The following is a 112149-nucleotide window of genomic DNA, read 5'->3' on the forward strand; positions in this document are numbered from 1 at the left end:
TCGAGGGCCGCCCCATCGAGGACTGGCCCGATGGCGAACAGCACCGCACCTACTTCGAGGATGACTCGCTGCTGGACAAGATCGAGGCCCTGAGCCGTCAGGTGGAGGCCCTGACCACCAGCCAGCCCGATGCCCAGGCCGGCATGCTGGTGGGCACCTCGCCGGCCTTCCAGCGGGCCCATGACCTGCTGCGGCGCGCCGCGGCCACCCAGGTCTCGGTGCTGCTGACCGGCGAAACCGGCGTGGGCAAGGAACGCTTCGCCCGCGCCCTGCACACGCTGTCGGACCGCGCCAGCGGCCCTTTCGTGGCAGTCAACTGCGCGGCCCTGCCGGCCGAGTTGATCGAGGCCGAACTCTTCGGCGTCGAGAAAGGTGCCTACACCGGCGCCCACGCCACCCGGGCCGGCCGCTTCGAGCGGGCGGACGGCGGCACCCTGTTCCTGGACGAGGTGGGCGACATGCCGCTGCCGGCCCAGGCCAAGCTGCTGCGGGTGCTGCAGGAAGGCGAGGTGGAACGCCTGGGTGCCGAGCAGCCGCGCAAGGTCAACGTGCGCCTGGTGGCCGCCACCAATGTCGACCTGGAAGCCGCGGTGGCCGCCGGCCGCTTCCGGCGCGACCTGCTCTACCGGCTCAACGTCTACCCCATCGCCATTCCGGCCTTGCGCGAACGCACCGCCGACATCGCCCCGCTGGCCCAGCACCTGCTGCAGCGCTACGCAGCCCAGCACCACAAGCGCCTGCTGGGCTTCAGCGACCGCGCCATGGCGGCCCTGCTGTCCCACGGCTGGCCCGGCAATGTGCGCGAGCTGGAGAACCTGGTGGAGCGCGGCGTGATCCTGGCCCTGCCCGGTGGCTCCATCGACGTGGAACACCTGTTCCCCAACTTCCGCGACACCGACAGCGCCGCGCTGGACCCGCACGGCCACTTGGCCGCCGCCCTGACGGACAACGAGCGTGCCCTGTACGAGCGCATCCTGGACAGCGGCGTCTCGCTGGACACGCTGGAGGACCAGTTGCTGAACCTGGCGGTCGAGCGCAGCCAAGGCAACCTCTCCGGCGCGGCACGGCTGCTGCAGCTGACCCGCCCCCAACTGGCCTACCGGCTCAAGCGCCGCCAGTCCGGCGAGGGCGCCACCCCGAACGAGGAGCTCTGAGATGCTGCCCGCCGACCGCTTTCCCGCCCACCGACTGAGCAGCGACAGCCAGCCCCCGCGCACCCTGGTGGAGCGGGCCTACCTGGCGCTGCGCCAGGACATCGTCAGCGGCACCCTGGCGCCCGGCGCCCGGCTGCGGGTGGAACACCTGAAAGACCATTACGACGTGGGCGCCGGCACCCTGCGCGAGGCCCTGGCCCTGCTGCTGTCCGACGCCCTAGTGGTGGCCGAGGGACAGCGCGGCTTCCGCGTCACGCCCATCTCCCTGGCCGACCTGGAGGACATCACCGCCACGCGGGTGATGCTGGAGACCGACGCGCTGCGCCAATCCATCCGCCATGGCGATGGCGACTGGGACGCCCAGCTGCGGGCGGCCTTCGAGCAGCTCAGCCAGGCCGAGCAGCGCCGTGGCGGCCTGGACCCGCTGGAATGGGAGCAGGCCAACAAGGCCTTCCACGAGGCCCTGATCGCCGCCCACCGCTCGCCCTGGACCAAATACCTGCTGAGCATCCTGTACCGCCAGGCCGAGCGCTACCGCCACGTCGCCATCCGGCTGGGCGCCCAGGCGCCGCAACACCGCGACGTGCACCGCGAACACACCGACATCTTCCAGGCCGCCATCGGCCGCCAGGAGGCGCGCGCGGCCCTGGCCCTGGAAGCCCACATCCAGCTCACCTGCGACCTGCTGCGCCAGGCGGTGCGCGACGACCCCTTGACGGCGCTCACCCTGCCGCAGGGGCTGATCGCGTAAGCTGGCGCACCGCCCCGGGACGGCGCAGGGGCACTGGAACGCTGCCATGCAGGCGTCTCGAAATTGGCGTCCAATCACGCCCATTCGAAAACAAGAAGCGCCCACCCGCATGCCCATCCGACTGAACGAGCTCACCCCTGAACGCCTGTCCGGCCTGCGTCGCGGCATCGAGAAGGAGAGCCTGCGCAGCCTGCCCGACGGCTCGCTGGCGCTCACGCCGCATCCGCCGCTGCTGGGCTCGGCCCTGACCCACCCCTTCATCACCACCGACTTCAGCGAATCGCAGGTCGAGCTGGTGACCGGCGCCCACCCCACCGCACTGGCCTGCCTGGCCGAGCTCGACAGCCTGCACCAGCTCACCTACCAGGCCATCGGCGAAGAGCGGCTGTGGGTCTCGAGCATGCCCTGCCACCTGCCGCCGGACGACCAGATCCCGGTGGCCCACTACGGCACCTCCAACATCGCGCAGGCCAAGACGGTCTACCGCATGGGCCTGAGCCACCGTTATGGCCGGCGCATGCAGACCATCTCGGGCATCCATTACAACTGGTCTCTGCCGGAGCTGAGCAGCGCCGAGTACTTCGCGCTGATCCGCAACTTCCGCCGCCATTCCTTCCTGCTGCTCTACCTCTTCGGCGCCTCGCCGGCGGTGGACGAGGGCTTCGTCGCCGGCCGCCCGCACGGCCTGCAGAAGCTCGGCCGCCACAGCCTGTACCTGCCGCACGCCACCTCGCTGCGCATGGGCCGGCTGGGCTACCAGAGCGACGCCCAGGCCAGCCTGCGGGTGAGCTACAACTGCCTGGACAGCTACGCAGCCTCGCTGCAGGAGGCGCTCACCCGCCCCTACCCGGCCTACGAGGCCATGGGCATCCGCGACGACCACGGCGACTACCTGCAACTGGGCACCACGCTGCTGCAGATCGAGAACGAGTTCTACGGCACCATCCGCCCCAAGCGCGTCATCCGCTCGGGCGAGCGGCCGCTGCATGCGCTGCGCGAGCGCGGCGTCGAGTACGTCGAGGTGCGCTGCATGGATCTCGACCCCTTCGAACCCCTGGGCATCAACACCCTGACCTCGCGTTTCCTGGACATCTTCCTGCTGCACTGCGCCCTGAGCGACAGCCCGGACGACACGCCCGAAGAGATCAACGCGATGGTGCTGAACCTGCACCGCACCGCGGCCCGCGGCCGCGAGCCCGGCCTGTTACTGGAGCGTGGCGACCAGACCTTGCTGCTCACCGAATGGGCCGCCGAGCTGCTGGCCGAGCTGGAGCCCATCGCCCGCTACCTGGACAGCTCGCCGCTGGGCAGCGGCCACCAGACGGCCCTGACCGAGGCGCGCCAGCGCCTGGCCGATCCGGCGCTCACGCCCTCGGCCCGGGTGGTGACCACGCTGCAGCAGAACGGCATCGAGCACGTGGACTTCGTGCGCCAGCGCTCGGACGCCGTCTGGCAGGCCTTCCAGGGCCGCAAGCTGGACCCGGCCGCCCAGGATCGCTGGACCCGCATGGCGCAGGAATCCCTGGCCGAACAGGGCCGGCTGGAGGCCGGCGAGACGCAGGACTTCGAGTCCTTCCGCCAGAACTATGTCAGCGCCCAGCGCCTGGGCTGAATCCCCGACAGGCGCAGGCGCATGCTGATCCCCGATGAGGCCCTGCTGGCCTGGAACCCGGCCGACCGCGCCGAGGCCCAGGCCCTGATCGCCGCCGTGCAGGCCAGCGCCCAGCGCCACGCCGCCGAGCTGCCCGAGCCGCCCCCGGAGCCCACCACTTGCTGCGGCCGCGGCTGCATCGGCTGCGTCTGGGAGGGTTACTACAGCGCCCTGGCCTACTGGCGCGACGAATCCGTGTTGCGCTGGGCCAACTGAGCCTGACGACGCTCCGTCCCCAGCCTGACCGCTGGCTGTCCCGCGGGCCCGGGGTCTTGGGCGCGACACACGACCATGCGAGGATGCCGGGTTAACCTCTCCGTGCCTCCTGCACACGACGAGCGAGCGTCCCATGCAGAACGAACAGCGTTTCTTCGCCCGTGCGGCGGTCGAGTCCCCGGTCAACCGCTGGGACTGGGCCCTGCTGCCCGTGGTGCTGGCCGCGCTGGTGCTGCTCGCCTACGCGGCCATGGGCATGTCGCGGCCCTTCCATGTGGGCGACCCGATCGCCCTCTCCCTGGACCCCTGGCAGCTGCCCTACTACTTCCTGCGCACCACGCTGCGCATGGCCGTGGCCATGGTGGCCTCGCTGCTGTTCGCCGGCATCTTCGCGGTGCTGGCGGCCAAGAACGCCACCGCCGAGCGGGTGCTGGTGCCGCTGCTGGACATCCTGCAGTCCATCCCCATCCTGGGTTTCCTGTCGATCACCGTCACCGGCTTCATCGCCCTGTTCCCGGGCAATCTGTTCGGTGTCGAATGCGCGGCCATCTTCGCCATCTTCACCTCGCAGGCCTGGAACATGGCCTTCAGCCTCTACCAGTCGCTGCGCACCGTGCCGGCCGAGCTGCAGGAGGCCGCCCGCGTGTTCCAGCTCTCGGGCTGGCAGCGCTTCTGGCGCCTGGAACTGCCCTTCGCCATGCCCGGCCTGCTGTGGAACATGATGATGTCCATGTCCGGCGGCTGGTTCTTCGTCGTGGCCTCGGAGGCCATCAGCGTCTCCAACCAGAGCATCAAGCTGCCGGGCGTGGGCTCCTACATCGCGCTGGCCATCGAGGCCCGCGACCTGGGGGCCATCGGCTGGGCCATCGCCTGCATGCTGGGCGCCATCCTGCTGTACGACCAGCTGCTGTTCCGCCCCCTGGTGGCCTGGGCCGACAAGTTCCGCTTCGAGGAGGGCGGCAGCGGCGCGGCGCCACAGTCCTGGTTGCTGACCTGGCTGCGCCGCACCCGCGGCACCCAGGCCCTGGGCGCCTGGCTCGTGGGCCAGCTCGAGCGCACGCTGGTGCTGTTCCACCGCCGGCACGACGGCACCTCGATCCGCGCCCGCCCGCGCGCCGCCACCTGGCCGGTGCAGCGGGCCTGGGACGCCCTGATCGCCGCGGTGGTGCTCTACGCGCTGTGGAGCCTGCTGCGCTTCGTCCACACCGAGGTGGGCTGGGCCGAGGTGGGCCATGTGCTGTGGCTGGGCTGCCTGACTCTGCTGCGGGTGAGCGTGCTGATCGCGCTGGCGGCGGTGGTCTGGGTGCCGGTGGGCGTGTGGATCGGCATGAACCCGCGCTGGTCCGATCGCCTGCAGGCCGTGGCCCAGTTCCTGGCGGCCTTCCCAGCCAACCTGCTGTTCCCGGTGGCGGTGATCGCCCTGGTGCACTGGCACCTGAACCCCAACATCTGGCTGTCGCCGCTGATGGTCTTCGGCACCCAGTGGTACATCCTGTTCAACGTCATCGCCGGGGCCTCCAGCATCCCGACCGAGCTGCGCTTCGCGGCCCAGAACCTGGGCCTGAGCGGCTGGCTGAAGTGGCGCCGCTTCCTGCTGCCGGCCGTGTTCCCCAGCTTCGTCACCGGCGCGCTGACGGCCAGTGGCGGCTCCTGGAACGCCAGCATCGTCTCCGAATACGTCACCTGGGGCGACACCACGCTGCAGGCCGAAGGCCTGGGCAGCTACATCGCCCACATGACCGCGGTGGGGGACTTCCCCCGCATCGCGCTGGGCATCGGCGTGATGTGCCTGTTCGTGATGGGCCTGAACCACCTGGTGTGGCGACGCCTGTACCGCATGGCCGAAGACCGCATGCATTTCTGAATCCGTCGGACCGCACACATGAGCAACGACATCCTCCAACTGCGTGGCGTGGGCAAGTCCTTCCGTGGCGCGGACGGCCGCAGCCGCGCCGTGCTCGACGGCGTGGACTTCACCCTGCGCGAGGGCGAGATCGTCGCCTTGCTGGGCCAGTCCGGCTCGGGCAAGAGCACCCTGCTGCGCATCATGGCCGGCCTGGTGGAGGCCGACCAGGGCGATGTGCGCTACCGCGGCCAGCCGCTCTACGGCCCGGCCCGGGGCATCAGCATGGTGTTCCAGTCCTTCGCGCTGTTTCCCTGGCTGACGGTGCAGCAGAACGTCGAGTTGGGGCTGGAGGCCCGCGGCGTGGCGGCCGAGGTGCGCGCACAAAAGGCCCAGTCGGCCATCGAGCTGATCGGCCTGGCCGGCTTCGAGGGCGCGCTGCCGCGCGAGCTTTCGGGCGGCATGCGCCAGCGCGTGGGCATCGCCCGGGCCCTGGTGACCGAGCCGCATGTGCTGCTGATGGATGAGGCCTTCTCCGCGCTGGACGTGCTGACCGGCGAGCGCCTGCGCGAGGACATCCTGGAGCTTTGGACTTCCGGCCAGATGCCGACCCGGGCCATGCTGGTGGTGTCGCACAACATCGAGGAAGCCGTGATGATGGCCGACCGGGTGCTGGTGTTCGCCAGCGACCCGGGCCGCGTGCGCTCCGAGCTGGCCATCGCCCTGCCCCATCCCCGCGACGCCGAGAGCGCCGAGGTGCGCGCCCTGATCGACCAGGTCTACGGCCTGATGACCGGCGCCCGCACCGGCACCATTCCTGCCGTGGCACCGGCCCTGGCCACCCGCCTGCCCGAGGCCGATGTGGCCCGCATGGACGACCTGCTGGAGCTGCTGGCCGACGAGCCTTTCAACGGCCGCGCCGACCTGCCACAGCTGTCCGAGGAATCAGAGCTGACCGACGCCGAGCTGCTGCCGGCCGCGCATGCAGTGTCGCTGCTGGGCCTGGCCCACCTGGCCGATGGCGACTTGCAGCTCAGCCCGCTGGGCCGGCGCTATGTGGACGGCTCGCACACCCTGCGCCACCAGGTCTTCGGCCAGCAGCTGCTGACCCATGTGCCGCTGGCCGCGCACATCCGCCACAGCCTGGAGCAGGAGGCCACCGGCGAACTGCCCGAGGCCCCCTTCCTGCGCCTGCTGAGCGAGGCGCTGGAGCCCGCCGAGGCTCGGCAGGTGCTGCAGACCATCGTCTCCTGGGCCCGCCACGGCGAGGTCTTCGAGTACGACTTCAACGCCCGGACGCTGCATCTGCCCGACGACAGCGGCGACGACACCCCCTGAAGCAGGCGACCGCCGCACTGCGGGCGATACACTCGATCGCCTATGGTGGAAGCACATGTCCTGATCGGCAACCCGAACACCCGCAAGTCCACCCTGCTGCGCTGCCTGAGCGGCTGCTTCAACCGCAGCGTGCGCGACATGGAGACGGTGCGGGGTGACAAGTTCAAGCTCTATGCCCGGGCCTCGGCCCTGCAGGAAAGCCGCACCACGGTGGCGGCCTTCCAGGAGGAAGTGGCGCGCAGCCGCTGCCAGCAGGTGCTGTTCTCGCTCTGGCCCGGCGCCCATCCGCACGACGCCCAGGCCTGGCCTGACGCCATCGCCTACCTGGAGGCCCTGCAGCGCGCCGGCTGGGTGATCCGCCATGCGGCGGTGCTGGGCGCGCAGCCGCTGCGCCCGCCGGCCCAGTCGGTCGTCACCCTGCCCAGCGTGCTGGACCAGCCCATCAACACCAGCGCCGCGCAACTGCGCCAGCACTTCGGCTGGAAGTGAGCTGGCGGTTCAGGCCGTCTGGGCCCGCCGCTGCACGGTGACCGGCACTTCGGCGCCGGTGGCCGCCTGCCGCGCCCGCAGCTGGCCACAGCCACCGTCCACATCCTGCCCCGCCGAATGGCGCAGCTTGGTCAGCACGCCCTGGCGGTGCAGGCGGCGTGCCAGTTCGGCCGCCTTCTCCCAGGCAGGGCGCTGGTAGGGCAGATCGGGCACCGCGTTGTAGGGAATCATGTTGAGCATGGCGTAGCGGCCTTTGAACATGGCCACCAGCGCGTCCATTTCGGCATCGCTGTCGTTCACGCCCTCGATCAGCGTCCACTGCACCTGCAGCGGGTAGCCGGTGGCGCGGGCATAGGCCTCGGCCCGGTCCATCAGTTCGGCCGGCGCGATGCGCGGCGCGCGCGGCAGCAACTCGGCCCGCAGATCCGCCCGCGTGGTGTGCAGCGACAGCGCCAGCGCCGGCTTGACCCGCCCCAGCGGCAGGCGCTCGAAGGCGCGTTCATCCCCCACGGTGGAGAACACCAGGTTCTTGTGGCCGATGTTGCCCAAGGTGCCCAGCAGCTCGATGGCCTCCAGCACGTTGTCCAGGTTGTGGGCCGGCTCGCCCATGCCCATGAACACCACCTTCTTGACCGGCCGCAGCCGGCGCGCCAGCGCGACCTGGGCCACGATCTCGGCGCTGCCCACCTGGCGCAGCAGGCCGTCGCGCCCGGTCATGCAGAAGCGGCAGCCCACTGCGCAGCCCACCTGGGTGGACACGCACAGGCCGTCGCGCGGCAGCAGCACGCTCTCCACCGTCTGGCCATCGTTCAGGGCCACCAGCAGACGGGCTGCGCCATCCTCGGCCGGGTGCTCGGACTGCAGGCGCACCAGGCCGTCCAGCGTGGCCGTCAGGGCCGGCAGATCCTCCCGCACCGCCTGGGGCAGGAAGTGCTCGATCTTGCGGCGACTGGCCTCCATGGGCTTGGCCTGCACCCAGTGGCGCAGCACCCGGTCCTGGTGGACCGGCAAGGCCCCCAGGGCCTGCAGACGTTGGCGGAGATCGGCAATGCGCATGGCCGGATTGTCGCCGTTCGGGTCCGAAGCGCCCTGGAGGGGGCTGAAGGGCGTATGCTTGCATCTGGTTACTTCGGATTGCCATGCCCCCTCAGCTGCACTATCTCGACTTCGACTTCAGCGAGGACACCGATGGCCACGGCGTGTTCGACGCCATGGCCTCGGTCGGCCCGCCGCTGTGGACGAACCTGCAGGACGAAACGGCCCGGTTGCTGGACTGGGCCCTAGACCGCTTCCCCAACGGCCCCGGGCCGCTGGAAGACGGCAACGACTGGCAGTTCGAACTGGCGGCCAGCCGGGAGTGGTCGGCCGACGAAGGCCTGAGCTACAACACCTCGAGCCGGCGTTTCAGCAGCCAGCCCAGCGATGCCCGCGCCGTGCGCCACACGCTGGCCCTGACCCTGAGCGGCAGCGTGGCCTTCTGCGAGGCGCTGCGCGCCGCCTTCCCGCCCAACGACGACTGAGGCTGTCGGAATCCCGGTTCAGAGGAACATGCCGCCCGAGACCTCGATGCGCTGGGCATTGACCCAGCGCTGATCGGGCGACAGCAGGCTGGCCACCATCGGGCCGATGTCCTCCGGCACGCCGGCACGGCCCAGGGCGGTCTGGGAAGCAATGAAGCTGTTGACCTCCGGCCGGTCGCGCACCGCGGCACCGCCGAAGTCGGTCTCGATGGCACCGGGCGCCACCGTGTTGACCGCGATGCCGCGCGCGCCCAGCTCCTTGGCCAGGTAGCGGCTGAAGACCTCGATCGCGCCCTTCATCGAAGCATAGGCGCCGTAGCCGGGCAGGCTAAAGCGCGTCAGCCCCGACGAGATGTTGACGATGCGCCCGCCGTCGGTCAGCAGCGGCAGCAGGGCCTGCGTTAGGAAGAACGGCCCCTTCAGGTGGATGGCCACCAGGGCGTCGAACTGGGCCTCGGTCAGCTCCGCCAGCGGCGCGTAGATGCCCACGCCCGCGTTGTTGACCAGGGCCTGCAGGCGGCGGCCACCCCAGGTGGATTGCAGCGCCGCATCGACCTGGGCGGCAAAGGCGGGGAAGTGGCTGGCCTGGCCCACGTCCAGGGCCAGGGCCACCAGGCGCCCGCCCAGGGTCTCGACCTCCTGCCGCAGGGCCTCGGCCTGGTCGGCGCGCTCGCGGTAGGTGATGACGAGATCCCAGCCACGCTGGGCCAGGGACAGGGCCATGCTGCGGCCCAGGCCGCGGCTGGCGCCGGTGATGAGAGCGATGGGACGTTCGGACATGTTCAGCTCCACAGGAGATTGACGATGCCCTCAGCTTATTGATCGCCAGGGATCTGATAAACACCCTCTTCCTGGCATCACTGTTCTTGAGTGATAAACAATGAAGCCATGGATGCCCTTGATCAGATGCGCGCCTTCGTGCGCGTGGCCGAACAGGCCAGCTTCACCCGCGCCGCGCAGGGTCTGGGCTGGCCCCGGGCCACCGTCACCCTGGCCGTGCAGGGCCTGGAGGCCCGGCTGGGCACCCAGCTGCTGCACCGGACCACCCGGCGCGTCCACCTGACCGAAGACGGCCAGTCGGCTTACGAGCGCTGCCTGGAACTGCTGGATGGCCTGGACGATCTGGGCACGCTGTTCCGGCCGACCACGGCCCCGCTGACCGGGCGGCTGCGGGTGGACATGCCCTCGGCGCTGGTCGTGCGGCTGCTCTCGCGCCTGCCGGAATTCCTGCGCCTGCACCCGGCCCTGCAGGTGGAGTTCAGTGCCAACGACCAGCGGGTGGATCTGGTGCGCGAGGGTTTCGACTGCCTCATCCGTGTGGGCAGCCTGCAGGATTCCACGCTGGTCGCGCGCCCCATCGGCCAGATGCGCCAACTCAATGCCGCCAGCCCGGCCTACCTGGCCGCCCACGGCACCCCCCGGGATCTGGACGATCTGCGCCAGGGGCATTGCCTGGTCCGTTACGCCGTGGGCGGCCACCAGCGCCCGGCCACCTTTGAGTATCTGGACAGCCAGGGCCAAACCCGGGAACTGGCCTTGCCGTACCCATTGACCGTGAATTCCGCTGACGCCTACCAGGCCGGCTGCCTGGCGGGCCTGGGCATCATCCAGGCGCCTGAGTCCGGTTTGCGCGCCCTGTTCGAATCGGGTCGCCTTGTGGAGATCCTGCCCGACTGGCAAGCGCCCCCGATGCCGGTCAACTTCCTCTACGCCAGCCGACGCCATCTGCCACGCCGCGTCCAGCTCTTCATGGATTGGGCGGAGGGAATACTATCTTCATGGACACATCGTACTGATAATGATTCTTATTAATATAAGAATCCCTCATCGAAAACCCCGACCAAATCCCTCAGAGGTCATCCAAATCAAATTCAGAGGCGTTCACACGAGGTAGGATCAGATTCAAACGTCATGTGCTCATGACGAACAGGTCTGAGGCCACCCTCCTGGGTGGCGAAAGCCGCATCGTGTTGGCGAACCCTCTCGACAGGCGGGTTTGCCGATGTCCTGAACGCCTGTCCTCTTCACGGAGTTTTCATGTCCACCAATCGCCGCGTCTTCATGATGACCGTCGCCGCCGTCGGCACTGGCCTGTCTGCCGCCCGCGCCATGGCCCAAGCCAAGCTCGACGAGAAGGACCCGCAAGCCGTCAGCCTGGGCTACGTGGCCGACACCGCCAAGGCCGACAAGAAGAAGTACCCCAACCACGCTGCCACCCAGCAGTGCAATGGCTGCGCCCTGTTCCAGGGCAAGGCTGGCGACGCCGCCGGCGCCTGCAGCCTGTTCGGCGGCAAGACCGTGTCCGGCAAGGGCTGGTGCAGCGCCTGGGCCAAGAAGGCCTGATCCCGCCCCTGTCCCAGGCTGTGGCCAGCCGTCGCCTGGGCTTGGTACCTTCGAAGGGAACGCATTTCGCGTTCCCTTTTTCATTGGCGATCCTTCGCATACAAACAGGCTCACGCCACGAGCCACCGTAAAGCCCTGCTGCCTTGCACGGCCTGCGCTTGGTGTCCTTGGATGGACGGTCTACCATCGCCCACGAGACGCCGCTGACACAAGAGGCGCTCGCCGCGAGGAGACAGCCGGCATGGACGCCATCCGCAACGTGTTGGTCACCGACGCCCAGGGTGCACCGACCACGCGACACCGCCTGATGGTGTCGAACGACTGGGACCAGGTGCAGCATTGGTGCCGCCAGGTCTACATGCCCTACGAGGCAGCGCCCGTGGGGGCCGCGCGCCGCCCGGACTCCGTGCTGGATGCGATCCGCATCGGTCACTTCACGCTCAGCCGATTCAGCTACGGCATCCCGGTCCACCTGACCGGCTTCTCCGAGGCAGCGGGATCCGGCATGGTGCTGACCACCTTGCGGGGCGCCATCCGGCACTGGTCCGGGGGTCGCGCCTACAGCGACACCGGTATCGGCGAGGCCTTTCTCGTCGACAACTCGCGTGCGCCCTACTGGCTAGACGCCAATCCTGATCACCTGCAGGTGAACCTGACCTTCCAGCACGATGCGATGGCGGCTCTCCACGAGCACTGGTTTGGCCAGCCGGCCGACGAGCAGATGTGGGCGCGGCAGTTTCGCTTCGGCGGCCTGCAGTCCAGCTGGATCTGCCTGCTGTCCTACGTGTGCCGCTGCATCACGGAGACGCCCGATGCCGTCGTGCAAGGCTCTCTGGGTCGCCACCTGGAAGAGGCCATCGGCATGCATCTGCTGACGCTGTGGCGGCAGCAGCTGTCGAACCCACAGCCTCCTCGACTGCACCGCCTCGCGCCGCGGCATGTGCTGGCCGCGGAGCAGTACATCCAGGACCATCGCAAGAACGCCCCGACCCTGAGCGAGCTGGCGCGCAGCGCCAACGTGAGCGTGCGAACCCTGAGCGCGGCATTCCGCGAATACCGGGGCTGCACGCCCATGGAGGTCTTGCGCGAAGCCCGTCTGGCCGGTGTGCGCGATGAGCTGATGGTCGCGCCCCCGGGTGCCAGGGTGCGCGACGTGGTCGCCGCATGGGGCTACGCGAACCTGGGCTTGTTCGCGGCGAGCTACCGGCGGCGTTTCGGAGAATCCCCTTCGGCCACGCTGGGCCGGCGCTGAGCGCTCAGAAAATCTGCAGCAAACGCAGATTCAGGCGTTGGGATTCCCTGAACCCATCGCGCACGCCCAGGTCGCGGTTGAACATGGCCAGGAGCTGCGTGGTGGGGCGCACGAACCAGCCCACACCCAGGTTGAACTTGGACGTCGACTGCCGGTTGTCCTGGTCCACGCCCCCGAGCCGCGTCTCGCCCCCGGCCGTGTAGAAGAGGCCCAGGCGCAGGTCGACCGTGGGGCTGGCCCGGTAGCGCAGGTGAGACTGCAGCGCGAACAGCGGCTTCTGCGTGAGCCGCGTGCGGCCTCCACTGCCGTCGTCGGCATCGTTGTTGGCCCCGAAAAGGGTGACGTCCCCGACCAGATCGAGCAGCACGCCATCGGCGATGGGCTGGATGTGGCCGTACTGCACGGCCAGCTTCCAGCGGTTCTCGCCGAGGTTCAGTGCGCGCGTGCGCTGGTAGTCGCCCGTGGGCAGCCACACATAGCCGGCCAGCCCGTCCTGCACGGCCTCGCCAGGCTGAGAGAACCAGCCCGATGCTGCGAGGATGATGTCCGCGGCACCGCTCTCGTGGCCCAGCGCGGCCAGGTCGCCCTTGGCAGAGAGCCGTCCGTAGGGCAGGAAGATCTGCGGGTTGACGATGTGGCCACCGACCTCGGTGTAGTGCACCAGGCGCAGCACGCCGACGTCCGAGTCCAGGCGTGCATCGATGGGGACGCGGTCGCCCTGGCTGTAGAGCGATCGACGCTGGGCGTACTGGCCGTACAGCACCGCCAGATCGGTGCCTGCAGGCAGGGCCGTGTAGTCGCCGCCTTCCACGTCGATGGCGTGGGCTGTGGTGCCGAGTTGCATCGTCAGCACGGTCAGCGCGACGAGCTTCAGCGCGCGCATCCAATGTTGCGTGTTCATTCTGGAATCCTTTCAGGGTGAGTTCGCCCCCCACGGGCGCATGCCGCGGTCCGCGCAAGGCAAGGTCATCAGCTTGTCCGCCTCGCAGGCAGACGACAGCGTTCAGGCGGGAGTGGCCAGCAACTCGGCCAGATGCTTGTCCACCTGACCGGCATAGTCCGCGTGCGTGCCGAAGAGACCGAGGTGACCGTCGATGCAGTCGATCGGACGGAACTCGCTGCCGGGGATCAGGCGCTGCTCGGCCAGGCAATCGGCCGGCGGAAAGAACATGTCGTGGCTGATGGGCATCACGAAGGTCTTGGCCCGGATGCGCCCCAGGGCCTGTTTCAGATCGCCCTGGGTGTGGCGGCTCACATCGGCGTGCTGCCACTTCCAGGCCATGCACAGCAGGTTGTTCGGGTCCATCGGACCGAAATAGGCCTGCATGAAATTCGTGATGAAGTCGTCGAGCGACGAGAAGCCCAGCGCCTGGGGCCGGCGCTGCTGGAAGAACTCGGTGCTCCAACCCATGACGGCCCACAGCTTGGCATGGCGCAGCAGACCGCGGTGCACTTCGCCCGGGGCCGCGTAGAAGCCATCGGCAAAGGCCGGATCGGATGTGATGGCTTCGACCAGTGTCTGGGCGAACAGGAAGTCATGCACCGTGTTCTTCGCCGTCCCGGCGATCGGCGCCGCGCGTCGGACCATGTCCGGATAGCGCACGGCCCACTCGTAGGTCTGCTGCGCCCCCATCGACCCGCCCACGACGAGGGCCAGGCGCTCCAACCCGAAATTCTGGGTGAGCAGCCGGTGCTGGGCGCGCACATCGTCGCCGATCCGCACCCGCGGGAACCGGGCACCACCGGCGGGGAAGGGGGTGTTGTGCGGCGAGGTCGACAGGCCGTTGCCGATCTGGTTGACGACGATGATGAAGTACCGGGACGGGTCCAGCGCGCGACCCGGGCCGATGTAGGCCTGCTCCATGATCTTGCTGGTGCCCGAATACCAGGTCGGCACCAGGATGGCGTTGTCCTTGGCAGCGTTGAGCGTGCCGTGGGTGGCCACCGCCAGCTGGCAGTTGCGGATCGTGCCGCCCTCCTCCAGTTCGAGCGATCCGATGTCATGCAGCGCGAACGGTCCGTGCGCCTCTTGCGTGTAGTACGTGTCAACCATGTTTGTGTCTCCTGTCCGGGCGGAATCGTTGGATTCATCCTGCCGGCGCCCGACGGCCTGGCAGGTGCCCGGATGCTAGGAACGAGCAGGCGGCCGCGGACGCCGCCACAGGGGCGTTCCGCGGAATGATTGCCAGACCGAGACAGGCCCCTGCCGATCCGAGACAGTGCCGCCGCACCCCGGGGCGGGAAACTCCCCGTACGCCCGCGGCACGCTGGCGATAACCTGTGCACGGATGCCGGTCCACAAGACCGGCATTCGCACTCATGCCTGCCTTGCGCCACCACTCCACCCTTGGCGAACACCTCGCCCGCAGCGTGCGGGGCCGCCCCGGTGCGCCGCCGTGGGGGCCGTTCAGACGTTTCATCACCCCCGATTCCTGAACACACGCACAAGGAGTGGTCATGACCTCTCATGACAGCAACCCGATGGGCCTGATGGGCTTCGAGTTCGTCGAATTCGCCTCGCCCAACCCCGGTCAGCTTGAAGAGCTGTTTCCCCGCATGGGCTTCACGCTGGTGGCCCGCCACCGTTCCAAGCAGGTGCTGCTGTACCGCCAGGGCGGCATCAATTTCGTCGTCAACAACGAGCCCCACAGCCAGGCCGCCTACTTCGCGGCCGAGCATGGCCCCTCGGCCTGCGGAATGGCCTTCCGCGTGCGCGACGCCCACCAGGCCTATGCCCTGGCGCTGTCGCGCGGCGCCCAGCCCGTCGAGATCCCGACCGGGCCGATGGAGTTGCGCCTGCCGGCCATCAAGGGCATCGGCGGTGCACCGCTCTACCTGATCGACCGCTTCGAGGAGGGCAAGAGCATCTACGACATCGACTTCGAGTTCCTCGAGGGCGTGGACCGTCACCCCCCCGGCTTCGGCCTGAAGGTGATCGACCACCTGACCCACAACGTCTACCGCGGCCGCATGGCCTTCTGGGCGCGCTTCTACGAGAGCCTGTTCAACTTCCGCGAGATCCGCTACTTCGACATCCAGGGCGAGTACACCGGCCTGACCAGCAAGGCGATGACGGCGCCGGACGGGCTGATCCGCATCCCGCTGAACGAGGAATCCAAGAAGGGCTCGGGCCAGATCGAGGAGTTCCTGATGCAGTTCAACGGTGAGGGCATCCAGCACGTGGCCTTGCTGACCGACGACCTGCTGGGCACCATCGACCAGCTGGCGCTGGCCGGCATCCCGCTGATGACCGCGCCCAACGAGGCCTACTACCAGATGCTCGAGGAGCGCCTGCCCGGCCATGGCCAGCCGGTGAGCGAGCTCCAGACCCGCGGCATCCTGCTGGACGGCAGCACGGCCGGCGGCACGCCGCGCCTGCTGCTGCAGATCTTTTCGCAGACCTTGCTGGGCCCGGTGTTCTTCGAGTTCATCCAGCGCCGGGGCGACGAGGGCTTTGGCGAGGGCAACTTCAAGGCCTTGTTCGAATCGATCGAGCGGGACCAGCTGCGCCGCGGCGTGCTGGAGACGGCATGAACGGCCCCGCTCCCGTGAACGCCCCGCCCCTGCCCGCGCTGCCCTTCCGGCTGGGCGGCGTGCACCATGTGGCCTACCGCTGCAAGGACGCCAAGGAGACCGTGCTCTGGTACCGGCGCATGCTGGGCATGGACTTCGTGCTGGCCATCGCCGAGGACCGGGTGCCCTCCACCAAGGCGCCCGACCCCTACATGCACGTCTTCCTCGACGCTGGCGGCGGCAACGTGCTGGCCTTCTTCGAGCTGCCCACCCAGGCGCCGATGGGCCGGGACCCGGCCACGCCGGCCTGGGTGCAGCACATCGCCTTCAAGCTGCCGGACCGGGCCGCATTGCTGGCCGCCAAGGACCACCTGGAAGCCCAGGGCGTGGAGGTGCTGGGCGTGACCGACCACAGCCTGTTCCACTCCATCTACTTCTTCGACCCCAACGGCCACCGGCTGGAGCTGTCCTGCCCGGACCCGGACGAGGCCGCGCTGCAGGCCCGGCTGGACGAGGTGAAATGGGCCATGCTGGAAGAGTGGTCGCAGACGCGCCGCGCACCGCGCCATGCCGCCTTCCTGCACGAACGTGAGCTGGGCTTGCCTGCGGAGGCCAGCCGATGAGCGCCCCTCTGACCGACGCCACCCACGACCCGGCGGTGCGCAGCTGGGTGACCAGCGCCAATGCCCCGGACAGCGACTTTCCGCTGCAGAACCTGCCCTACGGCCGCTGGCGCAAGCCCGGCGAGACGGCCTGGCACCTGGGCGTGGCCATTGGCGACCAGGTGCTGGACCTGGCCGACGCCGGCCTGCTGCCCCATGCCGACATGAACCGGCTGATGGCCGCACCACTGGCGGAGCGGCGCGCCCTGCGCCAGGCCCTGTTCGAGGGCCTGCGCGAAGGCAGCCCGCGGCAGGCGGCCTGGGCCGGCGCGCTGCACCCCGTGGCGGGGCTGGAGCTGGGCGTGCCCTGCGAGATCGGCGACTACACCGACTTCTACGCCAGCATCCACCACGCCACCACGGTGGGCCGGCAGTTCCGGCCCGAGCAGCCGCTGCTGCCCAACTACAGCTGGGTGCCCATCGGCTACCACGGCCGGGCCTCGTCCATCGTGGCCAGCGGCCAGCCGGTGCGCCGACCGGTGGGGCAGACGCGTCCGCCCGAAGGCCAGAGCCAGCCCCGCTTCGGCCCCAGCGCCCGGCTGGACTACGAGCTGGAGCTGGGCCTGTTCGTCGGCACGCCCAATGCGCTGGGCGAGGCGGTGGACCTGGCCGAGGCCGAGTCCCACCTGTTCGGCGTGACCCTGTTCAACGACTGGAGCGCACGGGACCTGCAGGCCTGGGAATACCAGCCGTTGGGGCCCTTCCTGGCCAAGAACTTTGCCAGCACCGTCTCACCTTGGGTGGTGACGCTGGAGGCACTGGCGCCATTCCGCGCCCCGCTGCAGCGGCCGGACAACCAGCCCGCGCCCCTGCCCTACCTGAGCAGCGCGGACAACCAGCAGCACGGCGCGCTGGACATCACGCTGGAGGTCTGGCTGCAGACGCCGGCCATGCGGGCCGCCGGCCACGCCGGGGACCGCCTGTCCACCAGCAACGCGGCCGATGCCTTCTGGACCCCGGCCCAGCTGCTGACCCACCACACGGTGAACGGCTGCAACCTGCGCAGCGGGGACCTGCTGGGCACCGGCACGCTCTCGGGCCCCACGCCCGAACAGGGCGGCTCGCTGCTGGAGCTGAGCGCGGGCGGCAAGCAGCCACTGCCGCTGAGCAACGGCGAGCAGCGCAGCTTCCTGGAGGACGGCGACACGGTGATCCTGCGCGGCTTCTGCCAGCGGCCGGGCTGGCGCCGCATCGGCATGGGCGAATGCCGGGGCACGGTGCTGCCAGCGCGCACGCCGCGCTGACCCCACAGCGACAAGGGCCTCAGCCCACGTCACTGCCGCAGCGGCTGCCGCGGCGCCGGGCCTTGTCCTCGTACATGTCGCCATCGGCGTCGCGCACCAGCTGCTCCAGGTCCTCGTGGCCGCCGCAGAACAGGCGGATGCCGACGCTGGCGCCGTGCGCATGGCACACCTCGCCCCACTCGAAGGGCTGGCCCAGGGCCCGCTGCACCTTGTCGCGCACGGCCAGGGCGGCATGCTGGGCATCGGCCTCGGCCTGCCCCAGGCCTTCGCAGATGATGACGAACTCGTCGCCCCCCAGGCGGCCCACGGTGTCGCTCTCGCGCACCACGGCCTGCAGGCGGGCCGCCACCTCGGTCAGCAGACGATCGCCCACCGCATGGCCATGGCGGTCGTTCAGGTCCTTGAAGTGGTCCAGGTCGACAAACACCACGGCCGCGTGGTCCCCGGTGCAGCGCGTGTTCTCCTGAGCACGGTGCAGGCGCTCCATCAGCATCCGCCGGTTGGGCAGACGGGTCAGCGGATCCAGGAAGGCCAGGTCGCGCACCTCTTTCTCGATGGCCTTCTGGCGCGTGATGTCGCGGGCGATGCGTGAGGCGCCCAGCACACGCCCCAGGCTGTCGCGCACGGGTGACAAGGCCACCGACACCGGGATGCGGTGTCCTGCCTGGTTCAGGCGCTCCGTCTCGAACGGCTCGATGGTTTCGCCCTGGCGCAGGCGTTCCAGCAGGGCCAGTTCCTCCGACAGCTTGTCGGCGGGGAAGATCCGCACCATGGGCTGGCCGAGCATCTCGTCGGCCCGGTAGCCGAACAGCGCTTCGGCCGCCGGGTTCCAGCTCGTCACCAGACCTTCGGGCGTGGTGGAAATGATCGCGTCACGCGAGGAGTTGACGATGGCCTCGCAGCGCCCCTCCATCAGGTCGATGGCCCGGCGTGAACGCTGCAGCAGCGACAAAACGGTCAGGAAGGCCACGACGATGGCCGCCAGCGCCAGCCCCAGCACGCTGGCATCGACCCGGTTCCAGCCCTTGGGAAAGTCCGTTTCGGGCAGCCCCACCAGCAGGTAGAGCGGATGGCCCTGCACGCGCCGGTAGGCGTTGATGCGCGGGATGCCATCCACGGCCGTCACGGCCACGTATTCGCCCTGCCCGGGTGCCGCCTGCACGGCCTGGCGCAGTTGCGTGGAGACCTCACTGCGGCCGACGCCGGCCTGCGAGCCCTCCGGCCAGGGGTGTCGGTAGACGAGGGCCAGGGTGTCGCTGGTGCGCAGCGTGGCGGCGCCGGTGCGCCCCAGGTCGATGCCCTTGAAAACCGCGCCGAATTCATCGACGGCGAGTTCGACATGGACCATGCCGGCCAGACGCCCGGCCGCGGTATGCCAAGGCAGTGAATAGACCAGCACCCAGGGCCCACCGGCCGCACTGCGGAATGGCCCGCTCTGCAGGACCTCGTCGCTGCGTCGCCAGTCCAGGCGGTCCACATCGGGCAGATCAGGGGTCGCTCCAGCCGAGGCCGGCCAGACGCTCTGCAGCCGGCCCTGGCCGTCGGTCAGACAGAGCCGGTGCACGATCGGCACGGCCTTCATCATGGCCAGGATCTCCCGCCCCAGGTCTGGCGACACCGGCAGCGGCTGGTCCTGGACACGCACGGCCACCAGGCGCAGCAGCATGTCCACCCGGCCGAGCAGATCGCCCACCCGCCCATCCATCAGGCGCGCCAAGTTCTGGGTGGCGGCGGCCGCCCGTTCACGTTGCCTCACCCGCTCTTGCCAGAGGGACACCGCCGCCAGCGACACCACCAGGGCGGCCACCACCGACGTGACAATGGCCGCAACCAGCACCAGCGAACGGCGCGATGCATCGCGGACACCAGGAGCGAACCGAATGGGCATGCGACGTCTTCCGGGAGGCGACCAACGCCCTGGCAGCATGGGCGCCGGCAAAGTGTTGCACAAGCCCGGGAACCCGCAAGCCGACTTCTCTGTGCGGTATCACCCAAGCCGCGCCGGCCCGCTGGCGGGTCCCGTGCGATCATGCCAAGGCAACAGGAGTGCGCCCGCAGGCATGGAAGACACAGCAGTCGTGGTTTGGGGTCAGTGCGAATTGCGGCCGCTGCAGCGTGAGTTGCTCATTGCCGGCCAGCCTCGTCACCTGCCCCCGCGGGCTTTCAGCCTGCTTCTGCATCTGGCCCGGCAGCGCCACCGCGTGGTGCCCAAGCAGGAACTGCTGGATGCGGTCTGGGGCAGCACCGACGTCTCGGACAACGTGTTGGCCCGCACCGTGATGGTGGTGCGCCAGGCGCTGGGCGACAGTGCCGAGGCACCGCGCCTGCTGCGCACCGTGCACCGTGTCGGCTACCGCCTGCAGGTCGACGATGCACCGGCGGCCAGCGCGTCCCGGTCCTCCGGTGCCCGCCCCCGCCTGGCCTGGCTGCCGGTGCACAACGACACCGGCGACCCCGGTCTGGACTGGGTCATCTGGGGCCTGCCGCTGCTGTGCGCACGCGAGCTGATGGAAGACGAGCGCTTCAGCGTCCTGGCCAACGAGACCGTGCAGCACGCGCTGGCCACGCTGGGCGGCTCGGCAGCGGCCCCGCAGGACGAAGCCCGCCTGCGGGCCCTGCTGGGCGTGGAGGTGCTGGTGCATGCCCGGCTGGAGCGGCAAGGGCCGGCGCTGTCCCTCGACTACAGCCTGCAGGGGTTGGCCAACGTGCAGGGCCAGCTGCAGGAAGCCGATGTCAGCCTGTTGTCTCTGCGCCTGGTGCAGGCCCTGGAGCGGGCGCTGGTCCCGGCGCCGCCCTGGCGGCACGCCGCCACCCCGCCGGCCGATCCGCTGGTGCGCCAGGCCCTGGGCCGTGCCACCGCGGTGAGCGCGCAGGAACACTGGGACCAGGCCGCCCGCCTGCTGCGCGTGGTGCTGGACGTGTGCCCCGACGACCTGTGGGTGCGCATCCAGTACCTGCGCGCGCTGGCCAATCTGGCGGACCCGCAGGCCCTGGTGGTGGGGGACGAGGTGCTGCGGCTGGCCCAGACACGGCAGGATCCGCGGCTGATCGCCGCGGCCCACGAGGCGTGCGGGCGGGCCATCCTCAACCTCGGCGGGCCCGAGGCGCTGGTCCGGTCGCAGCACCACCTCGACGCCGCCCTGGCACTGACCCCGGCCTTCGAGGAAGAGGACTGGGTCTGCCGCGTCTACCTGGGCCAGGCCATCGGGGCGGAGATGCAGCGCGACTACCCGCGCGCGGAGCGCTTCTACCGCCTGGCCGCGCGCGCCAATGCCCCGACCGGCAACCGCCTGCGGGAGACGGTGATCCTGTCCAACCAGGCGGTGCTGGCCTGCCACGGCGGCGAACTGCTGCTGGCGCGGGAGCGCGGCCTGGCGGCCCTGGCGCTGTGCACCGAGCACGGCCTGACCGCCAACCTGGTGGACGTGCTGGGCTGCCTGGCGCTGACCGAAGCCGGCCTGGGCCTGTGGGACAGCGCCCGGGCCCGCTGCGAAGCCGCCCAGGCCAAAGTGCAGGCCCTGCCCCGCAACGAGCACGACAGCGCGGCCTGGGTGGGGCTGATCGCCGGCTGGCTGACCCTGGAAGGCCAGGGGCCGCGAGACTGGCATGAGGCCGCCATGCAATGCATCGGCGCGCTGGACCTGACGCAGCCCCGCGTGGCACTGACCTGGTCGCTGGCCGAGGGTCTGCAGGCCGCGCTGGCAGACCAGCCGGCCCAGGCCGATGCCCGCTGGGACGCGGCCCTGGTCGCCTTGACCGAAGCCGGTCATCTGGAGTTGGTGCACCTGCTGCTGCGCTGGCGCGTGGGCCTGTGGCGCCACCGCGGCCAGCCCACAGACCTGGCGGCCTGGCAGGCCACGGCCCAGGCCCTGCCCGCCTGGGCCGAAGACCGTGCGCTGCAGGCGACCTGGCACCACGCCCTGGCCGCCCAGGCGATGCAGGACAGCGGCCCCGACGAGGCCCTGGCGCTGCTGCAGGCCGGGCTGGCCCTGGCGCCCTCGGGCCACACCCGCCACCTGCTGGCCACCGATGCGGCCGGACTGCTGCTGGCCCAGGGCCGCCTGGCAGACGCACGCCTGTGCCTGCAAGGGCTGGGCTGCTGGCTTGAACGGCACCCCCTGGGCCGGTGGCTGGTCCAGCGCCTGGACGCGGCCCAGGCAGAGCCGGCCCCCGCCGTGGCAGAGCCGGCCTGGCCGCCCCACCGGCTGCCCTCGTGGGATCCCATGATCATGGTTTCGTCATCAATTGGGCAGGACTTCCCACCGCAGGCTTCTTAAGGTGACACACCCCCTGAGGAGTCCCCCATGCCCCTGAACCACCGAATTCCCCATCGCCTGACCTGGCTGCCCCTGCTGCTGGCCTGCGGCGCCGCTGGCGCCCAGACCACCGGCGTCATCGGCAAGGACGCCAGCGCCACGGTGTCCACCTCTCCCACCCAGCTGGTCTTCAAGATCAAGCGAGCCAACGGCGACGACACCTCGACGCCGGTCACGGTGCAGTACAGCACCCAGGCGGTGTCGGCGGTGCCCGGCAGCATGTACCGGCCCGCGTCGGGCCTGGCCACCATCCGCCCGGGCAAGAACCAGGTGCTGGTGCCGGTGGACGTGCTGCCCCAGCCCGCGGGCAGCGCCGTCGGCGGTCAGCTGAGCCTGAACCTGAGCCGGGCGCTGGCGCCCAGCGGCACAGTCAACCAGCTCAGCCTGACCAGCACGGCCACCAGCCCGCAGATGGACAGCTTCATCTGGGGCATGGCCATGGCCGATTTCAATGGCGACGGCAAGCCCGACGTGGTGACCGCCAGCAGCAGCCTGAGTGCGCTGCAGGTGGCGCTCAACACCACGTCCGGTCCGGGCAGCACGCCGGCCTTTGGCACTCCGACGACGCTGAGCACAGTCTCCACCCCCGCCAAGCCGGTGGTCTGCGACCTCAACAATGACGGCCGCCCCGATGTCGCCGCCGCCACGCAGAACACCAACAGGCTGACGGTGCAGATCAACACCACCGCCACCGGCGCCGCCACGGCCAGCTTCCAGCGCACCGATCTGCAGTCACTGCCCTGGGGTTACATGAGCCAGATGGCCTGTGCCGACCTGGACGGCGATGGTCGCCTGGACCTGATCGGCGCGGGCTTCGGCTCGGGCTCGTCGCCTGGCTCCAACCGGGCGATCGTTTTCCGCAACACCACGGTCACCGGCGCCAGCACGGCCACCTTCGACGGCCCGGTGGGCTTCTCGGCCCATCCCACCAGCACCAACTCCCGTCCGGAAACCATCGTGGCGGCAGACTTCAACGGCGATGGCCGCCCCGACATCGCCCTGGGCAACAGCAACACCCACGATGTGACCATCCTGCTCAACACCACCGAGCCCGGTGGCCCCATCCAGTTCGCGCCGCCGGTGGCCTTCGACGTCATCGAAAGCCCCACCGACATGGCCGTGGGCGATTTCAATGGCGACGGCCGCATGGACATCGTCACGGCCAATGGCGTGGGTGACCTGGGCGGCGTGACCTGGTCCCTGGTGATGAACCTGACCAAGCCGGGCAGCAACAAGCCCAAGTTCAGCGCAACCACGCGGCAGGTGGGCGGCAACCCCTTCGGCGTGGCCGTGGCCGACATGGACCTGGATGGCCGCCCCGATGTGCTGGTGAGCTACCTGACCACCGGCCTGAGCGTGGACGGCGCGGTGGGTGTGCTGCTCAACCGCAGCCCGAGCGAGAAGATCGACGCCATGTCCTTCATCCAGGCCAACCTGGCCATCAAGGCCGCCGTCGACGAGCCTCACGCCCTGGCGGCCGCCGACCTGGATGGTGACGGCATCCCGGACATCCTGGCCGCGGACTTCATCGCCACCGGCAACGGCCGCAACCCCATGCAGGCTATCCGTCAGACCCGGGCCACCACGCCGCTGGCGGTGCTGCGCAGCGGCACCGGCGACATCGCCCCCTGAGCGGCGCGCAGGCCCTCACGGCATCACTGGACGCGCATCCAGTATGCTGTGAGGCCTGATGAGTCCCACCGCCCTTGCCGACCCGCTGGAAACGCTGAACCCCGAGCAGCGCGCCGCCGCCTGCCACCAGGGCGGCCCGCTGCTGGTGGTGGCAGGCGCCGGCTCGGGCAAGACGATGACCCTGGCCGCGCGGGTGGCCCACCTGGTGCTGCAGGGCGCCGACCCGCAGCGCATCCTGCTGCTCACCTTCTCGCGCCGCGCCGCGCTGGAGATGCAGCGCCGCACCGGCCACCTGCTGCACCGCGCCCTGGGCCTCAGGGGCACGCAGGCCGCGCCTGCCCTGCCCTGGGCCGGCACCTTCCACAGCGTGGGCGCACGGCTGCTGCGCGAATCGGCCGAGGCCCTGGGCCTGTCGCCGCAGTTCAGCATCCTGGACCGCGGCGACGCCGAGGACCTGATGGCCCTGGTGCGCCAGGAGCAGGGCCTGTCGGCCACCGAGCGGCGCTTTCCGATGAAGGGCACCTGCCTGTCCATCTACTCGCGCTGCGTCAACAGCCAGGCCCCGCTGGCGGCCGTGCTGGCCCAGGCCTTCCCCTGGTGCGCCGAGTGGGAAGACGAGCTCAAGCGCCTGTTCAAGGCCTATGCCGCGGCCAAGCAGGACCAGCAGGCGCTCGACTACGACGACCTGCTGCTGTCCTGGCACCTGATGCTGCAGGAACCCACCTTGGCCGCGGCGCAGTCGGCCCGCTTCGACCATGTGCTGGTCGACGAGTACCAGGACACCAACCGGCTGCAGGCCGGCATCCTGCACGCCCTCAAGCCCACGGGCGAGGGCGTGACCGTGGTGGGCGATGACGCGCAGTCCATCTACGGCTTTCGCGCCGCCGAGGTGCGCAACATGCTGGACTTCCCGGCGCACTTCACGCCGCCGGCCCGGGTGCTGACGCTGGAGCGCAACTACCGCTCCACCCAGCCCATCCTGGACGCCTCCAACGCGGTGATGGCGCTGGCGCCCGAGCGCTTTGCCAAGACGCTGTGGACCGACAAGGCGTCTTCCGCCCAGCCCCGCCTGGTGACGGTGGAAGACGATGCCGCCCAGGCCCGCTGGGTGGCCCAGCAGATCCTGGCCCGGCGCGAGGAAGGCATGACGCTCAAGCGCCAGGCCGTGCTGTTCCGCACCTCGCACCACAGCGCCACGCTGGAGCTGGAGCTCACCCGCCGGCGCATCCCCTTCGTCAAGTTCGGTGGCCTCAAATTCCTCGAAGCCTCGCATGTGAAGGACGTGCTGGCCCTGCTGCGCTGGGCCGACAACCCGCGCTGCCGGCTGGCCGGCCTGCGCACCGCGCTGCTGGTGCCCGGCATCGGCCCGGCCCACGCCCGCCGCCTGCTGGATGCGATGGACGCCGCCGCCGACCCGGCCGCCGCGCTGAAGGCCTACCAGCCGCCCGCAGCCGCGGCCACCGACTGGCAGGCCCTGGCCACGCTGTGGCTGGCCCTGCGCCAGGACGCGGGCACCGGCTGGCCCGGCGAGCTGCAGCGCATCGTCGACTGGTACGCCCCGCACCTGGAGCGGCTGAACGACCACCCGGTGCCGCGCCTGGCCGATCTGGCCCAGCTGGTGGCCATTGCCGGCAGCCACCGCAGCCGCGAGCGCTTCCTGACCGAGCTGGCGCTGGACCCGCCCGAGGCCGGCAGCGACACCGCCAGCGACCCGCTGCTGGACGAGGACTACCTCATCCTGTCCACCATCCACTCCGCCAAGGGGCAGGAGTGGCAGGCGGTGTACCTGCTCAACGTGGTGGACGGCTGCATCCCCGGCGATCTGGGCGTGGGCACGCCCGAGGAGATCGAGGAGGAACGCCGCCTGCTCTACGTGGCCATGACCCGCGCCCGCCAGCACCTGGACCTGATGGTCCCCCAGCGCTTCTACGTCACCCAGCAGGGCCGCCACGGCGACCGCCACCTCTACGGCCCGCGCAGCCGCTTCATCCCCGACGCGATGGCCGCCGAGCACTTCGAACGCATCAGCCCCCGCGCCGATGGCGCCCTGCCCACCGCCCCGCCGGCCGGCCTGCTGGACCTGCGGGCCCGGCTGCGCGGCCAGTGGGACTGAGGGGCTGATCCACCGATCTCCCCGCCCGCAACCCTCTCAGGAGAACCGCGCATGACGAAGCCCCTTCCCCGACAGTTCCTGGTCCTGGTCCTGGGCCTTTTGTGGGCCGCCAGCGCCAGCCCCTGGGCCCAGGTCCCCGCCCGCACCGTGCAGCACGAGGCCCAGGGCAGCTTCGAGGTCCAGATGACGCCGCAAGGCAGCGGTGACGAGGTCGACGGCGTGCGGCTGGGTCGCATGGGTCTGAGCAAGACCTTCCGGGGTGCGCTGGTCGGGTCCGGCCAGGGCGAGATGCTCACCGCCCTCACCCCGATCAAGGGCTCGGCCGGTTATGTGGCCCTGGAGCGGGTGACCGGCGTGCTGGAGGGCCGCAAGGGCAGCTTCGTGCTGCAACACAGCGGCAGCATGCAGGCCGGGGCGCAAAGCCTGAGCATCGGCATCGTGCCCGGCTCCGGCACCGGCGAGCTGCAGGGCATCGAAGGGGCCCTGCAGATCCGCATCGTCGACGGCGAACACCTCTACACGCTGGCCTACACCCTGCCGCTCTGAGCCGGAACACCCGCGCGCGGCCGGGGTTTGTGTATCGTCAGTCCATGCACATCACCGTCCGTGAAGCCCGACCCGCCGATCTGCCGGCAGTGGCCGAGTTGTTCGACCTGTACCGGCAGTTCTACGAGCAGGCCCCCGATGCCGAGGGCGCGCGCGCCTTCATCGCCGCGCGGCAGGCCCGGCAGGAATCCGTCATCCTGGTGGCCGAGGGCGGCGCCGGGCCGTTGGCGGGCTTCTGCCAGCTCTACCCCAGCTTCTGCTCGGTGGAGGCCGCACCCATCTACGTGCTCTATGACCTGTTCGTGCGGCCCGGTGCCCGCCAGGGCGGCGTGGGCCGCGCGCTGCTGCTGGCGGCCGAAGCTCGGGCCGCCGCCGACGGCAAGGTGCGCATGGACCTGACCACGGCCCGCAGCAACCACGCCGCCCAGGCGCTGTACGAATCCCTGGGCTGGGTGCACGACGAGGTCTTCCTGGCTTACGCGCGCCGCATCGGCTGAACGGGTGCCGCAGGGCTTGCTATGCTCGCGGCCCCATGCCTTCCATGACCCCATTGCAGCGCCGCGTGCTCCAGGCCGTGCTCTACGAAACCGGCGCCATCGCCCTGACCGGCCCGATCGTGGGCCTGTCCTTCGATGTCGGTGCGGGGTCGTCCCTGCTGCTGGCGGTGATCATGTCCAGCATCGCCCTGGCCTGGAACTACGTCTTCAACGCCGGCTTCGAGCACTGGGAGCGGCGCCAGGTGCGGCACCAGCGCACGGTGTGGCGGCGGCTGATGCACGGCATCGGCTTCGAGGGCGGCCTGGGCCTGATGCTGGTGCCGCTGATGGCGGTCTGGCTGGACATCCCGCTGTGGCAGGCCCTGGTGGCGGAGATCGGCCTGCTGGCCCTGTTCTTCCTCTACGCCGTGGGTTTCACCTGGGCCTTCGACCGGGTCTTCGGCCTGCCCGAGTCGGCCCGCGGCTGAGGCCGGCGCCGCCCTCAGTCCGCCAGGCGCTCCACCTTCACCTTGACGGGTCGGTCCGGGTTCACGATGGCGCCCAGGGCCTGGCCGATCAGGTCCACCGCGTTGTCGAAGCAGCCATGGCTGGCGGGGATCTGCCGCAGGCCATCGGACACGCTGCGGGCGCTGAGCACCTCCAGCCGCGCCCCCGCCGCCGTCTGGGTGGCCCAGAAGGCCTGCCACTGGCGCAGCTCGGCCAGCCGGTCGGCCGCCCACAGGTCGTCGGCGGCCCGAGGCTGGGCGCTGGCCGGGTCGAAGGCGCGGGCCATGCCCAGCAGCGGCATCTTGTGCACGTCCTCGAAGGCCCGGCTCACCAGGTAGAGCAGGGACTTGCGGTAGGGGCCCACGCTGTCGTCCTGCTCGTTGGCATCGGACAGCACATGCAGGCTCAGGCGCTCGGGCGCCAGCACCTTCTTCTGCAGCGCGGGACGCAGGTGGTCCAGCGCGAAGCGCACCGTGCAGGCCGGCGCGAACAGGCGCAGGCTGGCCGCCGTCAGGCGGGCAGCCTGCAGCAGCGGCAGCATGGCCCCCAGCAGGATGGCGCCGGCCGAATGGCCCATCAGGTGGATCTCCAGTTCCGGCCGCTCCTTCTGCAGCCGGCGCAGCTGCGCCACCATCTGGCGCACGCCGCCCTGGGCGTGCTCGCTGGCCCGCTGGGCGTTGAGCTTCATCTGGCTCCACATCGCCCCGCCGGGGCCGCGCAGGGCGGGCTCCAGCATGCGGTCGCTGACCTGGGTCAGGCGGTCCAGCCAGCCCCGGGCCGGGGCGTTCTCGATCTGCCCCAGGCCGTGGCGGGCGGCCTGCTCCTCCACCAGGTCTCCCAGCGTTTCCAGCGGGCCGGAGCGCCAGGTGATGAACAGCGGGTAGATGCCCTGCGCCAGCATGTAGGGCGCCATGACCCGGATGCGGCGGATGGCGTCGGCCTCGCTGTTGAGGCCCCCGTGGGCGTAGATCAGCAGCTTGGCCGGGCCTTGCGCGGGCAGCGCCGCCAGGGGCCGGTGCAGCACCGCGGCCTCCAGGGCGGCGGCAGCGTCCTCGGCCGTGATGTCGTTGCGCACGGCGAAGCCCCGGTCCAGCACCACGGTGTGGCGGTAGGCGGGGTCGGGGTCCAGCGGCCGGCAGGCCGCATCGCGCAGGTCGCGGTAGCGGCGGGCCAGCGCGTCCTCAGCGCCCACCAGACCGGCGGGCCGCTCGGTGCCCGCCCGGTCGCCGGCCGAGGGGGATGGCAGCAGGAAGCGCGGTGAACGCGCGACCGCGGCCTGGGCTTTGCCCCGGCCCCGAGGGGCCGTGGCGGGGGCCAGCTGCGCCGGCACGCCCAGCGTGAAGACCCAGGCATCGCTGCCATGGTTCACCCAGTCGGCATAGGGCAGCAGGGCAAAGCCCTTGGAGCCCCAGTCCGGCCCCCAGGAGTTCTGCACCACGAAGCCGCGCTCGTTGTAGCCCACCAGGGCGAAGGCATGGCCGCCCGGCTCCTTGGGCTGGGCCACGGCCTGGATGGCCACCAGATCGGCATGCCCGCGCAGGCGCTTGCCGGTGGGCACGGCCCAGCCCTCGTGCACCGTGCCCGACACATACAGCGCGCCGACCTGGCGGATGGCGGCCTGCATGTCGACCACCGAGCGCACATCCACCCGGTAGTACACGCCCAGCGTGGTGCGCAGGGCGTCCACGTCCCAGTTGCGATCGGGGTCGTCGGGACGGGCCGGGTCCTCGGTGGGCGTCACCGGCTGGCGCTGGCCCTTCTTGTTCACGGCATAGGGCCACAGCGTGCTGGCGCACACGCCATGGCGCTGCCAGCCCTTGAGCGCCCCGCGGCAGCTCGAGCCCTCGTAGTCCTCGCCCGGCCATTCGTCGTACAGGCGGGCCAGCTGGTAGAGCATGGCGGGGCTGACCTGCCGGTGCGCGGCGGCATCCGCGCCCACGTTGCGCAGGAACAGCAGGTAGTTGATGACGGCCGCCAGGCCGAAGCCGGTGCAGGCCCCGTCCTGTCCCTGGTCCAGCACCAGGCCCTGGGCGGCATAGGCCGGCAGCAGCCGGGCCACGTCCGCATCGCTGGGCCAGGCCGCGGGCAGGCTGCCCAACTGCGGCTGGAACGCGCGGTCGCGCAGGTCCAGGCGGTCGGGCCGCGCGTCCAGGGTCAGGCTGCGCTGGCCGATCACCACATTCTTGGTGGGCATGGTGGCTCTCCTCCGGAACACCCTGTGCGGGTGCCGGGATGCTAACGCCGCGGGCCGGGCGCGGGAGTGCGCTCGGATAGCATGGCCGCATGCCTGCCCTTGTCCAGTCTCTGCTGGAGACCGACCTCTACAAGCTCACGATGCAGCAGGCCATGCTGCACCAGATGCCCGCCAACACGGCCCGCTACGTGTTCGCCTGCCGCAACACGCCGGCCTTCCCGCTGGCGCAGCTGGCCGATGAGCTGAACACCGAGCTCGACGCCCTGTGCACCCTGCGCTTCACCCAGCAGGAGCTGGCCTTCGTGCGCGCCCTGCTCTTCATGAAGCCGGACTACATTGAGTTCCTGCGCCTGTTCCAGCTCAACCGCGATTTCATCCAGGTGCGCACCGAGGGCGAGCGGCTCGTCATCGAGGCCGAGGGCCCGCAGCTGCACGTGATGCCCTTCGAGCTCTATGTGCTGCCCACCGTGCAGGCGCTCTACCAGCGCCGGCTGAGCACGCCCGACACCGTGCCCGAGATGCGCCGGCGCCTGCACGCCATGATCGACCGCGCCCAGGAACGGCTGGCGGCCATGGCCCGCTCGCCGCAGCCGCCCCGCCACCCGTTCTCACTGTTCGACTTCGGCCTGCGGCGGCGCTACAGCGCGGCCTGGCAGCAGGAGGTGCTGCAGACCCTGCGCGAGCGCCTGCCCGAGCAATTCAAGGGCACGTCCAACCTGCATCTCGCCCGCCAGCTGGGTCTGACGCCCATCGGCACCATGGCCCATGAATGGCTGCAGACCTTCCAGGCCATGCCGGGGGTGCAGCTGCGCCAGTCCCTGGTGGCCGCGCTGGAGGCCTGGGTGCGCGAGTACCGCGGCGACCTGGGCATCGCCCTGACGGACGTGGTCACCACGCCGGCCTTTCTGCGCGACTTCGACCTGTACTTCGCCAAGCTCTTCGACGGCCTGCGCCACGATAGCGGCGACCCGCTGGCCTGGGCCGCCGAGGTGGACGCGCACTACCGCCGCCTGGGCATCGACCCGCGCACCAAGCGCAAGGTCTTCTCCGACGGCCTGCGGCTGGACACGACTGCGATGGACATCTACGAGGCCTTGTGCTGGCGCGACGACCAGGTGGTGGGCTTCGGCATCGGCACCGCGCTGACCAACGACAGCCCGCACGGCGCGCTCAACATCGTGATGAAGCTGCTGAGCTGCAACGGCCTGCCCACGGCCAAGCTGTCCGACGCCGAGGGCAAGACGGTGTGCGAGGACGCCCGCTTCCTGCGCTACCTGCGTCACACCTTCGGGGTGGACAGCGAGCCCACGCCCGCCTGACTCCGTCCGTCACCGAGCCGGGCCGTCAGCCGCGGTTCGGCCCAGTCCACAAAGGCCCGCACCCGCACCGACAGCAGGCGCGAATGCGGGAACACCAGTTGCACCGGCACGGCCTCAGGCTCCCATTCGGGCCACAGCCGCAGCAGGCGACCGGCGGCCAGGTCGTCGCGCACCTGGTAGCTCAGAAAGCGCCCGCAGCCCAGGCCCTTGCGGCAGGCTTCCAGCGCCGCATCGACGTGGTTGGTCGAAAAGACTTCCGCCAGCGGGATGCGCACCGGCGGCCCACCGCGCGCAAACACCCATTCGTGCCCGCTGTCCAGCCCGGCAAAGTGCACCGCCTTGAGCGGCTGCCCGCCATCGGGCTGGCGCAGCTGCTCGCGGTGGGCCGCCACGAAGTCCGGGCTGGCGCACAGCACGCGGCGGCAGCTGCCCACCGGCTTGGCCACCAGCGAAGAATCCGGCAGGGCACCGATGCGCACCGCCAGGTCCAGCCCCTCCTCCAGCAGGTCCATCACCCGGTCGACCAGCAGCAGATCGGCCCGCATCTCCGGGTGGGCCACCAGGAACTCGGTCAGCACCGGGGCCACATGCAGGCGCCCGAACATCACCGGCGCCGTGATGGCCAGCCGGCCGCTGGGCCGCAGGCGCCGGTCGCTGAGCGCGGCATCCGCCTCCTCCACCTCGGCCAGGATGCGGCGGCAGCGTTCCAGGTACTCGCGCCCCTCCTCGGTCAGCGCAATGCGGCGCGTGGTGCGGTTGAGCAGGCGCACGCCCAGGCTGCGCTCCAGGGCCGCCAGGCTGCGCACCACCGCCGCCAGCGAGGTGCCCAGGCGCGCCGCCGCCCCGGACAGACTGCCGGCCTCGACGATGCGCACAAAGGTCTCCATGGCCTTGAACTTGTCCATGCCCGGATTAAACCGGCAATCGCATCAATCCAGTGCGCTGTGGGTTCTTCATTTCTCGGCGGCGAGAAGTCAGCATGCCCCCCATGTCACGCCATTTCGCCAACCTGGCCTACACCACCACCGTGCGCGCCGAGCAGCGCCGCCGCCTCGGCGAGGAACTCTCGCCTGGCGCCGGCGACCCCATCCCCCGGCTGGGCCTGCGCGAGGCCAGCTTCATCGCCGCGCGCGACACCGCCTTTCTCGCCACCGTCAATGCACAGGGCTGGCCCCATGTGCAGCACCGCGGCGGCCCGCCGGGCTTTCTGCAGGTGCTGGACGAGTCCACGCTCGCCTTCGCGGACCTGGGCGGCAACCGCCAGTTCGTCAGCGTGGGCAATCTGCAGGACAACGACCGCGCCGCGCTGCTGCTGCTGGACACGGCCGAGCGCCGACGGCTCAAGATCCTGGGCCACATGCGGGTGCTTGAGGCGCCCGCGCTGAGCGCAGGACAGCTGCCCGTCGACCTGCCGAGCACCCTGCTGCCCGCATTGCAACCGCTGGCGCGCGCCCCCGGCGCCGAGCGGGTGATGGTGATGCAGGTCGCCGCCTTCGACTGGAACTGCAGCCAGCACATCACCCGCCGCTGGAGCGAGGCGGAACTGCGGGCCCACGGCCTGACCCTGCCCGCGGAGCTGTGAGCTCCTTCCCGCCTCTTCCTCCGCCCTCTTCTTCCCACCCCCTGCATCAGGAGACATGCATGAAGCTCTATGACCTCGTCCTGTCCGGCAACTGCTACAAGGTTCGCCTGTTCGCCGCCCTGGCCCAGGTGCCGCTGGACATCGAACCAGTGGACTTCCTGGCCGGTGCGCACAAGCGCGCGCCGCTGATCGACCTCAACCCCTGGGGAGAGATTCCCATCCTGGTGGACGGCGAGGTGGTGCTGCGAGACTCCCAGGCCATCCTGGTCTATCTGGCACAGAAGTACGCCGCGCCGCAGTGGCTGCCGCGGGATCCGGCCGGCATGGCGGCCGTGGTGCAGTGGCTGTCGACGGCCGCCAACGAGGTGCAGAACGGCCCGGCCTCCGCTCGCCTGGTCGACAAGTTCGGCTACGCAATCGACAAGGCCGACACCCTGCGCCGCAGCGCCCGCATCCTGCCGCTGCTGGAAGCCCATCTGAGCCAGCACACCTGGCTGGCCGCCGAGCAGCCCACCATCGCCGATTGCGCGGTCTTCCCCTATGTGGCGCTGGCCCCCGAGGGCGGGGTCGACCTGGAACCCTATCCGCAGATCCGGGCCTGGATCCAGCGGGTCAAGGCCTTGCCGGATTTCCTGCCCATGCCCGGGGTCTGAGCTGCTGCGAAGCATCGGAACGACCGGGGCGATTCAGCCTGCAGCCCCGGTGATGGTCGCTCGCCGTCAGCGCATCAGCGCTCGGCGGGCTCCTCCAAGGCGGGCGCCCCGCAGCGCCTGCAATGCGGAGGAAAAGGTGCATGCTCGCCCCAGCCAGGGCGTACCCTGAGATGGTGACGCCGGGGCCTGCCAGGAAGAGCAGGCAGGCCAGGGATTCCTTTCACACCCCGTCATGCCGATGGGCAGCGTTTTCCCCGAGCCAGGTGGCCACGAGCCCACCCCTGATCCGCTGGTACAACCCACCCAGGGCTGGCCATCCAGGCTGGCACACCAGGAGACAGGATGTGATCAAGGTCAGTGTGATGTACCCCCACCAGGCCGGCGCGCGGTTCGACCACGCGTACTACCGTGACAGGCACATGCCGCTGGTGCAGCAGAAGCTGGGCCCGGCCTGTCTGTTCTACACGATCGACAAGGGCCTGGCGGGCGGGGCACCGAACGAGCCGCCCACCTACGTCGGCATGTGCCACATCTACAGCACGTCAGTCGAGGCCTTCCAGGCCGGCTTCGCGCCCCATGCCAGCGAGATCCTGGCGGACATTCCAAACTACACGGACCTGACCCCGGTGCTGCAGATCAGCGAAGTGGTGGTGGGCCAGCCGTGACCGCCGGCGGCTGAGTCCCCGCGCGACCGTCGATGGCCCAGGCCAGATTGGCGCGTGCCTGGGCCTCGCAACAGGCGCTGAAGTGGCCCGTGCCGTAGATGCGGGGACGGGCCAGGAATGCGCCGAGCACGGCCCGTCGCTTCATTTTGTAGACGAAGCCCGGCACCCACTGGTATTCGGCCCGCACCTGGCGGTCGTACTCCGCAAAGCGCCCCGGTGCGGCCCCCAGGATCGAGAGATCGATGTCGACGAGCAACTGCTCATCGCCGGGCCCGGGCGCCGCGTCATGCCGGGTGGCCATGATCAACGCGTCCACCCGCTGCTGCACTGCCTCGTCCGCGCCGCTGGCGCCGAGCACCCTGCGCGCCCAATCCGCACTTTGACGCTCGTTCGACGTGCCACGTACGTCGTAGACGGCGTCGTGAAACCACAGGGCGATTGCGACCTCGCCCGGGTGCTGCGCCAAAGGCCGCACCGCATCGAAGTGAGCCAGGCACTCGGCCAGATGCTGCTGCGAGTGGTAGTGGCGCTGGGGCTCGTCATAAGCCGCCAGCAGCGCATCCAACACGCCGTCCTGCGGCTGCAACCCCAGGTCCGCCCAGGCATGGGCCCAGGAACGCTGGAAGAGGTTCATGTCAGTGACTCGGCGTTCGGATTCAGGTGCGCGACACGCGGCGGTTCAACCTTCTGAACCTGGCGAGCGGCGGTGGAAGATCAATGGAATTGACTGGGTGCGGGGTGACGAGCGGCATCGCTGTTGCCCCACCTCATACCCGGGCCCCATGGCAACCTGTGCCATGAGACGGGACCGAGGCAGCGCGCGCCGTCAAGGCGCCCGCGCACCAGCGTCAGAACTGTGCGCTTGAGGTTGCGCCTTCAGCTCCTTTCGCCGGCTCGCCCAGCACCTCGAGGGCGGTCACGGTCAGCGCGCCGTTGACGTTGTCTGCGGCAAACCTGACCTTGTCGCCAGGCTGGACGGTGTCGAGCATCTTGGCGTCGCTGACCCGGAACACCATGGTCATGCCCGGCATGTCGAGGTTGGCGATGGGGCCGTGCCGCAGCGTGATCTTGCCCTGCGCCTTGTCGACCTTGCGGACCTCACCGTCGGTGGCCGGTGCGCCAGAGCTCATGGCTTGCGGCGAGACCGTGGCGGCATGGGCCGGCTGTGCGTGAAGGGCGCCGGACACCACGAGGGCGGCGACGACCATCCAGGATGGGAGATTCATGGGGGAGTCCTGATTCGAAAGTGAAGAAGATCGTCGGAGGGGCCCTGCCGTCATTCGACGACGAGCTTGCCCACCATGCCGGCCTCGAAGTGGCCCGGAATCAGACAGGCGAACTGGTACTCGCCCGGCTTGTCGAACTGCCAGACGATCTCGCCCGTCGCACCGGGCTTCACATGGGCCATGTTCGGGTCGGAATGCTCCATGCCGGGAAAGCGCTGCATCAGCGCGGCGTGTTCCTTGAGCTCCTGGGGGGTGCCCAGCACCATCTCGTGAAGCTGGTGGCCGTGGTTGCGGATGACGAACTTGACGGTCTGTCCGCGCTGGATGACAAGGTCCGAAGGCGTGAAGCGGAAGGCGTCGCTCATGTCCACCTGGATGGTGCGGGCCACCTTGGCCGGATCACCCTCGCGTCCGAACGCGCGTTCCTCGACCTGCGACGGGTCGAAGGTGTGCATCTTCATCGGATGGTTCTCGTCGCCGTGGGCCTGGGCCAGGGTGGCGATGGTGCCCAGCGCCAGGGCCAGGCAGGTGCGTGCAAATGTCATGGAAATGTCCAAGGAAGTCTGACGGGCGGACCACGGTCCGCGAGGCGCGCAGCGGCGCGCCACGGATCTCTCCGAAGAGAGGCTGTACGACGTCAGGACATCCGAGGGGGGCGTTCCAGCGCCCCGGACACGAAGGTCACGGCGGGGGCGGTGGGTTGCGCAAACCGCAGCTTGCCGGTCAGCGGAGGGTCGCTCAGCGCCGGCATCGCAGCAGGCAGCGGCGTCACCGGGCAACAGGACAGATCCTGGCAGCCCTGCTGGGCCCCCGTGTGATCATGGTGCGCTGCCGCCTCGGAATGTCCGTGGTCCCGATGGGCATCCTGGTGGGGCGGCGACGAAACGACGGCCTCTGCGGCAGAGCCCGGCATCGGCCCGCACGGCAGCGCCATGGCCGACACCCCGCGCAAGGGCAGCAGCAGTGCCAGCAGCACCAGGAGGACGAGTCTGAGCGAGGTCATGGCCAGGAAACGGGAGGGCCCACGGGCCGCCGTGCATCATGCCGACGGACCTGGAGCCACTGCGTGGAGTGTTCACCTTCCCACGGTGGCAATGTCAAGCCGGTGCTTGCCTTCGCCCGGCGCGACCGACCCGTCGCGTCTCAGGCGCCACCTTGCCCACGCGGCCAGCGACCGAAGGCGAACAGCCACAGCGCCACCACGTTGACCACCGGCACCAGCACCAGCAAGGCCAAGGGCCCGGGATAGCCAGCCCTCTCGACGATCTTCCACGCCGGGACGACGATGAGGGCGATTCCGATGATGAGGCCGAAGAGGCCATGGCCGCCGAACATGCCCATGGGGGCCTCCCTTTATCCACGAACGACACGGACAGCTTAGCCCAGCCGGCCTGTCAGACGCCCTCTCAGGCCAACTCGAAGAACTCGATCAGGTTGAACTCCGGGCCGGGGCCGGTGTCATGTCCGCCATCAGCCGGCGGGCGTTGCTGGCGCAATCCATGTCCTCGGGCTTGGCCTCGATCTGCGCCACCAGCGCCAGCAGCTGCGCCCGGCTCTGTACCAGCTGGCCCTGCAGGGCCTCGATGTCCTGCACCTTGCGGCGCAGGGTGTCCAGCAGGGCCGCCTGATCCCAGTGCATTTCATCGTCTGGCAGCATGACGCGCAACTCGTCCAGGCTGAACCCGGCGCGCTGCGCGGCGCTGATCAGCTGCAGCACCAGCACGGCATCCGCCGGGTAGCTTCTGTAGCCGTTGGGCTGGCGTTCGACCTGCTTGAGCAGGCCGACCCGTTCGTAGAAGCGGATGCGCGAGGTCGCCAGGCCAGTGCGCCGATGTTCATGGGTGCTTCCAGCAGTGGGTGGGGCCGAGGCCGTAGCTTGACATTGAACTTGACTTCAAGGTTATGGTGGACGCCCGGGCCATGACGGGCGCGGGCGGCGTGGTGCTGGAAGATGACCGCCACCTGGACCGCTTCGAGGCCTGGCTCGCGGCCGGCCCACCCGGCCTGAGGTGTCGCCGCTGTGGGCCCTGCTCGGGTCCGCAATGGGAGGCCTGGCGCCAGGCCCGCTGCTACCGCCGTTGGGTGGCCGCCCGCGACACTGGCCCCGGCCCGCACGCGGTCTGAGCTGAAATCGTAGGATTGGGCCGACAGACGTGTCGGCATCCCGCCCCGACAATGCCGTCGAGGAGAAGACCATGATCCGAGTTGCCATCGTCGATGACCACGCCATTGTCCGCACCGGCCTGCGCCAGTTCCTGTCCGAGGAAGTGGACCTGCGGGTGACGGGCGAGGCCGCCAACGGCCGCGAGGCCCTGGACCTGGTGCGCCAGGGCGAGGTGGACGTGATGCTGATGGACCTGTCCATGCCCGACCAGAGCGGGGTGGACGCGCTGGCCGCCATCAAGGCCCGGGCGCCGGAGCTGCCGGTCCTGATCCTCAGCGGTTTTCCCGAAACCCACTACGCCACCACCCTGCTGCGCCAGGGGGCGGCGGGTTACCTCAACAAGGAATGCGACCCGGAGGAGATCGCCAAGGCGATCCGCACCGTGCATCTGGGCCGCCGCTACATCACCCCGGCAGTGGCCGAACTGCTGGCCGACAACCTCAATGGCGGGGGCGATCGGCCGCCGCACGAGCAGCTCTCCGAACGGGAGTTCCAGGTCTTTCTGCGCCTGGCCAAGGGCGAGACGATCAGTGCGATGGCCGACAGCATGGCCCTGAGCGTGAAGACGGTCAGCACCTACCGCACCCGGGTGATGGAGAAGCTCAAGCTCTCCTCCAACAGCGATCTCACCTACTACGCGATGAAGAATGGCCTGATCCAGTGACATGCGGAGCCGGGATGCCGGCTCGACTCACTGGACCGCTGGCGTGGCCGTGTCCGGCAGCATCTGCTCCCAGGGTTGCTCGGCCGCCTGCGCGATCTGCACGGCATGTTCTTCGATGGCCCCCGCCGAGCGCGGCTGCAGACCGGCCAGCGCGATCGCCAGAAAGCAGATGGCCAGATAGAGTGCCACCACGCCCAGCCAAGTCGCGGGTCGCGAGCCTTGCGGAATCTGTGCCATGGGACCTCCGGGGTTGTTCGGGAGTGGCTCGGCCTGGGCCGAGGTCTCAGGTCATCAGCGGCGGCACGTCGCAATCGTTCTCGTCATCGGGCAGGCCCTGGGCCTCGCAGCCACGCGCCGGGAAACTCTCTTCCACATCCGGATGCAGCACCAGGGTGCGCAATTCCAGCGGCCCCTCCACCGAAGGTGACTGTCCGGACCACTGCGGTGCGGGGGTCTGCACGGGTCGCAGGGCAGGAGCCGCGGGCGGCCGTGGCCGAGGTGCCCCCAGCACCAGAACGCCCAGCGCCAGCGCCACGACCGCTACTTCGCAGGCAGTCCCAACAAGCCGGGAGGTGGTGGACATGGGAGGCTCCTTTCTGGGTCCGGGCCGCATGTGCGGCATGGCACCAATTTAGGAGACCCCTCGAAACGCGGCCATCGGCCCGCAGCGCGTCGCCTTGTCGGACTGGGCTGACAGACCGGGTGACCGGTGGGTGGCAGCCTCAGGCCGCGCGAACCGTCTGCTCGGTCCGTTCAGGCACGGCCGGGGGAACCACAGGCGCAGGGGCATCGCCGTGCGCGGGCACTGGACGCATGTGCGCCGGCAGCTGGTTGCCGAACACCCACTGTTTCACCTCGTCCAGCCAGGCATCCTTGTCTTCGTCCATCGTGCTTCCCCTGCGATTGCTGTTTTCACGCTCCCTGGGACCACCTCGGCCTTGCCAAGCCGGTCGCCCATGTCTCGGATGGGACTCCCTTCAGCGGAATTGGTTCACGGGCCGCACACCGAAGGGTCCGCGGCCTCGCCCATCCCTGAGCAAGAGCCGGGCCAACGGACGAGTTCGGTCCTGACCCTATCCCTCAGTCGAGGGATTGGGGTGGGCGTCGACCGCGGGAACCGGGGCATCGCCTTGCCCTGCCGCCCCTGGTGCAGGGCCACGCATCGGCAGACGGGCACGCAGCGTGGTGCCCTGCCCGGGATGGGACAGCACCTCCAGGCGCCCCTGCTCGGACTCCACCCGGTAGTGCATGCCCAGCAGGCCATGGTGGCCCGCACGGGGACTGTCGGCCTGGAAGCCCCGGCCATCGTCGCGCACTTCCACGCAAGCCTCCTCGCCCACCAGCTCCAGTCGCACCCACACGTTGCGGGCCTGGGCGTATTTGGCGGTGTTGGTCAGGGCCTCCTGCACCATGCGGAAGACGGTCAACTCGGCGCTGGGCACCAGCTTCACCGGCGCCAGCGTGCAGTGCACCGGCAGCGCGGCCCGTTTGGAGAATTCGTCACACAGCACCTCCAGGGCCGGCAACAGCCCCAGGTTGCTCAGCGTGGAGGGACGCAGGTCCTCGATGATGCGGCGCTTGAGCGCAATGCCGCTGTTGAGCGTGGCCGTCAGGTGCCCCAGACGCTCCAGGGCATCGGGCGCGCCCCCCAGCTTGGGCTTGAGACGGGCCACGTCCAGCTTGGCCGCCGTCAGCAGGGCGCCCAGTTCGTCGTGCAGCTCGCGCGCCAGGTGGGCCCGCTCGTCCTCGCGGGCGGTCTGCAGGTGACGTGCCAGCTCGGTCAGCTCGGCGGTGCGCCGGTTCACCTCGCGTTCCAGCTCATTGCGTTCGTCCAGCAGGCGCTGGGCCTTGCGATGACGTTCGCCTTCCAGGGCACGCTCCTGCCGCAGGAACTTCACCAGCACCAGCACGCTCAGCACCGTGAGGGCGGCCACGCCGATACGGTTGATCATCAGCGTGTTGAACACCCCCTCACGGCTGCGGGCGATGCGGGCCGCCTGCTCACCGGCCATGGCCGAGACCATGCTGCGGATGGCGGTCATCTTGTCCAGGCCGACGCCGAGGTCGACCAGGCCCGTGACGGCCTCGGTCTTGCCCGACTGCACCTTGGAGACCACCAGCGCCATCTCGCTGAGCTTGCCCTCCACGTTCTCACGCAGGCCGCTCAGGCGCTGGCGGCCCGCTTCGTCGGTGTCCTCCAGATAGAGCCCCTGCAGAGCCTGCAGGGAGGCGCGCACATCCACGCTCGCGTTGCGGTAGGGGGCCAGGTACTCAGGACGCCCGGTCAGCACGAAGCCCCGCTGGCCGGACTCGGCATCGGTGAGGCGCTGCAGCAGCGACAGCAGCTCCTGGCGGATCCGCCCGGACAGCACCAGATCGTCCATCTGGGTCCGCGCCTGGCGGTAGGACAGCTCGTTGAACCCCAGCATGGCCAGGGCCACCAGCAACACGACCGGCAAGACGAAAGCGCTGCGCCGCATGCGCCAGCCCCACTGCTGCAAGGTGTCTTTCAAGGCGGGCTCCGGCGATGGTGGGGGCGGGGTCAGGAACGAGGTGTGTCGGACAGTGTCTCGCAATAGGCAATCAGCTCGTCAAGTTCGGCTGACTTGTCGAACACCCGGTCGGCGCCCAGGGCCAGGCAGCGACGCCGCATCTCGGGCGTGGCGTAGTTGCTCAGCACCACCAAGCGGGTGCCGGGTGCCGCCTCGCGGGCCCGGCGCAACACCTCCAGGCCCGTGCCATGGGCCAGGAAGATATCGATGATCATCAGGTCGCAGCCCTCATGCGGCCGGCTCAGCCAGGCCACCGCATCGGTCTCGCTGGCGGCCCACCCCACGACCTGCATGCCCAGCATCTCCTCCAGGGTCCCCGTCAGGTTCTGGCGGATCACCTCGCTGTCTTCCACCAGGAAGAAGCGCAGGGCCCGCTGGGACTGACGGAGATCGGAGAGGGAGGGCATCGCAGTCATGGTGTGGCGTTGGGAACCCGATCGGCCAGAGCCGACGTTGAAGAAATTATCGGCCGGCGTGCCAGGCGGCGGCACTCCCGAAGTTCGGCGGCGCATGTCGGACCTGTCCTACAGACAAGGCCGCCGGACCTCGGCTAGCGCCGTTGCAGGCCGGCGCTCGCCGGTCAGGGGCGCACGGCCAGTTCGTTGCGCACGGCCTTCACACCCTTGACGGTCCACGCCAGGCGCTCGGCCTCGGCCTTCTCGTTCAGGCTCTTGGCAAAGCCCGAGAGCATCACGGTGCCGTTGAGCGTCTCCACATTGATGGCCACGGCGTCCACGGCCTTGGACTCGACGAACTTCGCCTTCACGGCCGTGGTGACAGAGGCATCGTCGATGTATTCGCCCACCGTCGACTGGCCGCGGGTGACGGCGCAGCCGGGCAGCACGGTCATGGCAGCCCCGACGGCCACCAAGGCAGCCGCCACAGACAAGCGAAGGGAGGTGTTCGTGTTCATGCGGGTCTCCTTGTGTTAATGAGCCTTCAGTGTCGGCAGCGCGAGTGCGGCCGGCCATCGCCGAACCGGCCGTTGCCGTGTAGGAGCGAACCGCATGCCTGCGTCGGCGGCCTGCCCAGCTCCCCCAGGGCCGTGAACCGGGAGATGCCCCGGTGTCCCACAACGGCGCCCCCTGGCAACATGCCTCCCGATGTCCGACACCTGGCTCCTCCTTCTGTCCGCCGCCCTCGGGGCCGGTGCCCTCAACGCCCTGGCAGGAGGGGGCAGCTTCCTGACCCTGCCGGCCCTGTTCCAGGTCGGGCTGCCGCCCATTGCCGCCAATGCCACCAGCACGGTGGCGGTCAGCCCGGGCTACCTGGGCAGCACCTTGGGCTTCCGGGCCGAGCTGGCCCGCCTGCCCTCGGCCTTGCTGTGGAAGGACAGCGGCATCTGCGCGCTGGGCGGCCTGGCCGGCGCGGGACTGCTGCTGGTCACCCCCGGGCGGCTGTTCGTCGCGGTGGTGCCGTGGCTGCTGCTGTTCGCCACCGCGGTGTTCGCCGCGGGGCCCTGGCTGATCCGGCGGCTGAAGCAGCGCGCCGGGCCGGTCCCCAGCGCCGGCGCCGGCTGGCGACGGGCACTCGGCCTGGCAGCGGTCTCCATCTATGGGGGCTACTTCAACGGCGGCCTGGGCATCCTGCTGCTGGCGCTGTACCAGGCCACCGGCGTGAGCGACCTGCGCGAGGCCAATGCGCTGAAGAACCTGAACTCGCTGGTGCTGTCCAGCGTGTCGGTGCTCACCTTCGCCTGGGCCGGCCAAGTGCACTGGCCCGAGGCCCTGGGCATGGCGGTGGCGGCCATCGTCGGTGGCTATCTGGGCGCCGCCCTGACCCGCCGGCTGCCCGCCCACTGGGTGCGTGCCTTCGTCATCGCCACCGGCCTGTTCATGGCGGCCAAGTTCCTCTGGCGCTGAGGCCTGCCCGGGCCTGCGGTGCGGCCAGGCCACCCTTGCAAATTACGTAGGACCCACAAGCGACCGGGGGGAAGGCGGGTTCGATAATTTCGGCCTCCGCTTCCGCTCTTTCGCCATGTCCACCACCTCCCACGCTCCTGCCGGGCGCACCGGCAAGCCCCCGTTCTACCGCTCTCTTTACGTGCAGGTGCTGTTCGCCATCGCGGTGGGCGTGCTGCTGGGGCACTTCTCGCCGGACCTGGCCGCGCAGATGAAGCCGCTGGGTGACGGCTTCATCAGGCTCATCAAGATGATCATCGCCCCGATCATCTTCTGCACCGTGGTGCTGGGCATTGCCGGCATGGAGGACATGAAGAAGGTCGGCAAGACCGGTGGCCTGGCCCTGCTGTACTTCGAGGTTTTCTCCACCATCGCCCTGCTCATCGGCCTGGTGCTGGTGAACCTACTGCAGCCGGGCGCCGGCATGCACGTCGATGCCGCCACGTTGGACACCAAGGGCATCGCCGGCTACGTGGCGCCGGGCAAGGTGACCAGCACCACCGACTTCCTGCTCAACATCATCCCGAACAGCGTGGTGGACGCCTTCGCCAAGGGCGAGATCCTGCAGGTGCTGCTGTTCTCGGTGCTGTTCGGCTTTGCACTGCAGAAGTTCGGTGGCAAGCACAACATCGTCTTCCACTTCATCGAGAAGCTCTCGCAGGTGCTGTTCGCGGTGGTCAACGCCATCATGAAGGTGGCCCCCATCGGCGCCTTCGGCGCGATGGCCTTCACCATTGGCAAGTACGGCGTGGGCTCGCTGCTGCAATTGGCGCAGCTGATGGGCGCCTTCTACGGCACCTGCGTGCTGTTCATCGTCGTGGTGCTGGGCGCGGTGGCCCGCTTCCATGGCTTCTCGATCTTCAAGTACCTGCGCTTCGTCCGCGAGGAGCTGCTGATCGTGCTGGGCACCTCGTCCAGTGAATCGGCCCTGCCCGGCATGATGCGCAAGATGGAGCATGCTGGCGCCGAAAAGTCGGTCGTCGGTCTGGTGATCCCGACCGGCTACTCCTTCAACCTGGATGGCACCTCCATCTACCTGACCATGGCCGCGGTCTTCATCGCCCAGGCCACCGACACGCCGTTGAGCCTGATGCAGCAGCTCACGCTGCTGGCCGTGCTGCTGCTGACCAGCAAGGGCGCCGCGGGTGTCACCGGCTCGGGCTTCATCGTGCTGGCGGCCTCGCTGGGCGCGGTGGGCCATGTGCCGGTGGCCGGCCTGGCGCTGATCCTGGGCATCGACCGCTTCATGAGCGAAGCCCGCGCCCTGACCAACCTGATCGGCAACGGCGTGGCCACGCTGGTGGTGGCCAAGTGGGTGGGTGAGCTTGACGAAGAGAAGCTGCACGCTGCCCTGGTGGACCAGGTCCCCCTGCCGGAGCCGGACCTGTCGCTGCCCTCGCTGAACACAGCGCCCCTGACGCCGACCGCCACGGCGCGCTGATCAGTGTTCCTGGCTGCTCAACCAGCGAAGAAGAAGGTCGCCCGAGGGCGGCCTTCTTCGTTCATGGACGGGCGGCCCCTGTGGCCTCAGACACCTGCACTGCTGAGCGCGCCCAACACCAGTTCGCGCTGCTCGCAGCGGTGCAGTTCCATGGACGCGGTCGCACCCGCGGCGTTGGCCACACGGGACACGCAGCGCACGCGGATACCTCGCGCCCGGCAGGCCAGGGTCAGCTCATCGCGGATGCCCGACCACGCCCCCTGGTTGAGATGCTCTTCCTGCGCCCACACCAGTTCCTTCACCTGGGGATGGGCGGCCAGCAGCGCCGTCAAGGCCAAGCGCGGGAAGGGATAGAACTGCTCCAGCCGCCACAGGGCAACCTCGTGGGCCTGGAGTTCCTCGCGTCCGCAGGCCAGGTCGTAGTGCAGCTTGCCACTGCTCAGCACGACGCGACGCACCTGTTCGGCGGGCCACGCCCGGTCATCGCCCAGCAGAGGGGCAAAGCCGCCGCGGCACAAGGCCTGCAGGTCGCCGTGGGATGCCGCCTCCGCGTACAGGCTGCCCTTGGGGGTCAGCGCGATGAGCGGCTTGCGCACGGGGTCCAGGGCCTGCTGCCGCAGCAGATGAAACCATTGCACGGCCGTGGAAGGACAGACCACGCGCAGGTTGTCGTCCCCGCACAGCAGCAGAAAGCGGCTGAGATAGCCGGTGGAGTGCTCTGGCCCATTGCCCTCGTAGCCGTGCGGCAGCAAGACCCCCAGCGCCGCGGTCTGTCCCCATTTCGCCTCGCCCGAGCTCAGGTACTGGTCCAGATAGACCTGGGCCTCGTTGACGAAATCGCCGAACTGGGCCTCCCACAGCGCCAGGGTGCACGTGTCCTGCACGCTGCGTCCATATTCGAAGCCCAGCACCGCCTCCTCCGCGAGCGGCGAGTTCACCACGGTCAGGCTGGCTGCGCCTGAGCCGAGCTGTTGCAGCGGTACATGCGTGCGCGAGTTGGTCTGGTCGTGCCAGACGGCATGCCGGTGGAAGAAGGTTCCGCGCTGCACATCCATGCCCGAAATCCGCACCGGCACTCCCACAGCCAGCAGGGAGGCATAGGCCAGGTTTTCCGCCAGGCACCAGTCCACCGGAGCGGCCTCGTCCCCGGCGGCACGCAGCCAGCGCTGGCGCAGATCCTCCACCTTGGCATGTGGTCGAAAGTCTGCCGGCAGGGCAGCCATGGACCGCAACCAACCCTGGAGTTGGTCCAGCGCGGGCAAACCCGCGCGGGTGGGCAGCTGTGGTGCGGCCGCCTGGCAGGCGCCGACCAGGCTCTGGTGGTCGGACGCGCTGCGACCCCAGCTTGCCAACGCCGCCGCCCTGGCACGGTCTACGCACTGCACCAGCGCCTCCCGGGACGCGACGCCGGCGCGCACCGCCCGCTCCACATAGGCCTGCACCACGCCGGGCCGCTCCAGTGTCCGCTGCGCCATCTGCGGGCGGGTGAGCTCCTGGACATCGTGCTCGGAATGGCCATGCCGTCGGTAGCCCACCAGGTCGATGAGTACATCGGCCTTGAACCGGGCCCGATAGGCCAGGGCAAAGCCGACGGCACGGTCCAGTTGATCGGGGGCATCGGCGTTCACCCGCAGCACCGGTGCGTCCACCATGCGGGCGATGTCGGTGCAGTAGCGATGCTGCGCACCGTCCATGGGGTGCGGCGCGGTGAAACCCACCTGGTTGTTGATCACGATGTGCACCGTGCCGCCGATGTCGTAGCCAGGGTGACGGGTCAGGTGCAGGGTTTCCATCACCACCCCCTGGCCGGCAAAGGCTGCGTCGCCGTGCAAGGCGATCAGCAGGGCGCCTGGCCCGTCTTCCCCCGCTGACGAACGGGCAGCATGCGCCATGCCGCTGACCACCGGAAAGACGCTCTGCAAATGGGATGGATTGAAAGCCAGGGTCACGTCGACCTTGCCCTCAGCGGTCTCCACGACATGTCGGCGCCCCAGGTGATAGACCAGGTCCTGCGGCCAGCCTGCCTGATCGACCCCCGCGAAGTAGCCCAAGACCTCCTGGGCGGGCAGGCCCATCACATTGACCAGCAGGTTCACCCGCCCCCGGTGGGGCATGCCCAGCACCACCTGATCCACGCCCTGCTGCGCGGCACCAGCCAACAACAGGTCCACCAGGGGAATCAGAGACTCACAGCCTTCCAGGGAGAAGCGCTTGCCATGAGGATGCTGCTCGGCCACCCGTTCCTCCCAGGCCTGTGCCGCAACCAGGCGGTCAAGCAACGCCCTGCTGATCACGGAGGGCTGCATCGGCTCGGCCATACCCGCTTCGAACGCTTCGAAGCACCACGCGGCACGCGCCGCATCCCGCACGGCACTGCAATCCAGGGCCAGATCACCGCAATAGATGGCCTTGAGCCGCGCATCCAGCCCCTCCACATCCGGCACGCCGTAGCGCTCGGCATCGTCGGCCGAGAGGGCCTGATGGGGGTAGAGGCCGAACAACTGGGGGCGCAGCGTCCGGTGATCCGCGCGGGCCGACAGACCCAGCGGATCGACCCGGGCGCTGGAATGCCCACGCTGTCGGTGCCCTTCGGCGAAGTCACGCACGGCCTTGGCCGGCGCCTGCATGGGCAAGGCATGAGGGGTCTGCGTGCCCTGAGGCGGGGGGACATAAGCGGTCCATCCCTGCGGCAGAAGGGACTCAGAAAATGAGGATGAGGAGGTCGACATAAATACTTCCTGAACAGATGGAAGGAATTTCCTACGGTCTGCGTTTTTTCTTGTCTCCTCACCCCCGAACCCATTCCCGGTGAATTCAGTGCGTCGGTGTTGATTCTGTAAATATTCACCCGGCAGGTCTGTCAAGGATTCACCAAGATCGGCGACGAACACCCTGTCAACTCTGACAGAGTAAGGCGGCCCGTTCCTTGCTCAAGGTGGCCGCTCATCAGCGCCGATTTCGAATTTCCGGGGGCGCAAACCGTCCACTTTTTGGCTTAAGCCACTGGGCAAACAGTCGATACTGCCGACAACACAAAGACAACCGCGACAGTCGCAGGCCCGGGGTTTGTGTGGCGCATCTCCTCAGACTTACCCCTGTCCAGCGGCGGCCGGAAGTTCAGTTTCCAGATTCGGCAGATACCAAACCTTGATTGGGAGAAAGAATGCGCTTTGCCAACATGAAAATCGGAACTCGCCTGGGGCTTGCATTTGCCCTCATCATCGGTCTGATGCTGATCGTGATGTTCAGTGCCACCTCGGTGCTCAGCCGCACCTCGGATGCCATGAACGACCTGCTCAGCCAACGGTACGCACAGATCTCACTGAGCAACGACATCAAGGCTGTCGGCGATCGCGGCGCCCTCACCCTCGGCAAAATTCTTCTCAGCAGCAATCCAGACAAGATCAAGAAACTTCTTGACGAATATGCCAGCTTGAAAAAACTGAACGGGGAGAACCTGAGCAAGCTGGAAAACGCACTCCACTCGGATGAGGAGAAGGCCCTCTATGCCGAGCAGGGCGAAGCCCGAAAGGCCTATGGAGTCGTGGTGCGCAAGGTGTTTGATCTGCAAAAGCAGGGCGCCCACGAAGAGGCGATGGCGACCTATGCGGAGGAACTCCCCGCACCGCAGGCCAAGTACTACGCATTGATCGACAAGATGGTCGCGCTGCAAGCCCAGAAGATGCAGGAAAGTGCCAACAATGCCCAGCAGCAGGTGAGCACCTTCCGAAGCCTGATGCTGGTGACAGCCGTGGTGCTGATGGGTTTGGCCGTGACGGTGGCCATCTATATCACCCGGTCCATCACCCGTCCCATTCAGCAGGCCATCACGCTGGCCGAACAGGTGGCCTCCGGCAACCTGACCGCACGACTGAATGCGGTGGGACAGGACGAAGTCGGCCGACTCACCCAAGCCCTGCAAAGCATGGTCGCAGGCCTGCATCGGATCGTCACCCAGGTGCGCCAGAGCGCGGAATCCATCACCGTGGCCGCACGCGAGGTGGCCCAAGGCAACCAGGACCTCTCGACCCGCACCGAACAGCAGGCCAGCGCGTTGGAGGAGACGGCCTCCGCAATGGAGCAACTGACCTCGGCCATCCGTCTGAGCGCCGACAGTGCCGGTCAGGCCAAGCAGTCCGCGGTCTCCGCATCGACCGTGGCCAGCCGTGGCGGTGAAGTCATGGGCGAGGTGGTCAGCACCATGAGCAACATCGCCGAATCCTCCAAGCGCGTGGTGGAAATCATCAGCGTGATCGACGGTATCGCCTTCCAGACCAACATCCTGGCGCTCAACGCGGCTGTGGAGGCGGCCCGGGCCGGTGAACAGGGCCGCGGTTTTGCCGTCGTGGCGGGCGAGGTGCGCAGCCTGGCCCAGCGCAGTGCCCAGGCGGCCAAGGAGATCAAATCCCTGATCGACGCCTCAGCCACCCAGGTGGACGAAGGCACCCGCATGGTGGCCGGCGCCGGCCAGACCATGCAGCAGGTGGTCTCCGGCATCCAGCAGGTCACCACGCTGGTGACCGAGATCAGTGGCTCGGCCCGCGAACAGAGCACCGGCGTGGAGCAGGTCAATGTCGCCATCACCGAGATGGACGACTCGACCCAGAAGAACGCCGCGATGGTGGAACAGAGCACCGCGGCGGCACGGTCCCTGGAAGATCAGGCCCACCAGCTCAACCAGCTCGTGCAATCCTTCGTACTCTGAGAGGCCGTCCCGTGGCGAGTGCCGTCACGGGCGCGCCATCCGCCCCGCGTCCACCACCGCACACAGGCGCGCGCAGCGCACCCACACCACCAGCAGCAGGCCCGCCTGGCCCAGCAGCCAGGCCAGGGCCAGGCCGCCGGTGGGCAGACCGGCCAGGCGCCAGCGCAGGCCGGTGCACAGGGCCAGCCCCACGGCGGCCAGCAGGCCCAGCCCGAGAAAGAGTCCCAGCACCCGGCCCCGGTCGCGGCCCAGCATGCGCAAGCCCCGCCACCAGGCCAGCACTGCCGACCGGCGGCGCGGCTCCAGCACCAGCAGCGCCCGACCCGCTTCCGCGCTGGCCAGGGCCAGCAGTGCCAGGAACCAGGTCAGGCCCTGCGCCAGCCGCTCCCAGAACAGGGCGTCGGACTCCAGCACCATGTGCTCGCCACGCCGCTCAGCCAGGTGGGTCAGCCCATTGCCCAGGGCCATGGCCAGCGCCAGCAGCAGCAGGCTCCAAACCAGCGCACGGCCCATGCGGCCATAGTCGGCCAGACCGGCGCGCAGCAGCTCATTCCAGCGCAAGCGGGTGGGCTGACGGACCGCCACGCCGGCCATGGCGGTCAGCCAGGGCGTGAACAGCAGGGTCCAGACCAGGCCAAAAGCGCCCAGCACCGGCACAGGCACCAGGCTGGGCGCCAGGAAGACCTGGCCCAGAGCCTCCGCCAGCAGCGACAGGTCAATGCCCCTGGCCAGGGCCGGCGCCAGCAGCGAATGGTCCAGTTGGCGGGACAGGGCCTGCCAGACTGGCAGCCCCACCACGATCGCGGGCACGGTCAGCACCGCCCACCAGGCCAGCAGCAGCCGCCACTGGGCCATCCGGCGCAGCGCGCGGCCCATCTGGCCGAACCAGCCCATGCGGGGCACGGCGGGCAGATCACCCGCGATATGGAGCGTCAAGGACACGGTCACAGCGTGCTCACCAAGGCAAAGAGGGTTTGGGCCAGACCCGTGATCTCATGGGCCCAGCGGCGGGCGGCGCGGCCATCGGCCTCCAGGCGCCAGCTGTTGTCGATCAGCTTGGTGTCCAGGCGGTTGCGGCCTTCCGGGTCGATCTCCACCGAGACGGCCTGGCTGGGCCGGATCCAACTGATCCGCTGCCAGGGTTGCTCGCCATCCCAGGTGATCTTCTCGGTGCTGCCGTCGGCAAAGCGCACCTTCACCGTCTGCGGCACGGCCACGCCGTCCCGGCGCAGCATCACCGTCGTCTTCCAGGGGAAGGGCCCCTCGCCGGCCTGGGCCTTGGGATGGGCCTTGGTCCAGGCGGCGCGCTGCGCCTGCACTTCGCGATCCACATCCTCGCTACGGCGCAGGGTCCAACGGCCGTTCACCTGGCGCCAGCCGGCGTCGGGCAGCATCTCCTCGCTGGTGAGCGAATCGACCTTGTCGTCGAGCTTGCGCACCGCATAGACCTGCTGCTCGAAGAGGCGGTTGACCACCTCGGGCCGCCCCGAGACCTCGGACAGCACGGCCTGCAGATCGCCAATGGCCGGGTGGCGGTACTTCCAGCGCGCGTAATAGACCTTGAAGGCCTTCTCGATCACGGGCTTGCCCAGCGTGGCTTCCAGGTCGCGCATCACCGTGGCGGTGCGGCCATAGACGCTGCCATAGCCTTCGCTGCTGTAGCGGTCCCAGGCATTGGCGCCGATGGCGTCGGTGGCGCGCCCCATCACGCTGAACATGCGCTCCATGTCGAAGACGGCGATCTCTGGCGCCCAGCCCAGGGCCCGCAGGCGCTGGCGGGTGACCGGGATCTTCTGGCCCCGGTCGCGGATCATGCGCAGGTCCCAGTACTCGTTGAGGCCCTCGTCCAGCATGGGCTCCTCGAACTCGTTGGAGCCCAGGAGGCCGTAGAAGTAACCGTGGCCGAACTCGTGGATGGTCACGAAGTCCAGGTCGTAGGCGTTCCAGGTGCCCGGCTCGGCATGGGCGTAGCTGCTGGCAGTGAAGAAGGTGGGGTACTCCATGCCCCCGGCCTCCTCCGCGTTGAAGGGCGGAATCACCGCCGTCACGGTCCGGTAGGGGTAGGGCCCCAGCGTCTGCGAGAAGTAGGTCAGCGAATCCAGCGTGGCCTGCAGCACCGGCTGGGCGTTGGCCTGGTATTCGGGCGGGTAGAGCACGGTCACCGTCACCGGCGGGCTGCCCGGGCCGGTCCATTGCGCGGTCAACGGCTTGGCGGTGCGGCGGTCGGCCGTCCAGGCGAAGTCATGCACATCGCCCTGCACGAAATGGTAGGTCTTGCGCCCGCCCTGCACCACCGGCTCGCCCTGAAGCTCGCCGACGGCGCCCACCGTCACGTCCTGCGGCACGTCGATCTTGACATCGAAGAGGCCGTAGTCGGCGTAGAACTCGCTGTGCAGATGGAATTCGTGGGCGTTCCAGCGCACTTCCTTGGCGCCACGCTCGCCGGGCAGCTCCAGCACCGCGATCTTGGGGAACCACTGGCCCACCAGGTGGAAGCTGCCGAAGTAGCCGGTGCGGGCCAGCACGCGCGGCAGCTTGTCGAAGAAGTCAATGTCCAGCGTGGTGCTGGCGCCCGGGCCCACCGCCTGCGGCAGGTCCAGCCGCACGACGGTGTGGTCGGTGGCGGGGCCGCCGTCGGGCTGCACGAAGCGCCAGGGCACAGCCTGACCGCCCTGCTGCACCTTGCGCAGCTCGGTGTAGCCCCAGTCGTCGTCCTCCACGTCCACCGCGCTGCGGAAGGAAAAGCCCTGCCGGCGCTCGGTCATGAAGGTGCTGCCCTCGCCCTCAAAGGCGTTGAGGTACAGGTGCAGATAGACCGACTGCACGGGGCGGTCCGAGCGGTTGCGCCAGGTCAGCTTCTGGCGGCCGTCGACCGTGTGCTTGTCGGGGTCGAGCTTGGCCTCGATCTGGTAGTTCACCACCCGGTCGGACAGCGTGGGCTCGGTGCCCTGACGCGGGCCGCCCCAGGCGCCCGGCGCACTGGGCTCACGCACGGCCGCCGCGTGGGGCAGGGCCAGCGCGATGCCGTCGGGCGACGGCGGCAGAGCCCCGTTCGGGTGGATCGTCGGCGCGGCGGAGGCGAGGCTGGTGGCCTGCCTGTCGTCGCCGTGGGAAGAGGACCACCAGAGTCCCCCGCCCAGGGCCAGCGCCAGCACGGCGCCCAGCCCCAGAAGTGCTTTGGTCTTGCCCAGCATCTGCGGTCACGGTTTACAACAATCGGCGGATGATAGGTGGGGCCGGCCTCCAGCAAGCCGGGCACAAGCCCCACCCCCCAGTTCGAGGGGGTGAGTCATCCTCAAAATGTCGCTGAGGGTCGAGCTTCGGCGTTTCAGCCGGCCTCCTCGTCTCGCCAGATCCGGGGCGGCTGCAGGCCCCGGCGGGCAATGGGCGTGGAAAAGACGATGGAGGTGCGGGTTTCGCCAAAGCCATTGATCCGGGCCAGCAGCCGCTCCAGATCCTGCAGGCTGCGCGCCACCACCGTCATCAGGTAGGAATCCGCGCCGCTGACGTGGTGGCATTCCAGCACCTCGGGCAGCGCCCGCAGGGTGTCCAGCAGGGCTCGCTTGCCCGGCTGCGGCACATGGATGCCCACGATGGCCTGCACCCCATAGCCCAGGGTCGCCGGTTCCAGCACCGCCTGCACGCCGCGGATCACCCCGGCCTCCTGCAGGCGCTTGAGCCGTTCGGCCGTGGCCGGCAGCGACAAGCCCGCCGCCTCGGCCAGCACCTTCAGCGGCGCCCGCCCATCGGCTTGCAGGACCTGCAGCAGGGCCCAGGCCTTGTCATCGAGCTGAATGCCCGGAGCAGTTTCGGTATTGGCCATGCTTCCCCTGAAAAATCGCAAGTCAATTCAGCTTCTCACCTTATCTTGCCACTGGAGCGCTCGGGGACTGGCCCCTACCATCCCAGCATGGACACCGCTTCGCTGCTGCTCTTTGGCCAGGCCATGCTCGTGGGCCTGTCGATCGCCGCCCCCGTGGGGCCGATCGGGCTGCTGACCATCCAGCGCACCCTGGCCCAGGGACCCCGCGCCGGCTTGGCCACCGGCCTGGGCGCCGCCGCGGCCGATGCCTGCTATGGCGCCCTGGGGGCCTTCGGCGTGCAACTGGTCATCGGCACCCTGGTGAGCCTGCGCGGACCGCTGTCCCTGCTGGGTGGCGGGGTGCTGGGCTGGATGGCCTGGCGCACCTGGCGCCAGCCGGTGGCCGAGCGTGCCGCCGAACTGGCCACCGGGGGTGACCTGCTGCGCAACTTCGGGGGCACCTTCCTGCTGACCCTGTCCAACCCGGCCACCATCTTCTCCTTCCTGGCCGTGTTCAGCGCCCTGGCTGGCGGCACGGTGCGACCGCTGTCACCGCTGTGGATGGTGACCGGCGTGGGCCTGGGCTCGGCCCTGTGGTGGTGGCTGCTGACCTGGACCGTGGGCCGGCTGCGCCACCGGCTGGACACCGTCTGGCGGCAGCGGATCAACCGCGTCTCCGGCGCGCTACTGGGCGCCATCGCCTTGTGGGCCCTGGCGCAGGCCGCGGTCAACGGGCTCGGCCTCGGCTGAAGGCCTGGGGGGCCGGCCCATTCATCGGCGCCGGTCACCGTTCATCCACGCCCTGGCGCGCTTCGTCGCAAGCGCATGGCGGCGCTGGAAGGGGCTCCCTACAGTCCACTCCAACGCAACACGACGGCACCGCCGCCAACCCCAGGAGCCATACCATGAACACCGCCTTCACCGCCTCGACCGCCTCCACCCGCGCTGGCCTGCTGGGCCTGGCGTTCGTGACCTGCCTGACCCTGCTGGGGGGCGTCTCCCGCATCGCCGACCACCAGGTCCGCGACGTGCAACTGGCCCAGGCCGCCGCCACGCCGATGGCCCTGGCCAACACCGCCGAGGTGCCGGTGCAGGTCATCCACATCGTCGGCAAGCGCATCGCCAACACCTGACCCCATGCCGCGGGCGGGCCGACCGGCGACCCCGGGGAGCCCGTCAACGCATCGCGTGTTCCCTGCGTTAAGGGAATGGCTTTCGAGCCACTGACTCCTCCAATATTCGGCCCCGCCTCGGCGGGGCCTTTTTTCATCTGCCCCCGTCCCCGGCCATCGCTATGATGCGGTGCAATATCGCGATCCCGCCCCGATGACCCTCTGGCTCTTGATCACCCGTCTGGGCGAAGCCCAGATCCTGCTGCCCGCCGCCGGCCTGGCCCTGCTGCTGCTGGCGCAGCGGCAGGACAGCCGCGCCGCCGCCCTGCGCTGGGCGCTGGCCTTGGGCCTGGGCACGCTGGTGACCACCATCAGCAAGGTCGCCTTCCTGGGCTTCGGGCTGGGCATCGCTTCACTGGACTTCACCGGTTTCTCTGGCCACTCCATGTATGCGGCCGGCGTGGACATTCCACTGCTGGCCATCTGCGCACTGGCCTTGATCGGCCGTGGGCGCTGGGCCGGCGCCGTGCTGGGCACCGGGCTGGCTGTGCTGATTGCCGTCTCGCGGGTGGAGGTGGGCGCCCATTCCGTGTCGGAAGCCATCGCCGGCTTTGTGCTGGGTGGCGCCCTGGCTGCCTGGGTGGTGGCCGCGCTGCCAGCACGCTGGCCCGCCCAGCCGGCGCTGCGCACCGCGGTGGGCCTGGCCCCGCTGGGCCTGACCCTGTGGCTGGCTGCCGGCGTGGCCTGGGCGCCGCCGCCGGTCACCCATTCACTGGTGGTCCGCCTGTCCCTGGCCCTGTCGGGCCGGGAGCACCCCTACACCCGCGCCCACCTGCACGCGGCACCCAAGGCGCATCTGCCCCCGCGATCCTGGCCCCCGGCGGGCGAGACCGATCTGGCCTGAGGGCGCCTGAGGCACGCCCAGGAGCTGATGATCCAAAGCGCGCCGCGCCCGCTTCCATAATCGGGCATGTCTGAGCCGCCCCTTGCCGAATCCCCGCCTGCCACCGCAGCCCCCATCGGCATCGTCGGCATCGGCGCGTCCGCAGGGGGGCTGGCGGCGATGGAGCAGTTCCTGGCCCAGGTGCCGCCCGCCAGCGGTCTGGCCTATGTGGTGGTGCAGCACCTGGACCCCACCCACAAGGGCATGCTCAGCGAACTGCTGCAGCGCTGCACGGCCATGCCCGTGCGGGAAGTGCAGTCCGCGCAGGACATCCAGCCGAACGTGGTCTATGTGATTGCGCCCAACGCCGAGCTGAGGGTCAGTGGCAACCACCTGTGCCCAGCCCTGCCGACTCAGCCGCGTGGCCGGCGGCTGCCTGTCGATGTGCTGTTCAGCTCCATGGCCCGCGAACGCGGCGCACGGGCCGTGGGTGTCGTGCTGTCCGGCATGGGTGAGGACGGCACCCTGGGCCTGCAGGCCATCAAGAGCCAGGGCGGCCTGACACTGGCACAGCAGCCTGATTCAGCCCAGTTCGACGCCATGCCCCGCAACGCCATCGCCGCCGGTTGCGTCGACATCGTGGCCGTCCCCGGCGACATGCCCGCCCGCATCGTGGCGCTGACCCGCGCGCCGCCCCTTGCCGGGCCCGCCGAGGCAGGGGTCAGCGAAGAGGCCGTGGCGGCTGCCGACGCGGCCCCGCTGGCGACCATCCTGGCCCTGGTGCAGGAGCACACCCGCCACGACCTCACGCTCTACAAGTCGAACACGCTGCTGCGGCGCATCGCGCGCCGCATGGCGGTCCATGGTCTGGCCAGCATGGTGGCCTACGAGGGCTTTCTGCGGCAGAACCCGCAGGAGATCGACCTGCTGTTCAACGAGGTCCTGATTGGTGTCACCGCCTTCTTTCGCGACCCGCAGGTGTGGCAGGAGCTGACGGACGCCGTGCTGCCGCCACTGCTGGCGCAAAGGGGCGCCGATGACCGGCAGCTGCGTGTCTGGGTGGCGGGCTGCTCCACCGGGGAGGAGGCCTACTCGCTGGCGATGGTCTTCGCCGAGGTGATCGAGTCACGGCCCGAGTTCAGCGACTTCACGCTGCAGATCTTCGCCACCGACCTCAGCGCCGACGCAATCGCCTTTGCCCGGGCCGGGCAGTACCCGGCCGCTATCGCGCACGATGTCCCGCCACAGCGGCTGGCCCGCTTCTTCACCCAGCACGCCGGTGGCTACCTGATCAGCCCGCGCATCCGCGAGACCGTGTTGTTCGCCCAGCATGACGTGATCCTGGATCCGCCGTTCACCCGCCTGGATCTGCTGTCCTGCCGCAACCTGATGATCTACTTCAGCGCCCCGCTCCAGCATCGGCTGGTGGCGCTGTTCCACTACAGCCTGCGCCCCGGCGGTGTGCTGCTGCTGGGCGAGTCTGAGACCGTGGGCCGATCCCAGGCCCTGTTCACGCCACTGCACCCGAAGTCGCGGATCTACTCGCGCAACCTGCGCGGGGGCGTGATCGGCGCGGCCCTGTTCCCCACCCACCGCCGACCGGTGGCCAAGATGGCCGCCCAGGAGACGAGTCTGATCCACCCCTACACCCTTCCCGTCAACCTGCAGTCCCTGGCGGACCAGGTGGTGCTGCAGCTCTTCTCGCCCGCGGCCGTGCTGGTCAACGAGTCCGGCGACATCGTCTACATCAACGGCCGCACCGGCCGCTACCTGGAGCCGGCGGCCGGCAAGGCGAACTGGAACATCCATGTGATGGCACGTCCCGGCATCCGGGCCCAGCTGTCGGTGGCCCTGCGCAGCGCCTTGCAGGCGCGCAGTCCGGTCGAGCTGCAGGGGCTCAAGATCGACGATGAAGACACCGTCTTGGTCGACATCACCGTGCGCCCCCTGGCCCACCCCAGGGCGCTCGAAGGCATGGTGATGATCGCCTTCCGCGACGCCCTGCCGGCGCAGACGGCACGCAGCCGCCGCGCCCGGGCCGCGCAGGGGGTGGATGCCGCGGTCAGCGAAGAGCTGATCCGCTCGCGCGAGGAGATCCGCGCCCTGCGCCAGGAGATGCTTGCCTCGCAGGAGGAGCTGCAGGCCGCCAACGAGGAACTGCAGTCGACCAACGAGGAGCTGCAGTCGGCCAACGAGGAGCTGACCACCGCCAAGGAGGAAGCGCAGTCCATGAACGAGGAACTGCAGACCATCAACGGCGAGCTGCAGGCCAAGCTCGACGACCTGGCGCTGGCGCAGAGCGACATGCAGAACCTGCTCAACAGCACGGACATCGCCACGCTGTTCCTGGACAACGAGTTGAACGTGCGGCGCTTCACCGAGCAGATCACGCGCGTCATCCACCTGCGTGAAGGCGATGTCGGGCGGCCGCTCAGTGAACTGGCCAGCACCCTGATCTACCCCGAGCTGTACGCCGATGTGAAGGAGACGCTGCGCACCCTGGCCTTCACGGAAAAGCAGATCGCAACCACGGACGGCCAATGGTTTTCGGTGCGCATCATGCCGTACCGCACCCTGTCCAACGTGATCCAGGGCGCGGTGATCACTTTCGTCGACATCACCACTGCCAAAGCGCTGGAGTCCCGCCTGCGCAAGGAGTAGAGTGGGATTGAGCCGTCATGCGGCGGGAGCCGTTCCATGGCACACATCGAATCCACAGAGACGCCTCCTGCAGACCTGCGATTGCGCGCAGCGTTGCGCCTGGACGGCAGGGCCAGCCCCAAGGCGTCGGTCAGCATCGGGTTCGATGCGCTGTCGGTGCTCCATGCGCTGGCCTCCACGCCGGAGAGGGCGGCCGACGCGCTGGCCCTGCTGCATGAGTTGCAGGTGCATCAGGTCGAACTGGAGCTCCAGGCCGAGGAACTGCGAGAGTCCCGGCAGGCGCTGGAGCTGGCGCTGGCGCAGCAGGCACAGCGCTACGACCACCAGCCGGTGGCCTGCTTCACCCTTGACCAGAACCTGCTCGTGCACGAGCTCAACCGGATGGCCGCCCGCGCGCTGGGCCTCGATCAGGACGATGCCTGTGGCCAGGCGATGGACAGCTTTCTGTCCCCGCAGGGTGGGCAGACGATGCGCGCGCTGATCGCCGCCTGCCGTGATCGCGATCCGCCCGTGGCGGCGGCCACGCTGACATTGCAACCCCGCAGCGGCACGGCACAGACCTTCAGGGTGTCCCTCGGCCCGCTGCCCGACGAAGCGTTGTTCCTGGCGACCTTCTGCGAAGAGTCCGCCACCGATCCCGCGCACCAGGCCGGAAGGTGATCCAGCGGGCGCTGGGCGGCTCAGCCGCCCGGTCCGTCGAAGAAGGCGTGGCGGCACTGGTCACGCTTGGCCCGGTACATGGCAGTGTCGGCATGCCGCAGCAACTCGTCCACACTGCGGCCATCCTGCGGGCACAGGGCGATGCCGATGCTCGGGCGCACCGACAGATTCAGCGTGCCGATCTGCATCGGGGCCGCCACGGCGTCGAACAGCTTGTCGGCCAGGTGACCGATCTGCTCGCGGCTGGACATGCCATCGCACAGGCAGGCGAATTCATCCCCGCCCAGGCGGCTGACCATGTCGCCGGAGCGGAGCAGACGGCCCAGCCGGGCGCCCACGATCTGCAGCAACTCGTCACCCACATGGTGGCCATGGGCGTCGTTGATGGGCTTGAAGGCGTCGAGGTCCAGGAACAGCACGGCCAGCGCACCCGGATGCGCGTCACGCTGGGCCAGCGCCTGTTCGAGTCGCTCGACGAAAAAGCGCCGGTTGGGCAGCTGAGTCAGGCTGTCATGCAAGGCCAGATGCCGGGCGTGCCGCTCCCCGTCGCGGGTGCCGGTCAGTTCCGCATGGATCCGGTCCAGCGTCGCCTGGGTCTCCAGGACATGCCGCTCCAACTCCCGCGAGCGAGCCAGTTCCTGCATCAGCATCTGATACAGCTGGCCCATGGTCTGCACGCACTCCACCAACTCGGTGCGATGGCGCGAGGTGTTGTGGGCGATCGCCGTGCCGGTCTTGCGGGGGAGCACCAGCCCCTCCAGCTGCGCGGTGACGCTGCCGAACAGAGTGTCCAGATGCGCTGTCGTTGATGGCGCCTTCATGCGGTCCGAGGCGCCCATGCGGGCCCCTCTCAGGCCTTTGCGCCCCTGGACCGGATGGCTTTGCCACATGGTGTGCCCCATCGGCCGTCTCCCCGTCAAAGTCAGCCCGCGCAACCCTGCCCGCAAGGGCTTCAAGACTTCTGTCGGGGGGGCGCTGCAGCACCTCCTGCCGGGGGTGCGGGCGGGGGTGCCTTCTTGGGCTTCTTGGCTTCCTTGTTGCCGCGCTGTGGCTTGCTCATGGTGTCTCTCTGGCTGAACGGCAGGGCGGCTCCGAGCATCTCTGAGATCCGCCTTGCCGACCGCTGCAGTATGGTCAGCCATGGCGGGTGCTTTCTGTGCGCTAGCGAACGCTGGGATTCAGCAGACGGTCGTACTCGCGCTTGACCACCGCATAACACTCGCAGGTCCGCGCCTCCAGGCCGGGCCGGTCCAGCACGGTGATGTGTCCCCGCGCATAGCGGATCAGGCCAGCCGACTGGAGCTTCAAGGCAGCCTCGGTCACACCTTCGCGCCGCACCCCCAGCATGTTGGCGATCAGCTCCTGCGTCATCACCAGTTCGGGGCCCGGCAGGCGATCCAGGCTCAGCAGCAGCCAGCGGCACAGCTGCTGGTCCAGCGAGTGGTGGCGGTTGCAGACGGCCGTCTGCGACATCTGCGTGATCAGGGCCTGGGTGTAGCGCAGCATCAGGTGCATCACGGAGCCCGCCCGCTCGAACTCTTCCTTGAGCAGCTGCGCGCGCAGGCGAAGGCCCTGGCCGGCGCTCTGAACCACACCGCGGCTGGGTGTGGAGTCGCCCCCCATGAACAGCGAGATGCCCACCAGGCCCTCGTTGCCCACCATGGCGATCTCGGCCGAGGCCCCGGTCTCCGTCACATAAAGAATGGAGACGATGGCCGTGGTCGGGAAGTACACATGGCTCAGGGTGCGCCCGGGTTCGTAAAGTGCCATCCCCAGGGGCAGGTCGACCGACTCCAGGTGCGGCAACCAGCGGGCCTTTTCTGCCGGGGCCAGGCGCGAGAGCAGGTGGTTTTGCTCGCAGGCGAAGACCAGAGCCATGGGGGTTCTCCAGGATACCTACGGTTGCGGCGCACCGACAGAACACCCGCGTAGAAGCGAGGACCATGCGCTCTCTTCTGGCTCACTATACGCGCCATCTGCGTGCGGCAGCGCACAGATCGCGCGGGGGGCAGCGCCTATCGTGAGCCACAGCGGGTGTTGGTCGGTCAAGGCCCTGGCACTCCCTCTTTGCTCCCTGTGTCCCATTTCCGTGTGGCGGCCACGCCAGGCGGGCGGAGTTGATCATGAACCACCAGGCCACCTCCGGAATGCACTGGCTCACTTCGTCCTTCGGCGACAGCGCCGAGGCCTCGCCGCGCGAGCTCAGCGAGCTCGGCGAGCACCTGGCCCGCTGCCGGCACAGAAACCACCGCCTGTTCACGCTGCGCCACGGCGCCGGGGTGCTGGGCGGCTTCATGCTGGCGCGCATCGTCACCAGCGCGCTGGTGCTGGTGCTGCTGGTGGCGGCCTTGCTGTCCGTCCTCTGACGCATGCCTGCTGCCGATCTGGCCCGCCTGTTCCCCGATGTCCCGCCGACGCTGGCCCTGCTGCTCGACGCCAGCGCCGGGCCCCTGCAGCCCCCCATCCGTTCCGAAGTGTTCGGACCGGAGCGCTTTGCACAGCATGGCCGCAGCCTGGGGTTGACGCACCGAGCGGGCCGCGCCAGCTGGCGCCAGACCGGCTTCTACCCGCGTCTGCGCAGCAACATCGAGACGCTGCGCGCGGCCCAGCGCTACATCGGCGCGCGGGCCGCCAGCGGACACGATGTCAGCCCGGCCGCCGAGTGGCTGCTGGACAACGTCCACCTGATCGAGACTCAACTCAGGGAGGTCCGTGATGGCCTGACCCGGCGCTACTTCCACAGCCTGCCAGTGCTGCTCGACGAGCCGCTGGCCGGTCTGCCCCGCATCTACGGTGTGGCCTGGGCCTTCGTGGCCCACACCGACAGCGCCTTCGACGAGACGCTGCTGGCACGCTTCCTGGTGGCCTACCAGGAGACCCGCGAGCTCGGGCTCAGCGAGATCTGGGCCCTGCCGACCACCTTGCGCGTGGTGCTGGTGGAAAACCTGCGCCGGCTGGCCGAGCGCGTGGCCACCCAGAAGGCCGCCTGCGAGCTGGCCGACCTGTGCTGCGACCGCCCCGAGCCCTGCTCGGTCGACACCCTGGCCGCGCTGCTGGCCCGGCTGACGCCGCGCGGTGTCGGACACGTCTTCCTGGCCCAGCTGGGGCTGCGCCTGCGCGAGCGCGGCGACCGCCACCTGGCCACGCTGGCCTGGCTGGAGGCGGTGGTGCCCGACCTCCCCGCGGCGCTGGCCCAGCACAGCGCGGACCAGACGGCGGACAACCTCAGTGTCAGCAACGCAGTCACCTCGCTGCGCCTCATCGGCGAGGCCGACTGGCCCGATATCGTGGCGGCCAGCAGCGCCCTGATGCGCCTGATGCTGGCCTCGCCGCTGTTCCAGGTCGAGCACCCCAGCACCCGTGACCAGACCCTGCTCGCCATCGAACGCCTGGCCCGCCGCAGCAGCCTGAGCGAGCTCACCGTCGGCCACCGGCTGCAAGGGCTGATGCAGCATGCAGCCGATCCCGGCAGCACCGAGGCGGTGGCCAGCCACTGGCTGCAGGGCCCGGGCCACCCGGTCCTGCTGCGCAGCCTGGGCCTGGATGCGCGGCCCTTCCTGGTATGGCGCGCCGCCCGCCGCCACCTCACCTTGCCGCTGTACCTGGGTGCCCTGCTGCTGGGCAGCCTGGGACTGACGACCGGGCTGCTCTGGCATGCCGGCCTGGGCCTGGCCCACGCACCGGCCTGGCTGGCCCTGGGCGGCGCGGCCCTGCTGCTGCTGCCGGCTTCCGAGGCGGTGGTGGCCCTGGTCAACCGCATCATCAGCGAGTCGGTGCGGCCGCAGCATCTGCCGCGGCTGGCCTTGGCCGAAGGCATTCCCGCCGAACACCGGGTGATGGTGGTGATCCCGGCGATGCTCAGCGATCCCCCGGCCATTGCCGCCCTGGCCCGACGCCTGCTGCTGCACCACCTGGCCAATCCGGAGCCACAGGCCCAGTTCGCCCTGGCCACCGACTGGACCGATGCCGACAGCCCGCAAACCCCCGGCGACGAGGTCCTGCTGGCCCAGGCCCGCGAGGCCGTGCGCGCCCTGAACACCGAGCATGGTGGCACCCCCGATGGGGTGGCCCCCCGCTTCATCCTGCTGCAGCGCGAACGGCGCTACTGCCACACGGAGCGACGCTGGATTGGCTGGGAGCGCAAGCGCGGCAAGCTCGAGCAGCTGATCGCCGCGCTGGCCACCGGCCACAGCAACGCCTTTCTGGACCTCGGGCCGGACTCGCGCATGGCCACCGGCATCCGCCACCTGCTCACGCTGGATGCCGACACGGCGCTGCCCCCTGGCCGGCTGCGGGAACTGGTGGGGGTGGCGGCCCATCCACACAACCAGCCCCAGCTGGACGCGCAGGGCCGCGGCGTGCGGCGCGGCTACGCCATCCTGCAGCCCCGGGTCGTCACGCCGCTGCCGACCGCGCAGGAGCTGACGGGCTTTCACCGGATCTTCTCGGGGCAGTGCGGCATCGACCCCTACAGCGCCGCCAGCTCCGAGGTCTACCAGGACCTGTTCGGCGAAGGCAGCTTCAGCGGCAAGGGCCTGCTGCATGTGCAAGCCCTGCACCAGATCCTGGGCAGCCGCCTGCCCGAGGACCTGGTGCTCAGCCACGACCTGCTGGAGGGGGCGCTGACACGCTGCGCGGCGGTGACGGACCTGATGCTGGTCGAGGCTGCCCCTTTTCACGCCGACGTGGCCGCGGCCCGGATACACCGCTGGACACGCGGCGACTGGCAGCTGCTGCCCCTGCTGCTGCAACCCCGGCGCTTCCCGCTGCGCGCCATCAACCGCTGGAAGCTCTTCGACAACCTGCGGCGCTCCCTGGTGGCACCGGCTTCGCTGCTGCTGCTGGGGTTGACGCTGGGCGGCTGGCTGCTCTCGCCCTGGGTGGCCCTGGCCCTGGTGTTCGTGGCCTTCACGGCCGGCCCGCTGGTGGGGGCGCTGGCGGGCTTCCTGCCCGGGCGTGGTGGGCTGGCGCTGCGCCGCTTCTACCGCCTGGCCGGGACCGACCTGGCGCGTGCCGGGCTGGGTGGCCTGTGGCACCTGGCTCAGCTGGCCGAGCAGGCCGCGATGGGCTGCGACGCCATCGGGCGCGCGCTCTACCGGATGACCATCAGCCACCGCCACCTGCTGCAATGGACCACCGCGGCCAGCGCCCAGGCGGGTGCCCGCACCGGCCTGGGCGCGCTATGGCGCCAGCACTGGCGCACGCCCCTGCTGGCGCTGGCGCTGGGCGGGTTGGCCTGGGCTGGCGAAGCGCCCCACCTGGACCTGGCCCTGGGCCTGTGCCTGTTCTGGGCGGCTTCACCGCTGTGGACATGGTGGGGCAGCCTGCCCACGGGCGCACGGCGGGCCGCGGCATTGCCGGCGCCCGCGCAGGCCTACCTGCACGGGGTGGCACGCGACACCTGGCGCTACTTCGAGCGCTGCGTCGGCCCCGGGGACCGGCACCTGCCGCCCGACAACCTGCAAGTGATGCCGGCAGACCAACTGGCACACCGCAGCTCGCCGACCAACATCGGCCTGTACCTGCTGAGCACCGCCTGTGCCCGCCAGTTCGGCTGGATCGGTACCGGCGAGCTGATCGACCGGCTGCAGGCCACGCTGGCCACGCTGCAGACCCTGGAGCGCCACCGTGGGCACTTCCTGAACTGGTATGACACCCAGAGCGGCCAGCCGCTGATGCCGCGCTACGTGTCCAGCGTCGACAGCGGCAACCTGTGCGGCCACCTGCTGGCCGTGGCCGAGGCCTGTCGCGCCCTGGCCGAGCGGCCGCTGGACCCCCAGGCCCAGCAGGACGCGCTGGCGCGTGGCCGCCAGCGGCTGCGCCAGCAGCTGGCCGGCCGCCGCGGGCTGGACGCGGCGCAACGCAGCGCCCTGCGGCTGGGGCTGGCCGACCTGCACGCCACGCGGCGCTCGATCGCACAGGATGCGCAGATGGACGCCAGCGCCGTCAGCCATGACCTGCGGGGCTTGGCCCGGGACCTGGAGCAGCTGGCGCTGCAGGCCGACTTCGGCTTTCTCTTCCACCGCAAGCGCCACCTGCTGCACCTGGGCTTCCGAGTGGCCGAGCAGCAGCTCGATGCGGGTCTCTACGACCTGCTGGCCTCGGAGTCGCGTCTGAGCAGCCTGCTGGCCGTGGCCGGCGGCGGTGCACCCGTACGCCACTGGGCGGCGCTGGGGCGGCCGTTCTTCGCCCAGGGCACGCGGGCAGGGCTGCGCTCCTGGTCGGGATCGATGTTCGAATACCTGATGCCCAGCCTGGTGCTGATCGAGCCGCCGGGCAGTGCGCTGCACGAGGCCTGCGAGGTCGCGCTGACCGAACAGCGACGCTTCACTCGGGCGCGCGGACTGCCCTGGGGCATCTCCGAGTCGGCCCACGCGGGCCGCGATCTCAGCCTGACCTACCAGTACGCCCCGCAGGGTGTGCCTCAGCTGGCGCTGCGCCGCACGCCGCCCGGCGAACTGGTGGTCGCCCCCTATGCCACGGCCCTGGCCGCCCAGATCGCGCCGGTGGCGGCCTGGCGGAACTTCATGGCCCTGGAAGGCCTGGGCGCCCGCGGTGCCTGCGGCTTCTTCGAGGCCCTGGACTTCACGCCGGCGCGCCAGACCTTGGACCAGCACGTGACGCCGGTGGCCACCTTCATGGCCCACCACCAGGGCATGAGCATCGTCGCCCTGGCCAATGTGCTGCTGGGGAACGTGGCCCAGCGCTGGGGCATGGCCAATGTGCACATCGAGGCGGTCAGCTCGCTGCTGCATGAGCGCGCGCCGCGCGAGATCTCGAACCTGCTGGTCTCGCCCGCACCGGCGTCGGCGCTGCCGTCCAGCCATCTGCCCAGCATGATGCACGAGGTCGTGCCCGGCCTGGCCGCGGTGGAGCCCAGCCATCTGCTGTCCAACGGCCGCTACCGGGTGGCCCTGCGTGCCAACGGCGCCGGCTGGAGCCGCTGGGGCGACCTGGACCTGACACGCTGGCGCGACGACGCGCTGCGCGATGCCTACGGCAGCTTCTTCCACCTGCGCCGCGGACCTGACCGGGCGCTGGTCTCGCTGACCCAGCACCCGGCGCCGGATGCGGCGGCCGAGTACCACAGCGTCTGGCACGCCGACCGCGTCTGCCTGAGCGCGCGCTGGCTCGACCTGCACAGCGAGATCACGGTCTGGGTCAGCCCCGAGGACGACATCGAGTTTCGCCAGGTCGAGTTGCGCAACCTGAGCGCGCAGGCCCTGGAGCTGACGCTGGTCTCGGCCTTCGAGCCCACCCTGACCTCCGCACGCGCCGACGAGGCTCATCCGGCCTTCAGCCAGCTGTTCCTGCGGGCCCAGGGGCAGCCCGCGCAACAGGCCCTCGTGTTCGAACGGCGGCCTCGCCTGGACACCGAGACCGGACTGCTCGCCGCGCACTTCCTGGCCCACAGCGAGCCGCCTGTGCGCGAGCTGTTGGTGCAGACCGATCGCCAGCGCTGGCTGGGCCGCAACCGGGCGCCGCACCAGCCGCAGGGCGAGCTGGACACCCTGCGGCCCGGCGAGCTCGACACCGGGCGGGATCCCGTCTGCGTGCTGGCGGCGCGCCTGCGCATCGAGCCGCATGGCAAGGCCTTGCTGACCTTTGCGACAGCCGCGGCCGACCAGGCCTCCACGCTGGGCGCAGTGATCGACAAGTACCGCGAGCCCAGCCACACCGAACGTGCGGCACTGATGTCGGCCACGCTGGCCAGCATCCGGCTGACCGCCCTGGGCATCAGCCCGGATCACTTTGCCGCCACGCAAAGGCTGAGCACCGCACTGCTGCTGAGCCTGGCCCGGCCGCGCCCCGGCGAGGGCGAGCGTCGCGACGGGAGCACCCCCAGCCAGCAGGCGGTCTCGCCGGACTGGGACCGGCGCGTGCTGTGGCGGCTGGGCTTGTCGGGCGAGCGGGCCATCGTGCTGGTGAACATCGGCATCCCCTCGGGCATGAACCTGCTGCGTGCACTGGCCCAGTCCCTGCGCCTGTGGGCCTGGGCCGGGGTAGGCTGCGATCTGGTGATCGTCAACGACCAGCCGACCTCCTACCTGACGGAGCTGCACCATGCCCTGGCCGCACTGCAGGAACGCCACCAGGCCGACATGGGCGTGTCGACAGGGCCGGAGGGCACCGGCATTCACCTGCTGCGCGCCGACACCCTGCTGCAGGCCGAGCTGACGACGCTGCAGCACCTGGCGCGCCTGCACTTCCATGCCGACGGCCGGCCCCTGCTGCAGCATGTCCAGGCCTGGATGGCGGGGCATGAGCAGGCCCGTGAGCGGCGCCAGGCCACGGCCTGCACCGTGCTGGCCACGCGGGTCATGGCGGCCCGCCGCGCACCCGATGGGCGGTTTGCCGCCGAGGGGACCGAGTTCCACTTCGACGTGGGCCCGGGCTGCCGGCCGCAGCGGCCCTGGATCAACGTGCTGGCCAATCCGGGCTTCGGGGCCATGGTCTCGGAAGCGGGCGGCGGCGGCAGCTGGGCCCTCAACAGCCAGCTGAACCAGCTCACCGCCTGGTCCAACGACCCGGTGGCCGACCCGCCCAGCGAGTGGTGGCTGCTGCAAGACCTGCACAGCCGCGAGGTCTGGAGCGTCGCGCCCTCGGCCTGGGGCGCGCCCGAGGCCATCTACCAGATCCGCCACGGACAGGGTTACACCCACATCGCGCATCGCCACGGCGACCTGAGCATCACGGCCCGCTGGTGCGTGGATGCCACGGTGGCCGTCAAGCAGGTGGTCATCCGCGTGCACAACCTCGGCTCGCGCACGCGGCGGCTGCGCCTGGTGGGCATGGTCGAGTGGCTGATCGGCGCCCGCCGCCAGGACCGGGCCAGCGTGGAGAGCGCGCTGCACAGCCAGCGCCTGCCGCAGAACGCCCGCCTCACGGCCCTGCTGGCCACCCAGCGGGAACTGGGGACAGGCCTGGGCCCGGGCACCGCCTTTCTGGCCCTGGCCGGGGGCACGCCGGACGATCTGCCCGAGTGGAGCGCCGACCGGCGGGAGTTCTTCGATGCGCGGGGGCGCCTGGTGCTGCCCGACCATTTCGGCCGGCGACAAGGCCCGGGCCTGGACCCGTGCGCGGCGCTGGCGGACACGCTGAGCCTGGCGCCCGGCGCATCCACGCGCCGCGTCTTTCTGCTCGGCCATGCCGCCAGCCCGGACGCGGCCCGGCAGCTGGCGCTGCGCGCCGCGGTGGTGGACGCCGACACCCGCCTGGCGCAGGTGCGTGCCCGCTGGGTCGCGCTGCTGAGCGCCACCACGGTGAGCACGCCCGACCCGCTGTTCGATGCCCTGGTCAACCGCTGGCTGCTCTACCAGAGCATCTCCAGCAGGCTGTGGGCCAAGGCGGGCTTCTACCAGGCCGGCGGCGCCACCGGCTTTCGAGACCAGCTGCAGGACACCCTGGCCCTGGCCTGGACCGCGCCGACCTTGTTGCGTGAGCAGATCCTGCGTTGCGCCTCGCGCCAGTTCCCGGAGGGCGATGTACAGCACTGGTGGCACGAGCCTGGCGGCGCTGGCGTGCGCACGCACTTCTCCGACGATCTGCTGTGGCTGCCCCATGCCTGCAGTCACTACCTGGACCGCTGCGGCGATGCCGGCCTGCTGGATGAGTCGGTGCCTTTCATCGAGGGCCCGGCCATTGCCGAGGGGGCCGACGATGTCTATGGTGTGCCGGAAACCAGCACACTGTCGGCCAGCGTCTACGAGCATGCGGCCAGAGCCATCGACCACAGCCTGCGCGTGGGCGCCCACGGCCTGCCGCTGATGGGCGGCGGCGACTGGAACGACGGCATGAACCGGGTCGGCCACCGGGGCCGGGGGGAATCGGTCTGGTTGGGCTGGTTCCTCTGCCGCGTGGTGGCCGACTTTGTGCCGCTGGCACGTGCACGTGGCGACCTGGAACGGGTGGCACGCTGGGAGCAGGCGGCGCAGGGCTGGACCGCAGCTCTGCAGGGGCCGGCCTGGGACGGCCAGTGGTTTCGGCGGGCCTTCTTTGACGACGGACAGGTGCTGGGCTCGGCCTGCAATGCCGAGGCCCGCATCGACCTGATCGCACAAGCCTGGGCCGTGTTGTCCGGCGCGGCACCGCTGGCGCGACAGCAGCAGGCCATGGCCGCGGTGGAGGCCGCGCTGGTGGATCCGCAGGCGGGTCTGATCCGGCTGCTGACCCCGCCCCTGGCGCAGGCCGAACCCAGCGCCGGCTACATCCAGGCTTACCCCCCTGGGGTGCGGGAGAACGGCGGCCAGTACACGCATGCCGGGGTCTGGGCCCTGATGGCACAGGCCCGTCTGGCGCGGCAGACACCGGGTTCGACCGAGACCACAGCGCGGGTCTACCGCGACTTCTGCCTGCTGAGTCCGGCCCACCGCAGCCAGCACCCGCAGCAGGGTCCGGTCTATGGGCTGGAGCCCTATGCGGTGGCCGGCGACGTGTGCAGTGCGCCGCCCTGGGTGGGACGGGGCGGCTGGAGCTGGTACACCGGAGCCGCGGCCTGGTTGCACCGTGCCGCCGTCGAGTCGATCTTCGGCCTGCACCTGCAGGCGCAGGTGCTGCACTTTTCACCCTGCCTGCCGGCGCACTGGTCCCGCGCCGAGCTGATCTTGCGGCGCGGGGACCGCCGCATGCGCTTCATCTGCCTGCGCGGCAGGCCGCAGCAATTGCAGGCGGTGCTGGATGAGGAAGGGGCGCAGTGGCTGCGCCCCGACCAAGTCCTGGAATGGACCCTCCTGGGTCCGGAGAGTTGCTTCGTGATTCCCCTGCCGGATCAGCGGGGCGCGATGGCCGACGCATCCCTCGAGACCACGATCTCGACGCGGCGGTTGAGCTGACGGCCCTGCGCACTGTCGTCGCTGGCCACCGGATGGCCCTCGCCGTAGCCCCGGGCCATCACGTGGTCGCCACCGACACCCTGGGCCAGCAGGGCGTCGCGCACCGCTTCGGCCCGCAGGCGCGAGAGCCGCAGGTTGGCGGCCTCGCTGCCGACGTTGTCGGTGAAGCCCTCGACCAGCACCTGGCGCTCGGGATGGCGCTTCATGAAGTCGGCCAGCTTCTCGACCCCCCGCAGGCCCTCGGGCTTGATGGCCGCGCGGTTGGTGTCAAACAGCAGGTCGCCGATGGTGATCACCAGCCCGCGCTCGGTCTGCTTGGCGTTCATGTCGCGAAGCTGCGCCTCCAGCTCGGCATTGCGGGCCTGGCTGTCGCTGACCTCCAGGCGGGCCGTCTGCGCATCGGCCCGGGATGCATCGGCCTCCCGGGTGCGGGCGCTGAGCCGCTGCTGGTCCCGCTGCGCGTTGGCCGTGGCGACCACCTGTTCGGCGGCCCGCTGCCGGGCCACCGCCTGGGCCAGCGCCGTCTGCTGCTTGGCCAGATAGGCCAGGTGGGTGACCTGGGCCGGTTCGTCCCGGCGGGTGGCGGCCTCGTTGGCCAAGGTCAGGGCCGTGCCGGCCTGGCTGAGCTCGGTGGCGGCGTACTGGCGTGTCTGTGGCGAGCCCTGCGCGACGCGGTAGTCACTGCGCGCCTGTTCGAGCACGGCGTTGCCGGGCGACACGCTGCTGCAGGCGGACAGGGCGGCAATGGCGGCCGAGGCGATCAGCCCCGGGACGGAGAGACGGAAGCAAGGGAAGTGGGTCATGGCCATCCTTGGGAGTTACGGGGTCTTGCGGTTCATTTCGTCGCGCAGTGCGCGGCTGTCTTCGCCCAGCACGGCGGCGGCCTTCTCGGCCTTGTCGGCCTCGGTCTTGGCCTCGGCCAGGCGTGCGTCGGCCCGTGCTTCCTGCGCCAGCAGGAGCGCCGATTCGTGATGGCCGCTGCGCAGGGCCGCGCGGGCCTGGACCATCTTGTCGCTGGCCAGGGCCATCTCGGCCGGCGCGCCCGCCATGGCGCCAGCGCCCAGGGCGTGGTTGAGCGCAGCCTCCGAGACCGCCATGTCCGCCGTGGGCGCCGGGATCTGGGCGCAGGCTGCCAGCAGCAACGCGCTGATGGCCATCAGGACCGCTGCGCGCGGCCGTGGAAGTGAAGTGCGTGTCTTCATCGTGGATCTCCTGGTTGGTTCCAGCGCGCAGCCTGTGCTGATCACCCAGGCGGGTCGGTGCGTTGGCGCACCGACGCTGTGCGGCCCCAGGGTCAGCATCCATTCATCCACAACAGGCCACACAGGGATTGACATGAACATGACGTGGATGCGGGGCCGCGAGAGCCAGGTTGGCGATGACACGCGGACACAAACTCAGCGGACCAATCACGAGTGCTGCTTGGTGCCAGACAGCGGATCGCAGCGTCGTGTCCAGAACGACCCGTCGCCCTGGTCAGGATCAGGCGATGATCCTGGCCCTACCGCCGCGGAGATCGCCGCCGAGGACTGGGATCTTCTGTTTCGCGCTGCGCTGGCCCTGCTGGTGCGCGTGGCCATGGAGAAACCAGATCCCACCCGCTCCCACACGTGCCTGCAACTGCAGGCGCCAGGCACCGTGTTGCGAGAGTGCATGTCGGCACTGGACCAGTTGCGCCGCGAGCGCCCGTGCGGCCCACTGCGCCGGAGGCCTTGGCCCCCCGGCGCCGCAGGGGAGATCAGCGCCGGGGCGCCGACGGTGGATCGGAATGCCCGCACCGGGGCCTGAGCAGGCATGCCGTCCTCGCACGCAGTCGCCCGTGTCGCCACCTTGTTGATGGCCTTGGGAGCTTGCCTGCTCATCGGAGGCTGCGCCACGTTGCTGCCCAGCACGCGGATCGAGGTCGTCTCGGATTGGAACAGCTATGACGACGCCGTGGCATCCCTGGCTGCGATAGAGCCCTACACATCCACCCGACAGAGCGTGCATGCCCACGGCTTGGATCCAGGCCGAAGCTCGGCCATCACCATCTTGCACTTTGCCGACCTGCTCCAGCGATTCGCCGCCGCCACGCTCGTCAAGCCCAAGGACGTCGACCCGGGCATCCGCGACTGCCTGCAAGCCGGCCAGCGGTGCAGTGGTTACGCCATCGCCGTGGAGAAACTGCATCGGCATCGCGTAGGCAGCTTCTGGCTCGACTCGCTGAACTTTCGACGCGAAACCGTCACCACCGGCTGGCGGGTGGATGTTCTGCTGGTGTTCGTGGACGATGCCCTGGTCTACAAGCTGGTGGGTGGACGGCCGACCATCGACGAAGTGGAGCTGCGGCGCAACCCTCTGGGTCCGCTGCAGGCCTGGGGCGAACAGCCGCTGCGTTCGATCAGGTAAAGGGTGCGCTGGCGCACCGACACCCCAGCGCAACGGAGCACAGCATGTCGATCCGTCACACAGGAGTCGACATGAACTGGCATCGGATTCAGGGGCAGTGCAGGCGTGCCATCGGCGAGGTCAAGGGACGGTGGCTGCGCAGCCATCCGGGCGAGACAGCAGACCGGCATGCACAGTCCCCCCGCATGCCCCAAACGCAACAAGGCCTCTTTCCGGAGGAGTCCGAAATCATCTGGCTGAGGACCGAGGACGCTCAGCCGGAGAGCCCCAGTTCAGACTCCGGAGGATCGGATGCATCCGCCGAACTCCCGCCCGGCCCGCCAGCGCCGGTCGCCACTGAGGTCCTGACTTCCTCGACATCTCACACGGAAGCCTCCCCTACCATGGACGGAGCGCCCTCGATGAAACCGGAGACCTTCTTTCATCTGCCTTCGGGCACCGTGCGTTTCTGGGTTCCGGTCGGCCAGCGGTTCGTAGGCGCCAGCATCCACAGCGTGGACCTGCACTATCGCTACTGCGCCCACGAAACGACCGACCAGCCGCTGGCCACCTTTCTGGCCCATGCAGGCGAAATCGAGGTGGCCGTGCGGCGCCGGCTGGATGCCGGTGCGCTTGAGCCAGTGATTCTGAGAGGGCCAGACTTGCAGCCCGTGCCCTCGCCCTGAGCGGCACGGGGCGCGCTCAGACGCCCCAGACGATGGCCTCGCCGGCGGCGTGGGCCCGCCGCATCATCTCCACCAGAGGCCAGGCGTGCTGCCGCAGCGACACGGCGTCGCCCCCGTCTTCGGCCTGCCGCGCATCGGCGACCGCACGGCCCACCGGCTGCTGCGACTCTTCCTGCGCCAGCGCGGCCTCGATCGCCCGGATCGCCGAGGGCATGGCGTCCGGGGCGATGATGCCCTGGGCGGCTGGTTCTCGGCCCATCGCGTTGAACACCTTGTCGCCGTCGGGGCCGAGCATCAGCACGTCGCCGGCAGCCTTGGATTGAAACCGGTAAGTCATGGATATCAACTCCGTGCAGGTTGAATGGCCAGGATGGCGCGGTGCCCATGACCCGCAGGCGTGGGCACCCTGTCAGGGGAACTTAAGCCCGTTGCGAACTTGACGTCAAGCCGCGGCCTGCGGCCAGGCTCAGGAGGGGCGTTGGGCGAGGTAGCGTCGCATCAATGGCCGCGCCGTCAGGCCATGCACCACGATGGATGTCGCGACCGTCCACAGCGTCAAGGACACGAGCGTGTCGGCCACTCGACCGTCAAGACCATGGTGCAGCGCAAAGGCCAGGTAGTAGACGGAACCGATCCCGCGGATGCCGAACCACGAGATCATCGAACGCTGCGAGCGCGTCAGCCGCTCGCCCAAGGTGGCGGGCAGCGCGGACATCGGCCTGAGCACGATCAGCACCAGGGGGACGAACCACCAGGCAGCCGTCAGTGGCTGCGCATAGGGCAGCATGGCACCCACCAGCAGCACCAACGTCAATTCGACCAGCTTCTCCAGTTGCCCGTTGAACAGCTGCACCGAGTCGCGCATGGTCTCGCTGGCGTGGTGCGAGTGCGTCGCGCGGATTTCGTAGGAATGACCGGCCGCCGCAGGCGAGCGCCCCAGCGGCTTGCTGCCCACCATGGGATGCTCGCGCACGCGTTGAAGAGCCAGGCCGCTGGCGAAGACCGCGAGAAACCCGGAGGCTTGAAGAAACTGGGCCAGTCCGTAGGACAGCGCAATCAGCCCGAGCCCGAGGAAGACATCCAGCCCCAGGGCCTCGCCATGGCGGGCGCGCAGATAGACGACCAGTTGCCCTGTCACCGCGCCGACAGCCAGGCCGATGGCGACGCCGCCGGCCGTCGCCCACCCCAGGGTCAGAAGCCACCAATGCGACGGGCTGAACCCCGTGCCGTGAAGGCCGAGCAGACCCAGGCCCAGCATTGCGAATGGAAACGCCGCGCCATCGTTGAGCCCGCCTTCGCCCCCCAGGCTGAACCCCACCCGATCCGGATGACTCCCGGCTTCGGCTTGTACGCCGGAGGCCAGGACGGGGTCTGTCGGGGCGAGGATGGCGCCAAGAAGCACGGCTCCGCCGAGCGGCAGCCCGAGGCCCCAGACCCCGACCAGGGTGATCAGCCCGACCATGACCGCCATCGAGACGAAGGCCAGTCGCAGCGGCAGACGCCAGCGCCGGTCCCGAAGGGGCACCCCCAGTTGCAGTCCCACGGCGAACAAGGACACGAGCAGAGCGACTTCGCTGACGACTTCCAGCAAGGCCGCGTACCGCGTCGGATCGGGCGTCAGCACGTTCAGCGCCGCGGGCCCTAAGAGCCACCCAAGCGCCAGATACACCATGGCGCTGCTGAGCGGAAGCCGCCCCAGCCAGGTGCCCAGCAGCACCAGCGCGAGCAGAAGCACCCCGGCGAACAAAGACCAGCCCGCGAACGACATGTGTTCCTTCCCATCAGGGTGGCGCCGGGTCCTGCGACCGGGTAGGAGACAAACCGACAGGGTGGAGCGCGCTACGCTTGGATGGGGTTGAGCATACGCCGAGGAGGCATCCTGGCGCCGCACGCGGCGTCAGGCTTGACTCTCAAGACGGTTGCTCAGTCCCCGGCCTCAGGCCGCTCGCCCCGCCACTCGCTGCGGCGCTTTTTCTGCATCGCCTCCTTGCGCGCCTGATGGGCGGCCTCCACCCCCTCGGCGGCCTGCTGCCAGGCGGCAAAGCCATCCGGTGTTTCCAGGGTCAGGCGGCCAATGATGCCGGTGCGGAAGTCGTTGATGACCAGCTCGGCCGCTTTCTGCAGGTTCGCCCGGCCACCGGCCTGCACCGCGCCGCGCTGGCGGGCGATGGCCTCCAGCAGCGCCTCGGCCTTGAGCGCGGCGGTGCCGGCAGGCAGCTTGTAGCGGGCCTCGATCAGGCCGGGGTAGTCGGGCTGCAGGGTCTCCAGCAGTTCCAGCGCCACCTCTTCGTCGTCGTAGGCGTTGTGGCCCACCGAGCCGGCCGCGGCCAGGTGAAAGCCGCTTTGGGGCACGATGATCTTGGGCCAGAGCATGCCGGGCGTGTCGAACAGGTAGGCGCCCTTGTCCAGGTTGATGCGCTGCTCGTTTTTGGTGATGCCAGCCTCGTCCCCCGTCTTGGTGGCCTTCTTGCCCACCAGGGTGTTGATCAGCGTGGACTTGCCGACGTTGGGCACGCCGCAGATCAGGATGCGCAGCGGCTTGTCCATGGTGCCGCGGTTGGGCATCAGCTCGCGGCAGGCCCCGGCCAGGCGCTGGGCTGGCGCGCGCTCGCTGGCGTCCAGGGCAATGGCGCGGGTGTCCGGCTGGGCGTTGAAGTGCGCCAGCCACAGCGCGGTGCGCTCTGGGTCGGCCAGATCCTGCTTGTTGAGCACCTTCAGCGCGGCCTTGCCGCGGGTCATTTCGGCCAGCAGGGGGTTGCTGCTGGAGCCCGGCAGGCGGGCATCCAGCAGTTCGATCACCACGTCGATGCCGGCCTTCAGCCGCTCGCCGATGGCCTTGCGCGTGGCATGCATGTGTCCGGGGAACCACTGCACGGTCATGGGTGTCGCTCCAGTGCCCGCACCGGTGCCCGGGTGGGCGCGGTCAGGCAGAAAAACCTCGTATTGTCCCTGTCGCCGTGGCGATGCGTTCAGGGGCGGTCGTCGTGGTCGCAGACCGGGTCGAGCCCGTGGGCGCTGTCTTCCACGATGCCTTCGGGTGTCAGCCCCACATGGAAGACCTGGCAGAACGGGTTGTCATAGCGGTAGGACCAAACCGTCTGATGGTGGTAATGCACCTGCCACGTCCAGGACGGCGGGCCCAGCAGTTCCCGCAGCTGGTCCTGGGTCATGCCCGGGCGCACCTGCAGAAAGTGGGCCTCGTCCAGCACGTTCTCGGCCTTCTGCATCCGGCCCTGGGCGTCAAAGTCGACCATGCAGGCCTGCCGCGCATAGGCGCCGAACCAGTACGTCCAGCGCTGGCTGCCGTCGGCGTGCGGCCAGGTTTCGGTGGGTGCGCCCAGCCGGGTCCGCACGCTGTCCGTCGTCTGGCCCACCTGCGGATCCAGCCCGCAGGTGGCACAGCCGGTCAGACCCAGCACAGCCAGCAGGCCGGTGCTGCTCAACACGCGGTTCAGCATCTTCATGATGACGCTCACTCCTTGTCGTCGCAGGTGCCGGGCTCAGTCTGCCCGCGCCAGCGCATTGCGCAGTTGCACCAGGGATTCGCGCAGCCGCACCACCTCGTCCAGCGAACAGCCCGTGGCCTCCCCCACGCAGGCCGGAATGCCCTTGGCGAGTTCGCCCAGTTGGCGGCCGCTCTCGGTCAGGTGGATGAGGACTTGGCGCTCATCACGCTGCGCCCGTTGCCGTTCCAGCACGCCCTGAGCGGCCAGCCGTTTGAGCAAGGGGGTCAGCGTGGCCGAATCCAGGAACAGCCGCTCGCCAATCTGCGAGACGGTCAGCCCATCTTGCTCCCACAGCACCAGCATCACCAGGTACTGCGGATAGGTCAGCCCCAGCGGCTTGAGCAGGCGCCGGTAGATCTTGTTGAGCGCCAGCATCGTGGAGTACACGGCAAAGCACAGCTGATCATCCAGCCGCGGTGGCACGGCAAGAAGGGGAGACAAAGACAGAGAGTTTTTAGATCGCACGCGATATTCTAGGGCGAACCCAGGCAATGGCCTTTGAACCAGGTCGGGATTAGGCCCTCCAAGAGATCCACATCCGCACTGGACAAGCTTGTGGACAAGCCGTGACCGGCGATTGCAAGTGGCTGATTCTGCTCATCTTCTGTCACATTGCCTTAAAAATCGGCAGGCCCGGACGGCCCATTCCAGCACCGGTCCACACAGACACTGCACAAGCCTGTGGATAAGCCGGTGACGGCCCACGCAAACCCTTGTCAGCCCAGGCTCTCCAACGAAATGCCTCATAAACAGGCACCCCACTGTCCAGGAACCGCTGCTTCACAGCGTGCTTGTCAAGACTTGACAGGCCGATGTCGGCCGATGCGCGTGCCAGATAAGCAGGCGCCGAAATCTTCGTTGGCCCCCACCGTGGCGCCCCGCAAGATCACGCTCCTCGTTCCCCCTGGAGCTCGCCACCATGTCTTCGTCGCCCATGCGCTTGATCCTTGTTCCGGGCCTGCATGGCAGCGAGCCCCAGCACTGGCAGAGCTGGCTGGAGCAACGCCATCCCGAGGCGCGGCGCCTGTCCGTGCCCGATTGGGACACCCCGGCGTTGGATGACTGGGCCGAGCGGCTCGACCAGGCCATCCAGCAGGCTCCGGGCAGCGACTGGATCCTGGTGGCGCACAGCTTCGGCTGCCTCACCACGGCCCGCTGGGCCAGCCGCCATGCCACGGCGCGGGTGCGTGCCGCGCTGCTGGTGGCACCGGCCAACCCGGCGCGCTTCCAAATCGATCCCGAGTGGCTGAACAGCCCGCTGCCCTTCCCGGCCACCGTGGTGACCAGCCGCAACGACCCCTGGTTCGACGGCGCCGAAGCCACGCAGCTGGCCCGGCGCTGGGGCGCCAGCACCTGGGATGCCGGTCATGTGGGCCATGTGAACGTGGCATCGGGCCACGGCCCGTGGCCGCTGGCCGAGGCGCTGCTGGAGGCACTGGCGCACGGGCCCGGCACAGCGCGGCACCGTGACTTCCTGCCGGACCAGCACGAACTCGTCGCCAGCTCCCCCTAGACCAAGGGGACCACCCGCCCAGGTCGGACACACACGGGCGGTAACAACTGGTTAACCTTCGGGCTGCCCCTGTTCTTGATCCAGCCGAGGTTGCCTTGAAGTTCCGCCCCACCACCCTGCTCTGCGCCGTCACCCTGGCCTGCGCCTTCGCCGCGCCGGCCCATGCCGTCTCTCAGGTGAGCCAGACCACGCTGAGCAGCAACGCCAAGCGGCTGATCTCCTACCGCCACCAGCGCCACCTGTTCGTCACGGCGGACGGCCGCTTTCACATCATCGCCAATCTGTCGGGCCAGAGCGGCTCCACCGCGGCGCTGAACCTGCAGTCCTCGGACGACGGTCTGGTGTGGACGCAGCAGCGCAAGCTGGGCTACACCGACAACAGCAGCGTTTCGGACAGCGCGCTCGACGGCAACGTGCTGACCGTCGTCTACCAGTGCAATGATGGCCTGGTGCGCCTGGCCACCGCCACCTACGACCCCGCCAGCAAGAGCTGGTCGAATTTCACGGTCGAAAAGGTGCCGCGTGTGGACAGCAGCTACAACGCGGTCAACCCGAGCTTCGCGGTGGACGGCAACGGCAACCTCTGGGTGGCCTATGTGCAGGAAGAGATGAGCACCGGCAACGTCGGCATCGTGGCCTACCGCAAGTCGGCCGACAAAGGCACCTGGGCCAGCGCCAAGCAGTTCTTCGGTGATGTGAATGCCAGCGCGCCCTTCGGCAGCGACAAGCGCAGCGCCCGTCTGGTGAGCCTGCCGGACGGGATCGGCATGCTGTTCAGCTACGGGCCGAACATCTACTGGACCGAGCGCAAGCTCAAGGGCGGCGCCGACCTGGTCTGGAACAGCCCCACGCTGATGCTGGCGGGCACGCCGGATGGGGACCCGATGTCCAGCCACTTCAGCACGGTGGTCGATGGCGTGGGCAATGTGTTCGCGGCCTTCACCGATGCCGGCAACCTCTACGTCAACCGGCGCGATGCCATCACCCGCCAGTGGTACAGCGCCCCGCAGACGGTGCTGAGCTCGACCAAGAATCCCACGGCCAAGCCGGTCTATGCCCAGCTGGCCTGGTTGGGTGGCACCCGGCTGGCACTGGCCACCAACCTGGCGGCCAACACCGGCATCTACCTGGCCCAGACGACGGCCGGCGCCGGCTTCAAGTGCGCCGAGCTGGCCAGGCACGACGGTTTCGACACCACGGTCTACAAGTTCGACGAACCTCGCATCGAACTGCCGGCCTTCCCGGCGGGCACCGTGCCGCTGCTGCAGCAGTTCCAGACCTTGGACGAATCGGTCCAGTACGCCGCCGGCTTCCGCTTCGACCCGGCCGCCCCCAAGGGCTGCAACTGAGACCGCCTCAGGGCGTGGCAGGGGCGCTGGCGCCCGGCGCCTTCAGCCGCCAGACCGTCTGGGCGGCAGACACGGCCGCCGGGGCTGCGCAACGACCGTCCCCGCGGCCGGTGATGCCCCCCGAGGGTGCACACAGGCGCCGCCCTGTGGCGTCGTACAGCACATTGAACTGGTCGCAGCAGGGGGCCACGAACAGGTAGGCCGTGGCACCGGCATGCGGCAAGGCCAGGATCTCCACCGCCTCGGCCTCTTGGGGCGCCTGCTCGAAAGCGGCGATGCGCTGCGAGAGCCAGTCTGGCAGCGCCGGGCCCGACGCCGGCTGGGCGCAGGCGCCCAGGCTGCCGGCCAGGCACAGGCCGGCACCCCAACGAAGGAGGACTTTGCTGTTCATCGCGCCATCTTCGTGCCGGTGAGGCGCCAGGCGGCCGCAATTCCCGACTTTTTCAATCGAGTATCGTCGGCCACAGTGCTCCACATCCAGCAGGGACAAGCCTGTGGAAAAGCCCTGACCCAAGGCCGCAAGCCCTTGATCTGAAAGCGCTTCTGTCACATTGCCGCAAAAAACGGCACCCCGCTGTCTGGGCAGGACCGTCCACTCCACAGCCAGGCTGGACAAGCCTGTGGATAAACCCGGGAGGGACCACGCAAGCCCTTGTCAGGTCAGGAGGCCGCTTGGATTGCCGCAAAAGACAGCACGGCCGTTCGTCAGTCCCGGCCCCCGATTGCCAGCCTTGTCAAGGCTTGACAGGGCCCGCCGGAGCCCGGTCTGGCCTAGCACAAGCCTGCCCGAGAGGTGGGCCGCGGGGGCATGCGGGCCCGGGCTACAGTGGCGCGCACAGCGGCCGGTGGTTCGGCCGCGTCCAACCCCCTCACACTCCACCATGTCCGATCTGCTGACCCAGCTCCAGTGGCGTTACGCCACCAAGAAGATGGACCCGGCCCGCGCCGTGCCCGCCGAGAAAGTCGACCGCATCCTTGAGGCCATCCGCCTGACCGCCAGCTCCAGCGGCCTGCAGCCCTACTCGGTGCTGGTGGTGAGCAACCCCGAGGTGCGCGCCAGGATCCGCGCCCATGCCTGGGACCAGGCGCAGATCACCGACGGCTCGCACCTGCTGGTGTTTGCCGCCTGGGACCACTACACGCCCGAGCGCATCAATGCGATGTTCGACCTCGTCAACGAGGAGCGCGGCATCCGCAACGAAGGCTGGGAAGCCTATCGGCAGAAGCTGCTGTCCACCTACCCGCTGCGCAGCCCGGAAGACAACTTCCAGCACGCCGCGCGCCAGGCCTACATCGGCCTGGGCACGGCCTTGATCGCCGCGGCCGAGCAAGGCGTGGACGCCACGCCGATGGAAGGCTTCGAGCCCCACAAGGTCGACGAGATCCTGGGGCTGAAGGCCAAGGGCCTGCGCTCGGTCGTGATCCTGCCGCTGGGCTACCGCGCCGCCGAAGGCGACTGGCTGGTCGACCTCAAGAAGGTGCGGCGCCCGCGCAGCGAGTTCGTGATCGAGGTGAAGTGAGGCGTCAGGCCGCCAGGCGGAAGGTGGCCACCAAGGCCTGCATCTCTGCCGCCTGGTGGCGCAGGCTCTCCGCGGCCGCGGCGGTTTCTTCCACCATGGCCGCGTTTTGCTGGGTGCCCTGGTCGAGCATGCCCACGGCCTCGTTGATCTGCCGGATGCCCGAGGCCTGGTGGTCGGTGGCCTGGTCGATCTCGCGGATCAACGCATTGACCTTCTCCACCCGCCCGACGATGTCGCGCATGGCCTCGCCGGCCTCGCTCACCAGCTGATTGCCGGCATCCACCTTCTCGACCGAGGTGGCGATGAGGGTCTTGATCTCGCGGGCGGCCTGGGCCGAGCGGCCGGCCAGACTGCGCACCTCACTGGCCACCACGGCAAAGCCGCGGCCTTGCTCTCCGGCGCGAGCCGCTTCCACGGCCGCATTCAAGGCCAGGATGTTGGTCTGGAAGGCGATGCCGTCAATCACACCGATGATGTCGGAGATGCGGGCGCTGGACTGGGCGATGTCCCGCATGGTGTCTTCCACCCGGCCCATCACCTGCCCGCCGCGCGAGGCGGCGGCGGCCGTGTCGCCGGCCAGGCCATTGGCCTCCCGGGCGCCCTGGGCGCTGGTCTGCACGCTGCCGTTCATCTCTTCCATCTGGGCACTGGTCTGCTCCAGCGCCGAGGCCTGGGTCTCGGTGCGGCTGGACAGGTCATGGCTGCCGGTGGAGATCTGTGCGGAGGCCGAAGCCACGCTCTCGGCGTTCTGGCGGACCGCGCCAATCAGGCGGACCAGGCTCGATTGCATTTGCTGCATCGAGGCCATGACACTGCCGGCCGGCACGGCGCCGCTGTGGGTCTGGCTGAGGTCACCCTCGGCCACGCGGCGGGCCACGGCGCTGAGCACGGTGGGCTCGGCGCCCAGCGCATTCAGCAGATGCCGCACGATCCAGATGCTCATCCCCACCGACACGGCCAGCGACAGCAGGGCCAGGATGGAGAAGCCCGTCTGCAGCCGTTCGACCAGTTGCATCGCTCCGGCGGTCAGCGCCTGTCGCCGGTCCTCGGTCAGCCCCTGGTACTCCCGCAGCGTCTTGTCCAGGCGCGCCAGCAGGGGCACGCACTCGGCGTTGAGCTTGCCCACCGCTGCGTCACGCTCGCCGCGGGCGGTCAGGTCCAGGATGGCCAGGGCCACCGGGGCATAGCTGGCTTCCACATCGATCAAGGCCTGGGCCTTGGCCTTGGCCGTGTCGGACATCTCATGCGCATCACGGACGAGCCCCTGGAACGCCGCCAGGTGCTTTTGCACATCCTCGTGGGCCGACCGCGCCTTGTCCAGGGCCTGCTGACGTCCCGCGGCATCGGTGGCCAGCAAGGCGTTGCGGGCCTCGATGGCACGCTGCTCCATGGCCTGCCCCAGCTGCGCCGCAGCACGGGAGCGCTGGTCCACGCCCGAGAAATAGCCCGAGAAGGTTTCGTGAACGTCGTGCAGCCCCCACATCGCGGTGGCCGCCACCAGCAGGCACAGCGCCGCCAGCGTGCCAAAGCCTCCCCGCAGCTGAGCACGCACGCTCCAGCCTTGTTTGCTCATTCCGTACTCCTGAATCGGTGATTGGACATTCTTGTCCGATAGATCCATCCATCGGACAATGGTCAGAAATGCCTGACGCATCTTCGGCAGAAACCTCGCCGGGGAAGAGGCCGAAATGCACCGCGAAATCGGCCCTTCTGGCAACAAGTCACAGATCCCCCAAAGAATGCATGCGCCAGGCGACTGACACACATCAACCCTCCCCCGTTTCAGAGGGCTGACCAGCATGGACAGGGTCGACGACCTGGGGTGTCATGCCGCGGGCCCCCTGTGCTCTCTGTGCCCCTCCTTTCTGTGCCCTCAAGCCCCTTGATTCCCGCAGTTCCCATGCACACCATGTCCTTGCCTTCTTCCCGTTCCGCCACGATGCCCGCGCCAGGGCGGCACCGGTCCACCGTGCCCCACCCTGTGCTGGCCGTGGCCATCGCCTGCGCGGTCCTGTGCGCGCAAGCCCGGGCCCAGGTCCAGACCCATGACCTGGGCACCGTCGTGGTGACGGCCACCCGCACCGCCCAGCCCGCGTTCGACATCCCCGCCTCGATCGACGCGCTGGACGCCGACGTCCTGAACGCCAGCCAGTTGCAGGTCAACCTGTCGGAGTCGCTGGCCCGGGTGCCGGGCATCGTGGCCCAGAACCGCCAGAACTACGCCCAGGACCTGCAGATCTCCTCGCGCGGCTTCGGCGCCCGCTCCACCTTCGGCGTGCGTGGCCTGCGCCTGTTCGTCGATGGCATCCCCGCCACCATGCCCGACGGCCAGGGCCAGACCTCGCACATCGACCTCACCTCGGCCGAACGCATCGAGGTGCTGCGCGGTCCCTTCTCGTCGCTGTACGGCAACTCCTCGGGCGGCGTGGTCAACGTCTTCACCCAGGACGGTGGCCCGGACACGGTGGCCGAGCTGTCGGCCGCCTTCGGCAGCGACCACGCGCACCGCGTGGGCGTGCAGCTCAGCGGCCAGCAGGGCGCCGCCCAGTACCTCATCAGCGCCAACCACTTCCAGACCGATGGCTACCGCGACCACAGCGCGGCCGAGCGCACCACCTTCAACGGCAAGTTCAGCCTGGCCACCAGCGAGGACACCCGCTGGACCCTGGTGCTCAACAGCGTGGACATGCCCGAGGCCCAGGACCCGCTGGGCCTGACCCGCGCCGACTGGCAGGCCGACCCGCGCCAGGTGGCCAGCGTGGCCACGCTCTACAACACCCGCAAGTCGGTCAACCAGAGCCAGGCCGGCCTGATCCTGAACCAGCGCCTGGGCCGCGACGACCGCCTGCAGTGGACCAGCTACTACGGCGAACGCGAGACGGTGCAGTACCAGTCCATCCCGCCCACCAGCCAGCAGGCGGCCAGCAGCCCCGGCGGCGTCATCGATCTGTCGCGCAACTACTGGGGCCAGGACCTGCGCTGGACCCACAGCGGCACACTGCTGGCGCGGCCGCTGGAGTTCACCGCGGGCCTGAGCGACGACATCCTCAACGAGCACCGCCTGGGCTTCCAGAGCTTCACCGGCCCGGCGGCCGACCCCGACGCGCTGGGCGTGGAAGGCACGCTGCGCCGCAATGAGCTCAACCGGGTGAGCAGCTTCGACCAGTACCTGCAGGCCAACTGGGCCTTTGCCAGCGACTGGAACGCGCTGCTGGGCCTGCGGCATTCCAAGGTCGGCTTCGTCTCGTCCGACCGCTACCTGAACAACGGCAACGACAGCGGCAGCACCACCTACGAGGCCAGCACCCCGGTGGCCGGCCTGATGTACAAGCTCTCGCCGGACCTGCACCTCTACGCCTCCTTCGGCCGCGGCTTCGAGACGCCCACCTTCAACGAACTGGCCTACCGGCCGGGCGGCGGTGGCCTGAACTTCGGCCTGTCGCCGGCCACCAGCCGGCAGTGGGAACTGGGCGCCAAGACCCGCTGGGACGGCTGGGCCGGCCCCTGGCTGGCCAACATCGCCTACTACGAGGCCCGCACCAACCACGAGATCGCGGTGCTGACCAACAGCGGCGGCCGCTCCACCTTCCAGAACGTGGGCCGCACCCTGCGCCAGGGCCTGGACGCCAGCCTGACCGGCCCGCTGGGCCACGACCTGTGGTGGTACGCCGCGCTGGCCACGCTGGACGCCCGCTACCGCGACAGCTTCCTCACCTGCACGGCCGCGCCCTGCACCACGCCTTCGGTCGAAGTGGCCGCTGGCAAGCGCATCCCCGGCATCCCGGACCTCACCTTCTACACCGAGCTGCAGTGGCGCCCGCAGGCCAGCGGTTTCGAAGGCGCCGTGGAGTTCCGCCAGGTCGGCAAGGTCTCTGTGGACGACCGCAACACCGATGCCGCGCCGGCCTACGGTGTGGTCAACCTGCGGGTGTCCTGGACCCAGAAGGCCGGTGGCTGGACGCTGCGCGAGTTCGCCCGCCTGGACAACGTGGCCGACCGGCACTATGCCGGCTCGGTCATCGTCAACGAGGGCAACAGCCGCTTCTTCGAGCCCGCGCCCGGCCGCACCTGGCTGCTGGGCCTGAACGCCGGCTACACCTTCTGAGGCCGGCGCCCGCCCTGGTCACAATCGCATCCAGGAGACTGTGATGCGACTGACCGCGATGACCGACTATGCCCTGCGGCTGCTGATGCACCTGGGGCAGCACCCGCAGCGCCTGTGCACCATTGCCGAGGTGGCGCAGGTGCACGGCATCTCGCAGGCCCACCTGATGAAAATCACCCACCTGCTGAGCCAGCAGGGCTGGGTCACCACGGTGCGCGGCAAGGGCGGGGGGATGCGGCTGGCACGGGCGCCGCAGGACATCGTGCTCGGCGCCCTGGTGCGCTCGATCGAGCCGGATTTCCAGTTGGTCGAGTGCATGGGCCCTCCGCACGAACATGGCTGCCTGCTGACCGGTCAATGCCGGCTGGCCGGCGTGTTCGACAGCGCGCTGGCGGCCTTTCTCGCCTGCCTGGATGCGCAGACCCTGGCCGATGTGCTACCCCCCACCCACCCGGCCAAGGCCGGTGTGCGCGTGGCCCTGCCCGTGGCGGGTGCACATCGGCGCTGACTTTCGGCCCGACAGGCCTCAGGGCGCCAGGTGCCGCAGCGGCACGCCCATGTCCTGCCAGTCCTCGGGGTGGCAGGTGAACAGCAGCACCTGGTGGCGCTGCGCGGCATCGAACAGCACCCGCTTCATCTGGGCCAGCCGGCCGGCGTCGCTGTGCACCAGCGCGTCGTCCAGGATCAGCAGCGTGGGCCGGCCGGCCTCGCGCAGCAGATCGGCATAGGCGAAGCGGGCAATCAGGCCCAGCTGCTCGCGCGCGCCGAAGCTCAGCTCGTCCACCGCCCCGGCCTCGGGCTGGCCCTGCGGGCCCGGGCGCAGCAGCTGGCCCGGCGCCAGCGCCTCGGTGATCTCCACCCGCGCCCCCGGCAGCAGCAGCGGCAGGTAGTGCTGCAGGCGCTGCTGCAGCGGCGCCTGCAGTCGGGCCAGCGTGGCCTGGCGCTTGGCATCCAGCGTGCGGCACAGCCAGTCCAGCGCGCGGGCGCGGCGCTGCAGCTCGGCCACGCGCCGGGCCACCCGGGCCTGCTCGCCGGCCAGGGTGTCGCGCTGTTCTTCCAGCCCCAGCGCGCCGGCCTGCTGCAGCGTGGCGGCGCGCACCTGCAGATCGGACGCGCGCTGCTGGTGCTGGCCCAGGCGCTGGCCCACGCTGGCCTGCAGGCGGGCGATGTCCTGGGCCACGATGTCCGGCCGGGCCTCGGCCAGCGCGGCCTGGGCCTGGGCGATGCGCGCGGCCAGCGCCGCCTCCTCGCCCTGCACGGCCAGCAGCTGCTGCTGGGCCTGGGCCTGGCGGGCCTGGCGGGCCGGGTCGTCCAGGGCGGCCTGGGCCGACTGCTGTTCCTGCCGGGCCGTGGCCAGGCGGGACTGGGCCGCCGCCAGCGCGGCCTGGGCCTGGGCCAGGTCTTGCTGGGTGCGCTGCTCGGCCTGGCGTGCGGCGTCCAGCCGGGCTTCGGCGGCCTCGGGGCTCTCGGCCGCCTCGATCGACTCGGTGGTGGCCTCGGCCGGCAGCGGCGCCAGCCGGCCCAGGGCCTGCTCGGTCGCCTCGGCCCGCCCTTCGGCCTGGGCCAGCGCCGCGCGCAAGGCCTCCAGCCCCTGAGGCGCCACATTGGCCAGGGCCTGCTGGGCCAGCTGGTGGCGGGTCTGCCATTCGGCATGGGCCAGGGCGCGGGCCTCGGCCTCGGCCAGGTCGGCCAGGCCCAGACGCTGCAGCGCGGCCTGCAAGGCCGCCTGGGCCTCGGCCTGGGCGGCGGCGCGCGCGGCCAGGTCCTGCCCGCCGGGGGTGATGGTGAGCTCGCCACCGCCCGGCAGGGTCAGCGTGGCCGGTGCGTCCAGCAGCTGCTCGCCCTGGCCTTGCAGGGCCTGGGTGCCTGCGGCCGTGCGCAGGGCCAGCGGCGGGCCCGGCGGCAGGGTGAACTGCAGGCGGGTGGCCACGGCCTGGCGGCGCAGCTCGGCGTCGCGCCAAGCGCGTTCCAGGCCGCGCAGCTGCTGGAGCTGGGTGGCGCCGAAGGGCTGGGCGGCCGGCTGGCGACGCAGTTCGTCCAGCACCGCCTGGGCGGTCTGGGCCTGGTCCAGGGCGGCGCGGCCCTGGGCCAGCTGCGTGCGGGCCTCGTCGCGCTGCCGGGCCAGCAGGGCTCGTTGTTGGGCCTGGCGGGCGCGGTTCAGCGCGTCGCGGGCGGCGGCGCTGGCGGCCTGCGCGGCTTGCCAGGGGGCCTGGGCGGCCCGGGCCGCGGCCTGGGCATCGGCCTCCTGGCGGGTGGCCTCGTCCAGGGCCTGCTGGCGCTGGGCCAGCGCGGCCTGCAGCTGGGTGCCCTGGGCCAGCTGGGTCAGCAGCAGCTCGCGGGTCTGCGCCAGCTGGGTCTGGCGGGCCAGGTCGGTGGCCAGCTGGGCCTGCTGGGCCTGCAGCTCGGTCTGGCGGGCCCGCGCCGCGTCCAGCTGGGCCTGCAGGGCCTCCCAGGGGCGGGCAGCCTCGTCGGCGGCATGCTGCTGGCGCAGCGCGGCCAGCTCGTCCACCTGCTGGCGGTAGGCCTGGATCTGGCGGTCCAGCGCCTCGCGCTCGGCGGCCAGGGCCTCGCCCTGCCTGATCAGCTGGGCGAGCTCGCCGGTGGGGGCGCCGCCCTTGGGAGTCAGCAGCAACTGGCGCTGGGCGCGCAACCGTTCCAGCAGTTCGTCGCCGCCGCTGGCGGCCAGGGCGCCGCCGGCCTGGCCAGCCTGACCAGCCAGGGCGTCGTGCAGGTAGTCGCGCGCGGGGTCCACATCCAGGCGCTGGCCCTCGCCCTGCTCCACCCACAGCAGGCCGGGGATGCCCCAGTTCTGCGGCTTGCTCTCGCCCTTGAGGGCGTAGGAGAAGCCGAAGCGCTGGGCCAGCCAGTCCTCGGCCTCGGCGCCTTCGTGGCGCTGGCCGGCCCACTGCAGCTCGCAGCGCTTGCGGGCCAGGAAGGTCTTGCGCAGCTGGCCGGCCTGGCCGTCGAGCAGGAAGTCCAGCTCGATGGTGGGCGCGGCGGCGCTGTCGCCGTGCGGGCGCAGGTGCTCGGCCGCGTTGGAGCGGTGGCGTTCGAAGAAGGCGGCGCGGAGGGCCCGCACCAGGGTGCTCTTGCCGGCCTCGTTGGGGCCGGCCAGGATGTTCAGGCCCGGCGTCAGGCCGGCCAGTTCGAAGGGCTGGCGGAAGCGCCGCAGCTGCTCGACGCGCAGGCGGGTGAGTTGCAGCGTCATCTCAGCGTCCCTCCCCGCCAGAGGCACCGGCCGCCGGCCGGGCCAGCAGCTCGGCGGCCAGCAGGGCCAGCGCGTCCTGCGCGGTTTCGCGGGCGGCCTCGTCCAGGCCCGGGGCGGCCAGGGTCTGGCGCAGCTCGGCCAGCACCTCGCCCAGGTAGCCGTCGGCCTGCAGGGCGGCCAGGTCCTCCTCGGTGGGCTGCAGGCGCAGCGCACCCAGGTCGGCCTGCAGGTGCCGGGCCTGGGCCTCGGCCCGGGCCAGGGCGGCCTGTAGCCGCTGCAGGCCGGCCAGGTCGGTGGCGCCGCTCACGCTCAGGTCGATCACGTCCTGCGGGCCCAGGGCGTCCAGCCGGGCCAGCAGGGCGTCCAGGTCGCTGGGCACCTGCAGGGCCACCGGCCAGGCGGCCCAGCGGAACTGGCCCACTGGCAACGGCGTGATCCGCGGCTCGGCGCCGGGTGCGTCGATCTCCACCAGCAGGGCCTGACCGGCCTCGGCCGAGCGGAAGCGGTCGGGCTCGGGCGTGCCGCTGTAGGCCAGGCGGGGGCTGACGATCTTGCAGCCGTGCCAGTCGCCCAGGGCCAGGTAGTCCAGCCGGGCGGTCCGGGGTCGGTCCGGGGCGATGGGGTTGGGCGCGTCGATGTCCTCGGCCAGCAGGCCCTGCACGCTGCCGTGGGCCAGGCCGATGCGCAGCAGGCCGGCGGGCGTCTCGGCGCTGTCGAACCACTGGGTGGTGTCGGCGAAGGTGTGGCGCTGGGTCAGCGGCGCGGGCAGCACCGCAAAGCCAGCATCCGGGAAGACCCGCACTTCGGGCGTGAGAAGCAGATGAATGTTCGGTGACAGCACGCCCATCCGTTCGGCCCGGGTCCAGACGCTTTCCGTCAAGGCGGCGTCATGGTTGCCCGGCAGCAGCAGCCAGGGGCCGCGGTAGCCGGCCATGGCGTTGAACAGCCGGCGCACGGTGCGCTCGCTGACGGTCTGGGCGTCGAAGACGTCGCCGGCCACCAGCACGGCGTCGACGCAGTGCGTGGTGGCCAGGGCCGCCAGGCGCTCGACGGCACTCAGCCGCGCCTCGGCCAGGGGGACGGCGTTGTCGGCATGCAACGTCTGGAACAGGCGGCCGATCTGCCAGTCGGCGGTGTGGACAAAGCGTGACAAATGAACGGGCTCCGGGCTGAAACGCCCCTCAACATAACTTCACAGAGGACGAAACAAGGGTCAGCGGAGGATTCTCGATGGTCAGGGGCTCAGGCCCTGAGCCAGCAGGAGGGGGTGAGACCCAACGTGTCAGGCAAATTCCTACATCCGCTTTGGGGATGAGCCGACTCGGAAGTGGTCAAGTCGCTTCTACAGTGGAACCATCGAGCTCTGCAGTACTCCCTCGATTTGACACCACGAACACAAACCGACCGCCAACCGCCACAGGAGACCGCCATGACTCTGCCCGCGAACCGCCCCGATACCGCTCCGGCCGCGCCCAAGATGCAGCGGCGCTGGTGGTCCCGCAGCAAGCCGGTGGTCGTCGGACCGGCCGACAGCACCGAGTTCGAGCTGGGCTACGAGTCGGCTCAGCCCTGGCTGTTGGGCGCCGATCTGGCCGATGCGGCCCCGCAGATCGAGTTGCCGCGCTGAACCCGGGCTGATCCGCTTCTGAACTGTTTCCCGCGAGGGGGCCGGTGCGTCATGCACCGGCCCCCTCGCGTTTTGGGGTATCCCCTGCGGCGGGCCGGTTATCCTGCGTGCCATGTACGCCGACTTTTTCGGGCTGAAGCAGGCGCCCTTCTCGATCGCCCCCGACCCGCACTACCTGTTCATGAGCGAGCGCCACCGCGAGGCGCTGGCCCACTTGCTCTACGGGCTGGACGGCGGGGGCGGCTTCGTGCTGCTGACCGGCGAGATCGGCGCAGGCAAGACCACCGTCTGCCGCTGCTTCCTGGAGCAGGTGCCGGCCCACTGCCAGGTGGCCTACATCTTCAACCCCAAGCTCAGCGTGCTGGAGCTGCTGCGCACCGTGTGCGACGAGTTCCACGTCGCGGTGCCGGCCGCCGCACAGACGGTCAAGGACTACGTCGACCCGCTCAACGCCTTCCTGCTGGGCCTGCACGCGGCCGGGCGCAACGCGGTGCTGATCATCGACGAGGCCCAGAACCTGTCGGCCGACGTGCTGGAACAGCTGCGCCTGCTGACCAACCTGGAAACCAACGAACGCAAGCTGCTGCAGATCATCCTGATCGGCCAACCCGAGCTGCGCAGCATGCTGGCCCGGCACGAACTGGAACAGCTGGCCCAGCGGGTCATCGCCCGCTTCCACCTGGAGGCCCTGTCCGAACCGGAAACCGGCCAGTACATCCAGCACCGCCTGCGGGTGGCCGGCCTGGCCGGCCCGGTGCCCTTCACCCCGGCCGCCGTGCGCCGCATCCACCAGATCACCCGGGGCGTGCCGCGGCGCATCAACCTGCTGTGCGACCGCGCCATGCTGGGCGCCTATGCCACCGGCACCCGGGCCATCGGCCCGGACATCGTCCTCCAGGCCGCCCGCGAGGTGTTCGACCACGCCCGGCCCGCCCCTGAGCCTCCCCGGCGCCGAGCCCAGGCCCTGGGCCTGGCCCTGCTGGGGAGTGCGCTGCTGGGCGCCGGCCTGCTCTGGGCCTGGCAGCGGGCCCAGGCGCCGGCGGCCGTTGCGCCCCACGCACCGGCATCCACCGCTGCCCCGGCCCTGGCCGCCAGCCGGGCCGTGTCCGCCTCCGCGGCAGCGGTGTCTGCCGCCGCCATCGCATCGGCCGCAGCGTCCACCGCTTCCGTCCCTCCGCCCTTGGTGCACCTGGCCGAGCTGCCAGCCGACAGCGCCCGCACGGCCTGGGACGGCCTGCTGCGGCAATGGGATCTGGCCCCGGTCAATGGCGAATCGGCCTGCGACACCGCGGCCCGGCACGGCCTGGGCTGCCACCTGGCGCCCAGCGGCAGCCTGGACCTGCTGGCCAGCCTGGACCGGCCGGCCGTGCTCACCCTGCATCCCCCCGGTCGGCCTGAGACAGCGGTGCTGCTGACCGGACTGGACGCGGCGGACGCCACGGTGACACTCGATGGCCAAGCCCGCCGCCTGCCACTGGGCGAGCTGGCCCTGGCCTGGCAGGGCGAGTTCGGCGTGCTCTGGCGCCTGCCGGAAGGCTATGCCCCCGGCAGTGCCCGCAGCCCCGCTTTCAGCCATTGGCTGGACACCCAGCTGACAGCCGCCCTGCCCGCGGCGGCAGCCAGCAGCCCGCTGAACACGCGCCTGCGGGCCTTCCAGATCCGCCACGGCCTGAAGCCGGACGCGCTGGTGGGCCCGGTCACCCTGATGCAGCTGAACCGGGCGGCCGGCGCCGCCGAGCCCACCCTGTCTCACCCCAAGCCCTGAGCCATGTCCTACATCCTTGATGCCCTGCGCCGGGCGGACGCCGAGCGCGAACGCGAGCGCCAGCCCGTGCCCGGGCTGCACAGCCAGGGCGGCAGCCCGTCACCGGCCGCCCCCGCGCCAGTGGCCGCGCCCTGGTGGCCCTGGGCCCTGGGCGCCGTGCTGATGGTGGGCAGCGGCCTGGCCGCCGGCTGGTGGTGGACCCGCGCCCCATCGCCTCCCACCCCCGTTCCCGCACCCGTTCCCGCGCCGGAAGGCACCGCGCCCCGGACGCAAGCGTTGCCAACGGCCGCCCCCACGACACCGGCCCCTGCACCGGTCCCGGTGCCGCCGCCAGCCCGCCAGACCACGGAGGGACCCACGCCCACGCCGCCCCCGGTGCGCCCGGCCTCCGCCGTCGCAGTGCCCACCCCGGCCCCGAAGCCCGCGGCGCCCAGCCCGTCACCTGCACCGATACCCGCCCCCACACCGACGCCATTGCCCATGCCGGCCACGGCCGCACCGGCGGTGGCGCCGATCCAGGAGGCCAGCGCCGCCCTCAAGCGCGAGGTGGCCAAGCTGTCCATCAGCGGCTCGGTGTATTCGGACGACCCGGCCAGCCGCTTTGTGATCGTGCACGGGGACGTGGTGCACGAAGGTGCCACGCTGGGCCCGGACCTGGTGCTCGAGCAGATCCGCCCGCATGAACTGGTGCTGCGCTACAAGGGGCAGCGCATGCACCACCCCCTGTGAGGGGCGGTCCCGCCGGGGCTCACCCCAGCGGGACGTAGGCCGAGGCGGTGAATTCCACCGGGTCCTGGCCGTCGGAGGTCAGCAGGCCGCCGGCCACCAGGGCCTGCACGCTCATCGGGCGGGCGAAGAAGAAGCCCTGCAGTTCGTCGCAGCCCAGCGCCAGCAGCACCTCGGCCTGGTCACGCGTCTCCACCCCCTCGGCCACCACCGTCAGGCGCAGGGCCCGGGCCAGGTGGATGATGGCGTCCACCACCGCGCGGGCGTCGGCACTGGTCTCCAGGTCCTGCACGAAGCTGCGGTCGATCTTCAGCTCCTGGGGCCGCAGCTTGCAGAGGTAGGACAGGCTGGAATAGCCGGTGCCGAAGTCGTCGATCGACAGCTTCACGCCGGCGCGCGCCAGCCCCGCCAGCATGGCCTGGGTGGCCGCCGTGTCCTCCATGGCCACCGACTCGGTGATCTCGCAGGTCAGCTGCTCGGCGGCCACGCCATGCTCGCGCAGCGCGGCCTCGATCTGCTCGACCACATGGCCCTGGCGCACCTGGTGCACCGAGAGATTGACCGAAACCCGCAGCCGCAGCCCCTGACGTGACCAAACCCCAAGCTGCCGGCAGGCCTCGCGGATCACCCAGCCGCCCAGGGCATTGATCAGCCCGAAGCGCTCGGCCACCGGGATGAACTGCCCCGGCCCGAGCAGGCCGTGGCGGGGGTGCTGCCAGCGCACCAAAGCCTCCAGGCTGCGGATCTGGCCGTTGCCGGCGTCCACCTTCGGTTGGTAGTGCAGCAGCAGTTCGTTGCGCTGCAGCGCGGCGCGCAGGTCTTCCTGCAGTTCGATCTGGGCCCGCACGTCGGCGCCCATGGCCTGGTCGAACAAGGCCCAGCCCCCGCCGCCGGCCCGCTTGGCCTGGTGCATGGCCGCCTCGGCATGGGACAGCAGACGGTCGCGCCGGCCATGGTCCGGGTAGATGACGATGCCGATGCTGCACGACAGGGTGAGCGGCCGCTCGCCCAGGTCCACCGGCTGGCCCACCGCCTCCTGCACCCGCTGCGCCACGGCCAGGGCATCGGCCTCGCCGGCCATGTCCTCCAGCAGCAGCACGAACTGGTCGGCGCCGACGCGGGACACCGAGTCGGCGTCGCGCAGGCAGCCGCGCAGCCGCAGCGCCATCTCCTTGAGCACCCGGTCCCCGGTGCCATGGCCGAAGCTGTCGTTGATGGCCGCGAAGCCGTCCAGATCCACGAACAGCAGGGCCAGGCGGGCCTGGGCCATGCCGGCTCGCCGGCCTTCGTTGGCGCGGTCGGCGCGGTCCACCGCGTGACCCAGCCGGTCTTCCAGCAGCATCCGGTTGGGCACCCCCGTGAGCGGGTCGGCCAGCGCCACCTGGGCCAGCTGACCATTGGCATGGTGCAACGAACGGGCCAGGCGCTGGGCCTTGGCGCTCAAGCGGGCATCGAGCACCGAGGTGAACAGCGAAATCAGCAGCAGCACGCCGGTGGCGGCGCCCACCCACCAACCCAGGCTCTGGCCCCCCAGGCCGTCGCCGCTGAGACAAATGGCATCCGACGGGAACCGCGCTGCGGCCATGCCGCTGTAGTGCATGCCGGCGATGGCCGCGCCCATGACCAGGGCCGCCGCGCCCTGGGCCAGACGGAACTGGGCGCCGCGCAGGCCCCGCATCCAGAAAAAGATCAGGAGCGCCGCGGCCGAAGCCCCGCAGGCGATCACGGCCGACAGGGCCGCCCAGGCAGGGTCGATCTGGAGGGCCGGCACCAGCTCGATCGCCAGCATGCCGGTGTAATGCATGGTGCAGATGCCCGCGCCCATGGCCAGTGCGCCGCCGCCCAGCAGCAGCGCGTCCAGGCGCTCACGGGTGGCGATGTACAGCGCCAGCGCGGACGTGGCCACCGCGGCCGCCCAGGACAGCAGGGTGATGCCGGGCCGGTAGCCGATCTCGATGGGCAACTGCATGGCCAGCATGCCCACGAAGTGCATGGCCCAGATGCCCGAGCCCATCACCAACGCCCCCGCCCCCACCCAACCGACCGAGGCCATGCGGTCGTGGGCGCGCACCCGGCTCGCCAGGTCCAGGCTCACATAGGATGCAAAGGCGGCAATCAGAATGGACAAGGCCACCGTGCCGGGGTGGTAGACAGGCTGCATGCGAAGGCCGGAAGGGATCAGGAACAGCGCGGATCTCGCACTGTGTCAGGTCGAGGCCTTGTTTTCGGTCGAGTCCCGGCCAGCTTGAACCTCTGCACCGTGCCGCCATGGACAAATTCACGCCTCTGTCAGCCCCCGACCACCATCTGGACAGCCCCGAGGCGGTCGCCCGCCGGCTCCAGGTGGACCCAGCACAGGGCCTGGCCATGGACGAGGTGCAGCGCCGCCAGGCCCGCCATGGCCCCAACCGCCTGGCCGAAGCCGCCCCGCGGCCCTGGTGGATGCGCCTGCTGACCCCCCTGCTCGACACCATGACGCTGGTGCTGCTGGCCGCGGCCCTGGTGTCGGGCCTGATCGGCGACCTGGCCGACACGGTGGTGATCGCCGTCATCGTGGTGCTCAACACGGTGATCTCCGCGGTGCAGGAGTGGCAGGCCGACCAGGCCCTGGCCGCCCTGCAGCGCCTGGCCACCCACGACGCCCAGGTGCGCCGCGACGGCCAGGTGGGGCCGGTGCCGGCGGATCAGCTGGTGCCGGGCGACGTGGTGCTGCTGGAGGCGGGCGACCAGGTGCCCGCCGACCTGCGCCTGCACCAGGTGGCTCAGCTGCGGACCGATGAATCCGCCCTGACGGGGGAATCGCAGGCCGTGGACAAGCAGCCCGCCGCCCTGCCCCCGCCCGCCGAGGGCCAGGCCCATGCGCTGGGCGAACGCAACAACATGGCCTGGAAGGGCACCCTGGTCACCCACGGACGGGCCACCGGCCTGGTGGTGGCCACCGGCGCCGGCACGGAGCTGGGTCGCATCGCCGGCCTGCTGGCCCAGGCCGAGCGCCGCAGCACGCCCCTGCAGCAGCGGCTGACCGCCTTCGGCCGGCGGCTGTCGATGGGGGTGCTGGGCCTGTGCGCGGTGGTCTTCGCCATCGGCGTGCTGCGCGGCGAGCCGGTGCTGCTGATGGGGCTGACCGCCATCAGCCTGGCGGTGGCCGCCATCCCGGAGGCCCTGCCTGCGGTGGTCACCGTGCTGCTGGCCCTGGGGGCGCGCCGCCTGGTGCGGGTGCAGGCCCTGGTGCGCCAGCTGCCGGCGGTGGAGACGCTGGGCTCGGTCACCACGATCTGTTCGGACAAGACCGGCACCCTCACCCGCAACCGGATGCAGGTGGAGGTCTGGCGGTCGGCCCACCCGGCCGGGGACGCCCTGCTGCGCGAGGCCGCCCTGCGCTGCAACGACGCGCGGGCCCACCCGCAGGGCTGGCAGGGCGAACCCACCGAAGTGGCGCTGGCGGAGTGGGCCGGCCCCACTGGGGACAGCCCCCCGGCCGCGCCCCGCCTGCGCGAATGGCCCTTCGACGCCGAGCGCCGGCGCATGAGCACCCTGACACCGGCCACCTCCGCTGCGGACGAGGCTGCCGCCTGGCTGTGGGTCAAGGGCGCCCCGGAAACCCTGCTGCCCCGCTGCACCCAGGCCCCCAGCCCCTGGCTGGCCCAGGCCGAGGCCCTGGCCGGCCAGGGCATGCGGGTGCTGGCCCTGGCCCGCCGCCGCCTGGACCCGCAGACCCTGGCCACCCAGGCCGGCGCCGACGAGGTCGAACGCGACTTGACCCTGCTGGGCCTGGTGGGCCTGATGGACCCGCCGCGGCCCGAGGCCGCCGCCGCCGTGGCCGAATGCCGGGCCGCCGGCATCCGACCGGTGATGATCACCGGCGACCACCCCGGCACCGCGCGCGCCATCGCCCAGGCGGTGGGCATCGTGGACGACGCGCAGGCCCCGGTGCTGACCGGCGCCGAGCTGGCCCGGATGGACGACGCCCTGCTGGGCGCGCGGGTGGCCGAGGTGGCGGTCTATGCCCGCATGGACCCGGCGCAGAAGATCCGCATCGTGCAGGCCCTGCAGGCGCGCGGCGAGTTCGTCGCAATGACCGGCGACGGCGTCAACGACGCCCCCGCGCTCAAGGCCGCCGACATCGGCGTGGCCATGGGTCTGGGCGGCACCGACGTGGCCCGCGAGGCCAGCAGCCTGGTGCTGCTGGACGACCACTTCGCCACCATCGTGGCCGCAGTGCGCGAGGGCCGGCGCATCTTCGACAACATCCGCAAGTTCATCCGCTACGCGCTGACCGGCAACTCCGGCGAGATCTGGGTGCTGTTTCTGGCCCCGCTGCTGGGCCTGCCGGTGCCGCTGCTGCCCATCCACATCCTGTGGGTGAACCTGGTGACCGACGGCCTGCCCGGCCTGGCCCTGGCCGGCGAACCCGCCGAGCGCGGGGTGATGCAACGCCCGCCCCGCCCCCCCACCGAAAGCATCTTCGCCCACGGCCTGTGGCAGCACGCCCTGTGGGTGGGCCTGCTGATCGGCGGCCTGTGCCTGGCCCTGCAGGCCTGGGCCCTGCAGGTGGGCGACACGCACTGGCAAAGCATGGTCTTCACCGCGCTGACCCTGACCCAGATGGCCCACCTGCTGGCCATCCGCTCCGAGACCGAGCCGCTGTGGCGCCTGGGCCTGGGCAGCAACCGCCCGTTGCTGGGGGCCGTGCTGCTGAGCGTGGCCCTGCAGCTGGCCACGCTCTATGTGCCGGCCCTGCAGGCCATCTTCCACACCCAAGCCCTGGACGCCGCCGAACTGGGCCTGTGCTTTGCCGCCGCGGGCCTGGTCTGGGCGGTGGTGGAGGTGGAGAAGGCCTGGCGGCGACGGACCGCCCGAAGCCAGCCGCCGACTCAGAACCGGTAGGCCAGCCCGAGCAACACCGTCGAGCGCACCCGGTCCCCCGTCGACAGCGGGCTGCGGCGGATGGCGTCATCCAGGAACTGCGCGCGCCAGTAGGCATGCAACTCAATCCGGTCCGTGAGCGGCGTCTCCACCAGCAGCCCCAGGTGCGGGTTCAGGGCGGCCCCGGGCCGGTAGGCCGGGCCGACCGTCGCCAGATCCGACCCCGAGACGCCCGCGTAGTACCGGACGTAGGCGGCATCCTCGAACTCCAGACCGAGTTCGGGAAAGAGCGTGGTCCGCCCCAGGCGGAACCGGGCCAGGTAGCGGGCCTGCACGATCAGCCCGCCGGAGGGGCCGAGGTCCCCCAGGACGTTCAGACCGAATGCGCCGACCGGCGTCACCTGCAGCGTGCCCAGGCCCAGGGGGATCGCGTCATCGCGCCGGCGCAGGCCCGACACCCGGTAGCCATCGCCACGGTACTGGCCCACGAGCTCCAGCGCACCATCGCCCAGCGGCGCCAACTGCACACCGAAGGTGTCGATGCGTGCGAAGACCGGGCCCCAGGTGAAATTCAGGTAGGGCATGGGATCGGTGCTCGTGCGAACACCCCGGATGTCGTGCGGCGACCGGACCGCCCCAATGCCGACATCCCCGGACAGGTCGGCGGCCCCCGCCGCCCCGGCCAGGGCCAGCGTCGCCACACCGGCCCACACCCTCACCCGACGCAGGAAGGTCCGAACAGGCGCGCTCACCAGAGATCCTTCCCGCGCTTCCACGCCATCCCGCCCGCCCAGGCCACCCACAGCGGCACCACGATCATGTAGACGTTCAGGGCGTTGTCGGCCAGCCCCCGCAGCGAGAACAGCTCGCCCACGCCCGACAGCACCGAGCCCAGCGCGCCGATGAAGCCCACCACGGCGAAGGCCTTGTGGTCGCGCCAGGTCAGCGCGCTGACACAGGCGCCCCAGACGCCCACCAGCAGGTACTCCACCCGCCCCCACAGGCCGGTGTAGACCAGCTGGGTGACCAGCTTGAACTGCTCGGTGAGGATCTGCAGCCGCGCCGGGTCCTGGCCGCTTGGACGTGATCCCGGATCAGGCTGGGCCACAGCACGGACAGGATGCCGCCGCCCAGCGCCCCGGTGAGGATGTAGAGCAGCATGCAGACAGTGGCCACGGCCATCACGAAGGGGTTGCGCTCGCGCAGCCAGTGCCAGAGGTAAAGCGTCGCCGGGATCATCAGCAGGTAGAAGCCGAAGATGTCGCACAGCATCGCCCCCTCGATCAGATCGGCCTTCTCCAGGCTGGCCCGCCGCAGCTGGTTGAGCGGATCGGTCATCGCATCCAGGTCGAAATCGACCGTGCGCAGGGCCAGGTACAGACAGGCGAAGCCCAGGAGAACGCCCAGCCAGGTGATGAGGGCCACCGCGCGCGGGTACAGCGGCGGCGAGGAGAGTTGTGTCGGAGTCATGCCAGGGTCAAAAGGAGAGACAGGAAGCCAGGGAAACAAGGAGATGCAGGTCAGCGGTGCACGCCAGACGCCGGGCCGGCGTCTCAGGGCTGGGCCAGGGCACGGGCCAGCGCATCGATGTCCTGATCGCTCAGGCTGCGGCTGACCGCCTGCATCTGCCCGGACGGATCGACGCGGTCGCCGGCGCGGAAGGCACGCAGCTGGCGCGCCAGATAGCCCGGCGACTGCCCGGCCAGGCGCGGCGCGGCCACGGGGCCGGTGGCGGACGTCGCGCTGCCGCCCTGCAGCTGGGCGCCATGGCAGGCGGTGCAGGATGCGAGCTGCGGCAGCAGGACCATGGCGCGGCCCGGCGTCAGCCCGGCCTCCGAGGCCGAGAAGTAGGCCACCAGGGCATGGATCTGGGCCTCGCTCAGGGACGCGGCCAGGGGCTCCATCTGCGGGTTGCGGCGCTCACCGCTGGCGAAGCGCCGCAGCTGGGCCTCGAGGTAGGCCGCGGGCTGACCGGCCAGGCGCGGATAGGCGGGGTTGAGACTGGCGCCACCGAAGCCATGGCAGCCCACGCAGGCCTGGGCCCAGGCACTGGCCTGCGGTCCGCGCGCGGCCACCTGGGCGGCCTCCCGGTCCAGCGCCTGCTTGAACTGCCACAGGCCCCAGACGTCCCGGCCCCAGTAGAGCCCGGCCCCCAGGGCCAGGGCCAACAACAGCAGCCACAGGCGCGAGATGCGGCCGCGCATCGAAGTCCGAGAGGCGTTCATGCCGACACCTCCCGCCCGGCAAGGCGGGACTGAAGGGCCTGCAGGGCCACCAGCGCCGCGGTGTGGCCGGAGCGCACCGCGCCGTCCATGTAGCCGTACCAGAGGTCGGCCGTTTCCGTGCCGGACCAGATGAGCGAGCCCAGGTTGCGGGTCAGGGCCGGCATCAGGCCGCTGGTGAGAAAGCCCGGCGCCATCGGCGACACGCAGCTCAGGGTGTAGGGCTCCTGTCCCCAGTCCTGCAGATGGAACTCCAGCGGCGCGAGGAAGCGCTTGTCCTGCATCGCCTCGGCGTAGATCGTGGCCAGCCGCTGTCGGGCCGCCGCAGGGTCGCCCGGCATCTCGCCGATGCGCACGAAGGCGTTGATCACGCCCAGGCGCTGGTCGGGCGGCGAGTTGTCGTAGGACCAGATGACCGGCCCGTCCACGCAGCCGATCTGGCCGTTGTAGCCCTTGGCGAACCAGAAGGGCTCGGGGTAGACCATGGCCGTCTTGGCGAAGGGCCCGTGGGTGGGCCACAGGCGTTGCAGGCGCTGCCGGTCGGCAGGCAGCGCGGGCTCGAAGGCCAGCCGGTGGCACAGCGAGGGCGACAGCGCCACGATCACCCGGCGGGCGCGGAACACGCCCTGGGGCGTGTGCACCTCGGTGACGGGCTGGTCCCAGTGGGCGATGCGCGTCACCGGCGTCTTCAGGCGCACGAAGTCCTTCAAGGCCTCGGCCATCCGAATGCTCAAGCGCTGCGAGCCGCCGATGAAGCGCGTCTCCTGTGCCGCATCCTTCTGGCCCTCCAGCGTCTGGAAGCCGCCGGCATAGCGGATCAGCGAGAGGTATTGCAGCAGGGACACCTGGGCCAGCGAGGTCCCCATGGTGAGCACCGAGGCGAACTGCCAGGTCAGCATGTCCTGCTCGCTCACGTGGCGACGGGCCAGCCAGTCGGCCATGCTCAGCTTGTCCAGCGCCGCCGCCTCGGGCGCGGCCCAGGGCCGCACGGGGCGCAGGCTGCGCGCCAGCGCATCCACCTCGGCCACGAGCGTGGGGTCCATGTCCACCTGGCCGTGGGTGTCCTCGACCACCCTCCCCTGCCCCATGCAGTACACCCCGCGCCCGCGGTAGTCGGACTTGAAGGTGCCGATCTCCAGCTCGCGGGCCAGGTCGGCCACGGCGGTCTGGCCCGGCCCGATCCACTGCCCGCCCGCCTCGCTGATCTGACCATCGCGCAGCTGGTGGTTGAGGGTGCGCCCGCCCACCCGGTCCCGCGCTTCGAGCACCAGGAAGCGGCGATTGCCGGCTCGGTGCAGGTCGCGCGCGGCCGTCAGGCCGGCCAGACCGGCGCCGATGATCAGCACATCCAGCACCTCGCCGTCGCCATCGCCCTGGGTGGCCGGCCGAGGGCCCGCCCCCGCGGGGGCGGTGGCCGCCAGGCCCGAGGCCAACACGGCGGCCCCTTGCAGCCAGCGGCGGCGGCCGGTGTCGGGTGGCTCTACCGCGGGGTGGGCCCGGGGTCCTGCTGTGTCAGCGCCCATTGCGCATCTCCTCGGTTGCGTGCGTCGTTCGCCATTCTTCCGAGGGGGGCGGCGCCGGGCACGGTCCGTGGCCGCCAGAAACCGGTCAATCGGCGCCAGCCGACAGGGGCGCCCGCGGCGGGCGGCCGGTCCAGCGCTGGTAGGCCCGCCGGAAGTTGCTGGGGTCGGAGAAGCCCACCGCCGCGGCCACATCGGCCACCCGGGCCGCGCGGCGGGCCAGCAAGGCATCGGCCTGCTCGCGGCGCAGCTGGTCGAGCAGGCCCTGGAAGCTCACGCCCTGCTCGCCCAGGCGCCGGGTGGCGGTGCGGCAGCTCAGGTTCAGGGCCTGCGCCAGGTCACCCAGGGTGACCGGCTGCTGCAGCTGGGTCCGCAAAAAGGTGGTCGCGGCCACCAGAAAGTCGCTCTGGGGCGGCGCGGGCACCAGCAGCCGGTCGAGCTGCCCGCGCAGCAAGGCCCCGGCCAGCGGATCGTGCACCGGCAGGGTGTGCTCCAGCCAGTCCAGGTCACAGCTCAGCCGATGGGCCGGGGCGTCGAAGCGGACCGGGCACTGGAAGGCGGCGGCGTACTCGGCCGCATGCGCCGGGGCGGGATAGGCCAGCGTCAGCGCCGCCGGACGGAACTGCGGCCCGATCAGGCTGCGGACCACCGCCACGATGCTGGCAAAGCTCTCCTCCACCAGGAAGACGATCAGGTCCGGGTCGTCGAAGCGCGGCCGCTGCTCGATGACGAAGTGCGCCCCCTCGCGGTGGGAGACATGGTCCAGCGCCGCGCCGGCCGCCAGCTGATGCTGCAGCCCGTACTGCGCCGCCTCGCCCACGGTACGGCAGGTGAGCATGCCGACACCGGCCAGGCCCCAGCTCAGCGGGGTCTGCTGCAGGCCGACCGACAGGCCCGAGACACGGTGGCCCACGGCCCGCTGGAAGCGGCGGATCAGCGCCCCCGTCTGGCGGTAGGACAGGCGCAGCTCGGGCCGCTGCTGCAGATCGCTGGGCTCGAAGCCCAGGCCGCGGCACAGGCGCTGCCCGTCCACGCCATGGCGCTGTGCGCAGCGCAGGACGGCGCGGGCCAGGCTGGGCGAGAACACGGCCGCCCCGGGGTCGGGCCGGTCCGCGGGCCTTGCCGGGTCCGGCATCACATGCCCCCGCCCACCAGGGCCGAGCCCGGCTGCACGCCCTCGCAGCCCGTGGGCACCTCGGTGACGCGGGTGAAGATCTCGGTCTCGCCGTTGACCTCGCTGCCCACGTAGGCGCGCACATGCACATGGCCATCCTTGAGCCGCAGCTTGGCGTTGTAGGCCTTGCGCTTGCGGGTGTCGAAGGCCCAGCCGTCCTTCCAGACGCCGTTGTCGAAGCGGGCCGCTTCGAAGATCTTGCGGTTGCAGTCCACCGGAGAGGTCCGGTTCGGCTTGCCGACCTCGGACTCCCAGACGATCACGCCGCACAGCCCGGTGGGCGGGCCGCCGTGGTAGATGGCGCAGCGCTGCAGCTGGATGACGGCGTCGCCCTGGGCGGTGCGCCAGGTGCCGAGGAAGTCGTCCCCGCTGTCGGCCGCGCGCAGCGCGGGGCTCAGCGACAGGGTCAGCGCCAGGACGGCAGCGGTGCGGGCGATGGGCATGGGAGACCTCTCCTTCAGTGTTCAGCGCCGCGGGCGGCCAGGCCGACCGTCGGGCCCACCTGCTCGCGCGGCAGGTCCGGCAGCTCCTTGCGCAGAATCCAGCTGGTGATCCCCTTGGGCAGCAGCTGGGCCAGGCGGGTCAGCCAGCCGGTGGACCAGGGGAAGCGGGTGTCCATGCGTTCGCGCCGCAGCGCCCGCACGATGTGGGCCACCGCCTGGGCTTCGGAAATCTCCATGGGCGCGGGCATGCCGTCGTGGGCCGTGGCCTCGGTGGCCACGAAGCCGGGGTAGACCGAGGCGAAGCGGATGCCGTAGGCCCCGAACTCGATCCGGCAGGTGTCGATGAGCAGGGGCAGCGCCCCCTTGGCCGCCGAATACGGCCCCTGCAGCGGCACGCCCAGAAAGCCCGCCAGCGAGTTGGTCTGCGCCACCAGGCCGCCGCCCTGACGCACCATCTGCCGCAGCACGGGGAAGAGGTAGTTCACCGCCACGTCGTAGTTGCCGCGCATGCAGGCGGCCACCTCGCGTGCGCCCAGGGTGCGCATGTCCAGGGCCGGCGCACCGCCGGCATTGAGCACCAGCAGATCGATGCGGCCGAAGGCCTGCACGCAGGCCTGCACCGCCTGCTCGGCGGCCGCCGGGTCCTGCGCGTCGGCGGCCAGCGCCAGCCCCTGCGCGCCCCGTGCCCGCATCTGCGCCACCAGGGCGTCCAGCCGCTCTTGCCGCCGGGCGGTGACCGCCACGCGCGCACCCTCGGCCGCCAGCCGCAGGGCCAGCGCGTGGCCGATGCCCGACGACGCGCCCACGATCAACACCGCCTTGCCAGCGAACTCCATGGGGGTCTCCTCAGGCCCGTGCCGCGGGGATGGCGCGCTGCGCGGCCCAGCTGCGGTAATGGTCGACCAGGGTCTCGCGCACCGGTCGGTAGACGATGCCCAGCTCCGCGATGCTGCGGTGGTTGTCCACCGCGAAGCGGATGCCCAGGTGCTTGCGGATGTAGTCCTGCGTGAGCCCGAAGAGGGGACCGATCAGGCGCACCAGCAGGTCGGGGATCTGGTGCCGGGGCAGCAGCCAGGGCCGGTGATGGACCTCGCGCAGCAGCTTCGAAATGTCCACGAAGGACAGCATCTGGCGCTCGGCCAGGATGTAACGGCCATGGGCTTCTTCCCGGCGCGCGGCCTGCACATGGGCCTGGGCCACCTCGCGCACGTCCACCGTGGTCAGGCTCAGGTCGGGCATGCCGTAGAAAAAATAGCCCTTGAGCATCTCGTCGAGCAGGAACAGGCTGCCCGACTCGGACCCCGGGGTCAGCGAGGGCCCCAGGATCATGCCGGGGTTGATCGTCACCAGGCGCCAGCGCTGCTGGGCCTCGCACAGCCGCCAGGCCTCCTTCTCGGCCTCGGTCTTGGCGTAGTGGTAGGGGTTGTTGTCCAGCGTGCTGCTGGTGTTGAAGCAGGCCTCGCTGAGCGTGGCGTTCTTCATCTGCAGCACGTCGGCGTAGTCGCCGAAGATGGCGCCCACGGTGGAGGTCATCACCACCCGCCGCACCGAGGGCGTGCGCTCGACGCTGCCCAGCACGTTGCGGGTACCCTGCAGCGCCGGCTCCAGCATCTCGCGCCGGCCGTCCTTGATCTTCTCGGGCAGCATGAACGGCGAGGCCACATGGTGGACCACGCTGCAGTCGGCCATGGCCCGGTCGAAGGAGCCGGGGGCCAGCAGATCGGCCTCGAAGAGCTGCAGCCGTGCGCCATGGCGCTGCTGCAGTTGGCGCAGCGGCCGCAGCTTGAGCTCGTTGCGCAGGCTGCGCACGGTGGCATGCACCGTGTCGCCGGCCTCCAGCAGCTGCTGGACCAGATGGCAGGCCACGAAGCCGCTGCCTCCGGTGACCAGGGAGGTCGTTGGCATGGAGAACATCCTTTCAGGCGGATGGCGGGGTGGAACCGTGGCGGCGCGCGGCCCACAGCACGCCTGCAGACAGCAGTGCGAAACCGCTGCTCAGCAGGGGCACCGGGCTGGCGTCGTCCCCTTGCACGAGGAAGGACGCGGTCAGCGGCCCAAAGGCCGCGCCCAGCAGCTGGGCCGCGGGCACCAGGCCGGCCACCCGGCCGCTGCGGTCGGCCCGGAAGGCCAGGGCGATGTGGAAGGGCAGCATGAACAGCCAGACGAAGCCGAACACGGCGCAGCCCAGCATGAAGTGCAGCGCATGGCCACCCGGCAGCTGGTGCACGCCCAGGGTGATGGCGCCCAGCAGCGCCGAGCAGACCAGCAGCGTGGGCACCGTGGGCAGGCGGCGCACGGCCGTGGTGGCCACGCTGCCGCCCAGCACCTGCATGAACAGCACGCCGGCGATCAAGGACTGCGCGGCCCGGGCATCCAGCCCGGCGGCCTGGCCCAGCGGCTCCAGATAGGCCCAGAAGGCGCCCAGGGCGGCCAGATGGAGCAGGACCGCCGGCAGGGGCAGCATGGTGCGCAGCGACCAGCGAAAACCCGTCACCGAGGGCGGCGACAGCGGCGCCAACCGCGTCGGCTGCGCGAAGGCCAGCGGCAACGCCAGCAGCGTCAGCAGGGCCAGGGTGGCGAAGCCGCCCTGCCAGCCCCAGCGCGGCAGCACCGCGTGGGCCAGCAGCGCGCCCAGGGCGGCCTGCCCCAGGGTCTGCACCACGAAGAAGATGCCGGCCACCCGAGCCGGGTTGGCGCAGCGCACCACCACGCCGGTGGTGCCCCAGACCAGCACGCCCTCGGCCAGGCCGGCCCCCGCGCGCAGCGCGGTCATGCTGCCGTCGCCGGTGGCCTGCAGGCTGAGCAGGTCCAGCCCGGCACCCAGCAGCCCGGCCAGCAGCGTGATCAGGCGCAGGCGCGCCACCGGCAGCAGGGCGTCGCCCAGCGCCACCCCCAGGCCCAGGGCGATGATCTCGGCCATCGCCACCAGGCCCACGCCTTCGAGGCTGACCTGGTGGGCATCGACCAGCTCGCCCAGCAGGATGGGCTGGATGCCCACCATCAGCACGCCGATACAGCCCACCGCCAGGGCCGACACCATCTGGCCCGCGGTGAATTCGGTGGAAGAGACAGTTGACATGGCAAGGGTCCTCGGGTCGTGGCCAGGGGTGATCGCGTCAGGCGGGGCCATGTCAGTAGCCCTTGGCCTCTTCGGGCAGCAGGCCCTGGGCCCAGCGGGCCACGGCCGCGCGCCGGTCCTTGCGCAGCCGGCCATTGGCCACCCGGCGCACCAGCCACGGCAGGGGCCGCACCGGCCCGCCGCTGGCCGCGGCCAGCACATAGGCCTTGGCGCATTTCTCGAACAGTTCGGTGTTCAGCGCCAGGCGGGTGGCCGTCATGGCCAGGCACAGCGGCCGGCCCTGCAGCAGCTGCACCTGGCCGCCGGCCTGCAGCGCACGGGCGGCCTCGGTCAGGTCGGCAGCCGGCGCGCCCATGGGGCCGAGGTGGCGGGCCTGCTCGTCGAAGACCTGCGGCAGCACACCGCCCACATCGGCCAGGCGATGGCCGAAGACACCGCCGCCCCAGGCCACCGCGCCGGCATCGTCACGGTGGCGGTAGACCATGGCGTGCAGGTCCTGCAAGGCATCAGCCGCCGCCGCGGGGCGAGGCTGCGGGTCCCAGCTCACCCGCCGGGGTGCCGCGTCGTCGGCCGCCCCCACCCACATGGCCGGCTGGCCCGGGATTCGCAGGGACAGGCTGGCGCCCGGCCCGTCCAGCAGCCGCTTGGCCTGGAGCCGGTCGCGCAGGGCCAGCCACGGGGTGTGCGAGAGGGGGTCCACCTGGGTGTCGGTCGTCATCGCTGCGGGCCTCCTCAGACCAGCTTGAACACGTCTTCGAAACGGTTCAGGGCATCGTCGATCACGGCGTCGGTGTCGGCCAGGCTGGTGTAGATGCGGCTGCCGGCCAGGGTGATCAGGCCGTGGGCGGTGTAGGCCGCGCCCATGGCCTCCATCATGTGCTTGCGCTGCGTGGCCTCGTTCTTCACACGCAGCAGCTTGAAGATGTTGCTGGTGTCCAGCAGCAGCACGCCCGAGGTCTGCAGGTGCACGATGGAGCCCATGTTGTAGACCACATAGGGCAGGCCCAGGCGATGGATGATGGCTTCCAGGCCCTGGCGCAGCCGGTCACCGGCCCGGCCGGCCACGCCCGCGGCACCAGTGCGCTGCGCTTCCAGCAGCGCGTGGTAGCCGGCCACGCAGGACAGCGGGTTGGCCGAGAGCGTGCCGCCCACGAAGGCCCGCCGCGTGGTGGTGCCGATGCCGCCCACCAGCAGCATCATCACGTCCTTGCGGCCACCGATGGCGCCGGCCATGGGGTAGCCGCCGGTCAGACACTTGCCCAGCACGGTGAGGTCGGGCTTGACGTTGAAGTAGGCCTGGGCGCCGCCCATGCCCAGGCGGAAGCCGGTGACCACCTCGTCGAAAATCATCAGCGCGCCGAACTCGTCGCACAGCTGGCGCACCTGGCGGTTGTAGTCGGGGTGGACCGGCCGGGTGCCGCTCTCCGGGCCCAGCGGCTCCAGCAGGACGGCGGCGGTGCCCCCGCGCAGCCGGTTGAGCTGCAGCTTGCGGCGCAGGGCGTCCAGGTCGTTGGGGTGGCACTCCTGGGTGTTGCCGGTGGCCCCGCGCGGGATGCCCACCGCCTCCATGCGGCCGGTGCTGGGCAGGCGCATGCCGTAGACCAGCTGATCGCTCCAGCCGTGGTAGGCGCCGCCCACCTTGATGATCCACTTCTTGCGGGTGTAGGCGCGGGCCAGGCGCACCGCGCCCATCACCGCCTCGGTGCCTGAACCCAGCAGGCGCACCATCTCCACGCCGGGCATGCTCTGGCACACCAGCTCGGCGAGCTTGACCTCGTACTCGTGCAGCAGGCCGGTGACCGGGCCGCAGCTGTCGAGCACCTCGTTGACCTTCTGCCGCACCACCGGGTGGTTGGAGCCCAGCAGCGTGGGGCCGCCGGCCTGCAGGAAGTCGATGTAGCGGTTGCCGTCCACATCGGTCATGTGGGCGCCTTCGGCCTGGGTGATGGCCAGCGGGAAGGGGTGGTTGAAGGCCAGGTTGTGCTGCACACCACCCGGAATCACCGCCTTGGCCCGCTCGGCCAGGCGGCGCGAGCCCTGGCAGCGCTCGTCGAAGTAGCGCATGACCTGGGGCAGCTTGTCGGCCCGGATGGGGCGCATGGGCTGCTTGACCAGCGCGTCGAAGCGGCGGTAGAGCTCGGCCACATCGGGCCAGGCGGAGATGGCGGGGCGGGCCGGCAGGCCGGCGACAGGGGGAGGACAGGGGCTCATGGAAGGCATTCGTGGGGATGGAACATCAGCCCGCGAGCGCGTCCAGGACGCGGCGCAGGGGCGCTTGCAAGGAAGGGGTCTGGGTGGCGCGCCGGGCGATGCGCTGGCGCAGCAGGTCCTGGCACAGGGTCTCCAGGTCCTCCACGGCCTGCAGGGCCTGCTCGACCGTGGGGCCGCAGCACAGCACGCCGTGGTTGCGCATCAGGTAGGCCTGGGTGTCCGGGCGCAGGGCCCGGCCCAGCTTGCCGGCCAGCCAGCCGCTGCCCGAGGGGGCATAACCCACCACAGGCACGCGACGCCCGAGCGTGCGCTGCCACGGCGGCGGCACGTCCAGGCCGGCGCCCAGCAGGGCGCAGGCGCTGGCCACCGGCTGGTGGGTGTGGATGCTGGCCCGCACATCGGGCCGGGCGCGCAGCACCCGGGCGTGCAGGCTGCTTTCGACCGAGGGCGGGCGCACGCCTTCGAGCTGCCGCAGGTCCGACAGGCGCAGCACGCACACATCGGCGGCCGTCATGGTGGGGTAGTCGGTGGCCGAAGGCGTCACCACGATGCGCTCGGCGTCCACGCGCAAGGCGATGTTGCCGCCGGTGCCGGAGAAGTGGCCGCGCTGCGAGAGCCGGTGGCACAGGTCCACCACGGTCTGGCGCAGCGCCTGGGTGCTGGCGTCGGTGTTCATGCGGGGCTCCCTTGGGGCCGGTTGAGGCGGTGGTACAGCGGCGCCAGGCGCGCGCGCACCTCCTTGAAGGTCTGGAACTGGTCGTCGTAGAGGCGGCGCAGCGCGCGGGCGGGCTCGTAGACGCGCTGGACCTGGCGCAGCTCGCCCAGGTCGGCAAAGCGCAGCGCCCCCAGGCCCACGGCGGCGATGTAGGTCGCGCCGATGGCATTGGCCTGGATGGAGTTCACCAGCTGGCGGATGGGCTGGCCGGTGATGTCGGCGATGATCTGGCACCAGACGTCGGACTGCGCCCCGCCGCCCACGGCGGTGATGGTGCCCACATCGCGCCCGAGGAAGCGGGCGAAGGGCTCCAGCATCCAGCGGGTGTTCAGGGCCACGCCCTCCAGGAAGGCGCGGAAGATGTCCTCGCGCGAGTGCTCCAGCGAGAGGTTGATCAGCCCGGCGCGCAGCCGGGGGTCGTCCACCGGGGTGCGCTCGCCGGCCAGCCAGGGCGTGTAGATCAGCCCGCGCGCACCGGGCGGCACCCGGGCCGCGATGCGGTTGAGCACCTGGTACACGGCGGGGTGCTCCTCGTCGCTGGCCAGCTCGTCGGGGTGGTAGAGGATGCGGTCGCGCAGAAAGGACAGGTTGGCCCCGGCCGTGGACTGCAGGGCCATGGCCAGGTAGCGACCGTCCACCGCGCTGGGAATGGCGGCGATCTTGTGCCGCACATCGGTCTTCATGGCGGGCACATGGGCGCCCAGCCAGGACGAGGTGCCCAGGTAGAGGTGGCTCTCGAAATCGTTGACCGCGGCGCCCACCGCCACGGCGGAGTTGTCCACCGCCCCGGCCACCACCACGGTCTTCGCCGCCAGGCCCAGGGCCTGAGCCACCGCGGGCAGCAGCGGACCCAGCACGTCGGTGGAGTGCACGATCTCGGGCAGCTTGTCGGCGTCCAGACCCAGCATGCGGATCAGGCTGGCGTGGTAGCGCACCTGGTGCGCATCCCGGTTGTCCGTCACCCAGGCCGTGACCGCCGAATCCTGGGTGGCGCAGCAGCGGCCGGACAGGCGCAGGTTCAGGTAGTCCAGCACATTGAGGAACTTGTGGGTGCGCGCATAGCGCTCCGGCTCCTCGTCACGGATGTAGACCATGTGCCCCGCCGAATCGCGGCCCGACAGCGAGGGCGCGCCGCCGGTCAGGCGCAGCCAGCGCCAGAGCTTGAGCGGGCCATAGCCCTCGATGCTGCCGAACCGGCCGCGGGCGCGCCGCGCCATGGCCTGCGCGCCGCGCGCATCCAGCCAGGTCAGGGCGCGGCCCAGCGCACGGCCCTCGCGGTCCACGCAGACGGTGCCCTCGGTCTGGGTCGAGCAGCACACGGCCACCACGCGGGCGCGCAGGCTCGGATCACCTGCCAGCACCTCGCCGGCCGCCTCCAGAAAGGCTGTCCACCAGTCCTCGGGGGCCTGCTCGGCCAGCGCGCCCTGCACATGCAGCTGCACCGGCCGGAAGGCCCAGGCCTGCACGCTGCCGTCCAGGGACACCAGGGCGCATTTGCAGCCCGAGGTCCCCAGGTCGACCGCCAGCACCAGGCGCTCGTCCACCGTGCGGGGGCGGAATGTCGCGGACAGGGTCATGTCAGAAGCGGTAGGTGGCCGAGGCCAGCACCTTGCCCTGGTCCGTCGCACGCCAGTGGTCGCCGTCCAGCACCAGGTAGAGATCGCGGTCCTGCACATGGGTCTTGACCCAGGCCGCCTCCCATTCCACGCCCCACTGCTGGCGGATGAGACCCACGCGCCAGTCGGTGAAGTTGGCCTCCTTGAAGTGCGCGATCTGCTGGTAGCCCGCATGCAGGTTCAGCGTGGTGACCGGATCCAGGTGGTATTTGTAGTCCAGGTCGAACAGCCAGCTGCCGCGGGAGTCGTGGTCGCCACGCGCATAGCATTCCAGCGCCCGGGTCGGATCGGTGGTGAGGGTGACCTGCAGCATCTGGCCGCACACGCCGCCGGTGTCGGCGCCGCGGTAGGTCTTGGAGAGCACGTTGAGGATGCGTCCCTCCAGGTCGCCGTAGCCGATCTCGACCACCGCGAAGCCGGAGTTGTAGTTCGTCGAGCGGACATTCGTGGGCGTGCCGGTGGCCAGGTCGATGCCATGCGGGGCCTGGAACTTGGCACCCGGGAACAGCTCGGCCGCCAGACCCAGGCCGTAGTGCCAGGCCTCGGGATCGCCGAAGCGATAGCCTGAAGCCACCGTCACGTCCAGGCCGTCGCCACCCAGGAACTGCTTCTTGCTGACCGTGTTGACCTCCAGCAGGCCGATGAGCCCGCTCTCGTGGACGGCCTGCACGCTGAGCTTGATGCCCGGCCGGTTCAGGGAGTCCGAGATGCCGCGGGTGCGCTGGTCGGAGCTCACCTTGGCATAGGCATCCACGGCGTAGGTGGCCATCTCCTGGCCGAAGGCGGCCGAACTGCAGGCCAGCAGCAGGCCGGCGGTCCAGAGGGGGGTGCGGGGCAGGAACATGGTGGGACGGGTCTCCAGGGTGGTGGGGTGGGTGGGTGAGAGGGCCATCACGATTTGCAGACCGGTGCGGCCGGCAAGGCCGAGACGCGCTTGAGCTGCTCGGTCTGGCCCAGGATCTCCACGCCGATGAAGGCGCGGATGAAGAGATCACCGTCCTTCACCCGGACGACGCTCTTGTATTTCTTCTTGTCCCGCGGGTCGTAGGCCCAGCCGTCGCGCCAGGCGCCGTTGTCATAGCGGCTCAGCCGGGCCACCTGCACGCCGCAGGTGTCGGTGGCACCACCGGCATCCTTGTCCCAGACGATGCGACCGCACAGCGCGGCGGGCTGGTCGGCGCAGGGCTTGAACTCCAGCACCGCGTCCTGGGCGGCGGTGAGCCACAGCCCCTGGGCCTCCTCCGGCCCGGCCGCCCGGGCCGGCCCCCACACCGCCATCGACAGCGCGATGGCACACATCCGACACAACACCGTCTTCATGCAGGAACCCCTTTCTTGCGCCATCGCAAACGCGACGTTCGTTAAGTAGTGATGACTAGTTTATAGTCATGACTAGCTTTTGTGGCAAGAAAAATATCCAGGAGAATCCCGGATGACCGCCCTCCTCCCTCCGATGACCCCGCCCCTCCGACGCACGCCCCCGCTGGCCGCCAAGAAGCAGCCGGCCCAGCAGCGGGCCACCGAGACCTATGAACGCATCCTGGAGGTCACGGCCCAGACCCTGGCGGATGTGGGCATCGAGCGCCTGTCCACCAACCTGGTGTGCGAGCGCGCCGGGCTGACGCCGCCCGCGCTCTACCGCTACTTCCCCAACAAGTACGCGCTGCTGAGCGAACTGGGCCAGCGCCTGATGCAGCACCAGAACGTGGTGGTGGCGCACTGGATCACCCTCGCGGCGCTCGACGGCCCGCTGGACGGGCTGGAGCGCGCCCTGGAGGGCCTGATCGTCGAGACCTACGAGGTGACGAAGAACACCCCGGGCGGGGTGTGGATCATGCGGGCCCTGCGCGCTGTCCCGGCGCTGCAGGAAGTGCGGCTGGCCTCCCACGGCGCGGTGGCGCAGGAGCAGGCCCGGCTGCTGGCCCAGGCCCTGCCCCAGACCCCGCTGACCGAACTCACGCTGGTCAGCCGCACCGTGGTGGAACTCATCTACGCCACCGTCGAGATGATCTTCGACGAGCCCCTGGACGTGAAGGCCGTGGCCCGCATGGTGGCGGGCATGCTGGCCAGCCACATGGTGCACCTGCGGCGCACCGCGGCCGGCTGAGGGGCGTCACTGCGCGGCGCTGGCCAGCCAGTCGGCCACCGGCCAGCTGCGCGTGCGGTCCACCACGCCGTCGCCGTTGCGGTCCACCGTGACGGTGGCGGTGCCATCGGCCAGGGTGGCCGTCCACTGGTAGAGGCCCAGCGACAGGCTCACGCTGCCGGACTGGGGCACGCCCTCGGGATCGAACACCATCGCGCCCTGGGTGGCCACATCCAGCGTGCCATTCCATCGGCTGGAGGCCAGGCCCAGGCTGGACGAGCCCTGGTAGCTGCTGGACTGCGGCACGCCGTCTTGCCACTGCACGGTGCGGGTGCCGCTGCCGTTGAAGCTCAGATCGGCCTCATGGCCGTTGCGCACGGCCACCAGGCTCAGGCCGCTGGCCGACCAGGCGCTGCTGGTGGTGGAGGCGCCGCTGTCAGCGACCGAGCCGCTGCGCGTGAGCGACAGGCTGCCGCTCCAGCCCAGGGTGGACAGGGGCAGACCGGCCTGCAGATCGCTGGTGTCCAGGCTCACGGTCAGGCCACCGCTGTCGGCCTGGGTCACGGTCATCGTGACGGTGCCATTGAGCACCACCTGGGCATCGGGGCCGCTGCAGGCGCTGTAGGTCAGCTGGGTCACCTCGCCCGCCTCGGGCACGCCGTCGAGCAGGCCCGCCAGGGTCGGCCCGGTCATCACGACCGAGGCCGTGCCGCCGCCCGCGCAATCCACGCTGCCCTGCAGCTGGGCCGTGCCGGCCGCGGCCGCATGCACCAGGGTGCTGGTCGGAGTGCTCAAGGACCCCGGATCCACCGCCAGGGCGGTGTCCACCACCGCATCGGCCACCTGGGCCGTCTCCTGCGGCGAGGTGGTGGCCGTGGCACTCAGGGACTGGGCCTGGTCGGCCTCGGCGGTGTCGCTGCTGTCGCTGCCACCGCCACCGCCGCAGGCGGCCAGGGACAGCAGCAGGCCCAGACCGGCCAGGGTGCCCGCGCTGCGCAGGCCGGGAATGCGTTGAAGAAGAGGGGTCATGGTGATTTCCTCGGAACAGAACCGTGAAAAGAAGGTGTAGGGCTCAGGGACCGGGTGGGCCGACCAGCACGGCCAGGCGCTGGCGCCAGTCCGTGGCAGCCCACAGGTCCCGCCCCAGCCGCTGCCACTCGCTCAGGCCCAGGCGGATGGGGTTGTCGATGCGGGGCCGGCCCACCAGGCCGTAGCGCACCGGCTCTTCGGCCTGCTCGGCCTGGAAGGTGCCCAGCAGACGGT

Annotated in this window: 102 protein-coding genes (2 of these 102 running past the window's edge); 48 read left to right on the forward strand and 54 right to left on the reverse strand. The window is 70.2% G+C overall.

Annotated features, from left to right (window positions below):
* From M0L44_RS01875 to M0L44_RS01905, 7 genes are all read left to right on the forward strand, one after another.
* Positions 1-1154: the 3' portion of a sigma-54-dependent Fis family transcriptional regulator gene (locus tag M0L44_RS01875; RefSeq protein WP_252767906.1), read on the forward strand. Its footprint begins 583 nt before the window's first position; 1154 of the gene's 1737 nt are visible here — the last part of the coding sequence; its start codon lies beyond the left edge, outside the window; the stop codon is at positions 1152-1154.
* Position 1155: 1 nt separating this feature from the next.
* Positions 1156-1905, forward strand: a complete 750-nt coding sequence (locus M0L44_RS01880) for a GntR family transcriptional regulator (RefSeq protein WP_252767907.1) — start codon at positions 1156-1158, stop codon at positions 1903-1905.
* A 109-nt stretch (positions 1906-2014) separates the two neighbouring features.
* Entirely contained in the window at positions 2015-3517 is a 1503-nt protein-coding gene (gene gshA, locus M0L44_RS01885; RefSeq protein ID WP_252767908.1) for a glutamate--cysteine ligase, read from the forward strand.
* A gap of 21 nt (positions 3518-3538) precedes the next feature.
* Positions 3539-3772 (forward strand): oxidoreductase-like domain-containing protein, encoded by a 234-nt coding sequence (locus M0L44_RS01890; RefSeq protein WP_252767909.1) that lies wholly within the window; start codon positions 3539-3541, stop codon positions 3770-3772.
* Between the two features lie 133 nt (positions 3773-3905).
* Entirely contained in the window at positions 3906-5636 is a 1731-nt protein-coding gene (locus tag M0L44_RS01895) for an ABC transporter permease (protein ID WP_252767910.1), read from the forward strand.
* Positions 5637-5654: 18 nt separating this feature from the next.
* Positions 5655-6953, forward strand: coding sequence for an ABC transporter ATP-binding protein (locus tag M0L44_RS01900; RefSeq protein WP_252767911.1), 1299 nt, complete (start codon positions 5655-5657; stop codon positions 6951-6953).
* Positions 6954-6998: 45 nt separating this feature from the next.
* Positions 6999-7442 carry a hypothetical protein gene (locus tag M0L44_RS01905; RefSeq protein ID WP_252767912.1) on the forward strand — a complete coding sequence of 148 codons (444 nt, stop codon included), beginning with the start codon at positions 6999-7001 and terminating at the stop codon, positions 7440-7442.
* 9 nt (positions 7443-7451) lie between these two features.
* Here M0L44_RS01905 and M0L44_RS01910 read toward each other — a convergent pair whose 3' ends face one another.
* Positions 7452-8498 (reverse strand): RNA methyltransferase, encoded by a 1047-nt coding sequence (locus M0L44_RS01910; RefSeq protein ID WP_252767913.1) that lies wholly within the window; start codon positions 8496-8498, stop codon positions 7452-7454.
* Positions 8499-8581: 83 nt separating this feature from the next.
* Between M0L44_RS01910 and M0L44_RS01915 the strand changes: the two genes are divergently transcribed.
* Positions 8582-8962: a hypothetical protein gene (locus tag M0L44_RS01915; RefSeq protein WP_252767914.1), complete on the forward strand. Its 381-nt coding sequence runs from the start codon at positions 8582-8584 to the stop codon at positions 8960-8962.
* An 18-nt stretch (positions 8963-8980) separates the two neighbouring features.
* Here the strand turns inward: M0L44_RS01915 and M0L44_RS01920 are convergent, their stop codons facing one another.
* Positions 8981-9742 carry an SDR family NAD(P)-dependent oxidoreductase gene (locus M0L44_RS01920; RefSeq protein ID WP_252767915.1) on the reverse strand — a complete coding sequence of 254 codons (762 nt, stop codon included), beginning with the start codon at positions 9740-9742 and terminating at the stop codon, positions 8981-8983.
* Between the two features lie 108 nt (positions 9743-9850).
* On the opposite strand from M0L44_RS01920, the gene M0L44_RS01925 reads away from it, so the two are divergent.
* From M0L44_RS01925 to M0L44_RS01935, 3 genes are all read left to right on the forward strand, one after another.
* The gene (locus M0L44_RS01925; RefSeq protein WP_252767916.1) at positions 9851-10774 is read left to right on the forward strand and encodes a LysR family transcriptional regulator; all 924 of its coding nucleotides are present in this window, start codon (positions 9851-9853) and stop codon (positions 10772-10774) included.
* Between the two features lie 225 nt (positions 10775-10999).
* A complete protein-coding gene (locus M0L44_RS01930) occupies positions 11000-11305 on the forward strand; it encodes a high-potential iron-sulfur protein (RefSeq protein WP_252767917.1) in 306 nt (101 codons plus the stop codon).
* A gap of 241 nt (positions 11306-11546) precedes the next feature.
* A complete protein-coding gene (locus M0L44_RS01935; protein ID WP_252767918.1) occupies positions 11547-12557 on the forward strand; it encodes an AraC family transcriptional regulator in 1011 nt (336 codons plus the stop codon).
* 4 nt (positions 12558-12561) lie between these two features.
* On the opposite strand, the gene M0L44_RS01940 is transcribed toward M0L44_RS01935, so the two are convergent.
* Together M0L44_RS01940 and M0L44_RS01945 are read right to left on the reverse strand one after the other, a co-directional pair.
* Positions 12562-13458 (reverse strand): transporter, encoded by an 897-nt coding sequence (locus M0L44_RS01940; protein WP_252767919.1) that lies wholly within the window; start codon positions 13456-13458, stop codon positions 12562-12564.
* A gap of 102 nt (positions 13459-13560) precedes the next feature.
* Complete coding sequence (locus tag M0L44_RS01945; protein WP_252767920.1) at positions 13561-14610, reverse strand: alpha/beta fold hydrolase; 1050 nt, start codon at positions 14608-14610, stop codon at positions 13561-13563.
* A 404-nt stretch (positions 14611-15014) separates the two neighbouring features.
* On the opposite strand from M0L44_RS01945, the gene hppD reads away from it, so the two are divergent.
* Genes hppD through fahA form a run of 3 tightly spaced genes read left to right on the forward strand, consistent with a single transcriptional unit; the run spans position 15015 to position 17976 of the window.
* Positions 15015-16091: a 4-hydroxyphenylpyruvate dioxygenase gene (gene hppD, locus M0L44_RS01950; protein ID WP_252767921.1), complete on the forward strand. Its 1077-nt coding sequence runs from the start codon at positions 15015-15017 to the stop codon at positions 16089-16091.
* On the forward strand, positions 16088-16693 hold the full coding sequence (locus M0L44_RS01955) for a VOC family protein (protein WP_252767922.1): 606 nt from the start codon (positions 16088-16090) through the stop codon (positions 16691-16693). Before hppD ends, M0L44_RS01955 begins: the two co-directional genes overlap by 4 nt.
* Entirely contained in the window at positions 16690-17976 is a 1287-nt protein-coding gene (gene fahA / locus M0L44_RS01960) for a fumarylacetoacetase (protein WP_252767923.1), read from the forward strand. The genes M0L44_RS01955 and fahA overlap by 4 nt, the downstream gene beginning before the upstream one ends.
* A 19-nt stretch (positions 17977-17995) precedes the next feature.
* On the opposite strand, the gene M0L44_RS01965 is transcribed toward fahA, so the two are convergent.
* Positions 17996-19864 carry a diguanylate cyclase gene (locus M0L44_RS01965; RefSeq protein WP_252767924.1) on the reverse strand — a complete coding sequence of 623 codons (1869 nt, stop codon included), beginning with the start codon at positions 19862-19864 and terminating at the stop codon, positions 17996-17998.
* 172 nt (positions 19865-20036) lie between these two features.
* Here M0L44_RS01965 and M0L44_RS01970 point away from each other — a divergent pair, with 172 nt between their 5' ends.
* The 6 genes from M0L44_RS01970 to M0L44_RS01995 are packed head-to-tail and all read left to right on the forward strand — an operon-like array spanning position 20037 to position 27547.
* Positions 20037-22253 carry a winged helix-turn-helix domain-containing protein gene (locus M0L44_RS01970; protein ID WP_252767925.1) on the forward strand — a complete coding sequence of 739 codons (2217 nt, stop codon included), beginning with the start codon at positions 20037-20039 and terminating at the stop codon, positions 22251-22253.
* 27 nt (positions 22254-22280) lie between these two features.
* Positions 22281-23924, forward strand: a complete 1644-nt coding sequence (locus M0L44_RS01975) for an FG-GAP-like repeat-containing protein (protein WP_252767926.1) — start codon at positions 22281-22283, stop codon at positions 23922-23924.
* Between the two features lie 58 nt (positions 23925-23982).
* Complete coding sequence (locus tag M0L44_RS01980; RefSeq protein WP_252767927.1) at positions 23983-26037, forward strand: ATP-dependent helicase; 2055 nt, start codon at positions 23983-23985, stop codon at positions 26035-26037.
* 51 nt (positions 26038-26088) lie between these two features.
* Positions 26089-26583, forward strand: a complete 495-nt coding sequence (locus M0L44_RS01985; RefSeq protein WP_252767928.1) for a DUF3224 domain-containing protein — start codon at positions 26089-26091, stop codon at positions 26581-26583.
* A 44-nt stretch (positions 26584-26627) separates the two neighbouring features.
* Positions 26628-27080, forward strand: coding sequence for a GNAT family N-acetyltransferase (locus tag M0L44_RS01990; protein WP_252767929.1), 453 nt, complete (start codon positions 26628-26630; stop codon positions 27078-27080).
* A 35-nt stretch (positions 27081-27115) separates the two neighbouring features.
* Complete coding sequence (locus M0L44_RS01995) at positions 27116-27547, forward strand: PACE efflux transporter (RefSeq protein ID WP_354004089.1); 432 nt, start codon at positions 27116-27118, stop codon at positions 27545-27547.
* Between the two features lie 14 nt (positions 27548-27561).
* Here the strand turns inward: M0L44_RS01995 and M0L44_RS02000 are convergent, their stop codons facing one another.
* A complete protein-coding gene (locus tag M0L44_RS02000; RefSeq protein ID WP_252767930.1) occupies positions 27562-29760 on the reverse strand; it encodes a C1 family peptidase in 2199 nt (732 codons plus the stop codon).
* Between the two features lie 89 nt (positions 29761-29849).
* Here M0L44_RS02000 and pncB point away from each other — a divergent pair, with 89 nt between their 5' ends.
* A complete protein-coding gene (pncB, locus tag M0L44_RS02005) occupies positions 29850-31079 on the forward strand; it encodes a nicotinate phosphoribosyltransferase (RefSeq protein ID WP_252767931.1) in 1230 nt (409 codons plus the stop codon).
* On the opposite strand, the gene M0L44_RS02010 is transcribed toward pncB, so the two are convergent.
* Entirely contained in the window at positions 31040-31984 is a 945-nt protein-coding gene (locus tag M0L44_RS02010; RefSeq protein WP_252767932.1) for a LysR family transcriptional regulator, read from the reverse strand. The genes pncB and M0L44_RS02010 overlap by 40 nt on opposite strands.
* Positions 31985-32058: 74 nt before the next feature.
* Here M0L44_RS02010 and M0L44_RS02015 point away from each other — a divergent pair, with 74 nt between their 5' ends.
* The 3 genes from M0L44_RS02015 to M0L44_RS02025 all read left to right on the forward strand — a co-directional run bounded on the left by M0L44_RS02015 (position 32059) and on the right by M0L44_RS02025 (position 33979).
* Positions 32059-32661 (forward strand): pyridoxamine 5'-phosphate oxidase family protein, encoded by a 603-nt coding sequence (locus M0L44_RS02015; RefSeq protein WP_252767933.1) that lies wholly within the window; start codon positions 32059-32061, stop codon positions 32659-32661.
* Between the two features lie 59 nt (positions 32662-32720).
* Positions 32721-33314, forward strand: coding sequence for a glutathione S-transferase family protein (locus tag M0L44_RS02020; RefSeq protein ID WP_252767934.1), 594 nt, complete (start codon positions 32721-32723; stop codon positions 33312-33314).
* 344 nt (positions 33315-33658) lie between these two features.
* Positions 33659-33979, forward strand: coding sequence for an EthD family reductase (locus M0L44_RS02025; protein WP_252767935.1), 321 nt, complete (start codon positions 33659-33661; stop codon positions 33977-33979).
* Here M0L44_RS02025 and M0L44_RS02030 read toward each other — a convergent pair.
* The 5 genes from M0L44_RS02030 to M0L44_RS02050 all read right to left on the reverse strand — a co-directional run bounded on the left by M0L44_RS02030 (position 33951) and on the right by M0L44_RS02050 (position 37024).
* Positions 33951-34613, reverse strand: coding sequence for an HD domain-containing protein (locus tag M0L44_RS02030; protein WP_252767936.1), 663 nt, complete (start codon positions 34611-34613; stop codon positions 33951-33953). The two genes, M0L44_RS02025 and M0L44_RS02030, sit on opposite strands and share 29 nt — an antisense overlap.
* A gap of 214 nt (positions 34614-34827) precedes the next feature.
* Positions 34828-35205, reverse strand: a complete 378-nt coding sequence (locus M0L44_RS02035) for a copper-binding protein (RefSeq protein ID WP_252767937.1) — start codon at positions 35203-35205, stop codon at positions 34828-34830.
* Positions 35206-35255: 50 nt separating this feature from the next.
* Positions 35256-35750 carry a cupredoxin domain-containing protein gene (locus M0L44_RS02040; RefSeq protein ID WP_252767938.1) on the reverse strand — a complete coding sequence of 165 codons (495 nt, stop codon included), beginning with the start codon at positions 35748-35750 and terminating at the stop codon, positions 35256-35258.
* A gap of 598 nt (positions 35751-36348) precedes the next feature.
* Positions 36349-36546, reverse strand: coding sequence for a hypothetical protein (locus M0L44_RS02045; RefSeq protein ID WP_252767939.1), 198 nt, complete (start codon positions 36544-36546; stop codon positions 36349-36351).
* A gap of 88 nt (positions 36547-36634) precedes the next feature.
* Positions 36635-37024 (reverse strand): MerR family DNA-binding protein, encoded by a 390-nt coding sequence (locus tag M0L44_RS02050; RefSeq protein ID WP_256489971.1) that lies wholly within the window; start codon positions 37022-37024, stop codon positions 36635-36637.
* Between the two features lie 83 nt (positions 37025-37107).
* On the opposite strand from M0L44_RS02050, the gene M0L44_RS02055 reads away from it, so the two are divergent.
* On the forward strand, positions 37108-37329 hold the full coding sequence (locus M0L44_RS02055) for a hypothetical protein (RefSeq protein WP_252767940.1): 222 nt from the start codon (positions 37108-37110) through the stop codon (positions 37327-37329).
* 71 nt (positions 37330-37400) lie between these two features.
* The gene (locus M0L44_RS02060; RefSeq protein WP_252767941.1) at positions 37401-38033 is read left to right on the forward strand and encodes a response regulator; all 633 of its coding nucleotides are present in this window, start codon (positions 37401-37403) and stop codon (positions 38031-38033) included.
* Positions 38034-38060: 27 nt separating this feature from the next.
* On the opposite strand, the gene M0L44_RS02065 is transcribed toward M0L44_RS02060, so the two are convergent.
* The 6 genes from M0L44_RS02065 to M0L44_RS02090 all read right to left on the reverse strand — a co-directional run bounded on the left by M0L44_RS02065 (position 38061) and on the right by M0L44_RS02090 (position 41498).
* Entirely contained in the window at positions 38061-38270 is a 210-nt protein-coding gene (locus tag M0L44_RS02065) for a hypothetical protein (protein WP_252767942.1), read from the reverse strand.
* A gap of 46 nt (positions 38271-38316) precedes the next feature.
* Positions 38317-38616, reverse strand: a complete 300-nt coding sequence (locus M0L44_RS02070; RefSeq protein ID WP_252767943.1) for a hypothetical protein — start codon at positions 38614-38616, stop codon at positions 38317-38319.
* A gap of 139 nt (positions 38617-38755) precedes the next feature.
* Positions 38756-38920, reverse strand: coding sequence for a hypothetical protein (locus tag M0L44_RS02075; protein WP_252767944.1), 165 nt, complete (start codon positions 38918-38920; stop codon positions 38756-38758).
* 186 nt (positions 38921-39106) lie between these two features.
* Positions 39107-40546, reverse strand: coding sequence for a CHASE3 domain-containing protein (locus tag M0L44_RS02080; protein WP_252767945.1), 1440 nt, complete (start codon positions 40544-40546; stop codon positions 39107-39109).
* A 29-nt stretch (positions 40547-40575) separates the two neighbouring features.
* Positions 40576-41001 carry a response regulator gene (locus tag M0L44_RS02085; protein WP_252767946.1) on the reverse strand — a complete coding sequence of 142 codons (426 nt, stop codon included), beginning with the start codon at positions 40999-41001 and terminating at the stop codon, positions 40576-40578.
* Positions 41002-41165: 164 nt separating this feature from the next.
* A complete protein-coding gene (locus M0L44_RS02090) occupies positions 41166-41498 on the reverse strand; it encodes a BON domain-containing protein (protein ID WP_252767947.1) in 333 nt (110 codons plus the stop codon).
* Positions 41499-41688: 190 nt separating this feature from the next.
* Between M0L44_RS02090 and M0L44_RS02095 the strand changes: the two genes are divergently transcribed.
* Together M0L44_RS02095 and M0L44_RS02100 are read left to right on the forward strand one after the other, a co-directional pair.
* Complete coding sequence (locus M0L44_RS02095) at positions 41689-42447, forward strand: sulfite exporter TauE/SafE family protein (protein WP_252767948.1); 759 nt, start codon at positions 41689-41691, stop codon at positions 42445-42447.
* A 115-nt stretch (positions 42448-42562) separates the two neighbouring features.
* Positions 42563-43927 carry a dicarboxylate/amino acid:cation symporter gene (locus M0L44_RS02100; protein ID WP_252767949.1) on the forward strand — a complete coding sequence of 455 codons (1365 nt, stop codon included), beginning with the start codon at positions 42563-42565 and terminating at the stop codon, positions 43925-43927.
* Positions 43928-44013: 86 nt separating this feature from the next.
* Here M0L44_RS02100 and M0L44_RS02105 read toward each other — a convergent pair whose 3' ends face one another.
* The gene (locus M0L44_RS02105) at positions 44014-46554 is read right to left on the reverse strand and encodes a 2-oxoglutarate dehydrogenase E1 component (RefSeq protein ID WP_252767950.1); all 2541 of its coding nucleotides are present in this window, start codon (positions 46552-46554) and stop codon (positions 44014-44016) included.
* A gap of 551 nt (positions 46555-47105) precedes the next feature.
* On the opposite strand from M0L44_RS02105, the gene M0L44_RS22055 reads away from it, so the two are divergent.
* Complete coding sequence (locus tag M0L44_RS22055; protein ID WP_290429027.1) at positions 47106-48632, forward strand: methyl-accepting chemotaxis protein; 1527 nt, start codon at positions 47106-47108, stop codon at positions 48630-48632.
* Positions 48633-48656: 24 nt separating this feature from the next.
* Here M0L44_RS22055 and M0L44_RS02120 read toward each other — a convergent pair whose 3' ends face one another.
* From M0L44_RS02120 to M0L44_RS02130, 3 genes are all read right to left on the reverse strand, one after another.
* Positions 48657-49574 (reverse strand): hypothetical protein, encoded by a 918-nt coding sequence (locus M0L44_RS02120; protein WP_252767951.1) that lies wholly within the window; start codon positions 49572-49574, stop codon positions 48657-48659.
* A gap of 2 nt (positions 49575-49576) precedes the next feature.
* The gene (locus M0L44_RS02125; RefSeq protein WP_252767952.1) at positions 49577-51826 is read right to left on the reverse strand and encodes a M1 family metallopeptidase; all 2250 of its coding nucleotides are present in this window, start codon (positions 51824-51826) and stop codon (positions 49577-49579) included.
* Positions 51827-51960: 134 nt separating this feature from the next.
* Positions 51961-52455, reverse strand: coding sequence for an Lrp/AsnC family transcriptional regulator (locus tag M0L44_RS02130; RefSeq protein ID WP_252767953.1), 495 nt, complete (start codon positions 52453-52455; stop codon positions 51961-51963).
* An 87-nt stretch (positions 52456-52542) separates the two neighbouring features.
* On the opposite strand from M0L44_RS02130, the gene M0L44_RS02135 reads away from it, so the two are divergent.
* The 5 genes from M0L44_RS02135 (at position 52543) to M0L44_RS02155 (ending at position 57750) form a co-directional block, all read left to right on the forward strand.
* Positions 52543-53184 carry a LysE family translocator gene (locus M0L44_RS02135; RefSeq protein WP_252767954.1) on the forward strand — a complete coding sequence of 214 codons (642 nt, stop codon included), beginning with the start codon at positions 52543-52545 and terminating at the stop codon, positions 53182-53184.
* Between the two features lie 155 nt (positions 53185-53339).
* Positions 53340-53567: a hypothetical protein gene (locus M0L44_RS02140; RefSeq protein ID WP_252767955.1), complete on the forward strand. Its 228-nt coding sequence runs from the start codon at positions 53340-53342 to the stop codon at positions 53565-53567.
* A gap of 193 nt (positions 53568-53760) precedes the next feature.
* The gene (locus M0L44_RS02145) at positions 53761-54450 is read left to right on the forward strand and encodes a phosphatase PAP2 family protein (protein WP_252767956.1); all 690 of its coding nucleotides are present in this window, start codon (positions 53761-53763) and stop codon (positions 54448-54450) included.
* Positions 54451-54516: 66 nt separating this feature from the next.
* Complete coding sequence (locus tag M0L44_RS02150; RefSeq protein WP_252767957.1) at positions 54517-57090, forward strand: chemotaxis protein CheB; 2574 nt, start codon at positions 54517-54519, stop codon at positions 57088-57090.
* Positions 57091-57126: 36 nt separating this feature from the next.
* Complete coding sequence (locus tag M0L44_RS02155) at positions 57127-57750, forward strand: PAS domain S-box protein (RefSeq protein ID WP_252767958.1); 624 nt, start codon at positions 57127-57129, stop codon at positions 57748-57750.
* A gap of 20 nt (positions 57751-57770) precedes the next feature.
* Here M0L44_RS02155 and M0L44_RS02160 read toward each other — a convergent pair whose 3' ends face one another.
* Both M0L44_RS02160 and M0L44_RS02165 read right to left on the reverse strand, forming a co-directional pair.
* Positions 57771-58589: a GGDEF domain-containing protein gene (locus M0L44_RS02160; RefSeq protein WP_252767959.1), complete on the reverse strand. Its 819-nt coding sequence runs from the start codon at positions 58587-58589 to the stop codon at positions 57771-57773.
* Between the two features lie 322 nt (positions 58590-58911).
* Positions 58912-59628, reverse strand: a complete 717-nt coding sequence (locus M0L44_RS02165) for a Crp/Fnr family transcriptional regulator (protein WP_252767960.1) — start codon at positions 59626-59628, stop codon at positions 58912-58914.
* Positions 59629-59873: 245 nt separating this feature from the next.
* On the opposite strand from M0L44_RS02165, the gene M0L44_RS02170 reads away from it, so the two are divergent.
* Positions 59874-60116: a hypothetical protein gene (locus M0L44_RS02170; protein WP_252767961.1), complete on the forward strand. Its 243-nt coding sequence runs from the start codon at positions 59874-59876 to the stop codon at positions 60114-60116.
* 3 nt (positions 60117-60119) lie between these two features.
* A complete protein-coding gene (locus M0L44_RS02175) occupies positions 60120-68582 on the forward strand; it encodes a GH36-type glycosyl hydrolase domain-containing protein (protein WP_252767962.1) in 8463 nt (2820 codons plus the stop codon).
* On the opposite strand, the gene M0L44_RS02180 is transcribed toward M0L44_RS02175, so the two are convergent.
* Together M0L44_RS02180 and M0L44_RS02185 are read right to left on the reverse strand one after the other, a co-directional pair.
* The gene (locus M0L44_RS02180; RefSeq protein WP_252767963.1) at positions 68519-69385 is read right to left on the reverse strand and encodes an OmpA family protein; all 867 of its coding nucleotides are present in this window, start codon (positions 69383-69385) and stop codon (positions 68519-68521) included. The genes M0L44_RS02175 and M0L44_RS02180 overlap by 64 nt on opposite strands.
* Positions 69386-69400: 15 nt before the next feature.
* Positions 69401-69784 carry a DUF4398 domain-containing protein gene (locus M0L44_RS02185; protein ID WP_252767964.1) on the reverse strand — a complete coding sequence of 128 codons (384 nt, stop codon included), beginning with the start codon at positions 69782-69784 and terminating at the stop codon, positions 69401-69403.
* Between the two features lie 592 nt (positions 69785-70376).
* Here M0L44_RS02185 and M0L44_RS02190 point away from each other — a divergent pair.
* Both M0L44_RS02190 and M0L44_RS02195 read left to right on the forward strand, forming a co-directional pair.
* Positions 70377-70970 (forward strand): hypothetical protein, encoded by a 594-nt coding sequence (locus M0L44_RS02190; RefSeq protein ID WP_252767965.1) that lies wholly within the window; start codon positions 70377-70379, stop codon positions 70968-70970.
* Between the two features lie 44 nt (positions 70971-71014).
* The gene (locus M0L44_RS02195) at positions 71015-71635 is read left to right on the forward strand and encodes a DUF1488 domain-containing protein (RefSeq protein ID WP_252767966.1); all 621 of its coding nucleotides are present in this window, start codon (positions 71015-71017) and stop codon (positions 71633-71635) included.
* Between the two features lie 16 nt (positions 71636-71651).
* On the opposite strand, the gene M0L44_RS02200 is transcribed toward M0L44_RS02195, so the two are convergent.
* The 5 genes from M0L44_RS02200 to M0L44_RS02220 all read right to left on the reverse strand — a co-directional run bounded on the left by M0L44_RS02200 (position 71652) and on the right by M0L44_RS02220 (position 75516).
* The gene (locus tag M0L44_RS02200) at positions 71652-71972 is read right to left on the reverse strand and encodes a DUF1840 domain-containing protein (RefSeq protein WP_252767967.1); all 321 of its coding nucleotides are present in this window, start codon (positions 71970-71972) and stop codon (positions 71652-71654) included.
* A gap of 129 nt (positions 71973-72101) precedes the next feature.
* Positions 72102-73403: a cation:proton antiporter gene (locus M0L44_RS02205; RefSeq protein WP_252767968.1), complete on the reverse strand. Its 1302-nt coding sequence runs from the start codon at positions 73401-73403 to the stop codon at positions 72102-72104.
* A 155-nt stretch (positions 73404-73558) separates the two neighbouring features.
* Positions 73559-74515, reverse strand: a complete 957-nt coding sequence (gene ylqF, locus M0L44_RS02210; RefSeq protein WP_252767969.1) for a ribosome biogenesis GTPase YlqF — start codon at positions 74513-74515, stop codon at positions 73559-73561.
* An 89-nt stretch (positions 74516-74604) separates the two neighbouring features.
* Positions 74605-75099 carry an outer membrane protein assembly factor BamE domain-containing protein gene (bamE, locus tag M0L44_RS02215; protein ID WP_252767970.1) on the reverse strand — a complete coding sequence of 165 codons (495 nt, stop codon included), beginning with the start codon at positions 75097-75099 and terminating at the stop codon, positions 74605-74607.
* Positions 75100-75135: 36 nt separating this feature from the next.
* Positions 75136-75516 carry a MarR family winged helix-turn-helix transcriptional regulator gene (locus M0L44_RS02220; protein ID WP_354004091.1) on the reverse strand — a complete coding sequence of 127 codons (381 nt, stop codon included), beginning with the start codon at positions 75514-75516 and terminating at the stop codon, positions 75136-75138.
* Positions 75517-76060: 544 nt separating this feature from the next.
* Here M0L44_RS02220 and M0L44_RS02225 point away from each other — a divergent pair.
* Together M0L44_RS02225 and M0L44_RS02230 are read left to right on the forward strand one after the other, a co-directional pair.
* Positions 76061-76654, forward strand: a complete 594-nt coding sequence (locus M0L44_RS02225) for an RBBP9/YdeN family alpha/beta hydrolase (RefSeq protein WP_252767971.1) — start codon at positions 76061-76063, stop codon at positions 76652-76654.
* A gap of 95 nt (positions 76655-76749) precedes the next feature.
* On the forward strand, positions 76750-78003 hold the full coding sequence (locus M0L44_RS02230; protein ID WP_252767972.1) for a hypothetical protein: 1254 nt from the start codon (positions 76750-76752) through the stop codon (positions 78001-78003).
* 7 nt (positions 78004-78010) lie between these two features.
* On the opposite strand, the gene M0L44_RS02235 is transcribed toward M0L44_RS02230, so the two are convergent.
* Positions 78011-78394 carry a DUF6970 domain-containing protein gene (locus M0L44_RS02235; RefSeq protein WP_252767973.1) on the reverse strand — a complete coding sequence of 128 codons (384 nt, stop codon included), beginning with the start codon at positions 78392-78394 and terminating at the stop codon, positions 78011-78013.
* Between the two features lie 490 nt (positions 78395-78884).
* Here M0L44_RS02235 and M0L44_RS02240 point away from each other — a divergent pair, with 490 nt between their 5' ends.
* Positions 78885-79523, forward strand: a complete 639-nt coding sequence (locus M0L44_RS02240) for an NAD(P)H-dependent oxidoreductase (protein WP_252767974.1) — start codon at positions 78885-78887, stop codon at positions 79521-79523.
* A gap of 4 nt (positions 79524-79527) precedes the next feature.
* Here M0L44_RS02240 and M0L44_RS02245 read toward each other — a convergent pair whose 3' ends face one another.
* Entirely contained in the window at positions 79528-81096 is a 1569-nt protein-coding gene (locus tag M0L44_RS02245) for a methyl-accepting chemotaxis protein (RefSeq protein ID WP_252767975.1), read from the reverse strand.
* 366 nt (positions 81097-81462) lie between these two features.
* Here M0L44_RS02245 and M0L44_RS02250 point away from each other — a divergent pair, with 366 nt between their 5' ends.
* Both M0L44_RS02250 and M0L44_RS02255 read left to right on the forward strand, forming a co-directional pair.
* Positions 81463-83628, forward strand: a complete 2166-nt coding sequence (locus M0L44_RS02250) for a TonB-dependent receptor family protein (protein ID WP_435526379.1) — start codon at positions 81463-81465, stop codon at positions 83626-83628.
* 43 nt (positions 83629-83671) lie between these two features.
* On the forward strand, positions 83672-84136 hold the full coding sequence (locus M0L44_RS02255) for an RrF2 family transcriptional regulator (RefSeq protein WP_252767977.1): 465 nt from the start codon (positions 83672-83674) through the stop codon (positions 84134-84136).
* 18 nt (positions 84137-84154) lie between these two features.
* On the opposite strand, the gene M0L44_RS22060 is transcribed toward M0L44_RS02255, so the two are convergent.
* Positions 84155-86836 (reverse strand): AAA family ATPase, encoded by a 2682-nt coding sequence (locus tag M0L44_RS22060; RefSeq protein ID WP_290429028.1) that lies wholly within the window; start codon positions 86834-86836, stop codon positions 84155-84157.
* A gap of 1 nt (position 86837) precedes the next feature.
* A complete protein-coding gene (locus M0L44_RS02265) occupies positions 86838-87989 on the reverse strand; it encodes a metallophosphoesterase family protein (RefSeq protein WP_252767978.1) in 1152 nt (383 codons plus the stop codon).
* A 276-nt stretch (positions 87990-88265) separates the two neighbouring features.
* Between M0L44_RS02265 and M0L44_RS02270 the strand changes: the two genes are divergently transcribed.
* The 3 genes from M0L44_RS02270 (at position 88266) to M0L44_RS22065 (ending at position 90957) form a co-directional block, all read left to right on the forward strand.
* The gene (locus tag M0L44_RS02270; RefSeq protein ID WP_252767979.1) at positions 88266-88463 is read left to right on the forward strand and encodes a hypothetical protein; all 198 of its coding nucleotides are present in this window, start codon (positions 88266-88268) and stop codon (positions 88461-88463) included.
* Between the two features lie 112 nt (positions 88464-88575).
* Complete coding sequence (locus M0L44_RS02275) at positions 88576-90228, forward strand: ExeA family protein (RefSeq protein WP_252767980.1); 1653 nt, start codon at positions 88576-88578, stop codon at positions 90226-90228.
* A gap of 3 nt (positions 90229-90231) precedes the next feature.
* A complete protein-coding gene (locus tag M0L44_RS22065; protein ID WP_290429029.1) occupies positions 90232-90957 on the forward strand; it encodes a general secretion pathway protein GspB in 726 nt (241 codons plus the stop codon).
* Positions 90958-90976: 19 nt separating this feature from the next.
* On the opposite strand, the gene M0L44_RS02290 is transcribed toward M0L44_RS22065, so the two are convergent.
* Positions 90977-93115: a putative bifunctional diguanylate cyclase/phosphodiesterase gene (locus M0L44_RS02290; protein WP_252767981.1), complete on the reverse strand. Its 2139-nt coding sequence runs from the start codon at positions 93113-93115 to the stop codon at positions 90977-90979.
* Positions 93116-93222: 107 nt separating this feature from the next.
* On the opposite strand from M0L44_RS02290, the gene M0L44_RS02295 reads away from it, so the two are divergent.
* The gene (locus M0L44_RS02295) at positions 93223-95841 is read left to right on the forward strand and encodes a cation-translocating P-type ATPase (protein ID WP_252767982.1); all 2619 of its coding nucleotides are present in this window, start codon (positions 93223-93225) and stop codon (positions 95839-95841) included.
* On the opposite strand, the gene M0L44_RS02300 is transcribed toward M0L44_RS02295, so the two are convergent.
* The 16 genes from M0L44_RS02300 to M0L44_RS02375 all read right to left on the reverse strand — a co-directional run bounded on the left by M0L44_RS02300 (position 95829) and on the right by M0L44_RS02375 (position 110120).
* The gene (locus M0L44_RS02300) at positions 95829-96623 is read right to left on the reverse strand and encodes a MipA/OmpV family protein (protein WP_354004090.1); all 795 of its coding nucleotides are present in this window, start codon (positions 96621-96623) and stop codon (positions 95829-95831) included. The genes M0L44_RS02295 and M0L44_RS02300 overlap by 13 nt on opposite strands.
* Positions 96569-96796, reverse strand: a complete 228-nt coding sequence (locus tag M0L44_RS02305) for a hypothetical protein (RefSeq protein ID WP_252767983.1) — start codon at positions 96794-96796, stop codon at positions 96569-96571. Before M0L44_RS02305 ends, M0L44_RS02300 begins: the two co-directional genes overlap by 55 nt.
* On the reverse strand, positions 96763-97290 hold the full coding sequence (locus M0L44_RS02310) for a hypothetical protein (RefSeq protein WP_252767984.1): 528 nt from the start codon (positions 97288-97290) through the stop codon (positions 96763-96765). Before M0L44_RS02310 ends, M0L44_RS02305 begins: the two co-directional genes overlap by 34 nt.
* Positions 97291-97373: 83 nt before the next feature.
* Positions 97374-98045 (reverse strand): c-type cytochrome, encoded by a 672-nt coding sequence (locus tag M0L44_RS02315; RefSeq protein WP_252767985.1) that lies wholly within the window; start codon positions 98043-98045, stop codon positions 97374-97376.
* Entirely contained in the window at positions 98042-99565 is a 1524-nt protein-coding gene (locus M0L44_RS02320; protein ID WP_252767986.1) for a flavin monoamine oxidase family protein, read from the reverse strand. Before M0L44_RS02320 ends, M0L44_RS02315 begins: the two co-directional genes overlap by 4 nt.
* A gap of 85 nt (positions 99566-99650) precedes the next feature.
* The gene (locus tag M0L44_RS02325) at positions 99651-100649 is read right to left on the reverse strand and encodes an AraC family transcriptional regulator (protein WP_252767987.1); all 999 of its coding nucleotides are present in this window, start codon (positions 100647-100649) and stop codon (positions 99651-99653) included.
* A gap of 47 nt (positions 100650-100696) precedes the next feature.
* Positions 100697-101179: a DUF2147 domain-containing protein gene (locus M0L44_RS02330; RefSeq protein ID WP_252767988.1), complete on the reverse strand. Its 483-nt coding sequence runs from the start codon at positions 101177-101179 to the stop codon at positions 100697-100699.
* A gap of 14 nt (positions 101180-101193) precedes the next feature.
* The gene (locus tag M0L44_RS02335; protein ID WP_252767989.1) at positions 101194-102015 is read right to left on the reverse strand and encodes an SDR family NAD(P)-dependent oxidoreductase; all 822 of its coding nucleotides are present in this window, start codon (positions 102013-102015) and stop codon (positions 101194-101196) included.
* A gap of 10 nt (positions 102016-102025) precedes the next feature.
* Positions 102026-103084 (reverse strand): NAD-dependent epimerase/dehydratase family protein, encoded by a 1059-nt coding sequence (locus tag M0L44_RS02340; protein WP_252767990.1) that lies wholly within the window; start codon positions 103082-103084, stop codon positions 102026-102028.
* A 13-nt stretch (positions 103085-103097) separates the two neighbouring features.
* The gene (locus M0L44_RS02345; RefSeq protein ID WP_252767991.1) at positions 103098-104258 is read right to left on the reverse strand and encodes an MFS transporter; all 1161 of its coding nucleotides are present in this window, start codon (positions 104256-104258) and stop codon (positions 103098-103100) included.
* Positions 104259-104310: 52 nt separating this feature from the next.
* A complete protein-coding gene (locus tag M0L44_RS02350) occupies positions 104311-104976 on the reverse strand; it encodes a hypothetical protein (protein WP_252767992.1) in 666 nt (221 codons plus the stop codon).
* A 14-nt stretch (positions 104977-104990) separates the two neighbouring features.
* Positions 104991-106469, reverse strand: coding sequence for an aspartate aminotransferase family protein (locus tag M0L44_RS02355; RefSeq protein ID WP_252767993.1), 1479 nt, complete (start codon positions 106467-106469; stop codon positions 104991-104993).
* A 25-nt stretch (positions 106470-106494) separates the two neighbouring features.
* On the reverse strand, positions 106495-107145 hold the full coding sequence (locus M0L44_RS02360; protein ID WP_252767994.1) for a class II aldolase/adducin family protein: 651 nt from the start codon (positions 107143-107145) through the stop codon (positions 106495-106497).
* On the reverse strand, positions 107142-108761 hold the full coding sequence (locus M0L44_RS02365) for a xylulokinase (RefSeq protein ID WP_252767995.1): 1620 nt from the start codon (positions 108759-108761) through the stop codon (positions 107142-107144). Before M0L44_RS02365 ends, M0L44_RS02360 begins: the two co-directional genes overlap by 4 nt.
* Position 108762: 1 nt before the next feature.
* Complete coding sequence (locus tag M0L44_RS02370; RefSeq protein ID WP_252767996.1) at positions 108763-109692, reverse strand: TorF family putative porin; 930 nt, start codon at positions 109690-109692, stop codon at positions 108763-108765.
* Complete coding sequence (locus tag M0L44_RS02375) at positions 109692-110120, reverse strand: DUF2147 domain-containing protein (protein WP_252767997.1); 429 nt, start codon at positions 110118-110120, stop codon at positions 109692-109694. The genes M0L44_RS02370 and M0L44_RS02375 overlap by 1 nt, the downstream gene beginning before the upstream one ends.
* Before the next feature lie 112 nt (positions 110121-110232).
* Here M0L44_RS02375 and M0L44_RS02380 point away from each other — a divergent pair, with 112 nt between their 5' ends.
* Complete coding sequence (locus tag M0L44_RS02380) at positions 110233-110907, forward strand: TetR/AcrR family transcriptional regulator (RefSeq protein WP_252767998.1); 675 nt, start codon at positions 110233-110235, stop codon at positions 110905-110907.
* Between the two features lie 6 nt (positions 110908-110913).
* Here the strand turns inward: M0L44_RS02380 and M0L44_RS02385 are convergent, their stop codons facing one another.
* Positions 110914-111915, reverse strand: a complete 1002-nt coding sequence (locus M0L44_RS02385; RefSeq protein WP_252767999.1) for a hypothetical protein — start codon at positions 111913-111915, stop codon at positions 110914-110916.
* A 43-nt stretch (positions 111916-111958) separates the two neighbouring features.
* On the reverse strand, positions 111959-112149 hold the 3' end of the coding sequence (locus M0L44_RS02390) for a sterol desaturase family protein (protein ID WP_252768000.1). The gene runs 652 nt beyond the window's last position; the window shows 191 of its 843 coding nt (coding positions 653-843); its start codon lies beyond the right edge, outside the window; the stop codon is at positions 111959-111961.

The organism is Ideonella oryzae, from assembly GCF_024055665.1.
GTDB lineage: Bacteria > Pseudomonadota > Gammaproteobacteria > Burkholderiales > Burkholderiaceae_C > Ideonella > Ideonella oryzae.

What these genes read in the sequence shown, in the direction of transcription:
- M0L44_RS01880 (WP_252767907.1), top strand. Translation starts at nt 1,156, where the DNA reads ATGCTGCCCGCCGACCGCTTTCCCGCCCACCGACTGAGCAGCGACAGC.
- gshA (WP_252767908.1), top strand. Translation starts at nt 2,015, where the DNA reads ATGCCCATCCGACTGAACGAGCTCACCCCTGAACGCCTGTCCGGCCTG.
- M0L44_RS01890 (WP_252767909.1), top strand. Translation starts at nt 3,539, where the DNA reads ATGCTGATCCCCGATGAGGCCCTGCTGGCCTGGAACCCGGCCGACCGC.
- M0L44_RS01895 (WP_252767910.1), top strand. Translation starts at nt 3,906, where the DNA reads ATGCAGAACGAACAGCGTTTCTTCGCCCGTGCGGCGGTCGAGTCCCCG.
- M0L44_RS01900 (WP_252767911.1), top strand. Translation starts at nt 5,655, where the DNA reads ATGAGCAACGACATCCTCCAACTGCGTGGCGTGGGCAAGTCCTTCCGT.
- M0L44_RS01910 (WP_252767913.1), bottom strand. Translation starts at nt 8,498, where the DNA reads ATGCGCATTGCCGATCTCCGCCAACGTCTGCAGGCCCTGGGGGCCTTG.
- M0L44_RS01915 (WP_252767914.1), top strand. Translation starts at nt 8,582, where the DNA reads ATGCCCCCTCAGCTGCACTATCTCGACTTCGACTTCAGCGAGGACACC.
- M0L44_RS01920 (WP_252767915.1), bottom strand. Translation starts at nt 9,742, where the DNA reads ATGTCCGAACGTCCCATCGCTCTCATCACCGGCGCCAGCCGCGGCCTG.
- M0L44_RS01925 (WP_252767916.1), top strand. Translation starts at nt 9,851, where the DNA reads ATGGATGCCCTTGATCAGATGCGCGCCTTCGTGCGCGTGGCCGAACAG.
- M0L44_RS01930 (WP_252767917.1), top strand. Translation starts at nt 11,000, where the DNA reads ATGTCCACCAATCGCCGCGTCTTCATGATGACCGTCGCCGCCGTCGGC.
- M0L44_RS01935 (WP_252767918.1), top strand. Translation starts at nt 11,547, where the DNA reads ATGGACGCCATCCGCAACGTGTTGGTCACCGACGCCCAGGGTGCACCG.
- M0L44_RS01940 (WP_252767919.1), bottom strand. Translation starts at nt 13,458, where the DNA reads ATGAACACGCAACATTGGATGCGCGCGCTGAAGCTCGTCGCGCTGACC.
- M0L44_RS01945 (WP_252767920.1), bottom strand. Translation starts at nt 14,610, where the DNA reads ATGGTTGACACGTACTACACGCAAGAGGCGCACGGACCGTTCGCGCTG.
- hppD (WP_252767921.1), top strand. Translation starts at nt 15,015, where the DNA reads ATGACCTCTCATGACAGCAACCCGATGGGCCTGATGGGCTTCGAGTTC.
- M0L44_RS01955 (WP_252767922.1), top strand. Translation starts at nt 16,088, where the DNA reads ATGAACGGCCCCGCTCCCGTGAACGCCCCGCCCCTGCCCGCGCTGCCC.
- fahA (WP_252767923.1), top strand. Translation starts at nt 16,690, where the DNA reads ATGAGCGCCCCTCTGACCGACGCCACCCACGACCCGGCGGTGCGCAGC.
- M0L44_RS01965 (WP_252767924.1), bottom strand. Translation starts at nt 19,864, where the DNA reads ATGCCCATTCGGTTCGCTCCTGGTGTCCGCGATGCATCGCGCCGTTCG.
- M0L44_RS01970 (WP_252767925.1), top strand. Translation starts at nt 20,037, where the DNA reads ATGGAAGACACAGCAGTCGTGGTTTGGGGTCAGTGCGAATTGCGGCCG.
- M0L44_RS01975 (WP_252767926.1), top strand. Translation starts at nt 22,281, where the DNA reads ATGCCCCTGAACCACCGAATTCCCCATCGCCTGACCTGGCTGCCCCTG.
- M0L44_RS01980 (WP_252767927.1), top strand. Translation starts at nt 23,983, where the DNA reads ATGAGTCCCACCGCCCTTGCCGACCCGCTGGAAACGCTGAACCCCGAG.
- M0L44_RS01985 (WP_252767928.1), top strand. Translation starts at nt 26,089, where the DNA reads ATGACGAAGCCCCTTCCCCGACAGTTCCTGGTCCTGGTCCTGGGCCTT.
- M0L44_RS01990 (WP_252767929.1), top strand. Translation starts at nt 26,628, where the DNA reads ATGCACATCACCGTCCGTGAAGCCCGACCCGCCGATCTGCCGGCAGTG.
- M0L44_RS01995 (WP_354004089.1), top strand. Translation starts at nt 27,116, where the DNA reads ATGCCTTCCATGACCCCATTGCAGCGCCGCGTGCTCCAGGCCGTGCTC.
- M0L44_RS02000 (WP_252767930.1), bottom strand. Translation starts at nt 29,760, where the DNA reads ATGCCCACCAAGAATGTGGTGATCGGCCAGCGCAGCCTGACCCTGGAC.
- pncB (WP_252767931.1), top strand. Translation starts at nt 29,850, where the DNA reads ATGCCTGCCCTTGTCCAGTCTCTGCTGGAGACCGACCTCTACAAGCTC.
- M0L44_RS02010 (WP_252767932.1), bottom strand. Translation starts at nt 31,984, where the DNA reads ATGGACAAGTTCAAGGCCATGGAGACCTTTGTGCGCATCGTCGAGGCC.
- M0L44_RS02015 (WP_252767933.1), top strand. Translation starts at nt 32,059, where the DNA reads ATGCCCCCCATGTCACGCCATTTCGCCAACCTGGCCTACACCACCACC.
- M0L44_RS02020 (WP_252767934.1), top strand. Translation starts at nt 32,721, where the DNA reads ATGAAGCTCTATGACCTCGTCCTGTCCGGCAACTGCTACAAGGTTCGC.
- M0L44_RS02030 (WP_252767936.1), bottom strand. Translation starts at nt 34,613, where the DNA reads ATGAACCTCTTCCAGCGTTCCTGGGCCCATGCCTGGGCGGACCTGGGG.
- M0L44_RS02035 (WP_252767937.1), bottom strand. Translation starts at nt 35,205, where the DNA reads ATGAATCTCCCATCCTGGATGGTCGTCGCCGCCCTCGTGGTGTCCGGC.
- M0L44_RS02040 (WP_252767938.1), bottom strand. Translation starts at nt 35,750, where the DNA reads ATGACATTTGCACGCACCTGCCTGGCCCTGGCGCTGGGCACCATCGCC.
- M0L44_RS02045 (WP_252767939.1), bottom strand. Translation starts at nt 36,546, where the DNA reads ATGGGCATGTTCGGCGGCCATGGCCTCTTCGGCCTCATCATCGGAATC.
- M0L44_RS02055 (WP_252767940.1), top strand. Translation starts at nt 37,108, where the DNA reads ATGGTGGACGCCCGGGCCATGACGGGCGCGGGCGGCGTGGTGCTGGAA.
- M0L44_RS02060 (WP_252767941.1), top strand. Translation starts at nt 37,401, where the DNA reads ATGATCCGAGTTGCCATCGTCGATGACCACGCCATTGTCCGCACCGGC.
- M0L44_RS02065 (WP_252767942.1), bottom strand. Translation starts at nt 38,270, where the DNA reads ATGGCACAGATTCCGCAAGGCTCGCGACCCGCGACTTGGCTGGGCGTG.
- M0L44_RS02070 (WP_252767943.1), bottom strand. Translation starts at nt 38,616, where the DNA reads ATGTCCACCACCTCCCGGCTTGTTGGGACTGCCTGCGAAGTAGCGGTC.
- M0L44_RS02075 (WP_252767944.1), bottom strand. Translation starts at nt 38,920, where the DNA reads ATGGACGAAGACAAGGATGCCTGGCTGGACGAGGTGAAACAGTGGGTG.
- M0L44_RS02085 (WP_252767946.1), bottom strand. Translation starts at nt 41,001, where the DNA reads ATGACTGCGATGCCCTCCCTCTCCGATCTCCGTCAGTCCCAGCGGGCC.
- M0L44_RS02090 (WP_252767947.1), bottom strand. Translation starts at nt 41,498, where the DNA reads ATGAACACGAACACCTCCCTTCGCTTGTCTGTGGCGGCTGCCTTGGTG.
- M0L44_RS02095 (WP_252767948.1), top strand. Translation starts at nt 41,689, where the DNA reads ATGTCCGACACCTGGCTCCTCCTTCTGTCCGCCGCCCTCGGGGCCGGT.
- M0L44_RS02100 (WP_252767949.1), top strand. Translation starts at nt 42,563, where the DNA reads ATGTCCACCACCTCCCACGCTCCTGCCGGGCGCACCGGCAAGCCCCCG.
- M0L44_RS02105 (WP_252767950.1), bottom strand. Translation starts at nt 46,554, where the DNA reads ATGCAGGCGCCGGCCAAGGCCGTGCGTGACTTCGCCGAAGGGCACCGA.
- M0L44_RS22055 (WP_290429027.1), top strand. Translation starts at nt 47,106, where the DNA reads ATGAAAATCGGAACTCGCCTGGGGCTTGCATTTGCCCTCATCATCGGT.
- M0L44_RS02125 (WP_252767952.1), bottom strand. Translation starts at nt 51,826, where the DNA reads ATGCTGGGCAAGACCAAAGCACTTCTGGGGCTGGGCGCCGTGCTGGCG.
- M0L44_RS02130 (WP_252767953.1), bottom strand. Translation starts at nt 52,455, where the DNA reads ATGGCCAATACCGAAACTGCTCCGGGCATTCAGCTCGATGACAAGGCC.
- M0L44_RS02135 (WP_252767954.1), top strand. Translation starts at nt 52,543, where the DNA reads ATGGACACCGCTTCGCTGCTGCTCTTTGGCCAGGCCATGCTCGTGGGC.
- M0L44_RS02140 (WP_252767955.1), top strand. Translation starts at nt 53,340, where the DNA reads ATGAACACCGCCTTCACCGCCTCGACCGCCTCCACCCGCGCTGGCCTG.
- M0L44_RS02145 (WP_252767956.1), top strand. Translation starts at nt 53,761, where the DNA reads ATGACCCTCTGGCTCTTGATCACCCGTCTGGGCGAAGCCCAGATCCTG.
- M0L44_RS02150 (WP_252767957.1), top strand. Translation starts at nt 54,517, where the DNA reads ATGTCTGAGCCGCCCCTTGCCGAATCCCCGCCTGCCACCGCAGCCCCC.
- M0L44_RS02155 (WP_252767958.1), top strand. Translation starts at nt 57,127, where the DNA reads ATGGCACACATCGAATCCACAGAGACGCCTCCTGCAGACCTGCGATTG.
- M0L44_RS02160 (WP_252767959.1), bottom strand. Translation starts at nt 58,589, where the DNA reads ATGGGCGCCTCGGACCGCATGAAGGCGCCATCAACGACAGCGCATCTG.
- M0L44_RS02165 (WP_252767960.1), bottom strand. Translation starts at nt 59,628, where the DNA reads ATGGCTCTGGTCTTCGCCTGCGAGCAAAACCACCTGCTCTCGCGCCTG.
- M0L44_RS02170 (WP_252767961.1), top strand. Translation starts at nt 59,874, where the DNA reads ATGAACCACCAGGCCACCTCCGGAATGCACTGGCTCACTTCGTCCTTC.
- M0L44_RS02175 (WP_252767962.1), top strand. Translation starts at nt 60,120, where the DNA reads ATGCCTGCTGCCGATCTGGCCCGCCTGTTCCCCGATGTCCCGCCGACG.
- M0L44_RS02180 (WP_252767963.1), bottom strand. Translation starts at nt 69,385, where the DNA reads ATGACCCACTTCCCTTGCTTCCGTCTCTCCGTCCCGGGGCTGATCGCC.
- M0L44_RS02185 (WP_252767964.1), bottom strand. Translation starts at nt 69,784, where the DNA reads ATGAAGACACGCACTTCACTTCCACGGCCGCGCGCAGCGGTCCTGATG.
- M0L44_RS02190 (WP_252767965.1), top strand. Translation starts at nt 70,377, where the DNA reads ATGCCGTCCTCGCACGCAGTCGCCCGTGTCGCCACCTTGTTGATGGCC.
- M0L44_RS02195 (WP_252767966.1), top strand. Translation starts at nt 71,015, where the DNA reads ATGTCGATCCGTCACACAGGAGTCGACATGAACTGGCATCGGATTCAG.
- M0L44_RS02200 (WP_252767967.1), bottom strand. Translation starts at nt 71,972, where the DNA reads ATGACTTACCGGTTTCAATCCAAGGCTGCCGGCGACGTGCTGATGCTC.
- M0L44_RS02205 (WP_252767968.1), bottom strand. Translation starts at nt 73,403, where the DNA reads ATGTCGTTCGCGGGCTGGTCTTTGTTCGCCGGGGTGCTTCTGCTCGCG.
- ylqF (WP_252767969.1), bottom strand. Translation starts at nt 74,515, where the DNA reads ATGACCGTGCAGTGGTTCCCCGGACACATGCATGCCACGCGCAAGGCC.
- bamE (WP_252767970.1), bottom strand. Translation starts at nt 75,099, where the DNA reads ATGAAGATGCTGAACCGCGTGTTGAGCAGCACCGGCCTGCTGGCTGTG.
- M0L44_RS02220 (WP_354004091.1), bottom strand. Translation starts at nt 75,516, where the DNA reads ATGCTGGCGCTCAACAAGATCTACCGGCGCCTGCTCAAGCCGCTGGGG.
- M0L44_RS02225 (WP_252767971.1), top strand. Translation starts at nt 76,061, where the DNA reads ATGTCTTCGTCGCCCATGCGCTTGATCCTTGTTCCGGGCCTGCATGGC.
- M0L44_RS02235 (WP_252767973.1), bottom strand. Translation starts at nt 78,394, where the DNA reads ATGAACAGCAAAGTCCTCCTTCGTTGGGGTGCCGGCCTGTGCCTGGCC.
- M0L44_RS02240 (WP_252767974.1), top strand. Translation starts at nt 78,885, where the DNA reads ATGTCCGATCTGCTGACCCAGCTCCAGTGGCGTTACGCCACCAAGAAG.
- M0L44_RS02245 (WP_252767975.1), bottom strand. Translation starts at nt 81,096, where the DNA reads ATGAGCAAACAAGGCTGGAGCGTGCGTGCTCAGCTGCGGGGAGGCTTT.
- M0L44_RS02250 (WP_435526379.1), top strand. Translation starts at nt 81,463, where the DNA reads ATGCCCGCGCCAGGGCGGCACCGGTCCACCGTGCCCCACCCTGTGCTG.
- M0L44_RS02255 (WP_252767977.1), top strand. Translation starts at nt 83,672, where the DNA reads ATGCGACTGACCGCGATGACCGACTATGCCCTGCGGCTGCTGATGCAC.
- M0L44_RS22060 (WP_290429028.1), bottom strand. Translation starts at nt 86,836, where the DNA reads ATGACGCTGCAACTCACCCGCCTGCGCGTCGAGCAGCTGCGGCGCTTC.
- M0L44_RS02270 (WP_252767979.1), top strand. Translation starts at nt 88,266, where the DNA reads ATGACTCTGCCCGCGAACCGCCCCGATACCGCTCCGGCCGCGCCCAAG.
- M0L44_RS02275 (WP_252767980.1), top strand. Translation starts at nt 88,576, where the DNA reads ATGTACGCCGACTTTTTCGGGCTGAAGCAGGCGCCCTTCTCGATCGCC.
- M0L44_RS22065 (WP_290429029.1), top strand. Translation starts at nt 90,232, where the DNA reads ATGTCCTACATCCTTGATGCCCTGCGCCGGGCGGACGCCGAGCGCGAA.
- M0L44_RS02290 (WP_252767981.1), bottom strand. Translation starts at nt 93,115, where the DNA reads ATGCAGCCTGTCTACCACCCCGGCACGGTGGCCTTGTCCATTCTGATT.
- M0L44_RS02295 (WP_252767982.1), top strand. Translation starts at nt 93,223, where the DNA reads ATGGACAAATTCACGCCTCTGTCAGCCCCCGACCACCATCTGGACAGC.
- M0L44_RS02310 (WP_252767984.1), bottom strand. Translation starts at nt 97,290, where the DNA reads ATGACTCCGACACAACTCTCCTCGCCGCCGCTGTACCCGCGCGCGGTG.
- M0L44_RS02315 (WP_252767985.1), bottom strand. Translation starts at nt 98,045, where the DNA reads ATGAACGCCTCTCGGACTTCGATGCGCGGCCGCATCTCGCGCCTGTGG.
- M0L44_RS02320 (WP_252767986.1), bottom strand. Translation starts at nt 99,565, where the DNA reads ATGGGCGCTGACACAGCAGGACCCCGGGCCCACCCCGCGGTAGAGCCA.
- M0L44_RS02330 (WP_252767988.1), bottom strand. Translation starts at nt 101,179, where the DNA reads ATGCCCATCGCCCGCACCGCTGCCGTCCTGGCGCTGACCCTGTCGCTG.
- M0L44_RS02335 (WP_252767989.1), bottom strand. Translation starts at nt 102,015, where the DNA reads ATGGAGTTCGCTGGCAAGGCGGTGTTGATCGTGGGCGCGTCGTCGGGC.
- M0L44_RS02340 (WP_252767990.1), bottom strand. Translation starts at nt 103,084, where the DNA reads ATGCCAACGACCTCCCTGGTCACCGGAGGCAGCGGCTTCGTGGCCTGC.
- M0L44_RS02345 (WP_252767991.1), bottom strand. Translation starts at nt 104,258, where the DNA reads ATGTCAACTGTCTCTTCCACCGAATTCACCGCGGGCCAGATGGTGTCG.
- M0L44_RS02350 (WP_252767992.1), bottom strand. Translation starts at nt 104,976, where the DNA reads ATGACGACCGACACCCAGGTGGACCCCCTCTCGCACACCCCGTGGCTG.
- M0L44_RS02355 (WP_252767993.1), bottom strand. Translation starts at nt 106,469, where the DNA reads ATGAGCCCCTGTCCTCCCCCTGTCGCCGGCCTGCCGGCCCGCCCCGCC.
- M0L44_RS02360 (WP_252767994.1), bottom strand. Translation starts at nt 107,145, where the DNA reads ATGAACACCGACGCCAGCACCCAGGCGCTGCGCCAGACCGTGGTGGAC.
- M0L44_RS02365 (WP_252767995.1), bottom strand. Translation starts at nt 108,761, where the DNA reads ATGACCCTGTCCGCGACATTCCGCCCCCGCACGGTGGACGAGCGCCTG.
- M0L44_RS02370 (WP_252767996.1), bottom strand. Translation starts at nt 109,692, where the DNA reads ATGGCCCTCTCACCCACCCACCCCACCACCCTGGAGACCCGTCCCACC.
- M0L44_RS02375 (WP_252767997.1), bottom strand. Translation starts at nt 110,120, where the DNA reads ATGAAGACGGTGTTGTGTCGGATGTGTGCCATCGCGCTGTCGATGGCG.
- M0L44_RS02380 (WP_252767998.1), top strand. Translation starts at nt 110,233, where the DNA reads ATGACCGCCCTCCTCCCTCCGATGACCCCGCCCCTCCGACGCACGCCC.
- M0L44_RS02385 (WP_252767999.1), bottom strand. Translation starts at nt 111,915, where the DNA reads ATGACCCCTCTTCTTCAACGCATTCCCGGCCTGCGCAGCGCGGGCACC.